Source organism: Streptomyces sp. 17_S59 (assembly GCF_056930295.1).
In genome coordinates this window covers 1-114,330 of the sequence record NZ_JBXOWD010000001.1, presented here as the reverse complement: position 1 = coordinate 114,330, position 114,330 = coordinate 1, and the positions used below count along the sequence as shown (strand labels likewise).

Genomic DNA, 114,330 nt, shown 5'->3' with positions numbered 1-114,330 from the left:
CCACGCAGGAGCGTCCGAGCGCCCGGAACTCCTCGGCGGAGACGGCACGCCGTTCGGTCAGTGCCCGGTACAGGGCGTCGACCTCGGCCTGCACTTGGTCTGCGTCGGCGGGCAGATCAGCGACCATGAGCTCGGCCAGACGAATCATCTGCGCGGTCCGCCGGCGGTGCGCCGCCTCGATCTCGGCCTCGCTCATCGCCGAGATGCGCCGCCGGTTGTCCTCGGCCAGCTCGGGGAAATCGCGCATACTCTCCTCGTATACGGCGGGCCGGACGCCCTCGAACAGGTTCTCCGGTCGGTTGATGCTGGTCATGGGGATGCCGTCCTTCCTGGACTGCGCCAGTTCGGCGATCGTGCGGGAGACGGTCGTGGCCAGGGCGTCGAGCCGGTCCCGCTCGGCCAGCAGCCGGTCGCGGTGCCCGCGCAGGGCTTCCAGCTCGTCGACCTGCTCGGCCAGGATCCGGCCGATCTCGGGCAGGCCCACACCGAGTTCCCGCAGCACGAGAATCTGCTGCAGCCGCAGCAGCTGCTGCTCCTCGTAATAGCGGTACCCGTTGGTGCCGATCCACGCCGGCGGCAGCAGTCCGATCTCGTCGTAATGCCGCAACGTCCGGGCCGTTACGCCCGACATCCGCGCGACTTCCGCAGTCGGCCACGCCATTGCCGCCTCCCTCACGAACATTTCCGCCGGGCCGGCCTCTCCGGCCCTGCTCAGAACGGTAGAGACTGCCGCAGCGGCAGCTTCAACCCCGGAATTCAGGTTCCCTCGACCCGCCCCCCTGCGAGCACACCGACGACGGCTACGGCCGGACCGCGCGGCGCATGGTTCTCGTCACATTCCGGGCACTGACCCCACTTGCGTGATGGAACATGATGTCTTGATCAACTTTGACCTGACTGGGGGAAAGATGCGCACGTTGAGAGCCTTGATAACGGCTGTTCTCGCATGGGCGAGCCTGTCCTTGCCCGCCTCCGCGGCGGCGGCCACGGAGAGCACGACCACCTACACCATCTGGCAGTGGAACGTGGCCGGCGATGCGATGAACCACAACTCGACCACGAACGGCATGGTCGGCGCGGCCGCCAAGTCCATCCGCAACCGCAACGCCGACTTCGTCGCCCTCAATGAACTGTGCGCGAGCCAGTACCGGGCGCTGGAGAAAACCCTCCGCGACTCCGGCTGGCCGGCGGACGGCACGAATTTCGCGCGCTTCGAGGGCGCCTATCCCGCCGGGCACTCGGTATGCGGAGGCGAGGAGGAGGGCATCGCAATCTTCAGCAAGCGGCCCCTGGGCCCCGCGGACCGGTTCACGCTTCCCGACGACGGCAAGCAGGAGAAGCGCAAGCTTCTGTGCGCGGCTTTGAAGGACAGTCCGCACATGAGGTTCTGCGCCACGCATCTGACCTATGTGGACGACTTCCGGAAGCCCCAGGCCGACTATGTACGCGAACGGCTGGAGGACTACCACGGCAAGGGTGACACGGTCATCGTCGCCGGTGACTTCAACATGCAGCCGAACTGGGGCCGGATGGACGACTTCTACTCGGCGGGCGTGAACACACCCAACAACGACCGCAACACCGGGCACTACCACGAACTCGACGACAACGACCCGGCGAACTGCGTCGGCTATGGGGAGACGACCGTCAGTAAAACCGATCCCAACAACCTCGGCCCGTGCGGCACCGGAGAGAAGATCGACTTCATCTTCGCCCGCGAGGACAAGATCGCAGGCCCGTACTCGGCCGACTCCCTCGCCCCGGACAAGTGCGGTGGCGCGCTCTGCTCCGATCACCGGGTTCTGGTCGGTTCCGTCAAGGTCTCCGTCAACGACGGGGCGTGAGCCTGAACACCCTTCCCCGTCGCTCCTCTTCGTTTCAGCTCGACGAGGACTCGTCTCGCACTTCCTGCCCGGCGTGCTTCGAGACCTCATCCGGCCGTAGCAACAGGTGGCATCCGGCGGGGCGGGGGCGTTCGGCGCGTGGGGGTGCGCGTCCGGGCAGGTGCGCGCGGAAGGCGCGCTTCGAGGCGCCGGGTGGCGGCCCCGCGGCCGGGGGTAGTCAAGGGCGGTAGCGGTGCAGGCGTACGGTCCGTGCCGCGGGCGTCCTGTTCGCCCTGCAATCAGGCCGGGTCACCGAAGGACGCGGCGCAGGGCACCAGGTACGGCGGACCGTGGCCGCCCCGCCCCGGCAACTGCCGACGGACTGCCTCACCTCCGGCCTCCGAGGCAGCACGAGCGCCGTTCAGCTTGAGGCATCCGCTCGAGGCATCCGGTGACGCCCGAACCACGGACCCCCGTACCGTGGCCGTACTGCGCGCACACGGGCCGGTGCGGACGGAGAGCGGTGATGTCCCCCCGGACGCCACCGCTCAGGACGACATCGCCGTTCCGGCGCTGCCCGGTCGTCTCTACCCGGGCGACGTCGTCCGGTCGGGAGCCTGCAGCCGCTCCTCGAGATGGGTGCCTCGCGCCACGCCGACGGCCATGATGTCGCTGGGGGCGTCCAACTCCATGCGGTGCCATCGTCCGCGCGGCACGATAGCCGCGGCCCCGGCTCCCAGCTTGATCTCCTCTTCCTTCTCTCCCGGCTGCTCCGGACGGAAGTAGAGGCGTATCCCGCCGGTGAGGCAGGCCACGACTTCCTCCGCTTCGGGGTGGACTTCCCAGTGATCGGCGTGGCAGTCGGCGTCGGTCTCCGCACGGAAGCCCATCAACTGCCAGTCGTCCTGCTCGGTGTCGAACTTTCGCGGCTCGGCGTGTGCCTGGCCGCCTTGGCGAAGGTGGATTGAGGAGGTGAAGAGATCGATCGGGGTGGCAGTCATGCCGAGACGTCCTTTCTGCGGTGGGTTTTCATTCGGGTTCGGAAGGGGCGTGGTACGGCGGGCCGGAACGGTCGGCCGTACCACGCCCCCCGTCACCTGGCCAGGGCGCGGCGCAGCGCCGCGGAGAGTTCGGCGATCTGTCGCTGGGACACCTCGGCGGACAGGATCGCCTGCGACCCGTGGAACGTGCCGGGCCACTGGTGCAGCTCGACCGACACGCCCGCCTGCAGCAGGCGCGCCGCGTAGTCGATGTCTTCGTCGCGGTTCGGACAGAACTCCGCGGTGGCGATGTAGGCGGGCGGCAGGCCGGACAGATCGGTTGCCCGCGCCGGTGCGGCGTACAGCGAGGCGGGCGCGGAGCCCAGGTAGTGCCGCCACATTGCGGAGACCTTGTCGCGATTCACCCAGGGCGTGTCGGTGAAGTGCCGCGCCGACCACGTCTCCTGCCGGTCGTCGAGCCCGGGCTGGTTGAGCAGCTGGAAGCAGATCGGCGGCCCCTGCTGGTCACGCGCCCGCAACGCCACCGCGGCCGCGAGCCCGCCGCCGGCGCTGTGACCGCCGACCGCGATCCGCCCCGGGTCGATGCCGAGCTCGGCCGCGTGCTCGGCCGTCCAGGCCAGCACGGCGTAGGCGTCGTCCAGGGCGGCCGGGAACCGGTGCTCGGGGGCCAGGCGGTAGCCCACCGAGATCACCACCGCGCCGGAGTCGGTGGCGATCCGGGCGGCCCACGGGTGTTCGGTGTCGAGGTCACCCATGACGAATCCGCCGCCGTGCAGCCAGATGACGGCGCCCTGCGCCCGGTGCGGGCGATAGATCCGCACCGCGACATCCGGATCGGCGGCTATCGTGCGGTCCTCGATCTCCAGACCCGTGGTGTCGGGTGCCGGCACCGCGGCGGCCAAGGCGGCAAGGTTCTTGCGGTCGGTGACCGGGTCGCTCAGCTCGGCCGGGGGGAACAACGGGATGAATGCTTCGAGTTCGGGATCCATATCCATGCCGACCATCCTCGCGACGGCCACTCCCGAGTTCATCCGCCATCTGTCGGGCATCGCGACCGGATCACGCACCGATCGGCGCTTATCCTCCTGCCATGGAGGTTCTGGCCGTACGGCTGTCACAACTGGATCCGCAGGTCGGAGGCGCGATCCGCGTCGTCATGTTCTACGACACGCTGATGCGCCGAAGGGTGGATCTCCCGGCGCTCGCCCGGGCCTCGGCCGGCCTGGCCGAGTGCGTGGCCGGGATCCGGCTCCACGGCACGGGGCGGGCGATCCGTATGGCGCCCGACGGCAAGGAAGCGCCCGCCCCGCCGTCACCAGCGTCCATCACGGTGCCGGTCACCTTCGACGACGAGGAGATCGGCGCGGTGTGGCTCGAGCACCCTGGTCCGCCCGGCCTTCTCGACGAACTGCTGCTGGACCGGCTCGCGATCGCCGTCGCGGCGGTCGTTGAGAAGTACGGCCCGGCGCGCACCACCATGGCCGACCCAGCCCTCGTCGAATTGGTGATCAGCGCCGACAGCGACGAGGCGGCCAGAGCCCGCGCGCTACGGCTCCTGGGCTTTGCCGCCGGCCTACCGGTCCGCGCCGTCGCCGTACGGTCACGGCTTCCGCTCGACCAGGTAGGCGGCCTGATCTGCCCGTCCCGCCCGGTGAAGGCGGCACCCCTCGCCGACGTGGGTGTCATCCTGGCCACCACCGTGGACCCGGCCCGGTTCCCGGCAGGCGTACGCGCAGGCATCGGTGCCGCCGAAAGCCCCGAGCAATCCTGGCGGGAAGCCCGCACCGCCCTGCGCTTCACCACCTCACGCCAGCCGGTCGTCCACTACGAGCACCTGGGGGCGTTGGCGCTGCTCGCACAGATACCCCAGGACGCCGCGCGAGCCAATGCCGACGTATCCGCGATCGCCCGGATGGCCGACACCCCGGAAGACCTGGAAACTCTGGACGCCTACTGCGCCACCGGCTCCCTGCGCCGGGCCGCTGACTCCCTCCACCTGCACCACAGCAGCGTCGCCCGCCGACTCGAACAGATCGGAAAGACGCTGGGCATCGAACTCACCGAGCCCACCGGACTGATACGGGCCAGACTCGCCCTCACCGCATGGCGGCTGCTCGACGACTGAGCACGCTGCACCCCCGGCGTGGGGGCAGGAGGACGAGCCGCGCTTCTCGCCGTTGCTGAAAAGGAGCCCGAGGCCGCGGCCGACATGAGATTTGCCCGAAGCCGTGTTCTGCTGAGGCGAGGTACATCACTCGGAGGACGGACGATGTTCTCAGCGCCTGCCAGGCTCGACGGCATCCATGTGCGCCTTGAACCACTGGCTCGCGAACATGCGCCTCAGCTGTTCCGCGTAGGCAAGGACGAGCAGGTGTGGCAGTGGCTCCTCCACCCCACGCCTCGCACCGAGAGGGACATGCAGCACTGGATCGAGACCGCACTCGCCGAGCAAGCGGCGGGGCAACGCCTCGCCTTCGCCGTGACATCCGTGCGGGACCGGAGAATCGTCGGCACCACCAGCTTCATCGACATGAGCCCCCAGGACGAACGCCTGGAGATCGCCTGGACCTGGTACGGCCGCACTTACTGGGGCACTGTGGTGAACGTCGAAACCCGCCTGCTGCAGCTGACCTACGCCTTCGAGCGCCTGCACGTCGGGCGCGTCTGCTGGACCACCGACGCAGAGAACCACCGGGCACGAGCGGCCCTGGAACACATCAGAGCCACCCAGGAAGGACTGCTGCGGCGCCACCACCGACGCCGAGACGGCTCATGGCGGGACACCGCCTGTTACTCCCTCCTGGCCCACGAATGGCCTATCGCAAAAGAACTGCTCACCATGCGCTTGGCCACGCGAAAAGGCCCCAGGTTCTCACGATGGGATGGCTTGCCCTCCGTGCCCTGATCGGCTGCAACCCGTTCGGTGGACCCGACGTCGACCCCGCTCCGCCCGCAAGGTGCCCGCCCTAGCGTCGTCCCCGACCACAGCGGCCACAGGGGTGGAGGGGACATGGCCGAGACAGAGAAGTGGGTGGGAGTTCCCCGGCGCCGGTGCTGGTCGGCGGGGCGGTGGCCGGCGCAGCCGGTCTGGGCCTCGCAGGCAGTCGGCGCGCGGCGGCCGAGGGGCGCGGCGGGCGGCGGGTGGCCGTGCTCGGCGCCGGGGTCACCGGGCTGACGGCGGCGCACGAACTCGCCGAGCGGGGCTTCGAAGTGACGGTCTACGAGTGCCGCTCCGTCCCCGGCGGCAAGGCACGCTCGCTGTACGTTCCGCACAGCGGCACCGGCGGCCGCCGCGACCTGCCCGGCGAGCACGGTCACCGCGGCGTCTTCGGCTTCTACCACAACCTCCCGGACACGCTCCGGCGCATTCCGCTCGCCGGCGGCAGGACCGTGCAGGACAACCTCACCGCCGTGACCCGGGTCGAGTACGCCCGCGCTGGATCGACCCCTGGGTCGCCCACCTGCGTTCGCTCGGCGTGCGCTTCGCCTACGGCCGTTCCGTGAAGCGGCTGGAAACGACGGCGGGCCGCATCGCGTGGGCGGTCGCGCGTACCGCACGGGGCGGGACCGAACGCATCGACGCGGACTGGTTCGTGGTGGCCGTGCCCTCCGACCGCGCCACCCGTCTGTGGAACGGCGCGCTGCGCGCGGCCGATCAGCGGCTGGCGGCGATGGACGGGCTCCAGCAGACCTGGTGCAACGGCATCCAGTTCTTCCTGCGCCGCCCCGCGCGGGTCATCGCGGGCCACGTCGCCCACGTCGACTCGCCCTGGAAACTGGTTTCGATCAGCCAGTCCAAGCTCTGGCGCGCCCCCTTCGCCCGCACCTGGGGCGACGGACAGGCCCAGGAGTCGCTGTCCGTGGACATCTCCGACTGGGACACCCCGGGCATCCTCTACGGCAAGCCGGCCCGGCAGTGCACCCGCGCGGAGGTCGCCCGCGAGGTGTGGGCCCAGATGCGGGCCCACCTCGGGGCCTCCGTCCTCGGCGACTCCCTGCTGCACTCCTGGTACCTGGACGAGGCGATCACCCGGGACGGCAACGGGCTGCGCAACGACGACCTGTTCCTGCTGAACACCGCCGGTTCCTGGGACCTGCGCCCGGAGGCCGTGACGGGCATCGGCAACCTCTTCCTGGCCGGGGACTGGGTCCGCACGTACAGCAACATCGACTTCGCGTCGATGGAGACCGCGAACGAGGCGGGCCGCCGGGCGGCCGCCGGAGTGCTGGCGGCCGCGGGCGGCCCGCCCCGCGCCGAGGTGCGCACGTTCAAGGGGTACGAAGCACCGGAGTTCGCCCTGGCCAGGGAAGTGGACAAGGCGCGGTGGCGGCTGGGCCTGCCGCACCTGCTGGACATCGGCCGGTAGCGTCAGGTCACAGTTCCCCGGCCCAGGCCTGCAATTCGGGTTCGGCCAGGCTGGTACCCAGCCAGTCGTGGTCGAGGCCGGTCCCTGAAAGGGACGGTACGACCGCGACGTAGAGTCCGGCGGCACGCGCCGAGGCGATGCCCGTGGCCGAGTCCTCGAAGGCGACGGAACGTCTCGGGGCCACACCGAGTGCTTTGCATGCCGTGAGGTACAGCTCCGGTGCGGGCTTGGGGGAGCGCACTTCGTCGGCGGCGAACGAGTGGGTGAAGCAGTCGGCGAGGCCGGCCGACCACAGTGCCGCGTCCAGTAGTTCCCGGGGGCTGTTGCTGGCTACGGCGACGGGGACGGCTGCCCGGCAGGCACGCACCAGCTCTGCCGCCCCGGGGAGGGCTGCGGCGCCTCGGGACAGCTCCTTGCGGACCCTTTCGAGGAGTTCGGCGGCGAGTTCGGCACCGGCGCCGGGGCGACCGAGGTACTGGGCCATGGCCTCTCCGGCGGCCTCCACAGTGCGGCCGATGACCAGGGCCTTCTGCTCGGGACCGAAGGGATGGCCGTGCGCCGCGAAGATGGCCGTTTCCGCCACGGTCCAGCAGGCTTCGGTGTCGACCAGCAGGCCGTCGCAGTCGAAGACCACGGCCTCGGCACTGGCGGGGAGCGAGTGCATGCAGATGTCCTCTCACTTCGGGTGATGCGCGGGGTGGTGGCCCGTTGTGTCGCCCGGTGTCTCACTGACCGAGCGCGAGCCGGATGCCGAAGGCGGCGATGACCGTGCCGGTGATGCGGTCGAGGAAGCGGCGGGCCGAGGGCCGTTGCAGACGGTCTCGGAGCACGTACGCAAAGGCGATCAGCACGCAGGCCCAGACGACGCCCAGGAGGATGTGCACACCTGCCAGGAGCACGCCTGCTACGAGGTGCGAGGCGCCGGCGGGGATGAACTGCGGGAGCACCGCGACGTAGAAGGCGCCCATCTTCGGGTTGAGGAGATTGGTCACGATCCCTTGGCGCCAGCCGTCGAGCAGGGTGTCGCCTGTGCCTGCCCTGGCTTTGGTCTCGGCCTTGGCCTCCGCTGTCTGCGGGCTCCCGCTCGAGGAGCGGCGGCCCCAGGTGGCCCACAGCAGCCTGCCGCCCATCCACACCAAGTAGGCGGCTCCGACCCAACGGAGAGTCTCGTATGCGAGGTGAGACGCGGTCAGCAGCGCGGTCACACCCAGCGAGGTGAGCACACCCCAGACCAGAGTGCCGCTCTGTATGCCGAGGACCACGCCCCAGGCGCGACGGCGGTGCCCGAGCGCAGCGGTACGCAGGATGAGTGCGGTATCCAGTCCGGGGGTGAGCGTGAGCAGCCCCACTATCAGGGCGAAAGTCCCTATTGCGTCCAGGGTGATCATGAGCGATCACCCTAGGTCGGGAACCATGGAACGTCCATATTCCTGCCCGAAATCGGGCAGGAATGGCGGCGTTCGGGAGGATGGTGGCGAAGGCGGTGACTGCCGCCAGGGCCAGGGCGCGCTTGCGTGATCTGGCGACGGTCATGCCGGGGCTCCTTCGGCGAGGTTCGTGGTGCGGCGCGAGGTGTGCGATGCCCCGGTGGCCCGTCGCCCGCACAGGCTTGTGGTTCTGCAGGCCACCGGGCATGGAGCGGCGTCGTGCGCCTCGTGCTGGGCGCCCACGCTGGCTACCCTGCTCCGGTGGAAGATCGCGAAGTGATGGTCGGCGGAGTCAACCAGGTCGTCCGGGAAGGAGGCCTGGTCCGCCGTCCTGCGGGACCCTGGAGCGCTACCGTGCAGCGCCTGCTCACGTACCTGGCCGACTCGGGATTCTCCGGAGCGCCGCAGCCCTACGGGTTGAGCCAGGACGGCACCGAGGAGCTTGTCGAGTTCGTGCCGGGGGACGTCGGGCACGACTTCACCGCGCCTCAGGTACGCAGCGACGCTTCACTGATCGCTGCGGCACGTCTGCTCCGTGGCCTGCACGATGCCTCGGCCGGCTTCCTGCACAGGCCGGGGGACGTCTGGCAGCTGCCGGCGCGCGAGCCGGCGGAAGTGATCTGCCATGGCGATGCGGCCACCTACAACACGGTCTTCCGCAACCAACTCCCCGTGGCCTTCATCGACTTCGACACCGCCCACCCCGGCCCCCGCCTGTGGGATGCGGCCTACACGGCATACCGGTTCGTCCCCCTCTACGCGCCTGACGAAGCCGATCTCACGCTGGCGGTGCCGGAGGCCCGGCGCCGACTGAACCTGTTCGCCGATGCGTACGGCTTGTCCGATGAGGAGCGGTCCGCCCTTCCAGCAGCCGCAGCGGCACGGCTGCGGGCGCTGGTCGAATGGATGCAGTCCCAGGCGGCAGCAGGTCACCCGGCCTTCACCCGGCACATCGCCGAAGGGCACGATCGCCGCTATCTCACCGATGCCCGATGGATCGAAAACGCCTATCCTTAACCGGCCCGTACCGATGCGAGGAAGCGGAAAGACCCCAGCTCGGCTGGGGTCTTTCATCGGTGACCGAGGGAGCTTTTTCCGGGGCGTTCCCGCAGCCGGCCTACGCCTGACCGGTTTCGAACCGACGCACCTTGTCGCCAACGACGGTGAACCGCCCAGCCACTTGCGATGCCGGGCACGGGCCCGTGTCCAGCGGTGCGCTTCGGGCGGGACGAAATACCCGGTCAGCCCTGAGTGCCGTTCTGGTCGACGGGGTACAGGCCGAGCTTGCCTTGGGGGTCGGCCGGGTTCGCGCCCTTGACGTCACCGACGTAGAGGTTGATGCGCGCCTTGAAGCGGTCGAGCGCCGCGCGGTCGCTCATGAACTTGCCGAGGCCGAGCGGGTTCATGTTGTCGTAGTCGAAGATGTTCTTGCGCCCGGCCGGGGTGGGGACGTCCGTACGGGCACTCCAGCGGCCCTCCTGCCCCTGCTTCGACAGGAGCCAGCTCATGTACAGCCTGGCCGCGGCCTTGTGCGGGGCGTCCTTGAGGATCGCGCCGGTCTGCGGCCACGCGACCCACGGCGACTTCTCCGGGGTGCTCGTCTTCGACAGGCCGCTGGAGCTGCCCGAGCTGCCGAAGTTCGCCACGTAACCGTCGGTGCCGACCGTGGCGGAGGCGTCCGCGGTGCCGCGCACGAACTTCGGGTTCTGGGCGAGCAGCTTCTTCAGGTAGTCGAAGCCGTACTTGTCGGTGAGCTGCTTGAAGTAGTACAGGACGGCGTCGTCGTCGTTCGGGTAGGTGAAGACGAGCTTGTTCTTGAATTCGGGCTTGAGGAAGTCCTTGGCCTCGACGGGCGCGTTGTCGCCGAGCGTGGTGGCGGTGACGTTCGCGAAGGCGATGAAGAACAGGCCGGTGTAGTAGCCCTCCTTGTCCTTGATCTGGTCGTAGACCTCGTTCCAGCCGACCGGCTTGTACTTCTCCAGTGCTCCTTCCTTCTTCCAACGGGGGAAGTCGTCCAGCGTCTGGAGGTGGACGACGTCGGCCACGACTTTGTGCTCGGCTATCTGGTTGTCGAGGCGCGCGTCGTGGTTCTTGCTGAAGTCGACGACGGTGTCGACCTTCATCTTGGGGAACTGCTTCAAGAATGCGTTCTTGAGGTAGTCGGCCTGGCCCGGCTTGTCACCACCGGCATAGACGACGAGCCGGCCTCCTTCGGCAAGGGCGTCCTTGTACAGCGCCTGCAACTGCTCGTCCTCACTCGCGGCCGCCTTCGACGCGCGGGGAGCGGAGGGGCCGGCGGCGGCGACGGTGGCTCCGCTCGCGGCGAGCACGCCGAGGGCGACAGCGGTGGCCCATGCCTTGCGGGGGGACTTCACAACGACTCCTTCGTGGGGTGGGCACGTGTGTGGGTGCGACCTCTTGAAAATTCAAGAACAGGTCGTGCCACACACCCTAGACCTCCACTACTTAAACTTTCAATAAAACAGTTTGTGCAGGTCACAGGGCCGCACGGCGCAGGGGGGAGGCTGGGCCAGACGCGGCTGGACCAGGCGCGCGGTGTCGGCCGGTGGCCGCGGGTACGCAGTGGGGCTCAGGAACAGCTGCGTGAGCGGGTGATGGCGGTGAGGGCGTGGTGGAGAGCGGAGTCGCTCGGTGGGCGGTCGCGCCAGCGGGCGCCGATGTGGCCGTCGGGTCGGATGAGCAGTGCTCCGCGCGGGCGGATGCCGCAGAGGTCGGTGTGCTCGTCGGGAAGGGGCTCGATGTGCAGCGGCCATGGCGCCGTGGCTTGTTGCTTCCAGCGGGTGGGGTCCGGAGTGAGGACGGTGAACCATTCGCCGAAGGCGTCGAGCGTCGAGCGGTCCTGCGCGAGCCAGAGGTGCGGCATGCGATGGCCTGGTGCTGTGGAAGGAACGTAATGCGTGCCTGTGTCCGACGCCGCGTGTGGAGCGCTGCTGTCGGTGAGGACGGCATCGGAGCGGTAGGTGACGCCGAGCACGAGACCGAGCTGGGCGAAGAACCGGTCAGACCAGGGCAGTTCGATCCGGGTCGACGCTGTTTCGCCGCTCTGGAGCTGATCGCGGCGCCGGTTCTGTACTTGGAGCATGAGTTTCGCGTTGCCCACCGCCTGATGGAGAGTCTGGTGGGCGACGGGTTGTCGTTCCGTCTCGTAGGTCTCCAACAGGCTTGGTTCGGCCCACCCGTGGAGAACGCCCGCGAGTTTCCAGCACAGGTTGTGCACATCGGCGATGCCGGCGTTCATGCCGAGGCCGCCGGTGATGGGAATCGCGTGCGCGGCGTCGCCGGCCAGCAGGATCCGGCCGTGGCGGAAGCGTTCGGTGACGAACGCGTTCATCACCCAGTGCTGAACCCGCAGCACGTCGGCCCGTACGTCGGCGCCGGGGCCGAGGGCGCGCGAGAGGAGGCCGGACCAGTCGGCGCGCGCGGCGTCCTCGGGTGTGGGAACGAACCAGGCCCAGCCTCCTTCGGGGTAGAGCGGGGCGAACAGTCCGTGCGCGGTGAAATAGAGCCCGGCGGGCTGGCGGGCGCACCAGTGATTGAGGTCGGCGTCGAATACGACGGTGGTGAAGCTCCCCATCGCTCCGGGGCCGGTGGTGCCGATTCCCAGCTTTTGCCGGACGGTGGAGTTCGCGCCGTCGGCAGCGAGTACGTAGCGGGCGCGAACGCGAGTCTCTTCACCGCGTTGATGGTCGACGAGGAGGGCCACGACGCTTTCGGCTTCTTCGGCCAAGTCGATGAGTTCGACACCGAACCGCATGGGGGCGTCTGCTGCGGCGAGCAGGGTGGGTTCCAAACGGTCCTGCGAGGTGACCACGCCGATCACGGGGCTCTCGGGAACCGGCGCGTTGGCCCCGATCATTGCCGCTGTGGCGAAGTCACGGTCGAGCAGCGTGTCGCGGAAACGGATACGGCCGTACTCCGGTGCGAACGCGTTGGCCGTGATCTCGGCGGCAAGCCCGAGCCGGCGGAAGATCTCCATCGAGCGCACGTTGACCAGCCGGGACCGGGGAAAGGGAGACAGCTCACGGCGCTTCTCGACCAGTAATGCCCGCACGCCCCAGCGTTCCAGCAGCGCTCGGGCGGTGAGCCCGACCGGCCCACCACCGACGATCAATACCGTCACCTCGGCGTCTGCTACGGGCACCCGAGCCTCTCCTGCTCGCCTTGTGCCTGCCGGAGCGCTCGGCGTCCACCGAACCGTCATGAGATCAATCTGGCGCCCCTGGCAGTCGGCCGCAAAGCGGCGCAGTGGGGTGCCGGTGAGCCCTGCCGACGGCCCTGAAGCGGCCGTCGGCAGGGCTCACCGAGTCCCGAGAAATGATTCACACCAGTTCGGGTTGCCGTTCCGGTTGCCGCACTGCTGGTGCGGCCTTCGGCTCCCACATTTTGGTGGTCCGTATATAGCCGTAGATCACCGAGACCATCGCCAGAATGACAATCGGTCCGAACACCCACGGATATTCGGCCATCTCCATCGGCAGACAGCGAAATGCCACCAAGAGCGCAGTGAAGACCGTTGCGCCGTAGGCGACCATCTGGATTCCCGACCGATCCCAGCCACGTGCGAGCGAGCGCAGACCTGCCTCAATCGTGAGCGTGAACACCACGCCGGTAACGATGTCCGTGCCGTAGTGGTAGCCGAAGCCCAGCGTTGCGCCGAGTGTGGAAATCAGCCAGAACGCGCCGAAAAAGCGCAGAATCCGCGGGCCCTTACGGGAGTGAATGAAGATCGCGGTGGCCCACGCCGTGTGCAGGCTGGGCATGCAGTTGCGTGGGGTGATCTCGTTGAAGGGCATGTGGTGCGGCGCAGTGATCGGCGTCGCCGTGTCCGGCCACAGGTTGGCCACCGCCCAGTGCCCGCCGTCGGTGCCGTAGGCGAAGATCGGTCCGACCACCGGGTAGATCATGTAGATGCCCGGCCCGAGGAGGCCGATCACCAGAAAGGTGCGCACCAGGTGATGGCTCGGGAAGCGACGCTCGGCCGCCACGTTGCGCAGTTGGTACAGCGAGACGAGTACCGCGGCCACCGCAAGCTGAATGTAGACGTAGTTGAGAATGTGGTCGCCGATCGGGCCGGTGGCCTTGACGATCCGGCCTACCACCCACGACGGGTTGCCCAATGCGTGATCGGCGGTTGCCACGTACTGGTCGAGCACCATCGGGCGCGTCTTCGACGTGATGAGCAGCCAGGTATCGCCGGTCTTGCGGCCGGCCACCAGCAGCAGGCCGAGCCCGACGCCCTTCAGGAGCAGGATGCGTTCCTTGCCGGTGCGGCGCGTGAGAGCGATGACTCCGTAGCCCAGAACGACCCACAGCGCGCCATTGCCGAACATCATCTTGGCGTCGACTGCCCACCGCACCAGAAAGAAGACGACGTCGATGCCGACTGCGACAGAAGCCGCGATGAGTCGCTCCCGCCAGGTGAGAACCACCATCATCAACGCCATACTGGCGTACAACAGCGGCCCCGATTTGGGGGCGAATATCACCTCCCGTACCTGGTTGCTAATCGGTCCCCGTACGCCGTAGTGACGCGCGACGATCTCCAGCGCGATGAGGAATCCGAGACCCACCACGCCAACCGCGGCCCAGAGTATCGCCCGTGGTTGACGCCATTCGGCGGACGTAATTCTGTATTTTATTCGCGATATCAATTGTTGGCCGATTTGCTAGATATTGGTCAATTAGTTGCTCATCGTGCTGGACAGCACATTTTCCGGTGAAGGGCTTGCGATGGGGTGATCATCGCAAGTCCGAACATGCTATCGGAGTGCTCGGAGGGTGGGTTTCGCTGGTCACGGGCGGCGCGAGCGGCAGTCGATCCTGCGCTCGGCGGTCCAGCGTCGAGCTGCACACGCAGCAGTTGCCCGCAGCGTCGTGCGGGCCCTCGGGAGCGGCGGCTCACCGGTGATTCATTGCCTGCAAGGGCGTCGAGACCTCGCGGCGACGGGGCCGCCACCGCCGGAACGTCGAACGCACCATGTCTTAAGCAGGGATCGGGACCAGTGTGTGCAGCGGCAGCGGCAGCGGCGGCTGCGCCTGGGTCACGGCCGTCACGCGCTGTTCGAGCCGGGTGCGGATCTCGGGCCATTCCTCGTCGAGGATCGAGTAGAAGGCCGTGCCGCGCACCGCGCCGTCCAGGCCGCGGGTGTGGGCGCGACGGGTGCCCTCGTAGGTCGCGCCAAGGCGTTCGATCGCCGTACGGGAGCGGGCATTGCGGGCGTCGGCGCGGAGGGAGACGCGGCGGACGCCCCAGGTCTCGAAGGCGTGGCGCAGCATCAGCAGCTTGGTCTCGGTGTTGGCGCCCGTGCCCTGGGCGTGGGCGGAGAGCCAGGTGCCGCCGATCTCGAGGGCATCGGGGATCGCGGTGAGCGGGTCGCCCTCCGGGCCGCGCGGCGCGGGCGGCCACGGCACCGGGCCCTGCCAGTAGTCCAGCTCGCAGAACCGCGTGGATCCGAGGATCAGGCCGTCGGTGTTCCGCACGGTGGCGAAGGCCAGCGTCCTGCCGGCCGACTGTGCCGCGAGGGCCTCGGCGACGTAGTGGCGCATCGCCTCCACGCCGCTGGGCACGGGCGTGAAGCCGTAGCTGCTGCGATCCTCGGCCGCGGCGGCGGCCAGGCCCTCGATGTGCTGTTCACCGAGCGGCTCCAGCCGCACGGCGCGACCGTGGAGGAAGACAGGGATGGGCATGGCGCCGTGGGTCCTTCGGCAGCAGGGGAGGGGGGTGCCCGGCGGGGGCCGCGTCAGTATGGGGCCGGGAAGGCGCCGATCGGGCGATGGCAGTGTGAACGGCCGTGGACATCCAGGTCAAGAGTGGATGCCGAACCCGCCCGGTCTGCGAGTGTTGTGCCTGGTCGCGACGCCTGGCGGCACGTGCCGACGCCTGGCCGGGGGTGCATATATTTAGGTTAGCCTTACCTTCATGAGTTCGATGCACTTCGCTGCGGCCGCGGCCTACACAACTCCGCCTCTCTGGCGGATTTTGACCAAATCCGGATACTTCGTAGGTCTGAGCGGGGCCATCGGCTTCACCGCGACATACGCAGCAGCCATACGCCCGGCGCTGCGCGCGCCCGAGAACGGGCGCGGCGACGTGGCAGCCCTGCGGCGGCGGGCCGCGGTGGCCCTGGCCTGGGCCGGAGTGGTGCTCCTGGTCGCGGGCTACTTCCAGCTCGCGGCCCGGCTGGCCCGGGCCGGCAAGGGCATGCCCTTCGCAGACGCCCTCGCGCCGGACCGGATCTGGGACTTCCTGCGCGCACCCGCAGCACCGGGCGCGTGGGTGGCCCAGGGCACGATCTACCTCGCCCAGAACATCGTGCTCGTACTCGCCTCCGCCGCGCTGATCGCGCTGTTCGCCCCGAGCGCGCGCCGCCACCTGAACACCCTCGCGCTGACCGCCCTGCCGCTGTCGCTCGCGGTATCGCTGATCGCGGCCATACCGGCCACCGCCCCCAAGGACGCGGACCGCGTGCTCGACCTCGCCTTCGATCAGATCCACATCATCAGCGGCACCGTGTGGGTCGGGGGCCTGGCCCTGCTCGTCGCCCTCGCCGGAGCCCGCCGCCACCTGAGCGAGAACGCCGGCCTGCTGTGGGCGGACATCTGGAGACGATTCAGCCTCGTCGCCCTGATCTGCGTCGGCGCCGTGCTGACGTCCGGCCTGTGGATCTCCTGGAAGCACGTGGGCGGCATCGGCCAGCTGTGGACGACGACCTACGGCCTCTTCCTGCTCGTCAAGACCCTGTTGGTGCTCGGCATGGTCGCGGCCGGCGGCGTCAACCAGTTCTGGCTGATGCCCCGCATCGCCCAGGCCCGCCGCGCCGACGCGACGGCCTCCCTCCTGCACCTGACGCTGCGACACTTCCCGAAGGTCGTCTGGGCCGAGGTCGTGCTCGGGGTCGGCGTCCTGGCCGTCGTCCCCTTCCTCACCGGCTCCGCCCGCCGGCCGGGCAGCCCGGCGCCCGTCGCGACCGGCAGCATCTTCGCCGTCGGCGCCGCGCTCGTCCTCACCCTCGCCGCATCGCTCTGCATCACGGCCAAGACCTCCGACGCCCTCTCCCGCCGCCAGACGGCAACCACGCCCTGACCCGCCGACCGCCAGGACAGCCGCAAAAACCTGTCTGCGGACCCGGCGACCCGATGGGATGATCCAGACATGGGGCGCACATTCGAAGACCTGGTGACGGAGGTCGACGAGGCCTTCGACCTGGTGGTCAGCCGGCACCCGGTCACCGTGTGGTGGGAGGAGATCGCCCGGGTGCTCCAGCCGGGAGGCGCCTACCTGTCCCAGCAGGTCGGCCCCGCCAGCGTCTTCGAGCTGGTCGAGTACTTCCTCGGCCCCCAGCCCGAGGAAGTGCGCAACAAACGGCACCCCGACCACGCCCGCCGCGCCGCCGAAGCGGCCGGACTGGGGATTGTCGACCTGCGCGCGGAGTCCCTGCGCACCGAGTTCTTCGACATCGGCGCGGTGATCTACTTCCTGCGCAAGGTCGTCTGGATGGTGCCGGGCTTCGCCGTCGACCAGTACCGCGACCGGCTGCGTCAGCTCCACGACCGGATCCAGAGCGAAGGGCCGTTCGCGGCCCACACGGCACGGTTCCTCATCGAGGCCCGCAAGCCCGCCTGACCTGCAGCAGCTGGTCAAGGACGTCCGCCCCTCATCCGCCGGACACCCCCTATGTAGGGTGGGCGCGACAGCACATCGCGAAGCGCAGAAGCACAACAGTGGATCAAGGAGCAGACGTGAGCGAGCCGGCGTCCATAGCCCTGCAGCAGGAGATCGCCCGGGAACTCCAGGTCGCCGAGGTCTTCGAGGCCGAGCAGGAGATCGAGCGCCGGGTGGCCTTCCTCACCGAGCGGCTGACCTCCACCGGTCTGTCCTCCCTCGTGCTCGGCATCAGCGGCGGCGTCGACTCCACCACCACCGGCCGGCTGTGCCAGCTCGCCGTCGAGCGGGCCCGGGCCGCCGGACACGAGGCGCGGTTCTACGCGATGCGGCTGCCCTACGGCGTCCAGGCCGACGAGCACGACGCCCAGCTCGCCCTCTCCTTCATCCGGGCCGACCATGTGCTGACCGTGGACGTCAAGCCCGCGAGCGACGCCGCACTCGAGGCCGCGCTGGCCGCCGACGTGAGCTTCCGCGACGCCCGTCACCAGGACTTCGTGCACGGCAACATCAAGGCCCGGCAGCGCATGATCGCCCAGTACGCGGTGGCCGGCGCGCACAACGGCCTGGTCGTCGGCACCGACCACGCCGCCGAGGCGGTCTCCGGCTTCTTCACCAAGTTCGGCGACGGAGCCGCCGACCTCGTCCCGCTGACCGGCCTGACCAAGCGCCGGGTGCGCGCCGTGGCCGACGCGCTGGGCGCGCCCGCCGAGCTGGTGTGGAAGACCCCGACGGCCGACCTGGAGACCCTCGACCCGGGCAAGGCCGACGAGGACGCGCTCGGGGTCACCTACGACGACATCGACGACTTCCTGGAGGGCAAGCCGGTGGACGAGCGGGCCTTCGAGACGATCGTCAACCGATACCGCCTCACCGACCACAAGCGCCAGCTGCCGATCGCTCCTTGAGCTTGTGATCCAAGGTCCGGCTCCGAAAACCGCCTCGTAGGCGCCTTGTGGAATTCTGCTGGTGGCCGACCGGGCCGACCGGCTGCCGGTTCAGGTGGTGCGGATGTACTGGATGCCTTCGCCGAGGTCGGGGTTGTCGGACAGCGGGGAGAGGCGGAGCGGGGTGTGGGAGGAGATGAGGCTGCTGGGGATGAGGCAGAGCGGGTCGTTGTAGCCGATGACGATGGTGCGGTCGGTGCGGTTCTTCACCGAGCGAGCGGTCATCAGCCGTTCGGGGGCGTCCGCGGAGGGCTTGACGATGCGGGTGCACTCCACGAGCGCCGACTTGTAGACGGTCTTCTCGCCATGGAAGTTGGGTTCGGACCAGAAGCAGATGTTGCCTGCGGTGCATTCGTCGTGTCCGACCGCGCGGCCGATCCCGTGTCCCGGGGTGCGGTGGTCGCCGTCGTGGGCGTCGGCCGGGGCAGCCAGGCCCAGGAATCCTGCGGTCGCGAGGACGAGGCCGAGTGTGGGTGCGGCGATGCGCTGAAGCACGTGTCTCCCTAGGAGTCGGGCCGGGGCGAGGCCGGCCGTAGCGATGCGTAGGGTTAACTGCTGAGATGGATTTCGGGTGTGCCGGTCAGGGCGGTCCAGTCGCCGGGAGTACGGGAGAGCCGGAGGGTTGACGGCGGGTGCCATGCGCCACCGGAAGCCCTACGACAGCCCGAACACGGGCTGTTCGAGTCGCCCGCCGACTCGACGTCCGGCATCCGAAACTGCCTGCCGCTGGCGTCGTTCCTGGTAGACAGGCTCGATGAGCAAGATCAAGATACGTACCGCGAGCATTGACGAGGTCCCTGCCCTGCTCGCCTTCTGGGCCCGGTCGGCCGGAGGGCAGCAGCATCACCGACGACGAGGACGGCGTCTCCCGCCTGTTCGTCCGTGACCCGGAGGCCGTACTGGTGGCCGAACGGGACGGAGCAGTCGTCGGCACGGTCATCGCCGGCTACGACGGCTGGCGCTGCCACCTGTACCGGCTGGCCGTCGACCCGGATCAGCGCCGCCAGGGCATCGCCGCCGCCCTGCTCGACGCCGCCCAATGATCACATCGGCCGGAAGGCCATACAACGCATCACAGGGCTGAACGCCCAGTCAGACAAGGCGGTGGCCGCCGTCGACATGCAGGACCGTTCCCGTGATGAACTCGTTGCGCATCACTGACACGAACGCCTGGGCGATGTCGTCGGGACTGCCCACGCGCCGGGCGGGGAGTCGCTCGGCCAGCTCGGCGAAGGCCGCCTCCTTGTCCATGCCGAGCTGGCCCCAGATGGGGGTGTCCACCCAGCCGGGGGAGACCACGTTCACCCGCACCGGCGCCAGCTCGATCGCCAGCCCGTACGCCAGCGACGCGAGCGCGCCGTTCGCCGCGGCCATGATCGTGTTCGAGCCGTTCGGCCGGTACGCGTTGATGCCCGAGGTGTACGTGATGGATCCGGTCACGCGCCCGGCTGCGTACTTGCCGACCAGCCAGGCGCCGAGCAGCTTCGTGTCCACGACGGCCCGGGCGGTTGCGGTGGCGACGTCGGCCGTCCGGCCGTACACCCCGGTCGCGTCGGCCGCGGTGACCGCCACATGCTCCACTCGCCCCACCCGGGCGAACAGTCCGGCCACCTCTTCCTCCCGGCCGATGTCCGCACGCACCGTGCCGACCCTTCCCCGCGCGGCCTGCTCGAGTTCCGTCCGGGCCGCTGCGAGCCGGTCCGCGGACCGGCCGACGATCGTCACATCCATGCCGTCGGCGAGCATCGTCCGGGCCAGGGCCAGGCCCATCCCGGAAGTGCCGCCGATAATCATTGCGTCGGTAGTCATTGCGTTGGTCATGAGCCGAGCTTCGGACACTCCTCGGGCACCAGGAAGGCCGCACCGCTCCTGGTAGTCATACGGCCACCCGGAAGTGGATCATCCGGTGGCACACTCGACGGCATGAACGCGATGGCGGAGTTCCTTCGGATCCGGCGCGGGCGGATCGGCCCGGCCGACGTCGGCCTGCCCAGCGGGCCGGGCATCAGGCGTACCCCCGGATTGCGCCGTGAAGAACTGGCCGCGCTGGCCGGGGTGAGCGTGGACTACTACATCCGGATCGAGCAGGGCCGGGAGACCGCGCCCAGCGACGCGGTACTGGAGGCGCTGGCCCGAGCGCTGCGGCTCACCGACGACGAGCACGCCCACCTGCTCGGCCTCGCCGACCGCACCGCCGGTCGCACACCGCGCCGCCGGCCTTCCAACGCGCAGTCGCCCCGCCCCGGTCTGCGGCTGCTGCTGGAGTCGGTCCGGCCCAGCCCGGCGTACGTACTCAACGAGATCAGCGACGTGCTGGCTGCCAACCCGGAGGGCCTGGCGCTGATGTCCGGCCTCGGCGACTGGCCGCCCGGACAGCGCAACACGATCCGGTACACGTTTCTGCACCCGGCCGCGCGGACGGTCTTCGCCGACTGGGACCGGGTGGCCCGCAACTGCGTTGCGCACCTGCACACCGCCGAGCTGACCGCTCCCGAGCAGACCGCCGCCATGGTCGCCGAACTGTCCGAAGCCAGCGGGGAGTTCGCTGCGCTGTGGCGCCGTCACGAGGTGTGGGTCAAACGCGGTGGCGAAACCGCCTTCCGGCATCCCGCGGTCGGCCCCGTCACCCTCGCCAACGAGGTGCTCAGCACGGCCGGCAGCGGTCAGCGCCTGCTGATCTACCAGGCCGCGCCCGGCACGCCCGAACACGACGCCCTGGTACTCCTGGCCATGGCCACCGAGGCTGCGGGCTAGGGTGCGTCCCGCCGGACCGCTCAGGACACCGCACCGAGCCGAGCCCGTAGCCCCTCGGCAAACGTGCGCGCCGCCTCCAGATCGGTGGCGTTGGGCCGTCCCTTGCAGATGCCGCCGACGAGCTTGAACGGGAGCCAGGTGTCGAACCCGCGGCACGAGAAGGTGTCGCCCACCTCGAAGCCCTTCTGCTCGAGATGCCGCACAAGGGGGCGGGCGAAGGGCCGGAGCCGCGGTTCGGGCAGTCCGCTGGTGGCGAATACGAACGCCCGGCGTCGTTCCCCCTTCGGGAGCGACTGGACGAACCGGCGCAGCTGCGGATGGAAGTTCTGCAGGAAGATTCCCGAGCCGAATCCCACCAGATCGCAGGCGGAAAGCTCTGCCATATCGACCTGTTCAGGGGTGACAACACGGGCCTCCAGGACCTGGCCCATGACTTCGGCGATCCGCTTCGTGTTGCCGTGGGACACGGAGGTGCACACGATGACGGCCTTCATGATGATGCCCCTTTGGCTTCTGTGATTTCAGCGCGGTGCTGGTCGGATCGACCTCACGCCGTGAGGACACCGCCCGGGCGGCGGCTGTGACACGAGGGGAATGTGATGGCGATCACAAGGTGGCGGTGGGGGGGGCGGGGCGGCCCCGGAGCGCGATCGTCCGAGCGGAGCAAGCCCGACAGGTCGTCGGAATGCTTCCCGCCCGATCCCTACGCATGCGCAAAGGACCGGCGCGAGCGCCCACGGCACTCCCGAGGTCACGGGCGTCAGGGCCCCGACCTGGCCGTTCCACCCCTCCTGTGCGCCCGCGGGGGAGCGGGGTGACATGATCTGTCGCATGAGCAACGTTTACTTCGACATCAGCATCAACGGCGAGGCCGCCGGCCGGATCGTCTTCAACCTCTTCGACGACGTCGTCCCGAAGACCGCCCAGAACTTCCGCGAGCTTGCCACCGGCCAGCACGGCTTCGGCTACGCGGGCTCCCCCTTCCACCGCGTCATCCCCGAGTTCATGCTGCAGGGCGGTGACTTCACGCGGGGCAACGGCACCGGCGGCAAGAGCATCTGGGGTGGCGAGTTCGCGGACGAGAACTTCCAGCTCAAGCACGACCGCCCGTTCCTGCTGTCGATGGCGAACGCCGGCCGCAACACCAACGGCTCGCAGTTCTTCATCACCACCGTCAAGACCCCGTGGCTGGACGGCAAGCACGTCGTCTTCGGCGAGGTCGTCGAGGGCGCCGACCTCGTCAAGAAGATCGAATCCCTCGGCTCCCAGTCCGGTGCCACTCGCGCCAAGATCGAGGTCGCGGCCTCGGGCGTCGTCGAGAAGTAGTCATCTGCCCGGGTGGGACCGCCGGCGGTCCCACCCGGCACCGCCGTCACACCCCGTCGATCCGCGGGAAGACGGAGTCGTCGAGCACGATGCCGATGCCGACCGCGACCGGGATGGCGATGAGCGCGCCGACCACCCCCAGCAGCGCACCGCCGATCACCACCGCGACGACGGTGACCAGCGGGTGCACGTTGACGGCGTAGCTCATCGCCTTCGGCATGATCAGGTAGTCCTCGGCCAGCCGGAAGCCGATGTAGAAGACCGCCGTGGCGAGGGCCACCGGGAAGGACACCGACAGGGCCACCAGGCTGACCACGATGCCGCCGATCGTGGAGCCGACGACGGGCACCATGTCCATCAGGCCCACGAAGACGCCGAGCGCGGCCGCGTACGGCACGTCCAGCGCCACGCACCACAGGAACGTCGCCAGGCCCGCCAGTGCCGACGTGGCGAGGTTGCCCAGCATGTAGCGCCCGACCCGCAGCAGGATCGTCTCGGACATCTCGATCACACCCGCCCGCCGGCTGAGCGGCACGAACCGGTAGGCGAAGGTCTTCAGCTCCTCCATCCCCACCATGAAGTAGACGGTCACGACCACCACCAGGGCCGTGCCGGTCACGGCGCTGAAGACGACGTGGCCGGCGCTCAGCAGCCCGCCCAGCACTGCCGTGCCGGCCCCTGCGCCCAGCTGGGCCCGGACCTTGGAGATCAGGTGGTAGCGGTCCTCCAGCCGGCCCAGGGTGGAGTGGTGGTCGTGGAGCTGCTGCAACCACTTCGGCACGGCGGCGGCGAGGGCCGAGATCTCGGCGGAGACCGGGGGGATGACCAGGACGAGGAAGCCCGCCAGCACCGCCAGAAAGCCGACGACCACGACGGCCACCGCCCGGCCCCGGCCGAGCCGCCGGTCCGCCAGCCACGCCACCACCGGCTCCAGACTGATCGCCACGAACAGCGCCAGCAGCAGGAGCGTGAGGAGACCGCTGATCCGCAGCACCGTCTCCAGCACCGTATAGGCCAGCGTCAGCCCCAGACCGACGGCGAAGGCGGCGGTGAACCACGACGACGTCGGCCGGACCCGCAGACCGCGCTCGGCACGCTCCGCCCACGAGCCGTCCCGGCCGCCGCCTGACGCCTCGCCACCGCCTCGGGAAACGTTCCCGGCCAGCACTCCCACCTTTCCGCCACCCGCGGACGGCCGCACACCGGTCCGCGAGCCTCGTCGGTGGATACCCCCGCAGGCATGCCGCCGTACCGCGCAGGGCCGCAAGACCACCTGCTGGGACGAGCGGAACGTCGACCCCGAGTACTACGCCCAGTGGTCGTGGCCGCGCTCTGCCGAGTCGGGGGCTGTCGGTCCGATGGCGGCGGCTTGTCGGCGGGGTCCGGAACCTTGCCAGAGATCCTGCCGGGTGCCCATCCGGCAGGCGTGCGACAGGCAAGGAACAACCATGACCATTGACGTCACGATCACCGGAGCCGGACTCGGAGGCCTCACGCTTGCCCGCGTCCTGCACGTCCACGGCATCCCGGCCACGGTCTACGAGGCGGAGGCCTCACCAACGGCTCGTACACAGGGCGGAATGCTCGACATCCACGACCACAACGGCCAACTGGCCCTGCAGGCGGCGGGCCTGATCGACGAGTTCCGCGGCCTCGTCCTGGAGGGCCGCCAGGCGATGCGGGTCCTCGACCGGGACGGGACCGTCCTGTTCGACCAACCCGACGACGGCACGGGGGGACGCCCCGAGGTGCAGCGCGGCGAGCTGCGACAGATCCTGCTCGACTCGCTCCCGGCCGGCACCGTCCGGTGGGGCCACACGGTCAGCAGTACCCGTGCCCTCGGCGGGGGCCGTCACGAGGTGACGTTCGCCGAGGGCAGCACCGTCGTCACGAGCCTGCTGGTCGGCGCGGACGGCGCGTGGTCACGGGTCCGGCCGCTGCTCTCCACCGCCACCCCCGAGTACACCGGCCGGTCGTTCGTCGAGACCTGCCTGTTCAACGGCGACACCCGCCACCCCGCCGCCGCGAAAGCGGTCGGCGGCGGGTCGATGCTCGCGCTCGCGCCGGGCAAGGGGATTCCACGAACCCGCGCAGCGGCAGGAAGGCCCGGGGCGACAGGATGTGGGCCGATCTCGCCGCATACCGGCGCCTTGTTCGCCCCCTGTATCGGACGCCTTCACTCCGGCGATACCTGGCCCTTCCCCGGTGCTGATTCCTCTTGGAACACTCCACTGACCCCCCAATCCTCACACCCAAGAGGTCCCCACACCCATGGCTGAACTCAATCGGCGGCGCTTCCTCCAGATCGCCGGCGCGACCGCGGCCTTCTCAGCCTTGTCCAGCAGCATCGACCGGGCCGCCGCCATCCCCGCGCGGCGCCGCACCGGCACGATCGAGGACATCGAGCACATCGTCGTGCTCATGCAGGAGAACCGATCCTTCGATCACTACTTCGGCTCGCTCAAGGGCGTCCGCGGGTTCGGCGACCCGCGCCCGGTGACGCTGCCCAGCGGCAAGCCGGTCTGGTACCAGCGGGACGGTGCCAAGGAGGTGCTGCCCTACCGTCCGGACGCCGAGGACCTCGGCCTGCAGTTCATCGCCGGGCTCAACCACGACTGGTCCGGCGGGCACAAGGCGTGGAACAACGGCCGGTACGACAACTGGATCCCGGCCAAGTCCGTCGGCACGATGGCGTACCTGACGCGCGAGGACATCCCGTTCCACTACGCGCTCGCCGACGCGTTCACCGTGTGCGACGCCTACCACTGCTCGTTCATCGGGGCCACCGACCCCAACCGCTACTACCTGTGGACCGGCCACACCGGCAACGACGGCAAGGGCGGCGGCCCCGTCCTCGGCAACGAGGAGGCCGGGTACGACTGGACGACGTACCCGGAGCGGCTGGAGAAGGCCGGGATCTCGTGGAAGATCTACCAGGACCGGGGCGACGGCCTGGACAAGGCCGGCTCCTGGGGCTGGATCAACGACGCCTACCGCGGCAACTACGGCGACAACTCCCTGCTCTACTTCAACAACTACCGCAACGCCAAGCCCGGCGAGCCGCTCTACGAGAAGGCGCGCACCGGCACGGACGTCAAGAACGGCGACGGCTACTTCGACATCCTCAAGGCGGACGTCCAGGCGGGCAGGCTTCCGCAGATCTCCTGGATCGCGGCCCCCGAGGCGTTCTCGGAGCACCCCAACTGGCCCGTCAACTACGGCGCCTGGTACATAGCCGGGGTGCTCGACGCCCTCACCTCCAACCCCGAGGTGTGGAGCAGGACGGCGCTCTTCATCACCTACGACGAGAACGACGGCTACTTCGACCACGTCCTGCCGCCCTTCCCCCCGGCCTCCGCCGACCGGGGCCTGTCCACCGTGGACACCAGGCTCGACCACTTCGGCGGCAACATCCACTACGCCGCCGGTCCCTACGGCCTCGGCCAGCGCGTCCCCATGATCGTCGTGTCCCCGTGGAGCACGGGCGGCTTCGTCTGCTCCGAGACCCTCGACCACACCTCCGTCATCCGGTTCATGGAGCACCGCTTCGGGGTCGCCGAGCCCAACATCTCGCCCTGGCGGCGGGCCATCTGCGGCGACCTCACCTCGGCGTTCGACTTCGACCAGCGGCAGAACCGGCCCGCCCGCCTCCCGGACACCGACGACTACGAGCCCAAGGACCGCGAGCGGCACCCCGACTACGTGCCCAAGCCGCCCGCCACCCCCTCCCTGCCCAAGCAGGAGAAGGGCTCCAGGCCCACCCGCCCGCTGCGCTACGAGCCGCTGACGGACGCCGCGGTGACGCCCTCGACCGGGCGCATCACGCTGACCTTCAGCGGCGGCGAGAAGGCCGGTGCCTGCTTCACCGTCACCTCCGCCAACCGCACCGACGGACCGTGGACGTACACCGCCGAGGCCGGGAAGAAGATCTCCGACACCTGGAACACGGCCTATTCGAAGGGCACGTACGACCTGTCCGTGTTCGGCCCGAACGGCTTCCTGCGCACCTTCCAGGGCTCCGGCCGCACCGCGGGCCCCGAGGTCGTCGCCCGGCACCTGGCCCACGGCGGCCGCGTCGAGCTGACCATGACCAACAACGGCGGCAAGGACTGCCACCTGACGGTCACCGACGCCTACAGCGGGAAGCGCGAGACGTTCACGGTGCACCCGGGGCGGCCCGTGGTGCACACGGTGGATCTGCGCCACAGCAAGCGCTGGTACGACCTGTCCGTGGTGTCCGATTCGGACGGTTCCTTCCTGCGCCGGTTCGCCGGTCACGTCGAGACCGGTGAGCCCGGAGTGAGCGATCCGGCCATTCTCACCGGCTGAGCCGACGGCCTCCGGAATCCGGCCTCCGGGCCATCGGGCCGCCCCGCCGAACCGGCGGGGCGGCCTTTTCCGTACGCTGTGAAGCAATCGTTTTCAGCCAGGCCCGAAAGAGCCGCCAATTCCCCGCTCAATCACGGGAATTGGCGGCGTCGGGCAGGTAAATGGTGACAGCACCCATTGGTGCGGGGTGCCCAATTTGCCGTTGTTCAAAGGGGTTTGGATTTACGCAGGGGCGTTGCGTATGTCACACCTGCGCCCGGGAGTTGAACCGGGCGCGTCAAACCTGACAGGGTTTTGGACCACCCGGAGTGGATCTTCCGCTTCGGGTGTGCCGACGTCGGCTGTGCCGGCGGCGACATGCATTCCCCCCCCCCACAACCTCACGAGGAGGAACCCTCGTTATGGCAACTCACAAGCGCGCCGGCAAGCGGCGGCTCGTACTGGCGATATCCGCCGCGACGGCCGTCACCGCCGGAGCCACCCTGCTGGCTCTGCCCGCCGGCGCCGCGGGCCCCGCGGAGGGCACCGTCTACGGCATGGACGCCAAGGGCGCCGTGGACGGCAGCTACATCGTCCTGCTGAAGGACGGCAAGAACGGCTCCGGCGTCCACTCCGCGGCCGCCACGGGCAAGAACCTGGCCGAGCGGTACGGCGGCAAGGTCAACCGCACGTACGACTCCGCCGTGCACGGCTTCTCCGCCAGCGGGCTCGACCGCACCGGGGCGAAGCGCCTCGCCGCGGACCCGTCCGTCGCCATGGTCGTGCAGAACCACCGCTTCACCGTCAACGCCACCCAGGAGGCCCCACCCTCCTGGGGGCTGGACCGGATCGACCAGACCGAGACCAAGGGCGACGGCAAGTACACCTACCCGGACGGCGCGGGTGAGGGTGTGACCGCGTACGTCATCGACACCGGCGTACGCATCAGCCACAAGGACTTCGGCGGCCGCGCCGCCTACGGCTTCAACGCCGTCGACAACAACGACAACGCCGACGACGGCAACGGCCACGGCACGCACGTGGCGGGCACCATCGCCGGCACGGCGCACGGCGTGGCCAAGAAGGCCAAGATCGTGGCTGTCCGGGTGCTGGACGCCCAGGGCTCGGGCTCCACCGAGCAGGTCGTGGCGGGCATCGACTGGGTCACCAAGAACCACAAGGGCCCCTCCGTCGCCAATATGAGCCTCGGCGGCGGCGTGGACGAGGCGCTGGACGCCGCGGTGCGCAAGGCCATCGCCTCGGGCGTCACCTTCGCCGTTGCCGCGGGCAACGAGTCCACGGACGCCGGGAACGGCTCCCCGGCCCGGGTGAAGGAAGCGATCACCGTCGCCTCCAGCACCAAGGACGACAAGCAGTCCGACTTCTCGAACTTCGGCAGCGTCGTCGACCTCTACGCCCCCGGCTCGGACATCACGTCCGACTGGAACGACAGCGACTCGGGCACCAAGACCATCTCGGGTACGTCCATGGCCACCCCGCACGTCACGGGTGCCGCCGCGCTCTACCTCGGCGGTCACAAGGACGCCACGCCGGATCAGGTCGCGAACGCCCTGACCCAGGGCGCCACCGCGGACAAGATCGCCAACCCCGGTGCGGGGACGCCCAACAAGCTGCTGAAGGTCGTCCAGTAGCCGTCCGCACTCCGGGTTCCTGACTCGGATTCCAAGGTCCACCGGTTCGGCCGGTCGTCGTTCCCCACCCCCACGGGGCGCGACGGCCGGCCGTTCTGTATTTCGCTCCCTGTTTCACCCCGATTGGCCTGTCCGGCGGCCCGGGATGTGACGCCCGGCACAATTTCCGGAAATGTGACGCGGGTCATCCAATCAATCCCCCGGGGGTGTCACGGTGCAATGGAAAGACCTGGTGCAAATCGTTCCGATTGCGCCCGTGAGCTGGGAAGCTTGCGAATTCCGCAAAGGAGTGTTCAGGTTTATTGGGCATTGCGCCGGCTTGCGTACCGCATTGTCGGAGGCTGAAGTGCCGGCTGAAAGAGAAAAGAGTGCGGACTGATCAGTGCCATGGAAATGGCCGGTTTCGCCCCGGCAACGGGCCGGTCACGTTTCGGGTTGCAGAGTTGCGCCCGGTGACCCTGTCCGCTGATCATGACCGCCTCGTTAGGTAAGCCTTGCCTTCGTAAGGGTTGCGTTTGGAGAATCCCGTGTCTGCTGTGTCGTCGGAGTCGTCGTTGACCGTCGTGCCCCCAATGTCCTCATCCCGTCCGTCCCTGGCCATGGTGGGCACCGGCGCCCGCCACGCCCGCCGCCCGATGGGTCTCTTCGACTCCTGGGGGACGGTGTCCGCTGGCGCCCTGGCGCTGATCGCCGCCTGGGCCGGTACCGTGTGGATCTCCCTGCACGTCGTGGCGGACCCGACCCTGCACACGGCCGCCCTCTTCGTGCACCTCGCCAGCCTGGTGCTCGGCTTCGGAGGGGTGCTCGTGGCCGACTACTACGGCCTGCTGTGGATGACGGGCCGCTGCACCCTCCGCGAGGCGCTCGGCGCCGCGGGCCGCCTGCACCTGCCCATCTGGGCCGGTCTCGCAGGTCTGGTCGCCAGCGGCATCTTCCTCCACCCGAACCCGTCCTCGCCCATCACCCAGACCAAGCTGGTGCTGGTGCTCCTCCTCAGCCTCAACGGCCTCCAGGCGGGCATGCTGAACAAGCGCATGGCCCAGCAGGGCTCGACCGAGCCGGCGCGGCGCTTCCTGGTCTGGGGCGGAGCGACGGCCGCCGTCTCGCAGATCTGCTGGTGGGGCGCCGTCATCATCGGGTTTGTCAATACTCAGTCGCACTGACGGCTCCGCTTCCCGGAACCTCCCCCGAGCGCCGGGCGGAATGGATCTTCCAGTCCGCCCGGCGCTCGTTGTTTCCCTGCGGAGATGAATTCCGGTCCGGCCGCCCCTCGCGCTTTCCGGGAAAGAGAGATGCGCCTCACTTCTCGCGGTGCATTCTTTGCGAAAAGAATGCAAAATCCTGGTGGGTCCTGCGTTGCCCATGGCGCACGAGCGGCTCGGTCCAGCGCGCGGCGAGCGGGCCGACGACGACCAGAATGAGCACATAGGCCGTGGCCAGCGGGCCGATGTCCGGCTGAACCCCCACGACCAGGCTCGCGATGACCACGGAGAACTCGCCGCGGGCGACCAGCGCGCCGCCCGCACGCCAGCGCCCGGCCGCGCCGGCCCCGGCGCGCCGCGCGGCGTACCAGCCCGTGGCGATCTTCGTCAGTGTGGTGACGGCGGCGAGCAGCAGGGCCGGAGCCAGGACCGGAGGGATGTCCGCGGGATCGGTGCTCAGCCCGAAGAAGAGGAAGAAGACGGCGGCGAAGAGGTCCCGCAGCGGCGACAGCAGCCTGCGGGCGCCGTCGGCCACCTCGTCCGACAGGGCGATGCCGATGAGGAAGGCACCCACCGCCGCCGAGACGTGCAGTTCCTGGGTGATCCCCGCGACCGAGAGGGTCAGCCCGAGGACGACGAGCAGCAGCATCTCGGGGTTGTCGGACGAGACGGCACGGCTGATGACGTGGCCGTGGCGCACGGCGACGTACAGGGCGCAGCCGACGGTGGCGACGGCCACCAGCAGGGTGAGACCGCTCCCGACCAGGCCGGGGCCGGTCAGCAGGCCGGTGAGCACGGGCAGGTAGACGGCCATGGCCAGGTCCTCGATGACCAGCACGCCGAGGACGGCGGGGGTCTCCTCGTGGCCGAGACGGCCGAAGTCGGCCAGCAGCTTGGCGATGACACCCGACGACGACACCCAGGTGACGCCGGCCAGGGCTACCGCGGCCAGGACTCCCCACCCGAGGAGCCAGGCCGCGACGGCGCCCGGCACGGCGTTGAGTATGAAGTCCACGGCCCCGGAGGGATATTGCGTCCTCAGATTGGAGAGCAGCTCCGAGGCGCTGTACTCCAGGCCCAGGAGCAGCAGCAGGAGGACGACGCCGATGTCGGCTCCGGTGGAGACGAACCCCGCGCTGGCGCTGAGGGGACGTATGCCGCCATTGCCGAAGGCGAGCCCGGCGAGGAGGTAGAGGGGGATGGGGGAGAAGCCGATCCACCCGGCGAGGCGGCTGAGGAGCCCCAGGGCGAGGATGATGGCACCGAGTTCGATGAGCAGCGTCGTGGTGTCGTGCATGGCGGCTGTCCTCCGGCGGTCAAGTCGGCCGATCAGGTGACGTCGGGTGGTGACGACGGCATGCGGAAAGCGCGTTCGGCGGCCGGGGCTCGTTCACCCGGTGGCCGCGGGGACCAGTGGTGCATTGACGGTGGTGCATTGACGTGGCGGAGGAGGGGCCGGAGTGCTCGCTTCGCCCGGTGGGGCGGGGGCCGAGCCCTTGCCGGAGGTCAGCCGGGAACGCTCGGATCGGGAACGCTGTTGCGTGCGCGAGCGTGAATGCGCGGCGACCGGGGGAGGTATGGGGACCGGGATGCGTGCGGGGTGGTGGTGATGGACGGCCTCATGGCACGCCGGCCCGGCTCCATCACACGCTCCCCCCATCGCTGCGGCGTCCGGGGACGCCGTCGGGTTCTTCGTGAGAGACGCTGACACATCATCAATTCATGCAGGCTTCGGCTGCTCGGCGGCTGCCGCTCATTGGATAGAGGTCAGCGCTCGTTGGAGCATCTTACTGGAGCAGACAATAGGGTTATCGCGTTTCTCGGCACCGGGTCGGCTCAATCGGGCACGGCCGGCCCTTCAGCCGGCGCAGCTCAGCGCATCAGGGCACCGCCGTTGACGTCGTAAGTGGCGCCGGTGACGAACGAGTCCGCCGAGGCCAGGAAGACGGCCACCCCGGCGACCTCCTCCTTGGCCGCGAGCGCTACATCTCGCTGCGCCGGGCCGACGTCGACAAGCGCTTCCCGGAACTGCTCGACGCGCTCCTGGAGGCGGCGCGGGCCGAGAGCAGGTGAGCATCGGAGTCCCGGCGGGGTGCAAGAATTCGCGGTTTGCGCAACCGGTAAAGTGTGGATGCTTGTTGATGCGGTCTGGTCTGGTTACGCCTAGTCTGTGACGGTATTGCCGGGTGTTGTGGCAACCGCAGGACGATGTGGTCGAGGGGTGAGTGCCAAGGTGTTGACGCGTCGTCATGGACGTGCGAGTGCCGGTGTGGCCGTGCTCTGCGCGCTGGGAGTCGCGCTGTCCGGCTGCGGCGGAGGGAAGTCGGACGGCGCCAAGCCGTCGGCCTCCGCGCAGGCAGAAGGCAAGGGGCAAGGGCAGAGCCAGAGCCCGGGCAAGAACCAGGGCCAGGGGCAGGGCAAGGGCCGGGATCCGCTGCCCGGACTGCCGACCGCGGCCGATGCCCGCAAGCAGCTGGCCGCCCTGAAGGTGGACAAGCCGCACTCCATGAGCGGCTACAGCCGCGCCAAGTTCCCCCACTGGGCCCAGCAGGGAAACAAGTGCGACACCCGCGAAGTCGTCCTCGAGCGCGACGGACAGGGAGTGAAGCGGGACGCGGAGTGCCGGGCCGTCTCCGGGACCTGGCGCAGTCCGTACGACAACAAGGCCCTCGACGCCGCCTCCCAGGCGGACATCGACCACGTCGTGCCGCTGGCCAACGCCTGGCGCTCCGGCGCCGACACGTGGGACAACGAGCGCCGCAAGGCGTTCGCCAACGACCTGACGCACCCGCAGCTGCTCACGGTCTCCGCGGCCTCGAACCGGGCCAAGGGCGATCAGTCCCCCGACCAGTGGCAGCCGCCGGAGCACGCCTTTTGGTGCACCTACGGCCGGGCGTGGACCTCGGTGAAGTCCACCTACGGCCTCACCGTCACCAGTGAGGAACAGGGCATGCTCGGCAAGATGCTGGATACGTGCACCTCATGAACAGAGAAACCGCGGAACACTGCCAGGACGACGTGACCGCCGGCCCCGGCGGGGCGATGACCGACGACGTCGGGGTCATCACCGGTGACCTGACCGTCCTCACCGCCCGCCGCCCCGACGGCCTGGCCGAAGTACGCGTCCAGTACACGGGCGCCGAGGAGTGGTACATCCTCACCGGCAGCCCCCGCACGATCCCGCCCGGGGGCATCCAGGCCCTCCACGCGGCGGTCGTGGCCGCCGTCCGGCTCGGCGGCGGGGCGGAAGTGCCGCGCTAGGTCAGGGGTGGACGTAGGGCCGGGTCATGATCTCCATGTTGTGGCCGTCCGGGTCCTCGAAGTACGCGCCGCGACCGCCGAACAGACGGTTGATCCGACCGGGTTCGCTGTGGTGGGGGTCGGCGTAGTAAGTGACCCCCACCGCTTCCAGGCGGGCAACTCCGGTTCGGCCATACCGTTACGAGACGGCTGTCGGCGCGGCATCACCAATGACGGCCCTCGGGGAGCGCGGACAGCTCCGGTGCGGACAGGTGCAGCACCTCGTACCGCTCGGTGGCGTCCTCCTCCTCGGGCACCGTCCGCTCCCACAGCACGAAGCGCATCAGCTGCCAGCCGCGCGGATCGACGGCGAGCGCGGCGGTGTGCACACCCTCGCGCCCGGCCAGTGCGCGCAGTTCGTCGATCTCCCGCTGTACGAGAGCGGTGACGTCCATGCCGTTGGGGTCGGAGTCGACCGGGATATGGGTCAGGCGGCGGGAGGCAGCCTTTGGGGTCGTGCTCCGGGACGGGCCCCGCTCGCTCGCCACGCCGGTCCAGTGGTGGACGGCCGGGCGCCCGAAGTTGGCGATGATCCGCTGGAAACCCCCGCCGCCGACCAGGAACTGAGCCATCTCGGCAACGTCGTTCCAGAGGTAGAAGGGCGCGTACTGGTTGACCGGCGAGCCGTTCACGCCGTACTCGCGGACGAGGTAGGCCTTCAGGCCCAGTCCGGCGCGGTCGTCGAGGATGTGCGCGGCATTGGCCACCCGCTGGCGGATGACCCGCATGTCGTAGTCGGCGGGCAAGGTGATTTCGTACTGCTTGGCATACATAACGATGCGGTGCCTCTCTGTGGGAACGCGTGTACATACTAGTAGGTACAGAAATGAATCGGGAAGTGGCGAGCCGTGCGGGGTGGGCGGGGGTCACGTTTGGTGTGGTGACTGCGGGGCTGATGGTGGAGGTGGTCTTCGCCTGGGCATGTCTGTGGCTCTGGGGGATGGCATTCCTCGAGCCCGACGACATCGGGGTCGACAGTCCTGCCCTCGCCGTCTTCGCGCTGCCGGTGCTGCTGCCCGCGCTGGCATTCGTGTGTCTGGTCCTCACCGCCGTCTTCGTTCTGCCGACGTCCCTGCTGGCGCGGTGGGCCGGTGCCAAGTGGGGCGGCGAGGGCGCGTGGTGGTGGGTGCCGCCCGCGGCCGTGCTGGTGACCGGGGCCGTGGTGGCCGGGACGGGGCTGGGCGCCGGGCTGGTGCGCGGCGGCGGGGGAGTGGCGGCGCCGGCGGTCTGCCTGTGGTGGTGGCTTGCGCTGGCCCTGCTGGCCGTCCCGGGCGGGCTGCTGGCCCGGCTGTCGAATCACCGCGCCGCGGAAGGCCGTCGGTTGCATGTGCGCAAGGTGCTGTTCGGCGGCTGCGGCGGCGTGATCGTCTTCTTCGTGGCGGCGGCGGTGGTGCTGGCCGCCGTGAAGTGGGCCGTTCATTGACGTGGGCGTCATGCCCACCCTGTCCCGATGCGAGCACGGGCCCGGTTTCCGGCGCAAGCGGTCCGGGCTCGTGCGACCATACGTCAAATAGCTCAGCCGAGTGAACTTTCAGTTCGTAGCCTTTTCTCTTCGTCGCGATGCGCGCATTCTTCGGCCAGAGACGGGGGTCGTCGTTCCGGCGACTGCCCAAACTTCTCCGGAAGGGTTGGGTCGGTTATGTCGACACTTAATGCAGCAATGGAAATCGCGCAGGATGATGTCTTTGACCTGGACGTCCGCGAGATCGGCGAAGTCGGGGCGGACAGCTCCGACTTCACTGCCTTCACCCTGTGTTGCACCGGTACCGGAACCGTTACCGTTCTCAGCATCGGCGGCATCTGCTGAAGGTTTCTCGAGCGGAATCCCGGGCGCCTCCCCACTGCGGGGAGGCGCCCTTCTTGCATGCCCGCCGCAGGGTCGCCTGCCTGTGCGACCATAGCGCAAATAGGTCAGGCGAGTGAACTTCCCGGTTGACGTCTTTCCTCTCCCGAAGGGCACGCGCATTCTGCGGACAAGGACGGGGCCGCCGAATCGGAGACCGTCAGAGCTTCCCCGAGAAGAGGAAGAATCCGCTATGTCAACTATCAATTCAGTTATCGAGCCGGTATGTGATGACGTCTTCGACCTGGATGTCCGCGAGATCGGTATGACCGCCTCGTCGGATGATCCGGCACAAACCGTCCTCGCCACCCTGTGCGAGCAGACGTGTATCACGTGCCCCGTCATCACCTGCCTCGTTTGCGGCGCGCGCGGCTAGTTCCGGTCCCGGACAGTGACGGGCGCCTTTCCTGCACAGGAAAGGCGCCTTTCCCGGGTCGACGGACGGCAGCGGAGGGGGGATGGGGCCATGGATGACAAGTGGAGCTTTACCTGCGCGGACTTCGCCCTGCTGCGGGCACCCGTCCGGCCGGTGGGGTGGGCCGACGGCCGCGGGGCCCCCGACGGCGCGTCGGCCGCCGACACCGAATCCCGGCCCGAGGACGAGGCCTGGCAGCTGACGAGACGCCTGCGGCGCCTGGCCGGCGATCCGCTGCTGTGCGAGGCGGTGGCGGTCTCCAGCGCCTCCCTGGCGCACAGCCTCGACCGGATCCAGGCCCCGGCCCACGGCGCCCCACCGCCCCTCGCGGACCTCGCACGGGTGGCCCGGGCCCTGGCCAAGTACCGGATGAGAATGTCCACCCGCTGCACCCCCTTCGGCCTCATGGCCGGAGTCTCCGCAGCGGAGTTCGCCGCCGATCCGGCCGAGGTGAAGGTGCGCTTGGGCACCGGGCACCGCCGGTTCGTACGCCCCGACCGCGAGTGGCTGACCGCGCTGGTGGCCGACTGGGAGCAGCACCCCGAAGTGCTGCCGCATCTGCGGGTGACCGTCAACAACCTCTGCTTCGTCCGCGGGGAGCGCCTGGTCGTGCCGTACGTCCCGGAGACCCGGGCGACGGACGCGAAGGACGGCCGCGCCCCTCGCGAGGTGACGGTCCGCCACACCGCTGCGGTCCGCGCCGCGCTGGAGCGGGCGCACACCCCGGTGCTCGCAGCCGAGCTGCAACAGAGCCTGTGCGCGGACTTCCCCGAGGCATCCCCGGCCACGGTCACGAAGCTACTGGTCCAGCTGGTGGCCAAGGACATCCTCCTCACCGATCTGCGCCCGCCGCTGGAAGAGACCGATCCGCTCGCCCACGTCCTGAGCAGGCTCGCCGACGTGCCCGAACAGGACGTTCCGGACCTGGGCCGGCTGCGGGCCGTCGGCCAGGACCTGTCCCGCTACGCGGCCACACCGCTGGGCCACGGGCGGGAAGCGTGGCGAACACTCACCGACCGGATGCGGCGGTTGAAGCCCGGCGACCAACTGGTGCAGGTGGACCTCGCACTCGACGCCGACGTACGGCTGCCGCGAGCCGTGGCCGAGGAAGCGGAGCGAGCGGCGCTGCTGCTGTGGCGGCTGGGGCCCCGGACACGGGTGCTGGGCAGCTATCACGGCGAGTTCCTGGAGCGTTATGGAGCGGGCCGGCTCGTTCCGGTGAAGGAACTGCTCGACCCCGACATCGGGCTGGGTGCACCCGCCGGATACCACCGGCCCCCCAGCCACCGCGGCCACCCCGCGGCGGAGCACCAGGACACGGAGCGCGACGCCGTACTGGCGACCCTCGCCCAGCACGCCGCCTTCTCCGGCGAACCCGAAGCGGTGCTGACCGACGACGCCGACGATCCGCTCGTGTCCCGGCTTGCGGCGGACGAGGGCACTCCGCCGGGCTCGGTGGACGTGTTCGGGCATCTGGTGGCCCCGTCCCTCCCCGCCCTCCAGGAAGGACGGTTCCGGTTCGTCGTGGTGGGTGGCCTGGGGCAGGCGGGAGCCGGCTTCGGACGGTTCGCCCATCTGCTGCCGGAGCCCGTCCCCGCCGCGCTGGCCGGCCTGGCACGCTCCACCGGCCCGCTCCGCCGACACGCGCTGCCCGCCCAGCTCACCTTTCAGGTGCCGCGCTCGCGCACCGCGAACGTGGCACAGGTGCCCCGGCTGCTCGACCACCTGCTGCCGGTCGCCGTTTTCGCCGACCGTGCGGCGGCGCACGTCCTCGACATCGACGACCTCGCCGTCGGTGCCGACACCCATCGGCTCTTCGTCGTGGACCGTGCCACCGGCCGGGAGGTCGTGCCGAGCGTCTTCCACGCCGTCGCCGCCCAGTGGAACATGCCCAACGCCGCCCGGCTCCTGCGCGAGATCCCCGACACGGGCACCCGCGGCTGGAGCCCGTGGACCTGGGGCGCCGCCGAGGCGATGCCCTTCCTGCCCCGGGTGCGGTACGGGCGCACCGTGCTGGCCCTGGCACGCTGGCGGCCCCCGGCCGCTCTGCGGGAGCGGCAGCTGCCGCACGCCGAGTGGACGGCCCGGTTCCGGGAGTGGCGCGATCGCTGGCGGGTGCCCGGACGGGCCTGGGTGAGCTACGCCGACAACCGCCTCGAACTGGACCTCGACGCACCGGAACACCTGTCCCTGCTGCGCCACGAGCTGGAGCGACGGCCGGGCACCGTACTGCACGAGCTGCCGGCGGACGTCCTTCCCGGCGAGGACGGCCGGACCGCACCCGACGGCCGCGAGGCAGGCTGGCTCACGGGACCCGAGGGCGTCCACCGCAGCGAACTGATCGTCTCCTTGACGGCCCGAAGGCCGGACGCCCCGACCACGCGAAACCGGGACGCACACACCGGCACGCCCGCCGCCGCGGCCCCCGCACCCGCGCGCCCTGCGCCCAGCGAGCACTTTCCGGGTGGCACCTGGCTCTACGCGGCCGTGTACTGCTCGGCCGAGCGCCAGGACGAGCTGCTGACCGACGAACTCCCGCGGCTGCTGGAAGCATCACCCACGAGCACGGACCGCTGGTTCTTCCTCCGCTACCGCGAGCACGACGAGCCGCACCTGCGCCTGCGCTGGCACGGACCGCCACACGCCCTCCGCGCCGAGTTCCTGCCGCTGCTGCACGACTGGGTCGCCGACCTGCGCGGCCGCGGCCTCGCCCGGCGGCTCGTCCTCGACACCTACGACCCCGAACTGGAACGCTACGGCGGCCCCGAGGCCATCGAAGCCGCCGAGCGGGCCTTCCACGCCGACAGTGTCGCTGTCGTGGAACAGCTGAGGCTGCTGCGTGCCGGTGTGCCGGACATCGACCGGGTCCTGCTGGCAGCTGCCAACTACGTGGACATCGCCCGCGCGTTCTGGCCGTACTCCGGATCTCCTGGCCCTGCTGCGGACGCGGAGCCGCTGTGGGCGGACTGGTTCCTGGAGGCATACCCCAAGGGCCCCGAGCACCCCGAGTTCCAGCGCAGGCGCCGCGAGGCCGTTGCACTCATCGCCCCCTGCGGCGACTGGCCGGGGCTGCGCACCCTACCGGGCGGCGAGCCCCTGCGGCAGACCTGGGCGCGACGCGCAGAGGCGCTGGCCGCCTACGGCAACACCCTGCGCACCCTGGGCGACCAGGCATGGGCGGCGCCGCCGACCGTCCTGGCCTCCCTCCTGCACATGCACCACAACCGCCTGGCCGGAGCCGACCCGGAGGCGGAACGGGCCTCGTACGCCGTCGCCCGAGGCGCCGTCCAGGCACACCGGGACCGCCGGAGGTGGCAGCGATGACGGCCGCACGAGAGACGGTCACGGGGGAGGCCCAAGTATCCCGCGAGCGGGCGGCGTGGATCGTGGACCGCGTCGCCGAGCGGCTCGCCGACCCCCAGGCCGTCGCGGCCACCGCCACCGCCCCGGCCAACGTGGACGAGATCCCCGGACGCGGACTCCGGACCCCCTGGGCCCCGCTCTCCCTCGGCGAGGGCCACCCGGGCGTCAGCCTGCTCTTCGCCGAGCTGTCACGCCACGACGCCCGGCACCGGACCACCGCGCACCGGCACCTGTCCGCCGCCGTCCGGGACCCGGCGGCGGGGGCCGGAACCGGCTTGTTCGGTGGCGCGCCCGGGCTCGCCTTCGCCGCGGCGGCCGCGCGGCACGGCCCGTCCGACTACGCCACCCTGCTCGACCGCGCCGACGAGGCAGTGCGGTCGCAGCTGCGGGCCGTCCTCTCCCTGGAGGACGAGCGCCTGCGCGAGGGACGTCCGGGCGTGGCCATGCGGCACTACGACCTCATCAGCGGAGCCGCCGGACTGGGCCGATATTTGTTGTTGTGCGCCTCCCGGCACCGGCAGGAGCTGGCCGACGCGCTCGGCTACCTGGTCCGGCTGACGGAACCGTTGCGCGTACACGGCCACGTCGTCCCCGGCTGGTGGGCGGAAGGGGCGCTGCCCGCCGGGAGCCCGGACACCGGCCGCCCTTCACGGGGCCACTTCAACCTGGGTCTGGCACACGGCATTCCGGGCGTCCTGGCACTGCTCTCGCTCGCCTGGGAGGCACAGGTGCGGGTGCCGGGACAGGGCGCGGCAATCGCCCGGATCGCCGAGTGGATCCTCAACTGCAGGGGGGAGGACGGGCAGTGGCCGGGCTCGGTCACCTTCGAGGAACACGTAACGGGGGAGGAGTGCCCAATGGCCGGCAGGCGTATCGCCTGGTGCTATGGAACGCCCGGGGTGGCGCGGGCGCTGTACCTGGCCGGGCGCGCCCTGTTCCGCACCGACTGGCGGCGGACCGCCGTGGACGCCCTGGCCGCGGCTCTGGCCGGCGTCCGCGGCAGCCAGGACTTCGCCGTCTGCCACGGCTGGGCCGGACTGCTGCACACCACCTGGCGGATGGCGTACGACAGCGGTGACGAACGGCTCGGCGCACTCCTGCCGAGGCTCGCCGCCCCCGTCCTCGCCGCCTACGACCCCGGCCTCCCCTTCGGATTCGCCTACGGCGCCCCGCACGTGCGCGTGGCCCCCGACCGGGCCGGATTCCTGGAGGGCGCCGCCGGGATCGCGCTCGCCCTGCACACCTACGCAACGGACGCGGCCCCGGCCACCGGCTGGGACGCGGCGCTCCTGCTGTCCTGAGTCCACTGGTCGGCCGGTCGGCCGGTCGGTCGGCCGTGAGAGGGGAACGGCAATATGAGGCTTGCTCCGCGGACGTTCGGCCGCGGGCCGGGACGGCACCGGGGCGGAGGACAGGGGCGAGGCCGCGCCACCCCGGAGAGCGCTTTCACCAGTGAGGAACTGCTGTTCGGCGGCCCGTTGCGCTACGACCTCGGGTTCAGCCGCCACGAACAGGACCTCTCGGCACTGTCGTTCCGGGCGATGGGACGGCGGCTGCCACGGCTCGTCGGCCGGAGCGTGCAGCTGGCCTGGACGGCGGACCGGACGGCGACCTTGGTCGTGGCCCTGGCCACGCTGGGGCAGGCGGTCAGCCGGGCGCTGGGGCTGTTCGCCACCAACCAGGTGCTGGTCTCCCTGTTCGCGGGCGGCCCGACGCCCGGCCGGGTCATGGCCGCACTGCCCTCCCTGCTGACCGTCGCCGCGACCACCGCCCTGGCCTCGTTCCTCACCTCGGTGTCCACTGCGGCGACCGGCTGTCTGGAACCCCAGGTGGAGCGGCTGGCAACGCTCGGATTCCTGCGCCACGCGGTGCGGGTCGAGCTGGCGGCGATCGAGGACGCCCGGTTCCACCGGCTGCTCGACTCCGCCCAGTACGCGACGACTTCGGCCCGCAGCATGATCGGCTACAGCGCTGCCGTGGTCACCGCCCTCGCCACCATGGCAGGGGCCACGGCGGTGCTCGCCTCCCTCCACCCGGCGCTGCTCCCGCTGCTCGTACTGATCACCGTGCCGAAGGCGTGGGGTGCGATCCGCACCGCGCGCCGCCGCTACCTGTCCGTACAGAGCTGGCTCGAGCACACGCGCGCCGGCCGCCTGGTCTCGGGCCTGCTCACCGAGCAGTCCGCGGCGCAGGAGGTACGGGTGCACGGAGCGGGCGGTTTCCTGCTGGAGCACTACGGACAGATGGCCACCGCCGCGGAGGCCGAGCAGACCCGCCTGGCCCGCCGGCAGGCCGTCACCGAACTCGCCTCCAACGCCCTGTCCGGGCTCGCCGTCGGCTGCACTTACCTCGCACTGGGCCTGCTGCTGACCGGCGGACACCTGCCGCTGGCCGTCGCCGGCACGGCCGTCCTGACCCTGCGGACCACCACCGGCAACCTCTCCACCCTCGTGCTCCAGGTCAACAACCTGTACAAGGAGGCCCTGTACCTCAAGGACCTGGACGCCCTGGGCACCGAGGCCGAGCGCCGCGCCATCCCCACGGGCGGCGCCGCTCCGGCCGACCGGCCCGAGCGGCTGCGGCTGGAGAAGGTGCGCTTCACCTACCCCGGGCAGCCGGTCCCGGCTCTGGACGGCGTGAGCCTGACCCTCCGCCGCGGGCAGGTCGTGGCCCTGGTCGGCGAGAACGGCTCGGGCAAGACGACCCTGGCCAAGCTGATCGCCGGGCTCTACACGCCCGACTCCGGATGCATCACCTGGGACGGCGTGGACGTCACCGAACTCGACCGCGAGCGGCTCTTCGAGCGTGTCGCCCTGGTCACCCAGGACTTCCAGCGCTGGCCGTTCACGGCCCGGGCCAACGTCGTCATCGGCCGTCCCGCGAGGACACCGGACGAGGAGGCCCTGCGCCGGGCCGCCGCGTACGCCGAGGTCGACACGATCGTCGAGGCATTGCCCCGAGGCTGGAGCACCCTGGTCCACCGCGCCTTCACCGGAGGTGTCGAACTCTCCGGTGGCCAGTGGCAGCGCCTTGGCCTGGCCCGCGCCCACTACCGCTCGGCCGCCCTCCTCATCTGCGACGAGCCGACATCCGCACTGGACCCCAAGGCCGAGATCGAGGCCTTCGACAGGATCCGGGGCCTGGCCGACGAGGGCCGCACGGTCGTCCTCATCACCCACCGCCTGGCCTCCGTCCGCCGGGCCGACCACATCTACGTGCTGAACGGCGGCCGTCTGATCGAGGACGGCACGCACGGCGAACTCCTCGGACGCGAGGGGCATTTCGCCCGGCTGTACCGGATGCAGGCGGAGCAGTACGCCACGGATGGGGCGGCTCGTCCGCAGTAGAGCGCGTGGTGGGGGAGGCCGGCTGACCACATGTTGCAAAGATCCCTTGCAAAGACACTTTGCAACTCCTAGAGTGGGTGCCATGGCACCCACTCCCCAGGAGATCACCGACGTCGAGGCCCTCAGGGTGCTCGCCCACCCCATGCGGCAGAAGATCGAGCAGTGCCTGCGCAAGGGCCCGGCCAACTCCGCGACGCTCGCGCGGGAACTCGGCGAGAGCACCGGACTGACCAGCTATCACCTGCGCCGGATGGCCGAGCACGGGTTCGTCGAGGAGGTGCCCGAGCTGGCCAAGGGCCGGGAGCGGTGGTGGCGGGCCGTGCCCGGCGACCGCAGGTATCCGCCGTACAGCCGGCAGACCCCCGAGATGCGGGAGGCGCTGACGGAGATGCACCGCCTGAACCTGGCCGAACTCGTCGAAGAAGCCAGGAGATTCGAGGATGCCCGCGACACCCTCGGCCCCTGGGCGGACGCCGCGATCTTCTCCCGCGCCACCCTGCGCCTGGACCCCGCCCGGCTCGCCGAGTTCTTCGAGGAGTACATCGCGCTGCTGCAGCGCTTCTCCGCACCGCAGCAGGACCCGGCGCCCGGTGCGCGCGCCGTCCTCGTCCGCCTGCTCGGCCTGCCCGAGACCGACTGAACCCGGGCCCGGGCCCGGGCCTCCCGGCACCGTCCTCCGGACGGACCCACAGACCTGTTGGGCACACGTGCAGAAGGGAGAGCGCTGCGTGCTGCTCTCGGCCAGACCTCTCATACGCCTGCTGATCCTCGCCCTGACGTGGGCCGCGGGCATCCTCTTCCTGCCGGCGACCGCCGCCCATGCCGACGGCGACGGCCTGGCCCGCGAAGAGGTCTCCTTCACCGGCGGCGGTGGCCTCACCCTGCACGGAACCGTCCTCGCCTCCGCAACGGCCCGGGGAGCACGGCCGGGCATCGTCCTCGTCGGCGGCTCGGGCCCCGGTCCCCGCAAGGAGTACCAGCAGGAGGCCGAAGCCTTCGCCCGCGCAGGTATCACGACGCTCGTCTACGACAAGCGCACGGTCGGATACTCCACGATGCACCGGGATTTCGGGCTGCTGGCCGACGACGCCCTGGCCGGGGCGCGGCTGCTGCGCGGCCGGACGGGCGTGGATGCGCGGCACGTCGGCCTGTGGGGATTCAGCGAAGGCGGCTGGGTGGCGCCGCTGGCCGCAGCCCGCTCCTCCGACGTCGCCTTCGTCATCACCATCGGGGGATCCGGACACTCTTCGCTGCGCACCCAGGCATGGAACCTCGCCACCCACTTGCGGCACCGCGGCATCACCGGATCCTTCCCGGCCACCGTCGCCGGACCGGCAGCCCAACTCACCGCCTCAATGGGCGCATTCCCCGCGGCGGACTACGACCCACTGCCCGTCCTGGAACGCCTGCGGCACACACCGGTGCTGGCCTTGTGGGGTCAGTACGACATGCAGGTGCCGCCGCAGGAAAGCGCACAGATCTTTCAGCACGCCCTCGCCGAGGCCGGCAACGAGCACGCCGTCATCGGCTTTGTCGTCGGCGCCGCACACAACGGTCACCGCACGTCCGACGGATTCGACCGGAGAGGAGGCCCCCTCTACCACGGCAAGCCCCTGGGCGCTCTTGCCCCCGGCTATGCCGGCACCATGACCTCGTGGGTGAGCGAGGTCGCCACCGATCACCCGCCCGCCTCCCACGCGGCCCCGGCACCGCCCCAAGCGGTCACGAGCACACCCGTCTCCGGCGGGCGGTACACATGGCTCGCCCCCGCGCTGCTTCTCCTGGGCTTCGCCGCGCATCCGGCGATCGGGGCAGTACGACGGATCGGCGGGCGCCCGCGGACCCGTACGACACGCACCGCGATCCTGTTGCGCTGGCTGACCGGACTGGGCATCGCCGCAGTGGCCGGTGCACTGCTCTGCCCGCTCGCGGTCTTCGTCGCGGGCGACGCAACGGCCGCACCTGTGGTGGCAGGACGCCCGGCAGCCTGGCTGCTGTTGCAGGGACTCGCCGTCGGGGTGCTCGTGCTGGCGGTCATCACGGCGGCGACGTCCTGGCGCGAGCGACACGCACTGGGCCGGACCCTGCGCTTCCGGACGCTGCCGGCCATGACGACGACGGCGGGCTTTGTGCTCTGGGCGGTGTGGTGGGGGCTGCTGCGCGCCTGACCAAGCACGCTACTCGCCCGGATGGGCGAAGTTCGCCTGTTCGGGTGAAGGGGAAACGATTCCCGTCTTCCTCCGCGCGTGGTGTCGGCGAGGCCCGAGCATGCTCCTGTTCAGGTGGACGCCCACGGGAAGAAGGAAACCCCATGCCTCTGACGACCCAGAACGTGGAGCAGGAACTCGAGCTCGCCAACCAGGCCGGTGATCCGCCGGCCGACCAGCTGGTGTCCGACCTGATCGACAACAAGGAGGTGGACGGGGTCAACGCCCTCTTCCGGACCATCGGCACCCTCAAGCCCGGCCAGGACCACTCGAACCTGCCGCCGCGGCTGGCGGACTTCCTGAAGGAGGCCGAGGCGCCGCCGCCGGGCTGGACGGACGCGGACTCCACGGCCGTGGAGGGCTTCTTCCGCCACCACCACGGCGAGGCGTCCATGCTGCAGGGCACCGTCGGCCTGATCGGCACCTATCTGTCCCCGACCGGGGCGTTCACCCTGCGCTCGACCGGCCGCCTCGGCGGGGTCGAGGGCCCCGGTCGGCGCTTGTCGCAGTCCTCGCGGCTGTTCCTCGACATGGGAAACGACAACGCCACGCGGGACGGGACCCTCGCGGCGAACGTCACCAAGGTCCGCCTGGTCCACGCCTCGGTACGCCAGCTCCACAAGAAGAGCGGCGTGTGGGATTACGCCAAGTGGGGCGAGCCGGTCCCGCAGAAGTACACCACCGGCGCCATCTGTGTGTTCAGCGTGCAGATCCTCGAGGCCATGAAGAACCTCGGCATCGACGTCTCGAAGGAAGACGCCAACGGCTTCATGCGCGCCTGGTACTATGTCAACCACTACCTCGGCACCCCGGAGAGGTGGATGGTCTCCAAGGACGCCGACGAGACCACGCGCCTGTGGAAGCAGGTGCGCGACAACGAGTGGAAGAAGACCGACGACGGCGTCTTCATGACCAAGCAGGCCCTCGACTTCTACAAGAAGTTCTACCCCGGGCCGGTCCATGACGCGTTCGTCGCGATGGTCCGCCACGCGCTCACCGACAAGTACGCCGACATGGCCGGACTGCCCAAGAGCGTCCTCGACCTCGCCGCCCAGCCGCTCGCCACCGGCCACGGCCTGGTCAGCGGCATCGGCGGCGGACTCCTGGGCGGCAGTGCCGAGAAGGTCACCGGCGTCAACCCCTACAAGGAGATCATCGGCATCGCCTCCAAGGCGTACAACGAGATCGAGCGCTACGCACTCACCCACGACCAGGACGACCAGCCCCAGATGCACCAGGAACTGGGCGACAACCGCTGAATTCCTGGCCTCTTGCCGCGCGCCGCGCGCCGCGCGCCGACCCGACGTACCCGGCGGCCCGGCCGGCTTCTCTCACGGTCCTCCGATCGGGGGCCAAGGCCACCCACGAAGAGTCAGACGTGGGGGAGGGGAGTGGTGATGCTCCCTGCGCCCCCGTGCGCCGGGTGCGGGCCCTGGACCCGCCGACCCGTTCCCGGCACGGTGGACCGTGAGAGCACCACTCAATCCGATCGATTCGCACCCTCAGTCCGTTCGATCCCGTTCAATCCCGCTCAATTCCATCGGTCATGGAGGCGGCGTGATCCACATCAGTGAAACCCTGGTGCTGCAGACCATCGAGGACTTCCTCACCGCCGATGAGCTGTCCCAGCTCCGCAAAGTGATGGCGGAGGAACGACACGTCGGCGGCTGGACGCCGCGCTACCAGGCCGAAGTCATCCCGGCCCCGGCCACGGCGCAGGACATCCTGCGGCAGGCCACCGAGCGGGTCTTGCCTGCCATCCGCCGGGCCATGCCCTCCGTCAGGAGCGCCGCGCCCTGGGGGTACACCGAACTCGCGACCGGCCAGCAGGTGCCCACCCACCTGGACGGCATCCCGGAGCCCTCGGTGACACCGCGCCGCATCGGTCGCATCCGTGTGGTACTTGAAGAGGCGGACGAGGGAGGCGAGTTCTACGTCGAGACGACATCCGGGGATTCGGTGTGGACGGGCGAACTCGTAGGTGAAGCGGAGGGCTTTGTGCCGGGCACGGCCTTGACCCAGCGGCTTCCGCACGCCCCCGGCCCCGACACCCACCGGCACGACTCCGAGCCCGCCTGGCTGCGGGAGACACGCCGCACCCGGTGGACCACCTCGGCCGGAGCGGGAGTGGCCGTCGCCTACGGCGCCCAGGCCATCCACGGAGTGCTGCCGGTGCGCGCCGGGTGTGTCCGGAAGTTCGTCACCGACCTGCTGGACACCGAAGGAGACTGAAACCAGGAGCCGAGCGGTGGCCGGTGGCACGCGGTCGGCCGACGACGGCGTGCGAGCACAGTGAGGCCCGGTGCAGTACCGCGTCATCAGCGCTGCGGGCGCCATTCGAAGAGCAGGATGGTCAGGTCGTCCCGCAGCTGGTTGCGCTGATAGTCGAGGATGGCGTGGATGAGCAGCCGCAGAACTTCGGCCGGGCGCTGCCCGGCAGCGGAGGAGCGGATGATGAAGTCGGTGAACCGCTCGAGGCCGAACTCCGCACCGTCCGTGTCGCGGGCTTCCACGACACCGTCGGTGTAGAGCAGGACGGAGTCGCCCGGTTCCAGTGTCGTCTCGTGGACCTGCCGGACTGCCGGGGCGAGTTGGTCGGCCAGGCCGATCGGCGGCTGCGGTGGGCTGTCCAGCGCTCCGTCGAGCACCCGCTCGCCACGGATCAGCAGCGGCGGCGGGTGACCGCAGTTCACCCAGCGCAGCACCCCGGTGAGCGCGTCGAGCCGGCACAGCACACCGGTGCAGAAATGGTCGGGCAGCCACTCGGCGAGCGCCTGGTCGACGGAGCCGACGACGTCGGCCAGGTCGCCACCGCCGCGGCGGGCGTTCCGCGCCGCCGCCATGGCGACCGACGTGGTCAGGCCGGAGGCCAGATCGTGGCCCATGGAGTCGAGGATCATGGTGTTCAGCACGTCCTTGATCACCGAGTGGTCGAAGGCGTCGCCGGCGACGTCGTACGCCGGTTCCAGGACCGCAGTCGAGACGCACCTGCTGCTGCCGATGGTGTGGGACGGCAGGAAGGCCCGCAGCATCTCGGTGGGCAGCCGCATGGTCGAGGTACGGGTGCGGGCGGCGAGCCAGTCGCTGTAAGCGCGCTTGGACGTGATCAGCATGGCGAACAGATAGGCCAGCATCCGGCTGCGCCGCATCCGCACCCCGTCGAGCGAAGCGGTCCGCACCGCCAGCACGCCCAGCCGCTCCGCACCGTCGACCAGAGGCATCCAGACGATCACGTCGTCGGCGGCGTCGTCCACCCGCGGGGTGACCGTGCGGTACGCCCAGCCGGCCGACGAGCGGTCCACCGGCAGTGGCTCCAAGGCCTCGTCGAGTGGGATGAGCAGCTGTTGCTGCAGGTCGACGAGGTAGATCAGCGCGGCGCCCAGACCGAGGGCCGAGGCGCACCGGTTAGCCAGGTCGGGCAGTTCGACCGGCAGGGCCGTCTGCGCCTCGATGATCAGCTCTTCCAGCCGATTCTCGTCGACGTCGGTATCGGGACCGGTGGGTGCGCGCGGTGGGTCCGGCACGGGCATCACCCCTTCCGTCCCAGTCTCACACCGATCCCGACCTCTCTCTCGCCGGGCACGGTCGCAGGTACCGCGGTCATGCCGCGGAGGTGACGGCGGTCTTCCTGCGGGCGCGGTACGCGGCGGCCTTGATCTTGTTGCCGCAGGACTCCATGCCGCACCACTGGCGCCGCCTGCCGCGCGAGCGGTCGATGCAGACGCGGGTGCACTCGGGGTTGCCGCACTCCTTGAGCAGGGGTACGTCCGGGCCGCTCAGCAGTTCCACCGCGTGCCGGATCGAGGGCTTCCGCTTCACTGATCGGGAACTCCCACTCGTTAGGAGAACGGATGTGCCTGCCCCATTCCCGGAGCGGGCGTCAGTTCTGGGTGAGGAGCGAGTGTGGGGGATGTCGTGGTCGGCGATCGATCAGGGCAGGACGGGCCCGAGGGGGAGCCCGGGGCGGGCGGTGCGCCGGAGAGCGGACGCAGGGGCCGGGCCGGGAAGGCGGGGAAGCCGCGCTCCCTGTGGAAGGAGCTGCCGGTCCTCATCGGTGCCGCGCTGGTGCTCTCCCTGCTGATCAAGACCTTCCTGCTGCAGCCGTTCTCGATTCCCTCGGACTCCATGCAGAACACGCTGCAGCAGGGGGACAGGGTGCTGGTCGACAAGCTGACGCCCTGGTTCGGCTCGAAGCCGGAGCGCGGCGAGGTCGTGGTCTTCCACGATCCGGGCGAGTGGCTGAAGAACGAGCCGACCCCCAGGCCCAACCCGGTCCAGAAGGCGCTGGGCTTCCTCGGGCTGATCCCGCCCGCCGACGAGAAGAACCTGATCAAGCGGGTCATCGGGGTCGGCGGCGACACCGTGGAGTGCAGCGGGACGGGCCCGCTGAAGGTCAACGGCAAGGCTCTTGACGAGCCGTACGTCTACCCCGGCAACACTCCGTGCAGCATGGGCGACCTGTGGCAGTTCAAGGTCACCGTGCCCAAGGACCGCATCTGGGTCATGGGCGACCACCGGCAGGACTCCGCGGACTCCCGCTACCACCGGCTCGAGCCCGGCGAGGGCATGGTGCCGGTGGACAAGGTGGTGGGGCGCGCCGTGGTGATCGCCTGGCCGCTGGACCGGTGGGCCACGCTGCCCGTGCCCGGCACCTTCGGCCAGTCGGGCATCGACAGGGCCGCGGCCGTCGCGGCCCCGGACGCCCTGGCCCTGGTGGGGGCGGTACCGGTGGTGCTTCTGCGCCGGCGGAGGGCTCGTCGTTCAGCGGAGCAGTGAGGCGGCGCACTCCTCGGCCAGGTCCTCGGCGTGGGCGGGGAGGGGTGAACCCGCCCGCAGGTGACGCCTGACCACGGACAGCGGCAGGTCGATCAGGGCGAGCATGACGCGCTCGACGGCCTGCGGGTCCTCGGTGCCCAGGGCCGTGGCCAGGGCCGCGACGGCGGTGCGCAGGCGTTCGCTGCCGCGCCGGGCGCGCCGGGTGTGTTCCTCGGACCACTCCGCGCGCCCGAACTCCTCGGCCCCGTGGAGGAGCAGGGCGGCCTCCTCGGGGTGCGCCCGGCTCCAGGCGACGACGTGGCGGGCGGCCGCGCACCCGGCCCGCCGCGCATCCGTGTCCGATTCGAGCGCGTGGAAGTAGCCCTCGTGGAAGCGCTCGACGGTGCGCAGCCACACCTCGGCGAGCAGGTCGGTCCGGCCCGCGAAGCGGTGGTACACCGATCCGCTCGGGGCGCCGACCTCCTTGGCGACCGCGGACATGGTCACCCCGGCCGGGCCCGCGGCCGCGGCCCGCCGCACGGCGGCGTCGAGGAGCTGGTCCGTATCGAAACGAGCTGGTCTGGCCATGAGTTGGAGACTACCCTTCACAATATTAGAGATCTCTCTCTAATATTGGTGCGTGAACTCAGGGAGGATCCATGGGCGTTTACAACGTGCACGAGCGTGTGCTGCCCGCGCCGAAGGGCGAGGTCGGAGCGCTGATCGACACCTTGGCGAGTGACGGCGACGCACTGTGGCCCGGCCGGGCGTGGCCGCCCATGCGCTTCGACCGCCCTCTGGGGGTCGGCGCGGTGGGCGGCCACGGCCCGGTGCGCTACACCGTCGCCGCGTACGTGCCCTCGCAGTGGGTGCGCTTCACCTTCACCGGGCCGCGCGGCTTCCACGGCTTCCACGAGTTCGCCGCCCTGGCCGTCGGCGACGACCGTACGCTGCTGCGCCACACCCTCGCCATGAACACCCGCGGCCCGGCCCGGCTCACCTGGCCGCTGCTGTGGCGCCCGCTCCACGACGCCTGCCTGGAGGAGGGCCTGGACCGGGCCGAGTTGGCCTGTACGGGCACGGTGGCGCGCCCGGCGCGCCGGGCCCCGTACATCCGCTTGCTGCGCGCCCTCGCGCACTGACCCCCGGAAAGCGCGAGCGCCCGCCCCCGGAAGGGGCGGGCGCATCCGCTCGGTCCGCGTGAGTCCGCCTCAGTTCGCGGCCACCAGGGGCCGCAGCCTGCCGCGGCGGGCCTGTTCGACCCAGGGGGCCGCCCGGCTCGCGAGCCGGGCCAGGGGTACGGCGACGACGATGCCGACCAGCGCGCCGGCCGCCACGTCGTGCGGGTAGTGGGCGCCGACCCACACCCGCGAGGCGCCCATGGCGATCGCGGCGACGAACGCGAGCGTCCCCAGCCGCCGGTCCAGCAGCCACAGGGCCGTGGCCGCGGAGAAGGCGATGACGGTGTGGTTGCTGGGGAAGGACCAGTCCGTCGGTACCGGGCAGGACTCCAGGGTGAAGCTGTGCGGGATCGACCGGCAGGGCCGCACCTCGCGCACCACCGACTTCAGCAGCATGTCCACGGCGTAGACCGCCACGACCACGACCGGCACGGCCAGGGCGCGCGCCATCGTCGCGGCGTCGGCTTGCCGTGCCCGCCACCAGACCACCAGCATCAGCAGCGCGAAGAGCCCGAGGCCGAAGGTGGACCAGGCGGCCACGGTGTCGTCGAGGAACGGCGAGGAGTGCCGCGCCAGCTCGGTGACGGAGGTGTACCAGCTGCCGTCGATCTGCGAGCCGTCGAAGGCCAGGGTGACGTCCGTCATCGCACGCCCCCTTCCGCGCCCGCGGCGGCAGAACGGCGGCTGCGCCGCCACTCCAGCGCGAGCGGCAGCAGGGACACCGCCACGATCGCGGCGACGAGCGGCAGCAGGTAGCGGTCGACGTTCGGGACCGAGGCCCCCAGGCCGTAGCCCGCCAGCACCAGGCCGACCGTCCACACCAGGCCGCCCGCCACCTGCCAGACGGTGAAAGTGCGGGCGGGGACGCCCAGGGCCCCGGCGAGCGGGTTGAGGACCGTGCGCACCACGGGCACGAACCGGGCCAGGACCACGGCCCGCCCGTGCCCGTACTTGGCCAGCAGCTCCTCCGCCCGGGCGGCGCCCTCGTGCAGGCGCCGGGCGCGCGAGCGGGCCAGCAGCGCCCGGCCGCCGCGGCGCCCGAGCACATAGCCGCACTGGGCACCGAGCAGGGCCCCGGCCACGGCGGCCGGCAGCACCTGGGCGAGGGTCAGACGAGGTCCGTCGTGCACACCGGGGGCGCACAGCAGCCCGGCGGTGAACAGCAGCGAGTCCCCGGGCAGGAAGAACCCGATCAGCAGGCCGGTCTCCGCGAAGAGCACCACGGCGACGCCGAGCGCTCCGAACGCGCCGAGCAATGACGATGCGTCCAGGACATTGACCGCCAGCGGGGCGGAGGGGGGTGCGAGCATGGGGCGCGGGGCCTCCCATAATCGGGGGGACGGATCGGGGGACGGACAGGTGACGGGCGTGCCGGGGCACACCATCGTCTACCTTCCGATAGACGGTCTACCCGACGATAGACGATCGTAGCGAGAGGACGGTTCCGGTGACCGAGGAGATACGCCGCCAGGCGGGCGAGCTGGAAGCAGCGGTCCTGACCGTCCTCTGGGCCGCGGACCGCGCCCTGACCCCGCCGGAGGTCCAGGACGCCCTCACCGTCCCCCTCGCCCGCACCACCGTCGCCACCACTCTCGCCCGGCTCCACGCCAAGGGCACCCTCAGCCGGGTCCGCGCCGGGCGCGCCTACGTCTACAGCCCCGCCGTCGAGGACAACGCCGCCCTCGCCGCCCAGCGCATGCACTCCGAACTGGACAAGGAGCACGACCGGCCGGGCGTCCTCGCCCGCTTCGTCTCCCGGCTCTCCTCCGCCGACGAGGTCCTGCTGCGGGAGCTGCTGGAACAGGCCGCCGAGCCCGGGGAGCCCCGGTGACCTGGGCCGTCTGGGCGCCGCTGCTGGTGCCCTTCGCGGCCGTTCCCGCAGCGCGCCGCCTCGCGGCCGCCCTGCCGCCCCGCCTCGCGGCCCTGCTCCTGACCGCCACGGCCGTCGTCCTCGCCGCCTTCGCCGCCGGGTCCCTGGCCCTGCTGGCGGGCGCCGCGGCACTGCACCTGCCCGCCGTCGCCGCCCTGGGACACCTGTCCCCGCCGCTGCTGCCGCAGGACACCCCCGGCGCCGTCCCGCTCGGCGCCGCGGCCGCCCTCGCCGGAACGGTGGCCGCCGCCGCGGGCCTGCGCGTCCTGTACCGCCACCGCAGCGCCCACGCCCGTACGGTCGCGGGCCTCGCCGGGCACACCCGGGCCGGGGACCTGATCGTCGTGGCCGACCCCGGCGTCGACGCCTACGCACTGCCCGGCCGCTCCGGCGGCGTCGTGGTCACCTCGGGCATGCTGCGCGGCCTGGACGCCGACGAGCGCGCGGTGCTCCTCGCCCACGAGCGCGCCCACCTGGCCGGCCGCCACCACCTGCTGATGCTCGCCACCGAGGTTGCCGCCCGCCTGCACCCGGCGCTGCGCCCGCTGCGCGAGCCGCTGGCCTTCCAGGCCGAGCGCTGGGCCGACGAGGCCGCCGCCACCGCGGTCGGCGACCGCCGCCTGGCCGCCCGGGCGGTCGCCCGCGCGGCGCTCGCCGCGTCCGCGGGCCGCCCGGCGACCGGACCCCGCCCGGCCGGCGGCCTCTCCATGACCGCCGGCCCGGTCCCGCGCCGGGTGGCGGCCCTGCTGAGCGCCCCCGCCGCCCCGCGCGACTCCTTCGGCCGGACCGCCCGCACCGTGGCCGCCCTGCTCGCCGCCTGCCTGCTCGCCTCCGGGGCGGCTGCCGCGGAGGCGAGCAGTGACCTGCATCAGAACATCGAGATCGCCCAGGGCGAGGCCACGCCGCGCTGAGCCGCGGGCACCGCCCGCGCGCCGGAAGCGGCCGAAAGACGGACCGCTTCCGGCGCGAACGGGTGGTGATGCGCCACCGGAGCCCGCTCACCGGGCAGGCGGCTCAGGGAAGGAAAGCCCCCGCCCAGGATTGGTGTGGCATGAGCGAATACGAGCGTTCCCGGACGATGCCCGCTTTGCCCGAGCACGTCTTCGACCACGTGAACGACGTGGGCAGGCTCAGCAGCTGGCTGCCGGAGGACCTGCACGTACGGGCGGAGGAACTCCCGGCCGTGACCGTCCACGAGGACCGCACCGGCCAGGACGAGCACGCGCTCTTCCGCTCCCGGCCGGAACTCATGCGCGTCGAGTGGGGGACGCGCGACACCGCCAGCTACGCGGGCTGGTTCCAGGTGAACGACACCCGCACCGGCGCAAGCGTGGCCACGATCCACCTGTCGTTCTTCGACGAGCGGGACGACCCCGGAGAAGACGTCGTGCTCGCCGCACTCGACCACAGCCTGGAACGGCTGGAGGAACAAGTGCGGCTCCGCACGCAGGGCTCCGGCTGAGCCGGCCCGGGTCAGCCGACCGCCCGCGCGAAGGACACCCCCTCGACCGAGCGCACCCGCTCCGGATCGGACCCCAGCGCATGCTCGGCCACCCGGGACACGACGGAGGCCGGAAGGTCGTCCAGACCGTACGTCGCGTGCGCGTCGTGCGGGAGGACGACCTCCAGCCCGGCGGCCAGCGCACCGCACACCGTGGCGCTCACGCACATCTCCGAGAGCACCCCGGCGACCACCACGCGCCGCACGCCGCGCCCCTCCAGCAGCGGCCCGAGCCCCGTCCCGTCGAAGCCGTCGTCGTCGGCCTTGCGGACGACGTGCTCGTCGGGGGAGTCCGCCACCGGGAAGTGCAGCTGCCAGCCGGGCGTGCCTGGCTCGTCCACGGCCCCCGGCTCGCCGTCGTTGCGCAGGTGCACCACGACCGCACCGGCTTCACGCGCCCGCTCCAGCAGCGTCGCGAGCCGCCCCACCAGGCCCTCGGCATCCGGCACGGCAGCGTCCCCGGACAGGAACGCGGCCTGCGCATCGACCAGCACGAGCGCCTGCGCCGGGGCGGTCGCGGCCTCCAGCCGCGGGACGGAGAACCAGACACCGTCCCGTACGAACCCGCCCGCCGCGCCCTCTTCGGCACCCTGCTGCACGCCCACCACCCCCGGAAGATCGGTCCCGCCCACCGTAACCCGGTGCCGGCAACGGGACTTCACGGGGCCGGGAGCGGGCCGCCGTCAGGCAACGACGCGCAGCCCCAGAGCCGCACAGACGGCCGCGGCCTGCGCCGGGGAGATCACCGCGCCCCGCAGGCGGGCGACGGTGTGCTCGGTGATCTCGCCGAGGTCGGCGCCCCGGAGGTCGGCCCCGGCCAGCAGGGTGTCCCGCAGGTCGGCCTCGCGCAGGCGGCAGTCCTCGAAGACCGCATCCCGCAGATCGGCGCGGTACAGGTTCGCCTCGGTCAGGTCGCAGCCGGTGAGGTGGATGCCGCGCAGGGCCGTGCCGTGCAGGTCGGCGAGCTGCATCGCACAGCGGGTCAGGGTCAGGGTGACCGCCAGGCCGCGCAGCTCGGACAGGTCGGCGCCGGTCATCCGGCAGCCCGTGAAGGCGGCGTCGTCGAGCATGGCGCGGGTGAAGCGGGCGTTGGCCAGATCGGCGTCGGTGAAGACGGCGTCGGCCAGGTCGGCCTCGCCGAAGTCGGCGGAGGCGAACGAGCCGCCCTTCACGTGCACTTGGGCGAGCACGGCCTCCGAGAAGTCCGCCCCGGCGGCCGTGCAGTCCTCGAAGACGGCTCCGGTCAGATCGGCGCCGCGCAGATCCGCCCGCCCGAGCACACAGCGCCGCAGGACCAGGGGCTCGGCGCGGCGGGCCACGGCCGCCCGCAGGTCGGCTCCGGTGAAGTCCAGGCCGGTGAGTTCGTCGTGGGTGGCCAGCGCGTCGAGTGCGTCCTGGGGTGCGGGGGCATTCATGGCGGGCCGTCCTCGGTGGGGCGTCGGGCACGCCGGGTGGCGGGCCTCGTCGGGCGGCAGCGAGGATACCGCCGCCCTCCGGCGCGGCCGGGACCGGCCGGGGCGCGGCGGGCCTGTGCTCTCCCACAAGGCGCGAGCAAGGGCCATACCATCGCGTTCAGTTGCATGTCGTCTAAAAGGACTGTTTCCCCCAGAACAAGGGAAGACGGCTGCTAAGTGGGTGGGTTGAAGGGCAGTGTCCCAAAGGGGGGAATTCATGCCGGACGATCAGGCGAACGACGGGGTCCGCGGCGGGAGCCCGGACTCCGCAGTCGACCGGGTGGCCGACTTCTACGGCGCCTACATCGACGCTGTCGACGACGGAACCGACGACTTGGGCGCGGAGCTTCGCGCCCACTACCTCACAGAGGACCTCCGCCAACGTCTGGCCGCCTGGGAGGAGGTGAACCACGCCGACGGCGTCCTCCGCGCGCAGGACGTGCCCACCCGCTGGGAAGTCCGCTACCACGATTCCGGTGCCGGGCACCTGTTCACCACGGTCACGCTCACCTGGGGCACCGGCCCGGACGCCGGGCACACCCGGCTGGCGGTGCAGAGCGACCTGAGCACCAAGCTCATCTCGGACATCGAGGACGGCTGACGCGGGTCCTGGGCCGCGGCCGGGGACCGGCCGTTCACGCCCCGGCCAGCTCCTCCTCCAGGACCGCCGCCGCACTGATGCCGGAGTCCTTGGTCGCGGTGAGCAGGGTGAGCGTGCCGTGGCCCGCCACGTCCCGAAGGTGCAGCAGCGCGTCCTCGTGCGTCGCGTCGCCGTGCAGCTCGGCGCGGTAACGGCGCTTGAACTCCGGGAACTTCGCTGGATCGTGCCCGTACCACTTGCGCAGTTCGGTCGAGGGCGCCACGTCCTTGCACCACTCGTCGAGCGCGGCCGAGTCCTTGCTCAGCCCGCGCGGCCAGATCCGGTCGACCAGGACGCGGCAGCCGTCCGCCTTCGTGGCCGGTTCGTACACCCTGCGCACGCGCACATGCCCGTCTCGCACCTGCTTCACCCCACCATCGTCAGCCCCGCCGGGCCGGTGCGCACACCGGCGCCGCGGCGTCGTAGCGGCGCAGGACCAGCCGGGCCACCGCCTCGTGCGCCCCCAGCGGTGCCGCGACGACGTCGGCGCCGCGTACCGTCCCGGCGCGGCGGGTGAAGTCGCCCGGCGCCAGCAGATAAGGGGCCACCGCGACCGGCCCGCGGCCCCGGCGCCGCAGCTCCCCGATGGCCTCGCCCGGCGTGGGCCCGGACCCGCCCAGATACGCCGGGACGACCGCGGTGCCCAGGCGCGCGCCCAGCAGCCGGGCCATCCGGGACGTGGCCGCATGCGCCGCGGGGTCGCGTGAGCCCGCGGCCGTGAGCACCACCGCACCGGCCCGCCACCCCGCCTCGCGCAGCCGGTCCTCCAGGGCGCAGGCCAGCAGCGGATCCGGGCCCAGCGGACGGGCCGTACGGGCGCACGGGAGCCCGGCCGCTGCGAGCACGGCGGGGATGTCCACGCGGACGTGATACCCGGGACCGAGCAGCACCGGAACCAGCACCGCCGCCCCGCTCACGCGGGCGAGGACGTCCGGCAGGGGCGGGTCCGCCAGGCCGAGGAAGCCGCACTCCACACGCAGCTGCGGCCGCCGGGCCCGGACCCCGTCCAGCAGGCGGTGCAGGGTCGCGACGCCCGCCGGGTCCCTGGTGCCGTGGGCGACGGCCACCAGCACGGGCGCCTCCACCGGGGCCGTACCGCACCGCGGCTCGTGCATCGCCGTGGTCATCGGGCGTCGGCCAGGCAGTAGCCGCGCTTGGGCACGGTGCGGATGATCCCGGCGTGCGGGCCCAGCGCCCTGCGCAGCCGGGCGACGGACATCTCCACGGCGTGCGCCTCCACCGCCTGCCGCTCGCCGCGGCCCTCCGGCCAGGCCCGGCGCAGCAGTTCACCGCGGCTGAGCACCCGCCCGGGCCGTTCGGCGAGCGCGCGCAGGACCGCGGCCTGCTGGGGCGGCAGCCACACCGGATCCCCGTCGCCCAGCAGCGCGTTGCCCTGCAGCACCAGCCGCCCCGGAGCGGCCCGCAGCTCCCGCCGGCCGTGCCGGGGCAGGACGTCCTCCAGCGCCCGGACGAGCGAACCGAGCCGGCCGCGCTCCGGGCAGTGCGCCGCAACTCCCGCCTCCCGCAAGGGCTCCGCGCACAGCGGGCCCACGCAGAACGCCGGTACGTCCTCGCGCAGCGCCCCCAGGAACCTCTCCCGCAGAGCCACCCCGGCCGCCGTCTCCAGCAGCGCCACCGCAGCCGGCGCACTGGTGAAGGTCAGGGCCTGCACCTCCCGCCGCACGGTCGCCTCCACCAGCCGCCGCACCGCCTCCGGGTCCTCCGGCGGCGCCCACCGGTACACCGGCACCTCGATGACGTCCGCGCCCCGCTCGCGCAGCGCGGCCGTGAAGTGCTCCAGCGGCGCCCCGTGCTCCTGCACGGCCACGCGGCGGCCGCGCAGGTCACGGGCCAGCAGCCAGGCCAGCAGCTCCCGGCTGGCCTCGGTGGGCGGCGAGAACGTCTCCTCGAGGCCGCTCGCCCGCACCGCCCCGGTGGCCTTCGGGCCGCGGCTGACGACGGTGGCTCCTCGGCACGCCCGTATGAGCGCATCGGCCGTGCCCCACCCCTCTGCGGCGCTCATCCAGCCGCGCCACCCCACGCCCGTGGTGGCGACGACGAAGTCCGGCGGCGCGGCCAGGCACCGCTCGGTGGCCCCCCGCAGCGCGGCGTCGTCGCCCAGCGGCACTATCCGCAGGGCAGGCGCCTCGACGATCCGGGCGCCCCGGCGCAACAACAGTGCCACCAGCTCCTCGCGGCGGCGGGCAGCCGTCACCCCGATCGTGAAGCCCGTCAGCGGCCTCACCGGTGCGGCCCCCGGCCCGGTGTCCCTCGCAGCAGTGCCCGTACTCATGCACGCAGGCTCTCGCGGTCCTGTTACCGGCGAGTTGCATCCCTGTCATGCCGGGATCAGTTCCGCCCCCCTTCTGTTACAGACAGATGTGTTACGAGCGAATGCCCTCGACATCACCACGTCACGGGCACGGCGTGAAATGTTCGTGCCGCGGCCGCAACATCCCGGATCCGGCTGCGTAACGGGCGGGGCCGACGCTCGTGGCCATGACGACGACCGACACCCACTGCCCTTACTGCGCACTGCAGTGCGGCATGCGGCTGCGGCGCCCGGCCCCGGGCGGCCCCGCCGGCGCCCCGCCGGTGGAGGTCGAGGAACGGACCCGCTTCCCCGTCAACAAGGGAGCGCTGTGCGGCAAGGGCCGCACCGCCCCCGCCGTCCTGACGCACGCCGCCCGCCTGACCGCCCCACTGGTCCGCGACCCGCACACCGGAGCACTGCACGAGGCGTCCTGGGACCGGGCCCTGGACCGGGTGGCGGCCGGACTCCGCGAGACCGCCCACCGATACGGGCCGCAGGCCGTGGGCGTCTTCGGCGGCGGCGGGCTGACCAACGAGAAGGCCTACCTGCTCGGCAAGTTCGCCCGCGTGGTGCTGCGCACCCCGAACATCGACTACAACGGGCGCTTCTGCATGTCCTCGGCCGCCGCCGCGCACCGCGCGGCCTTCGGCGTCGACCGCGGCCTGCCCTTCCCCCTGGAGGACGTCGCCACCACCGGCTGCGTCATCCTGGCCGGAGCCAACCCCGCCGAGACCATGCCGCCCGCGCTGCGCTACTTCACCCGGATGCGCGAGAACGGCGGCCGCCTGATCGTCGTCGACCCCCGCCGCACCCGCACCGCCGACCACGCCGACCTGCACCTGCGCCCGGCCCCCGGCACCGATCTGGCGCTCGCCCTGGGCCTGCTGCACCTGGCGATCGCCGACGGACACCTGGACCACGAGTTCATCGCCGCCCGCACCACCGGCTTCGCAGCGGCCCGGGCCGCCGCCATGGCCCACTGGCCCGAGCGGGTCGAGCAGATCACCGGGGTGCCGGTGCCGCTCCTGCGCGAGGCGGTCCGCCTGTTCGCCGGAGCCCCCACGGGCATGGTCCTCACGGCCCGCGGCACCGAGCAGCACAGCAAGGGCACCGACACGGTACGCGCCTGGATCAACGTGTGCCTGGCCACCGGCAAGGCAGGCCGCCCCGGCAGCGGCTACGGCTGCCTGACCGGCCAGGGCAACGGCCAGGGCGGGCGCGAGCACGGCCAGAAAGCCGACCAGCTGCCCGGCTACCGCTCCCTGACCGACCCCGCCGACCGCGCCCACGTCGCCGCCGTCTGGGGCATCGCCCCCGACGCCCTGCCCGGCCCGGGCACCTCCGCCTACGAACTGCTCGACCGCGCCGGCACCCCCGACGGCGTCCGGGCCCTGCTCGTCATGGGTTCCAACCCCGTCGTCTCGGCACCGCACGCCGCCCACGTCACCGAGCGGCTGCAGGCACTGGACTTCCTCGCCGTCAGCGACGTCGTGCTCTCCGAGACCGCCGAACTCGCCGACGTCGTCCTGCCCGCCGCCCAATGGGCCGAGGAGACCGGCACCACCACCAACCTCGAAGGCCGCGTCATCCTGCGCCAGGCCGCAGTCCCGCCGCCCGCCGGGGTCCGCACCGACCTCGCGGTCATCAAGGACCTGGCCGAACGCCTGGGAACCACGCGCGGCTTCCCCGACGACCCCGAGGAGGTCTTCGAGGAGCTGCGGCGCGCCTCCGCGGGCGGCGCCGCCGACTACGCGGGCATCACCTACGCACGCATCCGCGCCCAGGACGGCGTCTTCTGGCCCTGCCCCGACACCGCCCACCCCGGCACGCCACGGCTGTTCCTCGACCGCTTCGCCACCCCGGACGGCCGGGCCCGCTTCGGCGAGGTGAGCCACCGCCCCCAGGCCGAGGAGACCGACCCCGCCTACCCGCTCCACCTGACCACCGGCCGCGTCGGCTCCCAGTACCAGAGCGGCGCCCAGACCCGGCGCGTCGCTGAACTGAATGCTGCCGCCCCCGGCCCCTTCGTCCAGCTCCACCCCTGCCTCGCCGAACGTCTGGGCATCGCGGAAGGCGACGAGCTGGCCGTCGTCAGCCGCCGTGGGCGGGCCCTCGCCCCCGCCCGGATCACCGACACCATCCGCCCCGACACCGTCTTCATGCCCTTCCACTGGAACGGCCCCGGCCGGGCCAACACCCTGACCAACCCCGCCCTCGACCCGCAGTCGCGGATGCCGGAGTTCAAGGTGTGCGCGGTGCGCGTGGAGAGGGCCGGGGACGGCGCAACAGACGACACCGGGGAGAACGCCCGAGAGGACGTACGCGCATGACCGGTACCCGGCGGATCGCGGTGGCCGGCGCCGGAATGGCCGCCGCCCGCCTCGCCCAGCAGCTCTCGGCCCGCGCGCACACAGGGGCCGTCGAAGTGACGCTGTACGGGGCCGAGCCGCACACCCCCTACAACCGCACACTCCTCACCGACGTCCTCACCGGCCGCTACGACCCCGCCGCCATCGGCCTGCCCTGCGGCGACGCCACCGTCGTCCGCACCGGCACCGAGGTCACGGCCCTCGACCCGGCCGCGCACACCCTCACCCTGGCCGACGGCACGACCGACCGCTACGACGACCTCGTCCTCGCCACCGGCGCCGCCCCCGTGCTGCCGCCCCTGCGGGGCCTGCACCGCCCCGGCGGCCGACTCCTCGACGGCGTCCACGTCCTGCGCACCCTCGACGACTGCCGGGCCCTCGCCCGGGCCGCCCGCCGGGCCGGGCGCGCCGTGGTGATCGGCGGGGGAGTGCTGGGCGTCGGCGCCGCCCGGGCCCTGGCCGGCCCGGGCCTGCCCACCGAGATCGTCCACCGCGCACCCTGGCTGATGGAGCGTCACCTCGACGCCGCGTCCGCCCGCCTGCTGCACCACCACCTCACCGCCCTCGGCGTCACCACCCACCTGGGTGCCCGCCCCGTCGCCCTGCACGGCACGGGTCGCGTCACCGCCGTGGAACTCGCCGACGGCCACCGCCTGGAGACCGACCTCGTGGTCCTCACCTGTGGCGTACGCCCCCGCACCGAACTCGCCGAGGCGGCCGGACTGCGCGTGCAGCGCGGCATCGTCACCGACGACCGCCTGGTCACCTCCGCCCCCCGCATCCACGCCATCGGCGACTGCACCGAGCACCGCGGCACCGTCCACGGCACCGCCGCACCCGCCTGGGAACAGGCCGACGCGCTCGCCGCCCGGCTCTCCGGCGCCGACCCCGGCGCCCGCTGCACCGGAACCCGCCCCGTGATCCGCCTCACCGCAGGCAGCCTCCAGCTCGCCGCCTTCGGCGACCCCACCGCCGAACACGCCGGAGCCCACGACGTCCTGCGCTACGCCGACGCCACCCGCGGCACCTCCACCACCCTCGTCCTGCGCGGCGACCGGCTCGTGGGCGCCGTCCTCCTGGGCGACCTCACCGCCGTCGGCGACCTCGGCCGCGCCTGGCAGCGGGACGAGCCGCTGCCCGCAGACCCCTCACACCTGATCGTCCCCGAAGGAGCCCGCCCGTGACACCCACCGCCCCCACCACCGAGCGGGCCCGGCTGGTCCTCGTCGGCCACGGCATGGTCGGCCAGCGCTTCCTCGAAGCCCTCCACGAACAGGACGCACCCGGGTCCCGGCAGGTGACCGTCCTCGCGGCCGAACCCCGCCCCGCCTACGACCGCGTCCGCCTCACCTCGGCCTTCACCGGCACCACCGCCGACGAACTGGCGATGTGCCCGCCGGACTTCCTGACCGCACACGGCATAGACCTGCGCCTGGGCGACCCGGCCGTCGCCGTCGACCGCCACACCCGCACCGTCACCACCGCCTCCGGCAGCCAAGTTCCCTACGACACCCTGATCCTGGCCACCGGCTCCTACCCCTTCGTCCCGCCCGTCCCCGGCCACGACGCCGACGGCTGCCACGTCTACCGCACCCTCGAGGACGTCGACGCCATCCGCACCGGCGCGGCCGAGGCCAAGACCGGTGCCGTCATCGGCGGCGGACTCCTCGGCCTGGAAGCCGCCGGGGCCCTCCAGGCCATGGGCCTGGACACCCACGTCATCGAATTCGCCCCCCGCCTGATGGCCCTCCAGATCGACGACGCCGGCGGCGCACTGCTGCGCCGCAAGATCGAGGAACTGGGCGTCACCGTGCACACGGGCGTCGGCGCCGAGTCGATCGAGACCGACCCCGACGGCCGGGTACGCGCCCTGAAGCTCTCGGACGGCACCGCCCTCGACGCCGACCTCGTCGTCTTCGCCGCAGGCGTACGCCCCGAGGACCGGCTGGCCCGGGACTGCGGCCTGCCCGTCGGCGACCGCGGCGGCATCGTCGTCGACGCCCACTGCCGCACCGCCGACCCCCGCATCATGGCCATCGGCGAATGCGCCCGCTCAGCCGACGGCCGCGTCTACGGGCTAGTCGCCCCCGGCTACGCCATGGCCGAGACCGCCGCCAGCGAACTGTCCGGCGCACACGGCGAGTTCACCGGAGGTGACACCTCCACCAAACTCAAGCTCCTGGGTGTCGACGTGGCCAGCTTCGGCGACGCACACGGCACCACCGAAGGCGCACTGGACATCACCTACACCGACAGCCGCGCAGGCGTCTACAAGAAACTGGTCGTCGGCCCCGACGGTGTGCTCCTCGGCGGCGTCCTCGTCGGCGACACCGACTCCTACGCCACCCTGCGCCCACTCGCCGGCAGCGGCAAACCACTGCCCGCCCCGGCGGAACAACTGCTCCTGCCCGGCGGGGGCGGCACAGCGGCAGGCGGAGCGGCCGGTGCGGCAGCACTGCCCGACGACGCCGTCGTCTGCTCCTGCCACAACGTCAGCAAGGGCACCATCCGCGCCGCGGTCGGCGAGCACAACTGCACCTCCGTGCCCGCCGTCAAGAAGTGCACCAAGGCCGGCACCGGCTGCGGAAGCTGCGAAAAGCTCCTGACCACGATCGTCAACGACGAACTGGCCGCAACCGGCGTCGCCACCGCCCGCGGCATGTGCGAGCACTTCGCCCACACCCGCTCCGAACTCTACGAAATCATCCGGGTCAAGGGCATCACCACCTTCACCCGACTCCTCGCCGAGCACGGCAGCGGCCAGGGCTGCGCGGTTTGCAAACCGGCCGTCGCCTCCATCCTGGCCGGCCTCGGCGACACCCCCTACATCCTCGACGGCGAACAGGCCGCCCTCCAGGACACCAACGACCACTTCCTCGCCAACCTCCAGCGCAACGGCTCCTACTCCGTCGTGCCCCGCATCCCCGGCGGCGAGATCACCCCCGAGGGCCTGATCACCATCGGCGCCATCGCCCGCGACTACGGGCTCTACACCAAGATCACCGGCGGGCAGCGCATCGACATGTTCGGCGCCTCCGTCGACCAGCTGCCCGCCATCTGGCGCCGCCTCGTCGACGCCGGCTTCGAATCCGGACACGCCTACGGCAAGGCCCTGCGCACCGTGAAGTCCTGCGTCGGACAGACCTGGTGCCGCTACGGCGTCCAGGACTCCGTCGCCCTGGCCGTCGAACTCGAACTGCGCTACCGCGGCCTGCGCGCCCCCCACAAGATCAAGGCAGCCGTCTCCGGCTGCGCCCGCGAATGCGCCGAGGCCCGCGGCAAGGACTTCGGCGTCATCGCCACCGCCGCGGGATGGAACCTCTACGTCGGCGGCAACGGCGGCGCCTCCCCGCGCCACGCCGACCTGCTCATCGAGGACGTCGACCGCACCACCCTCATCCGGACCGTCGACCGCTTCCTGATGTTCTACATCCGCACCGCCGACCGCCTGGAACGCACCGCGCCCTGGCTCGAACGCCTCGAAGGCGGCCTCGACCACCTGCGCGCCGTCATCGTCGACGACTCCCTCGGCATCGGCGCCGACCTGGACGACCGGATGGCCCGGCACATCGCGGGCTACCAGGACGAATGGGCGGCCACCCTCGCCGACCCCGACCGCCTCCGCCGCTTCGTCTCCTTCGTCAACGCCCCCGGCACCCCCGACCCCACCGTGCGCTTCGTCCCCGAACGCCGGCAGATCCGCCCCGCCCGGCTCGACGAGGCCGGACACCCGCTCCCGACCCCGAAGGTTCCGGCCTGATGAACAACAACACCCCCAGCGCACTGGTCCCGATGGGCGGCGTGCAGCCGCACCCGGACGCCCTCGTCGAGATCGGCGACGGCAGCACCTGGACCACCGTCTGCCGCTACAGCGACCTCATCCCCGGCCGCGGCGTCACCGCCCTCGTCGCCGGAGAACAGGTCGCTCTCTTCCGCGACACCGACGGCGCCCTCTACGCCCTGGCCAACGAGGACCCCTTCAGCGGCGCACACGTCATCTCCCGCGGCATCACCGGCAGCCGCGCAGGCACCCCCGTGGTGACCTCCCCCATGTACAAGCAGACCTACGACCTGCGCACCGGCATCTGCCTCGACGAGGACACCACCCCCGACGGCCACCCCGCCGCCCTCCGCACCTGGACGGTCCGCACCATCGGACCCGCCCCGGAGCCGCCCCCACCGCGCGGCCGGGCCCGGACCCTGCCCGAATGGCGGCCGGAGGACCCCGACTTCTGGGAGCACACCGGCGCCCGCACCGCCCGCCGCAACCTCGTGCTGTCCGTGCTCACCGAGCACATCGGCTTCTCCATCTGGAGCATGTGGTCGGTGCTCGTCCTCTTCCTCGGCCCCGAGTACGGCATCGACCCCGCAGGGAAATTCACCCTCACCGCCGTACCCACCGCCCTCGGCGCCGCCCTGCGCCTGCCCTACACCTACGCGGTCGCCCGCTTCGGCGGCCGGAACTGGACCGTCTTCAGCGGACTCCTGCTCCTCCTGCCCACTCTGCTCATGGCCGTCGTCCTGCGGCCCGGGGTCTCCTACACCACGCTGCTGGCCACCGCCGCCGTGGCGGGCGTCGGGGGCGGTAACTTCGCCTCTTCCATGGCCAACATCAACGCCTTCTACCCCCAGCGCCTCAAGGGCAAGGCCCTGGGCATCAATGCCGGAGCCGGAAACCTGGGCGTACCGGCCGTGCAGCTCGTCGGCCTGCTCGTCCTGGCCACCGCGGGCGCGAGCCACCCCCGCCTGCTCCCGCTGCTGTACGCCCCCCTGATCGTGCTCACGGCCCTTGCAGCGGCCGCACGCATGGACAACCTGCCCAAGACGGCCGAACAACCGAGCGTGCGCGAGATCGCCGCCGACGGCCACACCTGGACGATTTCCCTGCTGTACATCGGCACGTTCGGCTCGTTCATCGGCTTCGGCTTCGCCTTCGGGCAGGTGCTCCAGGTGCAGTTCCACGACCAGTTCGACACCCCGGTCAAGGCCGCGGGCCTGACCTTCCTCGGTCCGCTGCTGGGCTCGCTGTCCCGGCCCCTCGGCGGAGTGTGGGCCGACCGCCACGGCGGCGCCCGCGTGACCTTCGCCGTCTTCGCGGCCATGGCCGCGTGCGCGGCACTCATCCTCGTCGCGGCCCGGCAGGACCTCGTCGCCGGCTTCTTCGCCGGGTTCGTCGCCCTGTTCGTGCTCAGCGGCATCGGCAACGGCTCGACCTACCGCATGATCCCGGCCGTCCACGGCCGCCAGGCCCGCGCCGCCGTCCTCAACGGCACCGACCCGGCGGAGGCCGAAGCCACCGCGCAGCGCCGCAGCAACATCCTCATCGGCCTCGCCGGCGCGATCGGCGCCTTGGGCGGCCTCCTGGTCAACATCGCCTTCCGCCAGTCCTTCCTCGCGACCGGCAACGGTGACTGGGCGTACGTGGCCTTCCTGGTCTTCTATATGGTCTGCGCTGTCCTTACTTGGGCTGTGTACGGTCGCGGTGGCCGTACGGCTGGGGACGTGTAGGGCTAGCTCACAAGGGCGGCGGTGCGGGAGCAAGACGGAGGCAGAAAATGCCGCGCTCGGTCACCAGTCCGACAGTCTCCTCATCGATGATGGTGAGAGACCTGACAGTCGCACCGATATGGGCTTGGGACAGCAGCCGGCCGGATCCGGCCTCCACGAGGAGAAGACTCCCGGCACTCGTGCACACGAGCGCGGCACCGCGCCCTGAGACCGTGGTGAGCGCGAGGTGCGTGATGTGCTGAGGCTGCGATGGCTGCCAATGCCACTTGACCGAAGCGTCCAGCACGGAATGGACATTGACTCGGCCCATCCGGTCCGCGTAACCCACGACGGGTGTCCCGTTCCACGCTGCCAAGTCGTGTGCATAGGAGATGAAGGGGACCCCGCCGACATTGAGGGACGCGTCCATGCCGGCACCGACATGGATGCTCCCGAGCGGATCGAAGTCCGGCAGCTCGAACACCTTGATGGCCTGCTCTCGGTGGTCCACCGCGGAGAGCAGTGCCCGCTGTCCCATGGCCAGCGTTCGGGGGCCCGAGTAGAAGACGTCGCGCAGACGTCCTTCAAGGATGCCGTCGAGATTCCAAGCCGAGAGGTCCCGGGCCGAGCCGCCGATGACCAGCGGTCGTCCGTCCACCGAGGTCACTTGCATGGTGAGAACGGGTCTGAGAAGTCCGCCTCTCAGACGGACGCGGCGAGGCATAGGGCCGTCGTACACCCACACCCAGTGCAGATTGCGCCGTCGCCGTAGACAGCGATACGCGACGATCGGCACTCCCGGAGCCCCGCAGTACTGCTTGTCCCCCAGCGGGTCTCTGCGACCGACGACGGACTCCACGTGTCCCGAGGCCGGGTCGAGCAGCCGGATCGGATCGAGGTAGTCGCACAGCGCCAAGACGGATCTACCGGCAACACTTCCGACGACCAGGTCGGCCGTTGCATTGTCGGCGCTGTCGGACCTTTCCTCTCCGGCGTCATTCTCCCCCTCCAAGGGAAGGTCCCGTACTTGGACGGACCGCCCATTCGCCTGCCAGCTCAGGAGGGCGTGCTGGGCTGTATCGGTGGAGACCACAGTGAGGGCCGACGCCCGCACACCGGCCCCGACCACATTGGTCGTACGGCCTGCGGCGTCCACCACTTCCACTCGCGAGCCCAAAGAACGCACACAATAGGCTCCGCGATCCGTCATCGTCAGTGTGGTGGCCCCGAGGCCCCGGCGATGGCACCACTCCGTCACCTCTCCCCGCCGGACGACCACTCGCCCCCGGCCGGTGACCCGGGGGAGGGTCGCCGAGGACACGAGGATCCGGCCTCGGCGTACGGCCAGCGCCGTTACCTTATTGCCCGTCAGCCGGTACTGCGTCTCACGACAGACCTGCCAGCCTTGCCCCGGGTCCACGCACCATGTTGCGAGTTCGGCGACATCCGAGAACCTGTGACTCTGGTGCACCCCCACGGCCGCGGCCACAATCAGACGGCCTTTGTCCACCCCCATGGCCAGCTGTTGCGGATGCCGCAGGCCACGCCACAGAACTTCATCAGAACCCCTGCCCCACTGTTCCGTCTCGGAGGTACGCACCCGGGATGTCAACAGGGACAGGACGGAACCGGTGCGTGCGTCGACCAATTGGACTGCCCCGTCGGTTCCCAGGAGCCCGATCACACAGGTGTCGTCGATCTCGGCGAGCGCGCAGTGTGCTGCTCTTGTCGCCACAGGCATTCCCAGCCGACGCTGCGTCCGGGCGTCGATGACCTCGATGGTGCTGTCCCAGCCGTCAGCGTGACCGGAGTGGACGAGTAGCCAGGGGGCGGGCGTCTCGTCGCAGGAGGCGAGCGCAAGGACATGGGCCGAGGCCGGGGCGGACAGTTGCCCACGATGACTTCCCGTGTCGAAGTCCCACAGCTCGAGCCGACCGGTGAATTCGGCGGTGGCCACTACGCTCGCGCCGGCAACGTCCAGAAGTTCGGCCCCTCTCAGCGAAGCCGAGAAGGCGCCAATGGCCCGAAACGGATAGGGCTTCTTGGGCACATCGGCCCACAGCGTGTCCCACGGAAGCTCGGAGAACTGCCGCCTTACTGCTTCGGCGAGCACATGTGCACCGGACTGCATAGCAGAGAGCCGCAGTTGAGCCGCCCGTGCCGCGGGATCGTGTTCTTCCTGTAGCACGGGTGCACACTGCTCGTACGCCGCACGGGCCGCTTCCGCATCAGAGGTCCGGACACGCGCCAATGCCCGATGGAGCGCCGAAGGCTCGGCCGCCAGTAGGTAGGACGGATCAAGGGCAAGCTCGTCGAAGAGCGCGGTGCCCGCGGCGTGGCTGGCGAGATGTGCCCGGATGTACGGGTCCGCGTCCTGCCACGCATAGGTGCCGCTCACGGGACCGACCGGCACCACCGCCAGCAGCGCCGCAGCAATGCGACCGGCCGTGTCCGGCCCTGCGGTGGACCGCAGTTCGTCTGCGTACGACTCGTGGTAAAGGCGATAGACGGAGCGGGGCTCGCCGTCAGGGCCCGTGTCCCGGTCCTCGATGATGTGCGCACCCGCCGATTCGAGAATCCAGCGGATGTCCTCGTTGGTCACTTCGTCGCCGGTGAACGCAGTGGCGATCGCGCGCCACACCCTGCCGGTCGGGAGACCGGTTCCTTCGGCGTGGGCCAGTGCCGTGAGCAGAGCCCGGCCACGGGACTCGCGGTCACTCAACTGCTCGTTCAGGGCCCAGCGGAAGGCTGGGCCAGCCGATCGCCTGGAGATCGTACTCAGCTCGGGGAGATCCTTCTCCCAGCCCGGCACGGTCGTATCGATCGGCAGTCGTCGGTGCGCGAGCGACCGCGAGACAAGGCGGGCGACGAGGTAGTTGCCGTCGGCGCGTGCCGAGATGGCCCGGGCAACCGGCTCCGCCCCGGCTTCGGTATAGACACCGGCACTGCCCGGTCCGTCGGGGACCACCAGCAGCCGACCCGCGTAATCGGCGATGTCCCGCTCACCGGTCCAGCGCGGCTCGTCGAGGTCGAGGCAGGCGAACCGCCCACCCAGCGAATCGCGTACGTGCGGGCGGGTTCCGACCAGCAGCCGCACACAGGGAAGCTGCGCGAGGGGAGCGAGCAGATCTGCGGCAATGCGATCAGGCTCACTGTCGCCGCCCGCAGTACCCGCTTCGTCGAGGGCGTCGATGACCAGGATCAGGGGTTCGGCACGGTCCGCGAGGGCGGCCACGAGCCGCGCGGGGTCGGTCTCGGTCAGGCCCACCGCGTCGGCGATGCCTGCGGTCACCTCGTCCAGCAGCTTGTGCCGCGCGTGCACGGCGGCGTGTACGCGCTGCCGAGGCAGGCGCGCGTCCGGGGCGACGTCCGGCAGCGTCGCTCGCAGCGCCGGGTCGGCGAGCAGCACGAGCCTGCCGAGGAGCGAGGACTTGCCGACTCCGCCGTGCCCCGTCACGATCGCGCAGCGCCCGAGCAGCTGCGACCGGCCGTCCAGCCAGTCGGTCAGCTCGGCCAGGGCTGCCGTGCGTCCGGTGAAGTAGGAGTCCGTGGCTCCCGTGTGGGCGTCGGTGCCGCGGCCGCGCGGCCCGAAGTGGGTGAGCAGCTCCTCACGGCGCCGACGCCCCTCCGCGCTGACCCAGGTCCGCCGCTCGTCGAGATCCATGACCTCGTCGGGCATGTCCGGGGTGTAGCGGGGGTTGGGAATGAACGAGAAGCCCTCGCCGCTCGGCAGCTGGCCCCAGGTGACGTGCTGGTACGGGCTGTGCACGGCGAGGACGTCGTTGACCCGCTCCACGACCTGCTCCAAGTAGAACTTGGGCTGGTTGTGCCCGCCCAGCGACAGGTCGTCGAGCACCGTGCGGAGGGCGTGGGTGAAGGCCCCGTCCTCCGCCAGTTCATGCGATCTGGCAGCTGCGATCACCGAGAAAGCAATGAGTTGGTGTTCGTCGGCACCGCGGGTGGTGCTGAGCCGGGTGCCGAGGTCCCTGGCCAGAGTGCGTGCGGCGTCGACTCCTCCCTGCCCTGCATAACAGGTGTCGACGATCAGCAGGAGTCGCTGGATGCCGCTCTCGGTGACGATCCGGACGATGTCCTCGGTGGCCAGGGCGGTACCGGCGAGCCGGTCACTGCGGCTGTCCCGGCACATGAGGTAGTGGCGTTCGTGATCACGGTCTCCGTGCCCGCTGTAGTAAAGGACAAGAGCGTCGTCCGCGCGGTCCTCGGCAGCGGTCCAGTCGGACAGCCCGGAACGGAAGTTCGCACATGTCTCGTCCAGGAGCCGACGCCCGGTCGTATAGCCGAGTCTTCCGAAGACGTCGCTGATGATGTCGATGTCCGCGCGCACCCCTGGCAGCTGCGCGTGGTGGTCGTAACGCGCCGTGCCACTCACCACGAGCGTGCGGCGTACCGGATCCGGTGCCGTCCGGGTCATGAGGATGCTGCCTGCAGGCCCTGGGCGATCGCTGCTCCGGTTTCCACGGCGGTGAGGTGGGGCTCGATGGCGTGCGTCTGCCGGCCGTTGTCGACGAGCAGGTCTGTCACCGCATGCTCCTCGTCCCCGAAGAGCGGAGCCAAGCGCTTGGCGAGGGCGACGACGTCGTGCCGATCGCAGAGGTTGGTCCAGGCCCGTACACCGCCCGGCCAGCTTCCCCTGCCCGAGCGCGGTACGGGCAGCAGGCGATCGAAGACCAGATTCGGTATCCCCAGCGGTGAGCCGAGGGTGACCAAGGCACGGACCGGCCACTCGGGGTGAGCGCACAACGCCTCATAGGCGACGACCGATCCAAGGGAGTGGCCGACGACGACGCGCGTGTCCGCAGTGACCGCGGCGGCGATCTCCGCCTGGACGCGTTCACGGACCCCGGACGAGGTCAGGTAGGCGCGGACCTGCTTCAGCACTCCGATGAGGAGCCGGTCGGCCGTGCGCGCGAAGCAGCGGGAGCGGCTGAGGGCGTGCAGAGCCCGCTGCACACTCTGCGGCGTGGCCGCCTTGCTGCTCCCGCTCGCCGTGGGCGGCGGCACCCGATCCGGCTCGATGCGATGGGCCTCCGCCCACCAGGCGAGGAGCAGTTCGACCTCGAACGGGTCCGTCACATCCCGGTGGGTGTACGCGGGCTCGCCCTTGGCGGGACCCGTACCCGGCGGACGGAACAGGTGCCCGTAGAAGGCGACACGGATGCTGTCGGCCTTCACGTCGGGCACACCGGCGAGGCTCAGCCCGTCCAGGAGCGCGGCGGATACCGAGGTATGCAGCGAGTTCGCCCCCGAGTACTGCTTTCCAATGCCGTGCACGACAACGATCTCGGCCATCGTCCCCTCCCCGTCCGGTGGCTGTGATCGTACTCGTCGGCACTGCGCCCGGAACGGTGTCGCTGAGCACAATGGATCAAGGTGCCGCTCGCGGCAGCCCCGCCTCCCCGGGAATGCACCGCGGGCCTCCTACCGTGACTGCGACGGACCGAGCCGCTCGGACGGGACTACGCGGAGGTGCCCGCTGCCATGGGAGAAGTGACGTCGTACGCGCAGGGAACGCCCTGCTGGGTGGAGCTGTCGACGAGGGACATGGCCACCGCGCGGGCGTTCTACGGCCCGCTCCTGGGATGGGACTTCATCGAGGGCCCGCCCGAGACCCACGGCTACACCATGGCGATCGTCGACGGCAAGAAGGTCGCCGGCCTGTTCCGGCCGGGCGCCGAACACGGCGACGTCCCGGTCGCCTGGACCCCCTACCTGGCCGTCGACGACGCGGACGCCACCGCCGACGCCGTCCTCGCCAACGGCGGTCGGCTGCTGCTGGGAGTCATGGACGTGCTGGGCGAGGGCCGCATGTGGGTCGCGTCCGACCCTGCGGGCGCGGTCTTCGGCGCCTGGGAAGCGGGCCGCCACCACGGCGCGGAACTCGTCGATGCGCCCGGCGCCATGGTGTGGCACGAACTGGCGAGCCGCGATGTGGCCGCCGCCCGGCCGTTCTACTCGGCGGTGTTCGGCGTGGAGTTCGGCGAGCCGATGTCCCCCGACTTCGACTACCGCGTCTTCCGCTCCGGCGACACGGACGCAGGCGGCTCCCTGCCCCTGAGCCCCGGCGTGCCCGCCGAGGTGCCCTCGCACTGGAACGTGTACTTCGCGGTCCGCGACACCGACGCCGCAGTGGAGACGCTGAAGGAGCACGGCGGCATGGTCCTGCACGGCCCGGACGACACGCCCTACGGGAGGGTGACGTCGTGCCGGGACCCGGAGGGCGCGAAGTTCGTGTTGCTGAGCCGGCCCGGGGAGGCGGAGTAGCGGCTATGCGGCTGCCGACGCGCCTCAGGCTCCGGCAGCCTGCGCGATGAGCAGGTGACGGGGGCCGCGCAGGACGGGGCTGCTCCGGTACTCGGGCGGATCCTCGACCAGGCACAGGCTGTCGAGGCGGTCGATGAGCGCGGCGAGAGCGATCTGAGTTTCCAGACGGGCCAGGGGCGCACCGAAGCAGCTGTGGACGCCGCTGCCGAAGCCGAAGTGCTGGTTGTCCTGCCGCGTGAGGTCGAAGCGGTCGGGGCCGGGGAAGCGCAGGGGGTCGCGATTGCCGGAGGCGAGGACGAGGATCAGGGGCATGCCCTTGGGAATGGTGACTCCGGCGACCTCGATGTCAGCCAGCGGGGTGCGCTGGGGCAGGAACTGAACGGGCGGTTCGAAACGGAGCAGTTCCTCCACGGCGCGGGGCATCAACTCGGGCTCGGCGCGGAGCCGTTTGAGAGCTTCGGGGTTGCGGAGCAGGGTGAGCATGCCGTTGGTGATGAGGTTGACGGTGGTCTCGTGCCCGGCGATCAGCAGCAGGACGGTGGTGACCATCAGTTCCTGCTGTGTGAGCCTGCCCTCCGGGCTGTCCTCGTTGGCGAGGGCGGAGAGCATGTCGTCGGTGGGACGACTGCGCCGCTTCTCGGCGAGTTCGCCGAGGTACAGGCCCATTGTCATCCGGGCCTCCTGGGCGGCGCGCCGACGCGGTCCCGGGTCCTCTCCGGGAGTGAAGTCGAGTCCGGTGACGACCGTGTCGGCCCAGGCGTGGACCTGGGGGATGTCCTCGGACGGCACGCCGAGCAGGTCGCAGATGACGGTGACGGGCAGCGGGAAGGCGAAGTCCTCGACGAGGTCGAAGCGTTCCTTGTCCCGGAGCCCGTCCGCCAGCTCTCCGGCGATGCGGGTGATGTCGCCGCGCAGCGCATCGACGCGACCGGGGGAGTGGGGCGGTCCGAAGGGCCGCATGGCCAGGCGCCGGAGCCGGTCGTGCTCGGGGTCGTCGCGCCCGATGAAGGCGGGCGGCAGCCCCTCCGCGGGCTGGAGGTCGGGGTCGGGCTCGGCCCGGTTGCGCACGTCGGAGCTGACGCGCGGGTCGTGGAGCAGTGCGGCGATCTCGTGGTACGTCCCCACCAGGAATTTTCCGTCCTCCTGCCGGGCGACGCCGTGCTCGCGGAGTTCGGCGTAGAGGGGGTACGGGTCGGCGCGGTTGGCGTAGTCGGTGATGCGGCGGAAGAGGGTCTCGGAGGACATGCGGGGTTCCTTCGGGGAGCGGGGCCGGCGACGACCGGCCGGAGCAGGGTCGGACGGCGGACCGCGACCTGCATCCGCGGGCCCGTCCGTTCTTCTCCCAGGGCCACCGGCATTTCAGTCGTACCACTCGCCGAGGATCAGCGCCGCTGATGTTGCTCCGACCGGGCAGGACGCGGAGCCACCGCACGGCACGACCTGTACGGCATCGGCGTCGGGCGCCGGGGCGTGCGCGCCGGGGCAGGGATCGGTGCACGTGCCTCGGCCCGTCCGGCCGGACCTTTGCAGCGAGCGGCCGCATCATCGCCACGGCCGAGCTGAGCTGTCTGGCCTTGGGCAGGTTTCACGGCAAGGAAGTGCTGCACTATGCGGACGGCGGCTCCACGGTCATCGTCTACGAGCGTGAGCTGTCGGTCAGAGCGGGGTCCGCGGTGGTCGACGTCCTCACCGGCAAGGTCGTCGAGGGAAGAGGCAAGGGCGGCACCGTGGTCAAGACCATCCCGCTCCTGGCGGACAGGCTGCCCACGGAGTGCCTGACACCGGGAGGGCTGCCCCACACCTCGGGGGCGGGCGAGATGCTGTTCAGACCATGACGGGAACCGCACTGGTCTCCCGCCGGCCTTTCATCGCGGCGCCAGGCCCGTCCGGCCGCCGTGCAGGTCGTACAGGACGTCGACCTTGGTGAAGGCGGGAAGACCGGCGAGGATCACGGGCTGCGGCTGCCTGCCGTAGCTGAGCAACGGGGTGCTCAGTGCGTTCATCGGCTGTTTCGCGAGGGCGTCCTGGGCAGGCATCTGGTACGTCCAGGTCCAGTCGGCCGACGTGACGGTGAGGGTGACCAGCTGGCCGAAGGTGTTCACGACGCCGCCCGGCAGCAGCGCGTCAGGAGCCGGGCCGGCCGGTCGGGGTGCCTCCAGGTCGAGAGTGGGGGTGCCGGTGTCGAAGACCACGGGGGCGCACTCGTTCCTCAGGACGCCGGTCACCGCCAGGCATGCCTGCATGGGGGCGGGGTCCCAGAAGGTGAGCGTGGTCGGAGCGGCGCCGGGCCGGGGCACGACGGTGGCGGACTGCTTCAGGCTGACGGTCTTGAACCGGTCCAGGGTCCTCCGGTTCGCGTTGAGGATCAGCTCGGGGCGGCGTTCGTCGAAGTGGACGATGAACGTGCCGTTGCGGGTGAGCCCGGCCATGGGGTTGGCGCAGCAGCCGCGGACGCCCTGATCGCGTTCGGCCATGCCGATGCCGAGGATGCCGTCGAAGACCCCGCCGAACTCCTCGGGCTGCCCGCCGTGGCCGGCCTCGCAGTCGGGGACCTGGTCGATGCAGCCGAGGGAGTCGACGAGCAGGATGGTCTGGTTGTCGGCGGTGACGTCGCCGAGGCGGACGGTGGCCCGGGCCTCCCGTCCACTGATCTTCAGGCCGCTGAGGTAACTGCTGCTGCCGGTGATGCCGGTGGGAGTGGCGTTGGCGTCTCCGACCGCCGAGGCGAGCACCTTCAACCCGGTGGAACCGGTGTCCACCAGGACGTTCAGATCCCGGGCCCCCACGCGGACGGTGGCCTGCAGACGGGGTTCGGCGAGCTTTCCGTTGGCGCTGCCTGCCGGAAGATAGTGCAGCGGCACCTTCGTCCCGCCCGCATCGGACGTCTCCGGCCCGCTGCAGCCCGCTGACGCCAATAGGCCGAGGAGAGCCGCTCCGATGGCGAGGCCCACCCGCCGTGGTCGACGGCGAGGTGAAACCAGGGACATGGGGGCTCCAGAATCCGGCGGTGAAGAGGGCACTGTCGCCGACAGGATCGCCGGGGCACGAAGGGCGTGTCTTCCGGAGGCGTCCATATGGGGTGGCCTCCAAGCTGGTTCCCCTCGTGATCTCCGGCCCGTTTCCCCCTTCCGTGGGACAATGCCTGAAGTCAAGAATCACGGCATGTCCTTGACATCCTTCGACAAAACCCCGGTCACGCCTGTACGCCGGCTCGGCGCCCTGGTGCTGGCCGGGGTGCTCGCCTGCGCGATGCTTCTGGTCGGCGGCGGGCCCGCGGCCGCCGCCGACCCCGACACCCACCGCCTGGCCACCTGGAACATGCAGGTCGGTTCCACCCGTTGGGCGGGCGTGCGGACACTGTCGCGCACCTTCGACGTCGTGGCCCTCCAGGAGGTGCCCGGAGCCGCGCCCGGCGGCTCGCATCTGCTCGGCCAGAACGGCAACATCCGCTCGTACCTGTGGGACATCGGCAGCGGACAGTTCCGCTACCTGCACATCCTCAACCAGCGCTCCCGCAACCTCGGCATCGTCACGTCGTTCTTCCCGGACTCCGTCCACGAGCTGACCGGCGGCTACCGCTCGGCACTCGCGGCGGTGCGCCGCGAGGACCGGACCGTCTACGCCTCCGTACACGCGGCGTCCAACGGCGGGCGGCGCAACGACGCGGCCGCCCTCATCCGCCGGGTCGCCGGGTACGCGACCAACAACGCCCTCGCGAACTGGGTCGTGCTCGGCGACTTCAACCGTTCCCCGCAGGACGTCGCCAACGACGGCGTGCCGCAGAACACCCGGATCTACAACAGCGGGCAGGCCACCCAGCAGAGCGGCAACGAGCTGGACTACGCGGCCTCCAACATCAACACGCAGAACTGGCACGCAGCCGTGAACCCCAACTACGGCAGCGACCACTGGCCCGTCGGCTTCTCCACCCTGCGCGCCTCCGGGAGCCCCCGGGACCTGACCATCCACGCGGACAACAGTGACCGGCTCCTGGACGTCTACAACGGCCGGACCGGCAACGGCAGCCATGTGATCATCTACCACGCCAACGGCGCCGGCAACCAGCGCTGGCGCCTGCTGCCCGTGGGTCGCCCCGGCGAATCCGGGCAGCCGCTGTACCGCATCCAGAGCGTCAGCAGCGGCAAGTGCCTGGACGTCGACCGGGGTCAGAAGAGCAACAACGGCGACTACATGAACATCTGGGACTGCCACGGCCCCAACGGCGAGCCCGACCCGGGCGGCTACCAGCGCGACACCCAGGACTTCACCCTGGAGCACCCCGACTGGCGCTTCCCCAACCTCACCGTGCTGCGCGACAACGGCACCGGCCGGGTCGTCAACGTCGACCACAACCGCACGGGTGACGGGACCTGGCTGATCCAGTGGCCGTACCAGCGGAACTCCGACGGCACCCCGGCCATCAACGAGAGCTTCTACCTCCACCCCCGTTTCTGACCCCGCCCCGTACGCCCCCGGCGCCGACCGCTTCCCCGGGGCCGGCGCCGGGGCCCGGAGGGCCGGGCAGGTTCGTCCAGCGCCCCGGAACGGACATCGTCAGGCCGCCGCGTCAGCGGGATGGGCCGGCCGTATCTGAGGTCGGCGGGGGAGCCGGGCGGCGGCACCGATCCGGCAGGGCGGCGGCACGAGCGATCTCAGCGACGGCACGACGGCGGCCCTGGACCAGCGGCAGCAGGTCCACCGGCCAGCCGAGCGACTCCGACAACGGGCTGACCCGAGGGAACAGGGCAGCACGCCCGTAGGGACGGGGACTGGATTGCGGGTGGGTGCTCACGTCCTCTTCCGTGTGATCAACCGACTCGAACGGCATCGGATCCGGCCGACTGCCTCCAGACGGGGAGGTGGCTCCGTCCCCACCAACCGGAGGGGGCTACGGGGACGCACTCGACCGCTCCTCACCGCTACCACGATCTTCTGCCTGTGCGGCGGCGACCCGCTCCAGGCTCTGCCAGTGACCGCGCAGCTCCCCGACGACCTCGGCCAGACTCCGGCAGTACCGGTACGCGCTTTCCAGCCCGTCACCCGGGCACCCGTATTGCGCCCGGTATGTGGCCTCATCAGCGCTGTCCTCAGCGGCGACGCGATCCCGGTGGTCTTTCGGCAGCAGCTCCTGGGCGGTGCCCTTGACCTTCCCGGCCCAGTTGTCGATGTACCGGCGGAGCTTCAGCGTCGCCGACTCCACGACGCTGGCCGGCGGCGACATGGGGGCGTCAAGAATCAGGTCGATGACAGCCTCGAGACCCTCCTCCGACCGGCGACGAGAGTTCGGCAGAGGGGCGCGGTGTCCTCCATTGGTCATAGCTGTACCAGGCCAGACAGGCATGACGAAGTGGTCTCCTTAGGGGCCGCGCGGCGCGCAGCGTGGGGGGCGGGGCTCAATGCGGCAGCACCGGGCGGTAGCGACGTGCCGGCCAGAACCACCAAGCGCCCGAGATGGCCTGAACCCTCCTGCTGCCCGACGTGTGGAGCGCCATACGGCGGGCATCACGACAGCAGGAATCGAACACAGCGTCAGGCATCCGGAGCTGGGCGTCCGGTTCCGATGACCAGTATCTGGGCAGGCCCCTATGCTCAACCACGTCCAGGACTTGACGATGTGAACCGTCACATGGGGGATACAACCATGCCTGCCCCGAAGCCACTTGATCCGCATCAAACGCGTGTGGCCGAGCTCGGGGCTGTCGTCCGTGAGTACCGAGAGCGCAAAGGCTGGACTCAGCCGGAACTCGCCAAGGCCATCGCGATGACCTACTCGACCGTCTCCAAGTACGAGCACGGTGCCAACGTCCCCGACCGTGACACCGCCCGTCGCATTGACGACGCCCTCGGGGCCCGCGGGGTCATCTTCAGGCTGCGGGATGACCTCGATGATGCCCCTGAGGCGAAACTGATTCAGCGGGCCTTCAGATGCGAGTCGCAGGCGATCAAGATCCGCCAGGCGGACGGCGTGATCCCTGCTTTGCTCCAGACTCCGGAGTACGAACGAGCGATCATTGAGCAGAACGTCCCCTTCTACGGGGGCAGCGTGGAAGACAAGCTCAAGCACCGTGCGCTTCGGCATAACATCATGAAGCGCCCCAGCCCGCCTGTGTTCTCCGCCGTTCTCACCGAGGCTGCCCTGTACTCGGTCGTCGGCAGCCACTCGATCATGAGGCACCAGCTGCTGACCTTGATCGACATGTCGCAGCAGACGGGAGTCGACGTCAGGATTGCGCCGTTCTCCGGCGACGCCGGCTTCGTTCAGATGATGGGCGAATTCTCGATCATGGACCGTCCTGCGGGCGGTTCGGTCGTGTATGTGTCGTCAGGGATTCGCGGTGTTCTCGTCACCAGGCCTTCGACCGTGGACGGGTACATCGCCATCTATGATCAACTACACGCCAGGGCGCTCGACGCCGAGGCATCAAGGACGCTGATTCGTAAGGTAGTTAGGGAGATGTATCCGTGCGCACCGCTAAGTTCGACTTGTCCATAGCTACCTGGCGAAAGAGCAGCCACAGCCAGAGCAGTGGTGGATGCATCGAGATCGCCGAGCAGTATCCCGCCGTGATGCCGGTGCGGGACTCCAAGGACCCCGGCCGTGCGCCGATCGTCGTTTCGCGCGCGGCCTGGTCCTCGTTCGTGACCGCGGTAGCCGAGACGGACGGCAAGCTGTCGGTCTGAACCTGTTCCCCCGGCCATCCGAACGGCCCAAAAAGTCGCAGCGGAGACCGGGAACGCCGAGTGATCATGGGTACGTGTCCTTCACCGTGATCGCCGGTGGCGATGTCCTGATCCATCCTCCGCTGATCGAGCAGGCCGCCCGGGATGCCAGGGCGGCCGGTGGCCAGGGGCTCGACTTCGGGCCGATGCTGGCCGGGCTGAGGCCGGCCGTGTCCCGGGCCGATCTGGCGATCTGCCATCTCGAGACACCTCTCGCGCCGGCCGGGGGACCGTTCACGGGTTTCCCGAGCTTCGCCGCCCCGCCGCAGATCGCCACGGCCTTGGCGGACGTGGGGTTCCACAGCTGCTCGACAGCGTCCAACCACACGCTCGACCAGGGCGAAGTCGGTGTGCGGCGGACCCTGGACGCCCTGGACGCGGCCGGCCTGCGGCACACCGGCTCGGCACGGAGCCGGGCGGAGGCGGACCGGCCGAACATCATCGAGGTCAGAGGCGTCCCGGTCGCACACCTGTCCTATAGCTACGGCTTCGGCGTCCGACTCCGGCCGGCGGACAGGCCATGGCTGGCCAACCTGGTCGGTGAACGCGTCTTCGACGAGGCCCGCCGGGCTCGCCGCGCGGGCGCCGAGGTGGTGATCCTCAGCATGCACTGGGGACGGGAGCACCGGCACGAACCCAGCCCGCGCCAGCTTGCCCGGGCTGTGGAACTGACGGCCGGTTCGTCGGTCGACGTGATCCTCGGCCACCACGCCCACGCGGTCCAGCCGTTCGAACGGATCAACGGCACCTGGGTGGTCTACGGCCACGGCAATCTCCTTGCCCGGCACCGTGTTCCACGAGGCACCAGCGAGGAGGGTCTGCTGTCCTGGTTCCGGTTCGTCCGGGCCGACGGCTCCTGGCGGGTCCGGCGCCTGGGTTTCATTCCCACGCTCATCGACCTGACCGGGCCCGTCCGCGCCGTCGTCCTGCCCGCCCCACTGGCCGACCCCGGTCACCCGCCCGATCACCGGAGCCGCTACGAGCGGGCGTACCACCGGACACGGACCGTCGCCCTGTGCCGCGGCGCGGGCCCGATCGATCTGACGGCCGCTGTCCAGCAGCGCGTTCGCCGAACTGCAAACTCCCGCTGATCTGCAGTTGTTTCGCATCTCATGTGTTGCGGCGTGTTTCCGATGACCCAACAGGTCAGGACGGCAGCCGTCCCAGTCCCCTGCCCGGCAGCCCACCGAAAGGCGGCCCGTCCTTGGTGACCGCCTTCGCGGTCTCGCCGACGGCCTCGCCCGCCGAGCCCGCCGCACGGCCGCTGAGCTGCTGGGCCGCGGACGTCGACGCCTTCACCGCCGTGCCTCCCGTCCGTCCGGCCGCCGGTACCGCCTTCCCGAGCACCCTGCTGCCGGTGCCGCCGACCACCTTCGTCGTCTTCTGGGCGGCCTCGTCCACCGCCGTGCCCAGGCTGCCGGGATCGAGCGCGGTCACTCCTTTCAGATCGAGCCCTCTCGGCAGTTCGGCCGCATGGGCGGCCGACCCCGGGCCGGCAGCGCCCACGCCCATGGCCGCCATGGCCATGGCGGCTGTCGCAAGGACTCGTCGCATCAGGACTCCTTCAATCGTCGGCCGACCGTCGGCCCGTCGTCGGCGGGAAGATCCGGCATCTCCACGACAGAGAACGAGCCGACGGCACCTCCGGATACGTCCGGACAAGTCGCCGCATCGCGCGCCGCCGCATCACCCGGTCATTCGCCCGATCGGACCCTCCGCAGGGCGCGTGGCACACGCCCCCGGCGGTGCCAGCGCCGAGTGCCGGTAGTCCTTCGGGGCGATGCGGTACGCGGTGCGGAAGGCGCGGCTGAAGTCCGCCGGGTGCGTGAAGCCCCAGCGCGTGGCGATCGCGTGGATGGGGGTGTTGTGCTGGAGGGGGTCGGCCAGGTCGCGGCGGCAGCGTTCGAGGCGCTGGGCGCGGGTCCAGGCGGCGACCGTGCTGTCCTGCTGCTGGAAGAGGCGGTGGAGGTAGCGGACGGAGATGTGGTGGGCGGCCGCGATCTTCTCCGGGGTCAGCAGGGGGTCGCGCAGGTGCAGCTGGATGTACGCCTGGATGCGCAGGAGCAGGGCCCGCCGGCCGGTGGCGGGGCGTACGGCCGGGTCGGTACCGGCGGTCTCGGCGGTCTCGGCGGCCCCCGCCTCCAGTTCGTACGTGAGCAGAGCCGTGAGCAGGTCGAGCAGGACGGCCCCCAGGCGGGCCGCGTCGGACGGCCGCAGCTCGCCGGTGTCCGCGACGAGCCCGGTGAGGAATCCCGCGAGCAGGGAGCCGATCCCCGCCCGGGCCGACAGGGGCCTGGCCACCAGCCCGTCCACCTCGGTCGGCCGCAGCGGCAGCAGCGTCCGCGGGACGCGGACCTCCAGGCCGCCGGTCCCGCCGCGCGCGGTGACCGCCCACGCGCGAAAGGGGCGCGAGGCCGTGCACAGGGCGAACTCGGCACGGCCGATGACGACCTCGCGGCCGTCCTGGAGCACTCCCCACTCGCCGCGCAGGGGCAGCAGAAGGTGGTACAGCCCGGCGGCCGGGGGCCGCACCGCGCCCGGTGTCTCCGCCTGCCGGGACGACGGGACACGGGTCGCGGTCATCGACAGCGCCCCCAGGAACACCCTGGCCCCGGGAGCCCGGACGTCTGCCTCGATCATCGATCCCCCATGACGATCCCCCGTGAGCTGACGGCGTCTTCGGCCGGCCGTGGACCGGGCACGCTCCCGCCGCGGCACGCGTCCGGGCAGTGCCCGCAGGGCACTTCGGGCGTTGCCGTCGGTGTTTGTCGGTGCCTGTCAGCCTATCGCCCGGCCGCTTCCGATTCGTCACCCCTTCGTTCAGGATCGAAGGCCCGCTCCTGCTGCGGCCGGTAGTGGACGAACGCGGGCAGGGCGAGCCAGATCAGCGCGGCCCCCGCGACGGCCGTCAGGCCGCCGCTGACGGCGCCGAACGACGGCGAGACGAGCGAACCCGCCGCACCGGCCCGGAAGTTGCCCAGCTGCGGCCCGCCCACCCCGGCCACGTACTCCGCGGCGCTGACCCGGCCGCGGTACCGATCGGGGGTGGCGCCCTGGAGGATGCTGGTGCCGAAGACGACGCTGATCGCATCGGCCGCACCCGCCACCGTGAGCAGGACGAGGGCGGGCCACAGGCTGCGCATCAGGCCGAAGCCGGCGACGCTCGCCCCCCACGCCGCGCCCGTGATCAGCATGGCCCGGCCCTGGCGGGCCACTCGGCCGACGGGGCCGGACAGCAGCGCCCCGGCGAGCCCCCCGGCCCCGGTCGCCGTCGTCAGCAGCCCGAGGGTCTGGGCGCCCCCGCCGAAGTACTGGGCGTTCATGGCCGGGAAGAGCGCGATCGGCATGCCCAGGACCGTGGCGCTGAGGTCCGCGAGGAGCGCTCCGCGCAGCACCGGGGAGCCGTTGACGTAGCGGAGCCCCTCGGCGATGGAGCGCAGCCCCGGCCGGGTGGCCCCGCCCTCCGGCGCCATCGCCGGCAGCCGGGCGACCCCGTACAGGGCGAGGACGAACGTGACCGCGTCGATGAGGTAGAGCACGTCCAGGCCCGAGGCGGCCGCGAGCGCACCGGCGATCGCGGGCCCGGCCGTGTTCCCGGCGTGGAAGCTGAACATGGTCAGTGCCGCTCCGGCGGGCAGCTGGTCGGTGCGCAGTACCCGGGGCACGAGGCTGCGGCGGGCCGGGCCGTTGACGGAGCCGAGCACGGACTGGACGGCGACGAGCACGTACAGCAGCCACAGCTGACGCAGGTTCGCGAACGCCTGGGCCGTGAACGCGCCCGAGACGACGGCCAGCGCGGAGGTGGTCGTCAATACCAGCCTGCGCCGGTCGACGGCGTCGGCGACCGCCCCGCCCACGAGCCCGAACGCGATCGAGGGAACGGCCGCGGCCAGGCCCACCCCGCCCACGGCGACGGAGGAGTGGGTGAGGGTGTAGACCTGCAGGGCGACCGCGAAGCGGGTCATCTGGGTGCCGAGCGAGGACAGGCTCGTGCCCGCCCACAGCCGCCGGAAGTGCGCAGACTCCCGCAGGGGCCGGGTGTCCATTACCAGTCCTGTGATGGCCATGCCGTCCTCTGCCCGCCCTCCGGCGCATCGATCACCCTGACCACACTGTCCCCGAACTCCGGCCGGTCGCACGGCCACGGCACGGCGAGAGTGCACCCACAGTTAAGAGGTGTGCACTCTCTGCCAACGACGCCGGAGGGCAACTGTGCCAGTCTCGGCATGTCGTCGCACGTCGGGCCGGAGGCAACTGTGAGCCGGGAGACAGGAATGGCCAACACCGTCACAACGACCGCGACCCGCGCCGACCTGACCGGGCGCGCCCGGGCCGCCCGCCGGGAGGCCTTCGGCAGCGCCCTGCGCCTGCACTCGGTCATCTACCCGATCGACTTCTGCTCCTCCGGCTGCACCTACTGCGGCCTGAGCACCCTCCTCGCGGGCGAGGGCGCGCACGGCATCCGCGGCGCCATGCCGACCGCCACCTTCGACTGGCTCATCAGGAAGCTCGGGGACGTCGGCTACGGCATCCACGAACTCGTCTTCGGCACCGTCTCCGAGGACCAGGGCCGCCTGGCCAACCGCGTCGCCCGCTGGGTGGAACGCGCCCGCGCCCTCGACCCCGCGGCCTACCTGATCGTCAACTGCGACACCCTCAAGCCCGAGGGCTACCGGCGGCTGAAGGACGCGGGCGCCGACGCGGTCTGGACGTTCATGGAGGTCATGACCCCGCACCTGTACCGCCGCAAGCACCGCTCCGGCCTCAAGGCCGACCAGGCCGAGCGCAAGGAGGCACCGGCCCGCATCCGCGCCGCCGGCCTGGAGGTGGGCAACGCCCTGCTGTGGGGCCTGGTGCCCGACTGGCAGGCGGAACTCGAGCAGTTCGTGCACTGGGCCGACGAGGTCGGCGGCTTCGACTTCGTCGCCACGCCCGTACAGCAGGCGCTGACCCTGCCCGAGGGCGCGGCCGCCCCCGCGGACTTCGACGTCGAGCCGCCGCTGAAGGTGAGCGAGGAGCTGTACCTGGAGATCTGCAGCAGGCTGCGCCTCGCCTTCCCGCACGCGCACCTGGTGGCCAACACCCGCCTCGACCCCGCCTTCGTCTACGGGCACATCTCCACCATCACGGACATGTGCAACGGCTACGTCTGGACCGGTGCCCGCTCGCACCCCGGCACGGAACTCGCCTCGGTGGGCCATGTGCGCTCCGACGCCACACAGATGGACTTCTTCAACCCCGGCGCGAGCCCGCAGGAGATCCAGCACCTGTGCCCCGGCGACATCGAGGTGCGCCTGGACCGTGCGCCGAGGGAACACGCGGCCCGCTTCGACCGGCTGGGGAGGTGAATCATGGAGAACCAGGACTTCTGGACGGACCTGCTCGACGGCGAACTCCCGGAGAGCGACACCGGCTGCACCAACGTCAAGGACGCCACCTGCGTCAACGTCAAGGACTGACGACCGGCAAGGACTGACGACGGCGGCCGAGGAGGCCGGCCGTGCCCGCCGCCCCGGCGGCGGGCACGGTCCGCACCGGCCGCGGCGCGGACGACAGCGACGGCCACGGGGGATCGGGTACCACGCATGACACGGAAGGCCACGGCGGACGCCACCGTCACCGACTGCACTCCGCAGCGCCCACTGCACATCGCGCTCGTCAACATGCCCTGGGCCCGCACGGACGCCCCCTCGATCCAGTGCGGACTGCTCCAGGCCGTCCTCACCGACCACACCCACCACGTGCGCAGCCTCTACCTGAACGTCGCCCTCTCCCGCGCCCTGGGCCCCCGCTTCTACGACGCCGTGACCAACGCCCCCTCGGAGCGCCTGCACCTCCTGGGCGAATGGCTCTTCACCCCCGCCGCGTTCGGCGACGGCGGCGACGACGCAGACGCCTACCTGGCGGAGTTCCCCGAAGTGGCCGGGATCTGCGCGGACGTCGGACTCGACCGGCAAGAGGTCCTCGAACTGCGCCGCACCCGGCTCCCCGAGTGGCTCGACGACGTGGCGGCGCGCGCCGACTGGGCCGGATACGGCCTCATCGGATTCACCTCCACCTTCGTCCAGAACGTCGCCTCGATCGCGCTCGCCCGCCGCCTCAAGCACCACCACCCCGGCACCGCCATCGTCTTCGGCGGCGCCAACTTCGACGGCGAGATGGGCCCCGAGTACATGCGGCACCTGCCGTGGATCGACCACGCCGTCGTCGGCGAAGCCGACCGCGCCCTGCCACGGCTGGCCGCCGCACTCTCGCGCGGCGAGCCGCCGCACGGCATCCCCGGCGTCTGCACCCGCGCCACCGACGGACAGCCCCGCCTCACCCCACCGGCCCCGCCCGTCCAGGACATGGACGCCCTGCCGGTCCCCGACTACCGCGACTACTTCACGGCACTCGACGAGCACGGCCGGCGCGAGGCACTCGGCACCAAGTCCCCTCGCCTGCTGGTGGAGTTCTCCCGCGGCTGCTGGTGGGGCGAGAAACACCACTGCACGTTCTGCGGCCTCAACGCCCTGGGCATGGGATTCCGCGCCAAGTCACCGGCCAGCGCCGTCGGTCAGCTGGAGGAACTCCTGCACCGCCACCGCGTGCTCACCGTCGACGCCGTCGACAACATCATGGACATGTCCTACCTCGGCGGCCTGTGCGAGCGCCTCGCGGAAACCTCCTGGGACGTCGACATGTTCTACGAGGTCAAAGCCAACCTCACCCGCCGCCAGGTGCAGACCCTGGCCGCCGCCGGAGTGCGCAAGCTGCAACCCGGCCTGGAAAGCCTGAGCACCCACGTCCTGCGCCTCATGCGCAAGGGCTCCTCCCTGCTGCTCAACGTCCGCCTGCTGAAATGGGCCCGCCACTACGGCATCGACGTCGCCTGGAACATCCTCACCGGATTCCCCGGCGAGACGGACGAGGACTACCGCGCCCAGGCCGTACTGATCCCGCTCCTGACCCACCTCCAGCCCCCGCAGGGCTGCGGACGCATCTGGCTGGAGCGCTTCAGCCCGTACTACACCGACCCGGCCCTGGGCCTCGGGCGGCGCCGCCCCCGCTCCGCGTACCGCTTCGCCTACCCGCTCCCCGGCATCGACCACGGCGCCATCGCCTACTTCTTCGACTACGAGCCCCGCGACGTCGCCTCACCCGAGGCCGTACGCGCCGTGGCCGACGGCGTCGACGCCTGGACGCGCGCCTGGGCACAGGACGACGGCCCGCCCCGGCTCACCTACGCGCGCGGCCCCGGCTGGATCACCCTCTACGACACCAGGGCGGGCCGGCGGCGCAGGGCCACGCTGCACGGATGGCGGGCCCGCGCCTACGAAATCTGCGGCGACACCGCACGCAACACCACGCGGGTGTGCAAGGAACTGGCCGACGAGGGACTGGCCGCCGACGAGCCGGACGTCGACGCATTCCTGCGCTTCACCCGCGACCAGGGCATCGCCATCGAAGAGGACGGGAAGTACCTCGCCCTCGCCCTGCCCCTCCGGCGGGCGGGCACACAACCACGATGACTTACGGGGGAATTCGAATGAGCAGGGGGAAAGAGAGCACATGCGCGTCCTGATCGGCAACGGAGTGCCCGAGGACCTGGTCGGGCAGTACGGCCGCAACCTCGCGGGCTTCCGCGGGCAACGCGTGGCCTGGTTCGCCGAGGACGGCGACATCCTGATCCTGCCCGGCGAGCCGGACGCGGAGTTCATCCGCTACGTCGCGGACGTCAAGAGCCTCGACGCCGCATCCCTGCGCGTCCTCGTCCCCGCGGCACCCGACGGCGACATCAGGCTCACCCACGGCAGGCTCACCGACCCCGCCCTGCACGCCGAGCTGCGGGCGGCCATCGGCTCACGGCGCGTGGACGGCTTCGTCCCCCTGTGGCCCGCACCCTCGGTGGCGGCCCTCGCCTCGGCCGCCGGCGCCGAGGACGCCCTGGACGGCCATGCGTTCCTCGCCCAGAGCGGCGGGGTGCTGGCCAACAGCAAGGCGGCCTTCCGCGCCATGGCCGCCGGGGCCGAGGTGCCCATCACCCCCGGCGCGGTGTGCGTGGAGCCCGCGGCCGCCGAGGACACGGCGGAAGCCCTCCTGGAGGCGGGCCACCCCGTCATCCTCAAGGGCGAGTTCTTCACCTCCGGCGACGGCAACGACGTACTCACCCGGACCACGGACGTCCGCCCGCTCGGCGCGAAATGGCTGACGCCCGTGGCCGACCGCACCGCGCTGCACCGGCACCTGGCAGAGCAGTGGGACATCCTGACCGCGGGCGGCCGCCACCGGCTGATCGTCGAGCAGTACCTGCCCGGCTGCACCTCCTGGTTCGCCGAGTTCCTGCTGACCGCCGACGGCAGCGAACTCGTGGGAGAGGGCGAGCTGCTGAAGAACCCGCAGGGCGTCGCCCAGGTCGTCCCCATCACGGGCCGGCCGGCCGGCGTGCGGGCCACGCTCGTCGAGCAGGGACGGCGGCTGTGCGAACCCCTGCGCGCCGCGGGCTACCGGGGCATCGTCAGCGCCGACGCCGTGGTGACCCCCGCCGGCGAGGTCGTCTTCACCGAGTTCAACGGCCGCGTCACCGGCTCCACCCACGTCCATGAAGTCCTCGGCAGGCGCATCGTGGGCGACCGGTTCCCGGCCGAACGCACACTGATGGAACGCGTCGAGCTGAAGGTGCCCTCCTTCGCCGCCGCGCTCGAGGGCCTCCACGCGGCGGGCCTGGCCTACAGCCCGGAAACCGCCACCGGAGCCCTGCTCACCAGCCCGTACGAGCCCCGCTCGGGCACCGTCATGTACTGCGCCGTCGCCGAGAGCGCGGAGGCGGCAACCGCCCTGTGCCACAAGGTCGAACAGGACGTGGGCACCGCCCCCGGCGAGGCGCCGTGACCGCACCCCGGCACCGCCTCCGGCGCTTCGAGGACCACATCGCCCTGGTCGTCGGCGCCTGCACGGGCATCGGACGGGCCGTCAGCCGACGGCTGACGGCCGAGGGCGCACGGGTCCGCGCCGCCGACGCGGAGGAACGGGCCGCGCAGCGCCTGGCCCGCGGCCTGCCCGGGGCGGCCGGGCTCGGCGTCGACACCGCGGACGCGGCGGACACCGAACGGGCCGTCGCACAGGTGCTCGCGGCGGACGGCAGGATCGACATCCTGGTCACCTGCGCCACCATCACCCTGGGCGGGCGGCTGTGGGACCTCGCGCCCGGGGAATGGTCGCGCGCCCTGACGGCCGGCCCGACCGGAGTGTTCCACGCCTGCCGCGCCGTGCTGCCGCACATGACGGCCCGCCGCCGCGGAGCCATCGTCAACGTGGCCTCCGAGACGGGCCTCACCGGCCGGCCGGGAGGCGCGGCCGGCTGCGCGGCGGGCGCCGGGATCATCGGCCTGACCCGGGCCGTGGCCCTGGACGCCGCCGCTTCCGACGTCCGTGTCAACTGCGTGTGCCCGGCCATTGCGCACCCACGGCCGGACGCGGTCGCATCCGCCGTGGCCTTCCTGGCAGGCGGCGAGTCGCAGTTCATCACGGGCGTTGCGCTGCCCGTGGGGACGGCCGCCGGACCACAGCGGGAGAGCGGGCGAGCACCGGCCGCGCAGCGGATGCGAGGCCGTCACGCGCTCGTCACCGGAGCCGCCGGAGGCATCGGCAGCGCCGTCTGCCGGCGAATCGCCGAGGAGGGCGGCACGGTCGCATGCCTGGACGCCGACCTGGACGGGGCCCGGGCGACGGCCCGCGACCTGGGCAGCGCCGCGTACGCCGTACGGGCCGACGTGACGGACGAGGACGAGGTGGCCCGAGCCGTACACCGCGTCACCGACCGGCACCCGGTCGACGTCCTCGTCAACGTCGCCGGGATCAACGGCCCGCAGGAGGGCGCGGCGACGACACCCACGGACGGCTGGGACCGCACCCACGCCGTCAACCTGCGCGGCCCCTTCCTCGTCGCCAAGCACACCCTGCCCCAGCTGGTCGAGCGCCGCGGAGCCGTCGTGAACATCAGCTCCGCCCTGGCATTCGTCGGCTACCCCAAGGACTGCGCCTACGGGCCCACGAAGGCCGGAATCGTCCAGCTCACCCAGGGAATGGCCCTCGACTACGCCCCCGACGTCCGGGTCAACTGCGTCTGCCCGGGCGTCGTCCGCACACCCATGACCGCCGACTTCCTGCGCGGCGCCCCCGACATGGACGCGGCCGTCGCCGAGTACGGACGCATCCATCCACTGCACCGGCGCCCCGCATGGCCCTGGGAGGTCGCCGACGCCGTGCTGTTCCTGGCCTCCGACGACGCCGCGTGCATCACCGGAGCCGCGCTCCCGGTCGACGCAGGCTTCCTGGTCGGCCCCCAAGACCACGCCGTGGCCACCCGCCCGACGCCGGGACGCACCCCGTGACGGACCTGCGTATACCAGCAGCCCAACAGGGCCGCGGCACGACTCGACACCAGGGAGGGAACCGCACATGCGCCTGAACAGCCATGACGAATGGTCACCGCTGAAGGAAGTCGTGCTCGGCTCTGCGGCGGGCTACCGCGAGCACGCCCCGGACCTGTCCTTCGAGCTGTTCTTCTACGACAACCTCACCCAGGACAACCGCACCCGCGCCAACGGCTACTACCCCCGCATCACCGCAGGCTCCGACAGCGACGCGCAAACCTCCCGGCCGTCCGGCCCCACGCCCCGCCTGGCCATCAAACAGCGCTACGTCGACGAACTCCACGAGGACGTCGAGGGCATGGCCGAGGCCCTGCGCTCCCTGGGCGTGACGGTCCTGCGTCCCATGCCCGCGGCGGCCACGGCCGCCGAGGTCACCACCCCGGCCTGGTCGGCCCCGGTGCTCCCGCCGCTGAACCTGCGGGACAACACGCTCGTCCTCGGCGACGAGGTGATCGAGACGCCGCCGATGCTGCGCGCCCGCTACTTCGAGACCCAGTTCCTCAAGCCGGTCTTCATGCGGTACTTCCGCGAAGGAGCCCGCTGGACGACCATGCCCCGGCCGTGGATGACCGACAACTCCTTCGACCTGGAGCCCTATGCGAGCCGGGGCATCGGCAGCACCGAGACCGTGCCCTCCCCACAGCCGTCCCCCTACGACGTGGGCCTGGAGATGATGATCGACGCCGCCCAGTGCCTGCGCCTGGGCCGGGACCTCGTCGTCAACATCGCCACCGCCAACCACGCCCTGGCCTGCGACTGGCTCGAACGCCACCTGACCGGCCGCATCCGCGTCCACCGGATGCACCACCTGACCGACGGCCACATCGACAGCGCCGTCCTGGCCCTGCGCCCCGGGGTGCTCCTGCTGCGCTTCCCGGACATGGTGGACGTGCTGCCGCCGGAGCTACGGAAATGGAAGGTGATCGTCGCGCCGGACCCCAAGGAGTCGAACTTCCCGGCCTATGACGACACCGACCTCATCCTCACCAGCCAGTACATCGACCTCAACGTGCTGTCCGTCGACCCGGACACCGTCCTGGTCAACGAGGGCTGCCCGGACCTCATGCGGACGCTGGAACAGCACGGCTTCACGGTGGTCCCCGTACGCCACCGCCACCGCCGCCTCTTCGGCGGCGGACTGCACTGCTTCACGCTCGACACGGTGCGGGAGGGGGAGTGCGGCGACTACCTGTGACGCGGGCCGGGGGAGGGGGTGCCCCTTCGGCGATCCGTGGATGCTGCTGACGGCGGCCGCACTGGCCACCACACGCATCAAGCTGGGCACGCTGGTCACGCCCGTACCCCGGCGGCGGCCGCACCAACTGGCGCGCCAGGTGGCCACCCTGGACCGGATCAGCAACGGCCGCGTGGTCTTCGGAACGGGCCTGGGCGGACCGGTCGAGGACGAGTACGGCAGCTTCGGCGAACCCACCGACCAGGCCGTGCTCGCCGAGCGTCTGGACGAGGGCCTGGCCCTGCTCGAGCAGTACTGGACCGGGGAGCGCGTCACGCACCACGGCAAGCACTTCCACGCCCAGGACGTCGCTCTGCTGCCCCCACCCGTGCAGCGTCCGCGCCCGCCGGTATGGGTCGCCGGCCGCTGGCCGAACCGCAGACCGATGCGGCGCGCGGCCCGCTGGGACGGAGCGGTGCCCCTGTTCCACTCCGCGGGCCACGGCCACACCCCGCCGGTGGAAGAGGTGCGCGACCTGGTGGTCTACGTCCATCGCCACCGCCCCGAAGAGCGCCGTGACACGCCCTTCGAGGTGGTCGTGGGAGGCGTCAGCCCCGCGAACGACACGGCTGCCGCCCACGACCTGATCGGCCCCCTCCGCGATGCGGGCGCCACATGGTGGGACGAACGGCTGCCCATGGACCACCCCGGCCTTTCCCGTGTCGACACGGTCCTCGGGCGCGCCGAATCGGGGCCGCCCCGGCTGTGAGGCGAGCGTGCTTTGCTACCGGGGACCGCGGGGCACGAGCCGGAATTCCTGCTGGGCGGCCGTGTGCAGTTCGGTTTGCGTCCTGTCCAGGCCGCGCACGACGAATGCCTCGATGGCATCAGCGCAGCGGTCCAGAAGCGCCGGCAGTCCCGCTTGCTCGGTCTTTGAGAAGTTCTGCATGACGAACTGGCCCGTCGGCTGTCTACCCGGCGGGCGGCCAATACCGAAACGAAGCCGAGCGTAGTGATGAGTCCCCAGGGCCTCGGTCACCGAACGCACCCCGTTGTGCCCACCCGCGCCACCTGCATGCTTCATCCGGACGGCGCCGAACCGAAATGCCATGTCGTCGTACACCAGGAGAAGCCGCTCCGCCGGAACCCCATAGTCCCGCATGACCGTGGCAACAGGATTGCCCGACAGATTCATCGACCACTGCGGTTTGGCAAGGACCACATTCCTGCCGTCGACACCGACCTCAGCGAGACGGGACCGGGCTTTGTGCCACTTGAACTTCACTCCATGACGCTGGGCAAGACGGTCGACGACCAGGAATCCGGCGTTGTGCCGGGTCTTGCCGAACCACGGCCCGGGATTTCCGAGACCGGCTATCACCCAGCGTTCATCGGACGCCATGGCGTCAAACCTCCCCTTCGGCGACATCGCCCGCAGACATCAACCGGCCTGTCGACCTGCATGTATGCCGCATGCTAACGGGTTAACGCTGCCCGTCAGCTGCCTGGTAGGCGGCGGCCTGCAGAGTGAACATCTGCCGGTACTCGCCCATCTGACCGTCGGCGGTGGTGTGCGTCATCAGGTCCCGGTGGGTGCCGGATTCGATGATGCGGCCGTCGCGGAAGACGTAGATGGTGTCGCAGCCGGTGACGCTGCTGAGACGGTGGGAGATCAGGATGGTGATGCGGTCCGGGCGCCGCGGGCCGTGCAGGACGGCCTCGTAGACGGCGTGTTCGGCGCGGGCGTCCATGCTGGCCGTCGGCTCGTCCAGCACCAGGACGGCGGCGTCCTTGTACAGGCCGCGGGCGACGGCGACTTTGGCCCAGTTCCCACCGGAGAGTTCCTGGCCGCCCTTGAAGCGCTTGGACAGCGGGGTGGCCCACTGCCGGGGCAGGCCGGCGATGATGCGGTCGGCCCCGGATGCGGTGACGGCCTGCCGGGCCCGCTCGGGGTCGGCCGTGGTGATCGTGCCGGCGCCGATCGTGGTGTTGGCCAGCGCGGTCAGCGGCCACTCGACGGGGTCCTGCAGCACCATGGCGACCTGGCCCTGGATGCTCTCGGCATCCACCTCCCGGACCTCCACGTCGTCCCAGTGGATCGTCCCGTCCGTCGGCGCGTACAGACCGGCCAGCAGCTTGGCCATCGTGGACTTGCCCGAGCCGTTGGCACCCACGAACGCGATCGTGGAGCCCGCCTCCAGCGTCATCGACACCCCGCACAGCGCCGGGCCGTTGGCCTCGGGGTAGCTGTACTGGACGTCGGTGACGGTGATGGTCTTCACCGTGTCGGGCAGATGCCGGCCGGTGCGGTGGGGCTGCAGGCCCCTGCACCTCTCCAGGAACTCCTGGAGGTCCTCGATCCACAGGGCGTGCTCATAGATCATGTGCATGGCGGTGACGAGCGAGACGAGGGTGCCACGGCTGGAGCGGATGGCCAGGAACGCGCCGCCGCCGGCCGCCATCGGCAGCCACCCGGTCGCCGTCATCCACCCGAGCACCGCGTACGTCGCACCGACCGCCGCGCCCCCGACCGTCCTGCCCAGCAGGGAGACGCCGGCTTCCTCGCGCCCGAGGCGGCTGTCCTCCTCCTCGATGCGGCGGGTGAACCGCTCGTGCTCCTCCAGCAGCGCCTGCTGCGCGGTGGAGGAACGGACCTCCGGCGCGGAATCGCGGTCCAGCAGCAGCCAGGTGAACAGCCGGATACGGCGCTGGAGGTTGCTGTAGCGGCTGTGGGAGAGGAACCGCTGCCGTGCCGAGCGCACCGCCGCGTACCCCTGAGGGATGACGGAGATCACCAACAGCGGGAGCAGCAACGGGTGCAGGACGGCCAGGACACCCGCAGAGCCGATGAGGGCAAGGACGGCATGAGCCAGGGCGATCAGCTGGGGGATGGCCTGGCGCATGTAGTACAGACCGCGGTCGTTGGCCTTGTTCGCATCGTCGGACCAGGCGGCGTCGTCGACCGCTTCGAGACGCACATGCGCACACAGGCGCAGGAACTCCATCTCCACCGCGCGGCGCACCTTCGGGGTGAGCGCGGCCTGGCCGCGCGCGACTCCGAAGTCGAGCAGCCCTTGCAGGGCCATCAGCACCGCCACCACGGCCAGAGCCGGGAGGGCCTGGCGGATGCGGTCGCCGGTGGCGCCCTGGGCGAACAGCGCGGACAGCACCCGCACCGAGGCCAGCAGCCCGAACGCGCTCATCAGCGCCGAGCCGAGCTGGAAGGTGATCACCACCATGGTGGCCCGCGCATCGGCCTGCCACGCCATGCCCAGCACCCGCCCGGTGATCGACGGCAGCCGGCCGATGATCCGCCATACGCTCGTCCGCGCCGCCTCGCCGTCCCACTGCATCCAGTAGGCGCTCTTCAGCTCCTCGCCCACGTCCTCGCCTTCAGGGGCCGCGGCGGCCTGAGCCGGAGGAAGTGGCAGAGGCTGTAGGCGAGGCCCGGGAACCGCCTCGCGACTGTCCGGACCGTTCGTTGTCGTGTCGCTCATACGAGCCGCTCCTCCTGGTCAAGTACCGTTCAACGCCGGGGCATTGCCCTCGCAGAAGCGGTTGGGGATCACCCGGGCCACCCCACGTCCGTGTACGGCCAGCCGTTCGCCATACCCTCCAGCGCCGCGACCGTGTAATCCACCGTCGGATCGGGAAGCGCGCGCAACGGCCACCACCGCCACTCCACGCACCGGCCCGGCTCCATCAGCTGCGGCTCGCCATCCCACCGGTGAACGCGGAAGAACAGCTGCAGCCGCGGCACGGAGTCACCGGCGCCACCGGCGTCCAGCAGGTGCACGGTGTGCACAAGCTCGAGGTCGGGCTCGGCAACGGTGACGCCGAGTTCCTCGTCGGCTTCCCGCACAGCGCAGGCCCGCGCGCTTTCCCGCTCCACATGCCCCGCCGGAACATGCCAGACATTCGCTGCGAACAACGCGTCCGGCGGACGTAGCCCCAACAGGACGTGGCCCCTCCGCTCGAACAACAGGTGCGCGCCAACAACGTTCGGCAGGTACGACACGATCTCCCTCTCCCCGGCATGGTTGCGGCCCGGCGGCACGCGCCTGCTCCGACCTGACGTGGGCCCGTTCAGGGGCCGTTCTCGACGGCGCGGCCTCGGGCGGCGCGGCTTTCCGGGGGCCGTGCCCGTCGTCCTGATGTCCGCCACGACGTGTCGAATGAGCGGGCGAAGAAACCGTCAACCGCGCCCGTATCAACCGGCTGGCCGCCGAAGGGAAGCAGTTCGAACGCGGCACGCGAGGCGGCGACGTCGAGCAGGGGAGTCACGATGCCTCCGTGGGCGAGTAGTCGAGACGGACGTCCGGAACAACGCTGCTGATCAGAGGTCCGTCACGGACGCGACCGAGCGAAGTGTGGAACGAAAGTTCGACGATTTCCCGCACTCCAAGGTGCGCTTGGGCTCCGGTGGCGTGGCCGCATTTTCGAATCACCCGCGCGGGGCGGCTCATCCTTGCGGGGTATTGCGCGGTTCGCGCACACGATCGCATCCCGCCCCCCGCCGGGCCGGGCTCCTCGCCGTCGACGTCCGCCGCTACAGGGAACAGCCGCAGGTCGGAATTTCCAGATCGGGTTCCGTATTGGGGGAGTTGGAAGGTCCGAGCCCAGGGGTCGGTAAGCGTGGCTCAAAGTCCCCCCGCGATATTTCCGGCCTTCCATGCTCGGTTCGCGGCCCGGCCCGTCGGTCACAGTCCGTGAGGGGGGTGAGGCAGGCCCTCAGTCCGTCACCGGCAGGACGCGTCGCCCGAGAACGCCCCCGAGGTCCTCTCGCGCAGCCGTTGCGCCTCTTGGAAGAGGCGGTCCGTGCAGCCTGCCAGGACGCCGCCCAGGAGCAGGTCCGGGGTGTAGAAGGACCGTGCCGAGGCAGCCACTTCCCGTGCGGACAGGGAGATTTGGCCGATCCCGGTGCAGCGGATCTCGTCGATCGAGCTTCCCCAGACGACGCGCCGCAGATTCGCCCAGGCCATCGCGCTCATGCACATCGAGCAGGGCTCGCCCGTGGTGTAGAGGGTGGTATCGGCCCAGCCCTGGTTGCCGTGCCGACGCACGTAGTCGTTCATGGCAGCCATCTCGCCGTGCAGTATCGGGCTGTCCTTCGTGGCGTTGACCCCGCTCGCCAGGATCTCGCCGGTACGGGTGCCGACGATCACCGCGCCGAACGGGTAGGCGGGATTGCCCCGGGCCTGCTCAATGGCCAGCTGCATGAACCGCTCGTGGCCGGTGCCGATGTCCCGGTTCGCCGTAACGCTCGTACCGTCACCCGTATCCGGGCGGGCTGCAGGGTTCGCCGGGAGCATGCGCCGAGGGCCGGTGCACGGCGTCGCGGCCCCCGTCACCGCTGCTCCGGCCAACCCCCCGAGAAACTGGCGTCTGTCGAAGTCCATATGCTTCTCCTCGTCTTCGGAACCGCCGCAGGATAGCCGAGCCTTCCCACAACGATTCAGAAGGCAAACGCCCTTTGACGGGGTGCCACCTGTGCCAACTAACTCTGGCAAGCCTCGATCAATGCGCGCAGACCGGCCCGAGGCGGATCCGGCCGCACCGCGAGATAGGTGCGCATCACAGGAGCAGGATTACGCAGCGGACGGAAGACCACACCAGGAACGGGCAGTTGCTCGGCGTGCGGCGCGTAGAAGACCGTCCAGGACGGCTTGCCGTAGCCGATGGTCGCCAGGGTGTCCTGTGCCGTGGTGAACTCCGGCCCGAGCACGGGCTCGAAGCCCGCTTCCCGGCAGCAGCCCGTCACCAGGTCGTACAGGGCGGGGTTGCGGGAGCGCGGCGACAGCCGCAGCGGCAGGCCGGCCAGGTCCGCCATGTCGATCTCGGCGCGTACCGCGAGGTCGTGCCGGGCGGGCAGAGCGACCATGAGCGGGTCCTGCCACAGCGGCAGGAACTCCAGGTCCGGCTCCTCGCCCGCCGCGTGCTCACCCCGCAGCAACGTCGCGTCCAGCTCCCCGGACCGCACCTCCTTGAGCCTGGCGACGGTGGGCGCGGTCACCAGCTCCAGCTGCGCGTTCGGAGCGAGCCGGGCGAACTCCGCAAGGATGACGTCCAGCCGTGCGCCCAGTCCCGCACTGGTGCCGAGCCGCACGGTGGCCGCCTGCTCGGTGCGCAGTTCGTCGATCGCGGCCCGCGCCCGCTCCTCGGTGGACAGCACCTCCCTGGCGTGCGGCAGCAGCCGCCGGCCGGCCTCCGTCAGGCCGACGGTTCGCGTCGTGCGGTCGAACAGCTCGACGTCCAGCTCGCGTTCCAGGCGCCGCACCTGCTGGCTGACCGCCGACTGCACGATGTGCAGCCGCTCGGCGGCCCTGCCGAAGTGCAGCTCCTCCGCCACCGTCAGGAAGTAACGCAGCTGCCGGATCTCCATGCCCACCCCATTGATCAGTTTCGGCGATGAGTGTAAGCGCAGTTCGCCTGTTGGGCGCAGGCCGGGTCGGTGCTGTGATGGAGGCACACCAACCGCTGGGAAGAACCCGAAGGAGAACACCATGCCCAGGACGACCGTGCAGATCACCGGTGGCGAGGCGTCCGTCGAGTACGACGTGACGGGTACGGGCCCGGGCTTGGTGCTCGTGCACGGCACCGCGATCACCCGTCAGCAGTGGCTGCCCCTGACCGAGGCGACCGCCGACCGGTTCACCGTGGTCGCTCCCGACCTGTCCGGATCGGGCGGCACGACCGACCACGGCGGCCCGCTGAGCGTGGCCGACCTCGCCGCCGAAGTCCTCGCGGCCGCCGACGCCGCCGGGCTGGACCGCTTCCACCTGGCCGGCCACTCCCTCGGCGCGGTCGTCGCCGCCCACCTCGCGGCGAGCCGGCCCGAACGCGTCCGCTCGCTCGCCCTGCACGCGGCATGGGCCCACACCGACGTACGCATGGACGCGGAGTTCCAGTACTGGATCGAACTGCTGCGGACGGACGCCGAGCACGGGACGGCACTGTTCGCCAGGATGCTGCCGCTGATGGCCTTCGGGCCGGGGTACTGGGAGCGCACGGACGCCGCGGCCAACGAGGAACTGGTCCAGGCGCTGCCGCAGATGATCGAGCCGGGGGCGCTGCGCCAGACCGAGACGGACCGGCACGTCGACCTGCGTCCGCTCCTCGGCCGCATCACCGCACCGACACTGGTACTGGCCAGCGCGCACGACCGGCTCATCGACGAGGAACAGCAGAAGGCGCTGCTCGCCGGCATCGCGGACGCCCGCTACGCCGAGATCGACGCGGGGCACGGGGCGCCCGTGGAGGACCCGGCCGGGTTCGTCGCCAAGCTGGTCGGCTTCCTGGACGAGCGCCTGGAGGCGGACCGCGCGGCCGGCTAGCGAAGGCGGGCAATTTACCCGCCCCCTCGTCAAAGCATTGCGACACAAGGGTGATTAACCCGTTTTGTATTTGATTGGCCGTCTGTATACCTGCACAGTTCGCTTAGGCGGATCATTTCTCCGCCGGTATCCCACTCACGACAGTCAGGGGAGTGATCGTGAAGGGCGGACAGAGAAAGCACGCGGAAAGGCGGCGGGGCAACGCTCCCCGTCGGCACCCACTCGCCGATCAGGTATACGACGCGCTGACGATTGTCATCGTGGTCATTGTCGTCGCCGTTTGCTCGCCGAGCCTGAGCCCGGAAACGCTGGGGTTGATCGGCCTGGTGGTGACGATGGTCAAGGCACGAGCGGAAGCCCGGGCCGAGGGACACGCGAGATACGGGAGATAGGGAAACAGGGAAAGGCGATCCCGCCGCCGCGACCGCGGCGGCGGGCCCGGGCGGTCAATCGGGCGGACACCCTTCCTGGAGGCCGTGTTCGTCCCGTCGCACAGCGTTGATGCGAAGACGGCCGAGGAGGGCGGCGAAGGGTGTGCGGAGCGTAGGGGTGTGCTTGCGAAGGGTGGGGTAAATGGGGGCCGGGTGTGAGCCCGCCCATGAGAGCCAGGTCACCTACGAGGGCGGGTCGTGGGTGCAGGATCGGCTCAATTCGGACATTTGGGCTGGGTTTCGTGGGTTCCCGATACGACGTCGGGTCGTAGGTCACGCCTTTGCCAGGGGATTCTGCCGCCGCTAACAATTGCGGAGTCGCATGGCGCCGTGGACCGAGAAACGGCGCTCTCTTTGCGCCAATGACGGCCTCTGCGACGTAAGCGATGGGAAGGTTCCTGCTCCGTTATGCGCTCTGCTTATACCGCTCTGCCCAAGACCCACAAGCTGTCCGCTGCCGGCATTGTTGCTGCTGGTGCTGCCGCTGTCGCGTTTGCGGTGGTGCCGCAGGCGTCGGCCGCCGACCACAGCACCGCGGTGAAGACGGTCGCGTGGAACGCGGAGGCTTTCGGTGAGACGCAGCAGGCCGAGCTGGCCAAGGCCACCGACGCCGCCGCCACCCAGGCCAAGGCCGATGCCGCCGCGAAGGCGAAGGCGAAGACGGATGCCGGGCGCGCCAGCCGCTCCACGGAGCGCAAGGCCTTCAAGCCCGCCGCTCCGGCTGCCCCGGCTCCCAAGCAGTACGCGGACAACCTGGACGGCTGGATCCAGCAGTCGCTGGACATTCTGAAGGCCAAGGGCATCCCGGCCTCCTACGAGGGCATCAAGCGCAACGTGATGCGCGAGTCCACGGGCAACCCCAACGCGATCAACAACTGGGACGTCAACGCTGCCGCCGGCATCCCCTCCAAGGGTCTGCTGCAGATCATCGACCCGACGTTCAAGGCGTATCACGTCGAGGGCACGTCCTGGAACATCTACGACCCGGTCGCCAACATCACCGCGTCCTGCGCGTACGCGGCCGACAAGTACGGCTCCATGGACAACGTCAACTCCGCGTACTGACAGACGCCGGAACAGACGCAATCGCACCGCCGGAGGGCGGCGGCACCCAGCACCGGGGCGCCGCCGCCCTCCGGCGTTCCCTTACCTCGCCGATCCGGGCCGATCAGGGCGCCGGTTCAAGGCCCCAGGCGACGGCTCGTCCCGCGGCGGCCACGCGGTTGGGGACGCCGAGTTTGGCGAGGGTGTGCTCGATGTGGGTGGCGACGGTGCGCGGGCTGACGTACAGGCGATCGGCGATCTCCCGGTTGGTCCGCCCCAGGGTGAGTTCTGCCAGCACTTCCAGCTCGCGCGGTGATAGCGCGGCGGGCCGGTCGACCGTACGGCACACGACGACCGTGCGGTCTCCTCGACGGGTCAGGTGCAGTTCGAGCATCCGCTGCTGGTAGGGCACCAGCACCGTGGCCGGCAGCGCCCGCCGTGCGGCCGTCCGCCGCAGCAGGGCCACGAGCGGGGAGCCGGCCTCCGTGAGGCCGGGCAGCGGCTCCCCGCTCACTGTCACCGGAGCTGCTCCTTCGCCGTCCTCGGCGTCCGGCAGGAGCACGGCACAGGCGTGGCCGGAGCCGCCGGGCCCGGGGGAGCGGTGCCCGGCGAGCGGATCGGCGACGGCCGCGAGGCACTCGCCCAGCAAGGTCATCACGGCCCGGACGGCGGGCTGGTCGCACCGTGCCCGCGTCGTGCTGACGTTGAGGATCCCCACGTACCGGCCGTCCGCGGAGAACAGGCACTGGGCCACGCCGTCCTGGACGCCCAGGGGTTCGAGGACATCCTGGAACCCGGTGGAGGCCCGCCGCACCGGGGCGGGCACGTCGTGCCACCAGTTCGTGCTGCCCGGCGCGTGCCGCATGAGCGCGAACGCCGGATCGTCGTGCAGGCGGGTCTCGATATAGCGGTTGGCGCCCGCCGGGTAGCTGCCGGCCAGCGTCACATGGCGGCGGAGCAACGGGTCCCAGCGGGACAGCGATGCGTGGTCGTGGTCGATCACCGCGGACAGCGCCGTCAGGACGGCCTCCGCACCGCCCTTCCCCCGCACGGCGTGGCGCGCCGCCTCACGCACGTCCAGGGCCGCGCTCAGAACGTCCGTCGTGCTGGACCGAGTGGTCATGGGTGTCGCCTCGCCTGTCATCCGCTCAGAATGATCACCGGGTGCCGGGGCGTCAAACGGTGAGTTCGTCGTGTACGACGTCGCCGCCGACCGCGGTGAACACCACGGGCATGGCGGAGATGTCGTGCGGGTCGGCCGTCAGCAGATCGCCCGCGAGCACACACAAATCGGCAACCTTGCCCACCTCCAGGGTGCCCTTCCAGTCCTCGGCGAAGTCCTGCCAGGCCGCGTCGGAGGTGTAGGTGCGCAGGGCCTCGGCGAGCCGGATGCGCTGGCCGGGTCCGCTGACGCGGCTGCTGGCCCTGGACTCGCGCAGCATCATCGTGGAGACGCCCTGCCGCCAGTCGGGGAGGGTGACGGGGGCGTCGGATCCGCTGGTGACGGTCACGCCGGCGTCGATCGCGTCCCGGTACGGCCACTCGTACGCCGCCCGCTGCGGGCCGACGAACTCCTCCTCGAGGTCGGCGACGGTCCATTTGATGGTGGGGTTCATGTTGACGCCGAAGCCGTGCCGCGCCAGCGTCCGCATGCTGCGGGCGGTGAGGAAGTCGCCGTGGATGACGTAGTGCCGGGCGTCGGTCCGGGGCTGCGCGGCGGCGGCCGCGGCGAAGGCGTCGACGACGGTGTCGATGGCCCGGTCGCCGGTGACGTGGACACCGGCCTGGTACCCCGCGGCGTGGGTGTACCGGATCATCTCCGTGATCTGGGCGACGCGCTCGTCGTCGGTGTCCCCGCCGACGCACAGCGACCCGCAGCCGCCGCCGACGTACGGCTCGTGCATCCAGGACGTCTTGTTGACCGGGATGCCGTCGGCGAACAGCTTGACGCCGAGGACGGCGAGGCGCCGGGGGTCGGTGGACGGCGGCTCGTCCATGGCTGCCAGCGTCTTCACGAACTCCTCGGCCGTGCCGGTCATCCCTGTCGGCAGCAGCAACACGCCGACCCGCGCGGTCAGTTCACCATCGGCGAGCAGGCGCCGGTAGACGCCGAGGGTGCTGTGGGCGAGGGCGCCGCGCATCAGGGCGTCGCCGCCCGGGCCGAGGCCGGGCTCGGTGTAGCTGGTGATGCCGAGCCGGGCGAGGGTGCGCAGGGTGGCCCGGATCGCGTCGGCGCGCACCTCCGGGGAGAGGGCGGGCAACGCACCATGGACGAGGTCCTGGGCGCCCTCCTGAAGGAGGCCGGCGGGCTCGCCGTCCGCGTCGGTGACGATGACCCCTCCGGGCGGGACGGGGGTGTTCCGGTCCACGCCGGCCCGCGCGAGCGCCGCGGAGTTGACCCAGGTGGCGTGGCCGGTGGCGGAGTACAGCAGGACGGGGTGGTGCGGGCTGACGGCGTCCAGGTCGTGCCGGGAGGGCAACCGGGAAGGCTCGGCGACGCACTCGGCGAGGTAGCCGGCGTCCCACCCGTGGCCGGTGATCCACTCCCCGGCGGGGCTCGTCGCGGCGGCTTTCCGCACGGCCTCGGCCACGTCGGCCAGCGACCGTACGGCGGGGTGCGAGACGTCGACGGACAGCGGGGGCATGGTCAGCCCGAGGGCGCAGCCGTGCAGGTGCGAGTCGTTGATGCCGGGCAGGAGGGTCCCGCCGCCGAGGTCGACGATCCGGGTGGCGGGACCGGCGTGCGCCATGACCTCGGCCCGGCCGCCGACCGCGCTGACGAGACCGTCGGTGACCGCCAGGGCGGAGGCGACGGCGAAGCGGGAGTCCACGGTGAGGACCGAACCGTTGACGAAGGCGAGATCTGCCGGAGTGCCGGGCACAGTGATGTCCAATCTGCCAGGGGCTGCTGACGGAGGCTCCGGCGGAATGAGCCGGGAAGCCGACAGCACTGTGCACCCGGGCTGCGTCCGCGCACATCGGTCATCCAACCGATGCCGGGCCGGTCCGGACTGAGCCTTCGTCCGTCGGGAGCCGGTTGTCAGTGGTGGCCCTTAGCGTGGGGACCACTAAGGATCTTCAGCGGTGCTGCTCGAGGGCGAGGACGGCCTGGACCATTGACGTGAGCCGGTTCGGGCTGCATCGGGCTTTCCGGAAGAGGCGCCAGCACTTGAGGCGGGCAAAGGCTCTCTCGACCGGCATTCGCAGCCGGGCATGTGCCCGGTTGACGGCCTCCTGTTTGACGGTGAGGTCGCGTCCGCAGTGCCGTTTGAACGGTGTGCAGAAGGTCCCGCCGGCCCCTTCGTAGGCTTTGTCCGCCAGGACCGGGACCTTCAAGCGTTCACAGATGGTGACGATCTGGTGGGTGCGGGCCGCGGTGATGTCGACGGTCCGGCCCGGCAAGGCCGGCGAGTACCAGAGGAGTTCACCGGCAGGTCCGGTGACGGCCTGGATGTTCACGCCGTGCCGTCTGGCCTTGCCGGAATAGTGGTTCTCCCGGTCGCCGACGCGGTCGCACCCGGCGATCGTACCGTCCACCAGCACGTACTCGGGACGTGCCTTCCGCGGGGCTCTGGCAAGCGACGGGGCCCGTTCGGCGAGGAGAGTGGTCACGCTGCGTACGTAGGTGTGGGCGATGCTCTCGCTGATCCGGAAGCCTGCGGCGGGCTTGGCCAGGGTGATGTGCTCGCGCAAGTACACCAGCGCTACCAGAGCTCGCTGGGAGGGCCGCAGTTTGCAGCGTCGGTCACCCTCGCGGGTGACGATCAGCATCGTGACCCACTCCACGAGCGCATGCGGCAGGTCCAGTGCGCAAGGATAGATGACCAACGAGGCCCCCAGGCTGCAGTGTTGAGACGTCAGACATCTCGGCCAACAGCCCAGGGGCCTCGCCTGTTACGGCCCTGCCGCCGTCACCTGATCAGGGGCCACCCTGAAGATCCTTACTGAGACCGAGCAACTCCAGCTCAAGGCTGTCCGGACGCACTGCCCCGAATCCGACGCCCTCACCGGGCACGTCCGCTCCTTCGCGACCATGCTCACCGAGCGCCAAGGCGAGCGCCTGCCCGACTGGCTCGACGCCGTCCGGCAGGACGACCTGCCCAGTCTCCACACCCTCGCCGCGGGCATCCGGCCGGGCCGCTACCGGCTGTGGGGCAGGACCTACCTCCGGCTGTGGTCGCTGGGCCTGCTGCTGAGCCTCAGTCCGTTGCCGGTGCTGAGCGGTTCGCCCATGATGGCCGCGTACCTGCGCCTGCTCGGCGCGCGCGTCGGACCCCGCACCACGATCGCGACGAACGCCCTGTCGCTGCCCACGCTGCTGCGGGTCGGCGGTGATTCCGCGATCGGCTACGGCGCCACCCTGCACCCGTGGCGCGTGGCGGACGGCTGGGTGACGGTCGCCCCGATCGAGATCGGCCCGCGGTGCTACGTGGGCGCCAACGCGGTCCTCGAACCCGGCGCCCGCATGGGGGCCGGGTCGGGGCTCGGCGAGCAGTCGGTGATCGGCCAGGGAGAGGCGATTCCCCCCGGGGCCCGCTGGGCCGGGTCGCCGCCGGGCCCGACGGACGCGCTCTCCCCCGACGTGGAGGCCATGCTGCGCGCCGACGGCGACGCCGGCCGGTGGCGGCCGCGGCACCTCGCCGCCGCGCTGCTCGGCCTCGCGGCCCTGGAGGCCGGCGTGCTCGCCATGATCGTGCCGAGCTTGGTGCTGGTGTGGTGGTCCCTGCTCGTCCGGGGCTCCTGGGCGGCACTCCTCGTCTCGCTGCTGTCCGGCCCGGTGTACGTGCTGACCGTGTGCTGCGCGGTCGCCGTCGGCAAACGCCTGGTCCTGCCCACCCCGCCGGCCGGTGTCCGGCCGCTGCGGTCCTCGCTGGGCGTGCGCAAGTGGCTGGCGGACAAGCTCCTGGAGTTCAGCCTGGCGTTCACCAATTCCCTCTACGCCACGCTCTACACCGTGCCGTGGCTGCGGGTCCTCGGCGCGCGGATCGGGCGGGGCGCGGAGGTCTCCACCGCCGCGCACCTCGACCCGGGCCTGCTCACCCTCGGCGACGGCAGCTTCGTCGCGGACATGGCCAGCATCGGTGCCGCTTCCTTCGCGGCCGGACGCGTCTCGTTCGGGCCCACCGAGGTGGGCCGGCGGGCGTTCGTCGGCAACGCCGCGTGCGTACCGGCCGGCACCCGGACGGGGCCGGGCTCCCTCGTCGGCGTGGGCACGGTGCCGCCGCGGGAGGAGGTGCCGGCGGGCACCTCGTGGCTGGGGTCGCCCGCGATCCACCTGCCGGTGCGCCAGAGCAGCGGCGCCTTCCCCGAAGAGCTGACGTTCACGCCGACCCGCAAGGCGGTCCTCCAGCGGCTGGGCATCGAGTTCTTCCGCGCCACCATGCCCGCGTCGGTGCTGGGCACGAGCCTGTTCCTGTACGTGCTGGCGCTCGCCGGCCTGGTCCGTCTGCCGGGCCTCCTGCTCCCCGTACTCGTGGCGCCGGTCCTGCTGATGAGCGTGGGCCTCGGTGTGATCGCCTACTGCGCGGTGGTCAAGCGCCTGGTCGCCGGGGTCTACCGGCCGCGGGTCGAGCCGCTGTGGAGCCTCTTCGTGCGGCGTACGGAGTTCGTCACCGGCCTCTTCGAGGCGGCCGCCGTACCGGCCGGGGTGGCCGCCCTGACCGGGACCCCGTTCCTGCCGCCGGTGCTGCGCTGGTTCGGCGCCCGTATCGGCAGACGCACCTGGATCAGCACCACCTACCTCACCGAGTTCGACCTGGTGGACATCGGCGATGACGCCGCGGTGGGCACGGGCGTATCGTTGCAGACACACCTGTTCGAAGACCGTGTCATGAAGATGTCGACGGTCACCCTCCAGGCGGGCACCAGCATCGGCACCCGGGCGATCGTGCTCTACGACGGCGTGGTCGGCGAGGGCGTCTGGCTCGACGCGCTGTCGCTGCTCATGAAGGGCGAGCACCTCACGCCGGGCACGAGCTGGCGCGGCATCCCGGCCCAGGGCGTGGCCCACCGGGACGTCGGCCGCGAGCACGCGCCCGGACCCCGCCACCGGTGAACGCCGACCGGACACGGGCGGTGAGGCAGCACTCATGGCACTCAACGGCATCCTCGATTCCCTCCGCCGGGCGTTCGGCAGCAGGAGCGCCCCCGTCGACGTCCCCGTCCGGGCCGCCGGCGAGCGCCCGCTGGCGCTCGTCTACCGCGGACCGGCCACCCTGCCCGGCTGCCCGGAAGCGGTGGCCCGGCTGCTGGCCGCCGGGCCGTGGGACCTGGACATCCGCTACACCGGCCCGCACGAGGCCGTACCGCTGTCGGCCGAATCGCTGGCCCAGGCGTGGGTGTACGCCCAGCCGGGCGGCGGCACGCTGTCCCACGCGTACCGGCACCTCAGACGGCAGCGCGAGGCCATCCGCGGCTACGTCCACGGCGGCGGCCGCTATCTGGGCTTCTGCCTCGGCGGCTATCTGGCCGGGGCCACCCCGGGGTTCGGCCTGCTGCCCGGCGACACCGACCAGTACATCGGCTCACCGGGCGCCACCGTCCAGGACGAGAGCAACACACTGGTCGACGTGGACTGGCGCGGCCTGCGCCGCACCCTGTTCTTCCAGGACGGTCCGCAGTTCCTCCTCGACCCGGGCGCGCACTCGACGGTCCTGGCCACCTATACGAACGGCACGGTCGCCGCACTCGTCGCCCCCTTCGGCGCGGGCCGCGTCGGGGTCGTGGGGCCGCACCCGGAGGCCACCGACGACTGGTTCACCGACGTCGGCCTCCCCGTCCACCACGGCCACGACCTGGGCCTCGACCTCGCGGGCGCGGTGCTGGAGTGAGCGTGCCGGAGTGACCCATACAGGTGCCGGGCGCGCGGGCTCCGGGACCGTGTGGCAGTCTGCGCGCAGAGCCCGGCCCGTCGAACCGCATGAGGGTCTTCTCGCGGCGGACGGTTTTGCCGACGTCGTAGCGGGGTGCCTGAGGCGGGGGCGGCTGGGCAGCCTGGGTCTGGGGCGACTGGCACGCCGCCGCCCAGCGCAACCTCTTCAACCGCATGATCGGACAGCTCTACCACTGCCTCCGGACGGGCCGTCGCTACGAGGAGGCGCTGGCCTTCCCTGCACCACGGGACGAGTTGAACTCCGTGGCCGCCTGACCCGTCACTGGCCTGGAGGGCGAACCCACGAAGCGAACCGCTGGCCAGGAGTCGCATCCTCACGCCAGTGTGAGTGGGTGGTGGGGTGGCAGTGGGTGGGTGTCACCGGAATCGCAGGGTAGCTGTCCTGGTAGTGGGTGCAGGACGGGGCTGTGGTTGCTGTCATGGGGTGACCAAGCGGCTGTTGTGGGGTGGCTGGCAGGTTGGTTGCTGGCTGTCATGGCTTTCGCTGTTCCTGTGTGAGGGGCTGGCCGGTTCGGGTGGGCTGGGCTCTATGACGGTTCACGGGACGGCGGGTGGGGCCGAGGGCGGGGCGGGGTCGGCTGTTGTTGTGCCGGCGGGTGGTGTGTCGTTGGCGCGGGGCGTGGTGGTGCGGCGGCTTCTCGCGGTGGACGGGGAGGGGACGCTGACTGCGCTGCATGTGCGGATCGCGGCGGAGCTGGCGGGGGTGTCGGAGCGGACGGTGTGGCGGTGGCTGGCCGATGGACGCCGTGGTCTTGTCGAGGCGCGGCCGCGGCAGGACGGGTTTTCGCTGAGTGACGCGTTGTGGGAGGTCCTGGCTCAGGCGGGCGGGAACGTCGCGGAGTTGCGGCGCAGGATGCTCCGGGCCCAGGAAGAGGGGGCGGTGGAAGGGTGGGGTGCGGAGTGTGTGCCTTCGCTGCCGACACTGCACCGCGTGATCAAGCGGGATCTGGGGGCGGGCCGGGTTCTTGAGGTGGCGCGCCCGGCAGGTGCCCGGGTGGGGCTGGAGCCGAGCCGGTATGACCGGGCACTGGCGGATTTGGGGCTCATGGACGGGGCGGGTGGTCCGCTGGTTGCCGACGGGCCGCCCGCTGACGCGCCTGTCCCAGAGGGTGGTGCCGTGGATGCGGGCGCGCGGGGCGGCGGTGTGCGGTTGTACGTGCCAGAGGCCCGCCTGGTGTCCACACGGCAGGTGGCCGCTGTCGTGGGGGCGGTGGGTCATACGGTCGCGGCCCGCGGGATGTGCTGTGTGTACGGGGACACGGGCCTGGGGAAGACGGTCGCGGTCGAGCAGGCGTTGCATCTCCTTCCTGTCCGGGTGCCGGCGTGGCGGGCGGTGGCCGGCGTGGCGCCCGGTCTGCCACAGCTGCGGGCCTCGCTGTGCGAGGGCGCTGGGGCTGCCGTCGGGTGCTCTGCCGCACCGGGCTGTGCCGGCCAGCCAGGCTCTGATGCGGGCATTGGCTGAGCCGGGTGTGCTGTTTGTCGATGACGCCCAGCGGCTGACGCCGCCGCTGTTGGATTACCTGCGGCAGTTGTGGGACGCGCCGGGCTGTGCGGCGGCGCTGGTGCTGTGCGGCGCGGGAAGCGAACGGGCCCTGGCCCGCGCTTCGGCGCTGCGCTCGCGCGTGCTGACCTGGCACCAGGTCGGCCGGCTCGAGCCGTCTCAGGTGCCGCAGACACTGAGCCTGTTGCATCCCGTGTGGGCGCAGGCGGAACCCGACGACCTGGCGCGGGTGGACGAGCGGATAGCGCGCGGCAATTTCCGCACGTGGGCGAAGATCACGTCGCATGTCTACGCCGCGCGCGAGCGCGACCCCGCAAGGCGTGTGGACCGGGAGCTGATCGAGCAGGCATGTGCGCGTCTTGGCCCCTATCCGTGACGGTCCGGCTGCTCGAAAGGCTCGTGTACAGGGCCTTCACCTGGTTCCAGGCCAAGTGAACGAAGGCGTGCTCATGGAAGCGGACGAGAACGAAGGGGCATGGCGTGGACGGGCAGCCGATGGAGCCGCCGGAGGATCCGGCCGGTGTTCTGGGGGAGGAGTCGTTGACGGCGTTGCGGGCGCCGGCGGTGCGTCGTCTGCTGGCGCTGCGCGCCGAGCGGCGGCTGTCGCGGGAGCATGTGCGCCTGGCCGGGGAGTGCCTGGGCGTGTCGGAGCGGACGGTGTGGCGGTGGCTGGCTGAGGCCTCCCGGTCGCCTCAGGCCGCGCTGCGCCCCGGGGAACGCAGCGGTGACCGGTTCGAGATCACCAGGGAGATCCGGGTGCTGCTGGCGTACTGGCACGGCAACGCTTCCGCGGTCCACCGCCGGTTGGTGGCCCGGGCCGAGACCGGCCCACACGGCAGTGACGGTCAGCCGACGACCACGGCCGAATCCGCGGCTTCTCCCGCGGGCGCCCTGCCGGCCGCGGTGCCGTTGCTGGACCCGCCTCCGTCGCTGTCGACGTTCCTGCGTGCGGTGCGTCGTGATCTCACCGCGGCGGAGCGGGCCGGTCTCGCCGCGGGACCGGACGCGGCACGCGCGCACGACGTCTTCGGTAAGCGGGCGGCCTCCTGGCGCAATCACGTCTGGCAGGCCGATCACGTCCAGGCACCGCTGCTGGTCGATGCCGACGGCGACCTGGTGCGCCCGTGGGTGACCTGGTTCATCGACACCGCCACCAAAGTCATCACCGGCACCGCGGTCACTCCTGGCGTCCCTTCCCGCGCCTCCGTGCTGGCCGCGCTGCGTGCCGCTGTTCTGCGTGAGGAGCCCTACGGCCCCGCGGGAGGGACACCGGAGCAGGTGCGGGTGGACCGGGGCAAGGACTTCCTGTCCACCGCCGTCACTACGGCGTTCGGAACGATGGGCGTGACGGTGAAGGACCTGCCCGCCTACAGCCCCCATCCCAAAGGAACGGTGGAAAACCTCAACCGAGCCGTCGACCGGATGCTGTTCGCGGCCCTGCCCGGCTACACCCTCACGCCCACGAAGCTCCGCTCCGGCCGGCGAAGCAAGGGCGCGGGCCGCAGGCCGGACACGTCCGGTGCCATGTCGTTTCAGGACTTCACAGCGGAGGTGCTGGCCTGGACACACTGGTGGAACACCGAGCACCGTCCCAAGGCGCTGTCCGGCCGTACGCCGCTTGAGGCATGGCAGGCCGACCCGACCCCTGTCACCGACATCCCCGCCGCCGACCTGTGGACCTTCACCCTCGAGGACGACGGCCGCCCGCGGAAGCTGACCAGCCACGGCGTGCGGTGGCGCGGGCGCACCTACATCGCCCCGTGGATGACCGGCCAGGCTGGCCGTACCGTCACCGTGCGCTACATGCCGCACCACGATCACGAGATCGATGTCTGTGACGCAAGCGGCAGGTATCTCGGGCCCGCGCACCTCGCGGACGAAGCCACCCCCGAACAACTCGGGGCCCTGCGCACAGCCCGGGCGGAGCGTGCCCGACGTCTGCGAGCGGAGGTGAAAGCCGCCGAGACGCTGCGCCGACAGCGCTTCGCCCCGGCCACCACGGCCGGGCCGGCCCAGCGGCTGGGAGCCCTCACCGCCGCGCAGGCCGGGGACGAACTCGCCCGGAGTGCCGGCACCAGCCTGTCGCAGCTCGCGCTGCCGGACGTCATCCCGCACGCTGCGCCACCAGCCGACTGGCGCACCCCGCCCTCTCTGGCCGCGCTGACCACGCCGGCCCGCCCCGCCCCGCTCCCGCCAGGCCGTGACTCCGCCCCTGCAGTCCCCGACGGCCCGGCCGGACGGGCCATACCCTCCACCACCGACGAAGACGGAGACGCCTCGTGACTGCGGCCACCTACCAGTACGTCGACCTGCCCGACGCCTCCGTGGTCACCACCCGCGCCCTGCTCACCGCCCGCGAGAACATCGCCGACACCGTCGCTGCCCGCGCGATGATGTGCATCCACGGCGGTGCCGGCTTCGAGGCAGCCCGCCGCCACTACTACGGCACGCCTGTCGCCGAACCCCCGCCTGCAGACGAGCCCGCCGGGTCGGCTGACCGGTGGCTCACCCTGCCCGCACTGGACCGCCTCGTCTCCTACGACAGCCCCCGCCCCTGCTCCGCCCCGTGCACGCCGCCCCCGATCATCTGGCGGCACCGCCCACCACCCGGTCCTCTCGCCGCGCACACCGCCCAGAAGGTCGCCCACCGGCTGCACGCGGCGACCGCACATCCCCGCCTGGCCGCAGCCGTCGCCGCCGCGCTGCTCACTGGCGCCTCCCTCCAGCAACTCGCCACCGCCCGCCCCCACGACTACGACGCTGCCGCGGCCACGCTCGCCCTGCACGACCGTGCCCGCTACACCGACGGCTGCGCCGCCTACCCCGTACCGCCCTGGGCGGGCGTCTTCCTGCGGGCCGCGGCCTGCTTCACCCGGCTCGTATCCGGCGAGGACCAGGAGCTGCTCGCCGCGCCAGGTGACCGTGGGCACCTGCTGCGCGTGGCGGAGACGGCCAGGCTGCGCCCGCCTCAGCCGCCCGCGACCCGCCGCCAAGGCCCGGTTGGCCGTGTGGAGTGGGACTGGCGCGAGCGGCAGGAAGCTGAGAGGCACGAAGCGATGCCGGCCAGGCGTGCCAGGCCCTCGCGACGCTGAACACCCTGACGCGTTCGCTCGAAGGGGCAGGCTCATCCGATCGAGAAGTCGGCGAACTCGACGTTGCTGAAGGCGATGTGCAGACCGTGGGCGCGGCGGCCCCATGCGCGAAAGTAGACGTGTCCCAGCGCGCGGGCCAGGATCACCGTTTGCTGCTGCTCGCCCGCGGCGGCATCCCGGGCGGCGAACAGCTCCCGGGCTACCTCTCCCGGCAGGTACTGGGTGATCCGCCGCACTCGCGGATCGTCCGAGGACCCTGCTGGCGCGGCGAACCCGAATCGCGCCCGGGTATGGAAGACGAAGCCTTCCGCCTCGGCCTGAGCACGCCGACGGGCCCGTATCCGGGGCTGCCACCGAGCCAGGACCTCTTCCTCGATCGTCCGGGCCTGCATCGGACCCGGCGGACGACGTGCTCCGGGCTTCTTCGTCACCCACCGCTGCACAGTGCGCTGCGACACCCCCAGCACGGCGGCTACCCTCCGGGGGGGGGGCCTTGGTGCGCCGCCAGCAAAAAACGCAGGCGGGCCCTGGTGCTTGAGGGAACGGGCCGCGTGCGCAACGCACGCTCCAGTCCCTCTTCGATCTGTCCCACGTCCGCCTCTCCAAGCGGCCAGCCGGCAGGGCCAGCACCCCGCAGCCCGTAGTGTCAGTTCTCCCACACCGCCCGCCCCTGCCTGCCAGTTCCTGCATTCTCGAGACAGCGCCGGTTGACGCAGGCTAGAGCCCCTGGGGGAGCACCGGCGACAGGCTGACGGCGCGGGTCAGGAAGGACGCCGCCGACCGTGAGCTGGAGACCACCCCGGGCAGAGCTCCCGCCTGAGCCTCCTCGTACGTAGAGATAGAAACTGCTGCATGACCGCCTAGGACGTCTCGAAATCCGGTTCCCAGTCAGGGTCGAGCTCGTCGGATTCCTCGGAGTCGTTGAGCACCCGACCCCTGATGTCGGCGAGCTCCAGTTCTCCCAGCGTGAGGGTGAGACCACACAACCGGCAGCCGAAGTGCCGGGGAAGGAACCAGACCTCAAGTAGTCCCCGAGTTTGTCCCTGCCGCTTGCGAACCCTGTGTGTCTGCAAGCGGGGCATTCTGTGGGTACGGCCAGCGGCCATGGAGCAGCCGTCGGCAGTGTGGTCTGCACGTATAGCGGGTGCTGCGCGTGGCCCGCCCCCCGCGCACGGTGATCATTTTCCGCAGGAGGGAGTCGGTTCAGCTGCTGGCGGCCGGCCGTGCCCGGTGTCACCCCGCGTGGCCGTGCCCGACTTCGGCCTGGAGCAGGCGCGCAGAGACTTCGAAGCCATGCCGGGAGTACACCGGGACCGCCCGGTCGCTGGAGTAAACGGTCACCCGCTCAAGGCCGAGATCACTCGCCAGTGCCAGGACCGCTTCGATCAGCTCGCCGCCCAGGCCTCGGCCTCGTTCATCCGGCACGATGTACATGCACTGCACGTCGCCGGACGTCCGCTCGGTTGCGCGCGGATGCGGCACGCGCTGCGTGATGGCCAGCCAGGCCATGCCGATGACAGCATCGTCGCGGACCATCACCATGCACCGGTGCGAGGACTCGGCCTTCCGGGCCCATGCCACGAATCGGGGCGTGAACTCGTCCAGTGTGGTACCGGGCGTTCCGTAGAGCTCTTGCACCCACCGCCATCGAAGCTCGGCGACAGCGGCTAACTCATGGGGCTGGGCAGGGCGGCAAGCGATGTCATCCACGGCTTCATCGTGGCGCAGATCCGTCGGCCCGGTGGCCGCTTCAGCCGCTCCGCGCCTGAGTTCTTCAAAGGCCGCTGGCTGGTACGGCCCTGCGTTGTGTCCCACCGATCGCCCGGCTCTGTTTCGGCGGCTCCGTCCTTCATGCCCATTCGATGCCCAGCTCCGTCAGCGCGGTCCGCTGCTCCTGGGTGAGCTTGTCGCGCCTCGATTTGGTGTTGCTCATAAACACCCCCAGTCGCACGGAGACGGGTTCGTCCTCGACCGCGATCTGCTCTGTGTGGTTTCTGGGGATGCGGTGGTGGCCTTCGCGGGTGATGTACTGCGCGAGGGCTGCCATGCCCCGCTGGAAGGCTGCGGACGCTTTCCCCCTACTGCTTCCCTTGTCCGTTAGGGCCGCAGCGGGCCGCTCGGCGGGTTTCACTCCCAGCGCTGACAGTCGCTGCTGCTGCTCTTCCAGCAGCTGCGCCCATGAGTTCGCCTGCCGTTCGAGCCATCGTCCGAGATCGTCGCCCTCGAACAGGACGCCCGGCTGGATCTCGGGCAGGGTGCCGCCGGGTTCGTCTTCGGCGAGGTTGGCGAGGACGCGGTAGTGGCGTTGCCAGTCCAGCGGCCACGGGCACGCCCAGTCGGGGTCGATGGCCGCCAGTTGCTGCGCGCGGACGGCGGCGCGCTCCGGGTCTTTGCCCAGGCCGCCCTTCCTGCGCAGGTTGGCCATGTGCTGCCCGATGGGCACGAGTTCGCCCTCCGCGCCGCCCCAGACCGCGTCCTGCCGCGGGGCGAGGTGCCCGTGGACGCGTTGGTACGATCGCAGCACGGCGAGTTTCTTCTCCCATGCTTCTTCGCCCGGCTCCCATACCATCCCCTCGGCGTCGAGCTGCTCCTTGCGGTGCTCTTCCAGTTCTCCCGCCCGCAGTGCCTTGCGCTGTTCGTGGACCCAGTGTCCCAGCGGGAACGCTGTGGTGACGCCGAGTTCGACCTCGGTGTCGTAGGGGACAGCGTGCAGGCCGGTGATGCCGTTCTCCTGGCGCCAGCGGCGCAGGGCCTGGTAGCCCTCCAGCCACACCAGGCTTTCCGGCCGGTAGACCCGCGTGCGCAGGAAGGCAGCGATCGTGGCCGCGTCGCGTGGGCTGGAGAAGTGCAGCAGTGCCGACTCCACCGCGGCCTCGGTGCCGTCCTCGTGCTCCTGGTCCTCGCCTTCGCCGCCGGCCCCGACGATCCGGCCTTCCTCGTCGCGCTTCACATGCACCCGCCGTTCCTGCTTGCTGCGGGACAGCGCCCGGGAGGCGAGCTGCTCGACCAGGCGCTCGTCGTGTGAGCGCAAGCCCTGGAGCACCGCGACAAGGGGGGCGAACGAAGCCGACGCGACCATGTCGTTGGGGCTCTCGTCGGAGTGGAGGAAGACCGGCACGATGATCCTGGCCGTCTTGGCGGTGCCGTCCGGGTTCGGCCTCAGCGCCCGGCCGATGTTCTGCACGATCTCCACCTGGGAGCCGCGGGTGTCGGCAAAGCAGATCGCCTCCACGCCCCGTGTCCCGACGATGTCCACGCCCTCGCCCAGGACCCTCACCGAGGCGAGGAAGGCGCGGTGCACGCCGCGGCCGCCGGCGTCGACGCCGTTGGCGAACTGCCGGATGGTCTCGCGGCGCTCGGCGACGAGGTGGTCGCCGCACAGCCATGCCGCCCAGATGCGGTCCGGCCGCACGTGACGGCCGCTGCCCAGCTCGTAGAACCCGGCGTCGATGGACGATGCGGGCAGCTTCTCGGCGGCCGCCAGGTCCTCGTCGGACGTTTCCGTGGCGTACAGCTCGGCGGCGGTGACGGGCAGCTTCTCCGCGAACGCGGCCGCCTCCTCGACCCGCTGGTGGAACGTCATCACCGTCTTCAGGTTGTGCCGGGCTGCGTGCTCCAGGAGCGCGGTCTGCAGCAGGGCCAGGCGCCGGCCCCGCAGCGCCCCCTCGGACAGCCCGAGGACGGGTGAGGGATCGCGGATCTCCAGCACATCGATCTCGAATCCGGCGAGGATCTCGCGCGTGATCGCCTCCGACAGCCCCAGCTCGTAGATCCACTCGCCGTACGGGCCAGCCGGGTCGGAGGCCATGGAGGCGATCTCCAGCTCGCGCCCGTCCTTGCCCTTCTGCGGCCGCGGCGAGGCCAGGATGCGGGGCGTGGCGGTGAGGTAGAGCCGGAAGCCGATCGGGA

At 71.0% G+C, this 114,330-nt stretch carries 98 protein-coding genes and 6 pseudogenes (1 of these 104 only partly in view); 58 read left to right on the top strand and 46 right to left on the bottom strand.

Going from position 1 to position 114,330, the window contains the following annotated elements:
* Positions 1-661, bottom strand: partial view of a MerR family transcriptional regulator gene (locus AC1Z4A_RS00520; RefSeq protein WP_483675806.1) — the 5' portion only. It extends 101 nt beyond the left edge of the window; 661 of the gene's 762 nt are visible here — the first part of the coding sequence; its start codon is at positions 659-661; its stop codon lies off the left edge, out of view.
* 265 nt (positions 662-926) lie between these two features.
* Between AC1Z4A_RS00520 and AC1Z4A_RS00515 the strand changes: the two genes are divergently transcribed.
* A complete protein-coding gene (locus AC1Z4A_RS00515) occupies positions 927-1,844 on the top strand; it encodes an endonuclease/exonuclease/phosphatase family protein (protein ID WP_483675805.1) in 918 nt (305 codons plus the stop codon).
* A gap of 566 nt (positions 1,845-2,410) precedes the next feature.
* Here AC1Z4A_RS00515 and AC1Z4A_RS00510 read toward each other — a convergent pair.
* Complete coding sequence (locus AC1Z4A_RS00510; protein ID WP_483675804.1) at positions 2,411-2,824, bottom strand: cupin; 414 nt, start codon at positions 2,822-2,824, stop codon at positions 2,411-2,413.
* Positions 2,825-2,916: 92 nt separating this feature from the next.
* Positions 2,917-3,813, bottom strand: coding sequence for an alpha/beta hydrolase (locus AC1Z4A_RS00505; protein ID WP_483683461.1), 897 nt, complete (start codon positions 3,811-3,813; stop codon positions 2,917-2,919).
* A gap of 101 nt (positions 3,814-3,914) precedes the next feature.
* On the opposite strand from AC1Z4A_RS00505, the gene AC1Z4A_RS00500 reads away from it, so the two are divergent.
* The 4 genes from AC1Z4A_RS00500 (at position 3,915) to AC1Z4A_RS00485 (ending at position 7,191) form a co-directional block, all read left to right on the top strand.
* On the top strand, positions 3,915-4,949 hold the full coding sequence (locus AC1Z4A_RS00500) for a PucR family transcriptional regulator (protein WP_483675803.1): 1,035 nt from the start codon (positions 3,915-3,917) through the stop codon (positions 4,947-4,949).
* A gap of 144 nt (positions 4,950-5,093) precedes the next feature.
* The gene (locus AC1Z4A_RS00495; protein ID WP_483675802.1) at positions 5,094-5,729 is read left to right on the top strand and encodes a GNAT family N-acetyltransferase; all 636 of its coding nucleotides are present in this window, start codon (positions 5,094-5,096) and stop codon (positions 5,727-5,729) included.
* Between the two features lie 122 nt (positions 5,730-5,851).
* The gene (locus tag AC1Z4A_RS00490; RefSeq protein WP_483675801.1) at positions 5,852-6,328 is read left to right on the top strand and encodes an FAD-dependent oxidoreductase; all 477 of its coding nucleotides are present in this window, start codon (positions 5,852-5,854) and stop codon (positions 6,326-6,328) included.
* Complete coding sequence (locus tag AC1Z4A_RS00485; RefSeq protein ID WP_483675800.1) at positions 6,325-7,191, top strand: FAD-dependent oxidoreductase; 867 nt, start codon at positions 6,325-6,327, stop codon at positions 7,189-7,191. Before AC1Z4A_RS00490 ends, AC1Z4A_RS00485 begins: the two co-directional genes overlap by 4 nt.
* 7 nt (positions 7,192-7,198) lie before the next feature.
* Here AC1Z4A_RS00485 and AC1Z4A_RS00480 read toward each other — a convergent pair whose 3' ends face one another.
* Together AC1Z4A_RS00480 and AC1Z4A_RS00475 are read right to left on the bottom strand one after the other, a co-directional pair.
* Positions 7,199-7,855, bottom strand: coding sequence for an HAD family hydrolase (locus AC1Z4A_RS00480; protein WP_483675799.1), 657 nt, complete (start codon positions 7,853-7,855; stop codon positions 7,199-7,201).
* 61 nt (positions 7,856-7,916) lie between these two features.
* Positions 7,917-8,579: a LysE family translocator gene (locus AC1Z4A_RS00475; RefSeq protein WP_483675798.1), complete on the bottom strand. Its 663-nt coding sequence runs from the start codon at positions 8,577-8,579 to the stop codon at positions 7,917-7,919.
* A gap of 258 nt (positions 8,580-8,837) precedes the next feature.
* On the opposite strand from AC1Z4A_RS00475, the gene AC1Z4A_RS00470 reads away from it, so the two are divergent.
* Positions 8,838-9,635, top strand: a complete 798-nt coding sequence (locus tag AC1Z4A_RS00470; RefSeq protein WP_483675797.1) for an aminoglycoside phosphotransferase family protein — start codon at positions 8,838-8,840, stop codon at positions 9,633-9,635.
* Positions 9,636-9,859: 224 nt separating this feature from the next.
* Here AC1Z4A_RS00470 and AC1Z4A_RS00465 read toward each other — a convergent pair whose 3' ends face one another.
* From AC1Z4A_RS00465 to AC1Z4A_RS00450, 4 genes are all read right to left on the bottom strand, one after another.
* Entirely contained in the window at positions 9,860-10,993 is a 1,134-nt protein-coding gene (locus AC1Z4A_RS00465; protein WP_483675796.1) for an ABC transporter substrate-binding protein, read from the bottom strand.
* A gap of 215 nt (positions 10,994-11,208) precedes the next feature.
* Entirely contained in the window at positions 11,209-12,780 is a 1,572-nt protein-coding gene (locus AC1Z4A_RS00460) for an FAD-dependent monooxygenase (protein WP_483675795.1), read from the bottom strand.
* 178 nt (positions 12,781-12,958) lie between these two features.
* Entirely contained in the window at positions 12,959-14,233 is a 1,275-nt protein-coding gene (locus tag AC1Z4A_RS00455; RefSeq protein ID WP_483683460.1) for a phosphatase PAP2 family protein, read from the bottom strand.
* A 388-nt stretch (positions 14,234-14,621) separates the two neighbouring features.
* Positions 14,622-15,326 (bottom strand): GNAT family N-acetyltransferase, encoded by a 705-nt coding sequence (locus tag AC1Z4A_RS00450; protein WP_483675794.1) that lies wholly within the window; start codon positions 15,324-15,326, stop codon positions 14,622-14,624.
* A 232-nt stretch (positions 15,327-15,558) separates the two neighbouring features.
* Here AC1Z4A_RS00450 and AC1Z4A_RS00445 point away from each other — a divergent pair, with 232 nt between their 5' ends.
* From AC1Z4A_RS00445 to nadE, 3 genes and pseudogenes are all read left to right on the top strand, one after another.
* Positions 15,559-16,722 carry a copper resistance D family protein gene (locus AC1Z4A_RS00445; RefSeq protein ID WP_483675793.1) on the top strand — a complete coding sequence of 388 codons (1,164 nt, stop codon included), beginning with the start codon at positions 15,559-15,561 and terminating at the stop codon, positions 16,720-16,722.
* Between the two features lie 105 nt (positions 16,723-16,827).
* Positions 16,828-17,262, top strand: a pseudogene (locus tag AC1Z4A_RS00440) (SAM-dependent methyltransferase); the annotation flags it as partial.
* 116 nt (positions 17,263-17,378) lie between these two features.
* Positions 17,379-18,209, top strand: a complete 831-nt coding sequence (nadE, locus tag AC1Z4A_RS00435; RefSeq protein ID WP_483675792.1) for an ammonia-dependent NAD(+) synthetase — start codon at positions 17,379-17,381, stop codon at positions 18,207-18,209.
* Positions 18,210-18,299: 90 nt separating this feature from the next.
* On the opposite strand, the gene AC1Z4A_RS00430 is transcribed toward nadE, so the two are convergent.
* Positions 18,300-18,743: a peptidase inhibitor family I36 protein gene (locus AC1Z4A_RS00430; RefSeq protein ID WP_483675791.1), complete on the bottom strand. Its 444-nt coding sequence runs from the start codon at positions 18,741-18,743 to the stop codon at positions 18,300-18,302.
* Positions 18,744-19,002: 259 nt separating this feature from the next.
* On the opposite strand from AC1Z4A_RS00430, the pseudogene AC1Z4A_RS00425 reads away from it, so the two are divergent.
* Positions 19,003-19,288, top strand: a pseudogene (locus AC1Z4A_RS00425) (GNAT family N-acetyltransferase); the annotation flags it as partial.
* Between the two features lie 52 nt (positions 19,289-19,340).
* Here AC1Z4A_RS00425 and AC1Z4A_RS00420 read toward each other — a convergent pair.
* The gene (locus AC1Z4A_RS00420) at positions 19,341-20,069 is read right to left on the bottom strand and encodes an SDR family oxidoreductase (protein WP_483675790.1); all 729 of its coding nucleotides are present in this window, start codon (positions 20,067-20,069) and stop codon (positions 19,341-19,343) included.
* A 102-nt stretch (positions 20,070-20,171) separates the two neighbouring features.
* On the opposite strand from AC1Z4A_RS00420, the gene AC1Z4A_RS00415 reads away from it, so the two are divergent.
* Complete coding sequence (locus tag AC1Z4A_RS00415; RefSeq protein ID WP_483675789.1) at positions 20,172-21,002, top strand: helix-turn-helix domain-containing protein; 831 nt, start codon at positions 20,172-20,174, stop codon at positions 21,000-21,002.
* Between the two features lie 20 nt (positions 21,003-21,022).
* On the opposite strand, the gene AC1Z4A_RS00410 is transcribed toward AC1Z4A_RS00415, so the two are convergent.
* Entirely contained in the window at positions 21,023-21,496 is a 474-nt protein-coding gene (locus tag AC1Z4A_RS00410) for a flavodoxin family protein (RefSeq protein WP_483675788.1), read from the bottom strand.
* Positions 21,497-21,833: 337 nt separating this feature from the next.
* Here AC1Z4A_RS00410 and AC1Z4A_RS00405 point away from each other — a divergent pair, with 337 nt between their 5' ends.
* On the top strand, positions 21,834-22,328 hold the full coding sequence (locus AC1Z4A_RS00405) for a peptidylprolyl isomerase (protein ID WP_483675787.1): 495 nt from the start codon (positions 21,834-21,836) through the stop codon (positions 22,326-22,328).
* Between the two features lie 46 nt (positions 22,329-22,374).
* Here AC1Z4A_RS00405 and AC1Z4A_RS00400 read toward each other — a convergent pair whose 3' ends face one another.
* Positions 22,375-23,496 (bottom strand): AI-2E family transporter, encoded by a 1,122-nt coding sequence (locus AC1Z4A_RS00400; protein WP_483675786.1) that lies wholly within the window; start codon positions 23,494-23,496, stop codon positions 22,375-22,377.
* Between the two features lie 280 nt (positions 23,497-23,776).
* Between AC1Z4A_RS00400 and AC1Z4A_RS00395 the strand changes: the two are divergent.
* The 4 genes and pseudogenes from AC1Z4A_RS00395 to AC1Z4A_RS00380 all read left to right on the top strand — a co-directional run.
* Positions 23,777-24,418: pseudogene (locus tag AC1Z4A_RS00395) on the top strand (FAD-dependent oxidoreductase); the annotation flags it as partial.
* A 181-nt stretch (positions 24,419-24,599) separates the two neighbouring features.
* Positions 24,600-26,657, top strand: a complete 2,058-nt coding sequence (locus AC1Z4A_RS00390; RefSeq protein ID WP_483675785.1) for a phosphocholine-specific phospholipase C — start codon at positions 24,600-24,602, stop codon at positions 26,655-26,657.
* A gap of 401 nt (positions 26,658-27,058) precedes the next feature.
* Positions 27,059-28,288 (top strand): S8 family peptidase, encoded by a 1,230-nt coding sequence (locus tag AC1Z4A_RS00385; RefSeq protein ID WP_483675784.1) that lies wholly within the window; start codon positions 27,059-27,061, stop codon positions 28,286-28,288.
* A gap of 572 nt (positions 28,289-28,860) precedes the next feature.
* The gene (locus tag AC1Z4A_RS00380) at positions 28,861-29,451 is read left to right on the top strand and encodes a hypothetical protein (RefSeq protein WP_483675783.1); all 591 of its coding nucleotides are present in this window, start codon (positions 28,861-28,863) and stop codon (positions 29,449-29,451) included.
* A 136-nt stretch (positions 29,452-29,587) separates the two neighbouring features.
* On the opposite strand, the gene AC1Z4A_RS00375 is transcribed toward AC1Z4A_RS00380, so the two are convergent.
* A complete protein-coding gene (locus AC1Z4A_RS00375; RefSeq protein WP_483675782.1) occupies positions 29,588-30,787 on the bottom strand; it encodes a cation:proton antiporter in 1,200 nt (399 codons plus the stop codon).
* Positions 30,788-31,765: 978 nt separating this feature from the next.
* Between AC1Z4A_RS00375 and AC1Z4A_RS00370 the strand changes: the two genes are divergently transcribed.
* Positions 31,766-32,476, top strand: coding sequence for an HNH endonuclease family protein (locus AC1Z4A_RS00370; protein ID WP_483683459.1), 711 nt, complete (start codon positions 31,766-31,768; stop codon positions 32,474-32,476).
* Positions 32,473-32,751, top strand: coding sequence for a hypothetical protein (locus tag AC1Z4A_RS00365; RefSeq protein ID WP_483675781.1), 279 nt, complete (start codon positions 32,473-32,475; stop codon positions 32,749-32,751). The genes AC1Z4A_RS00370 and AC1Z4A_RS00365 overlap by 4 nt, the downstream gene beginning before the upstream one ends.
* Position 32,752: 1 nt before the next feature.
* Here AC1Z4A_RS00365 and AC1Z4A_RS00360 read toward each other — a convergent pair.
* Positions 32,753-32,911: pseudogene (locus AC1Z4A_RS00360) on the bottom strand (VOC family protein); the annotation flags it as partial.
* 43 nt (positions 32,912-32,954) lie between these two features.
* On the bottom strand, positions 32,955-33,563 hold the full coding sequence (locus tag AC1Z4A_RS00355; protein WP_483675780.1) for a DUF4865 family protein: 609 nt from the start codon (positions 33,561-33,563) through the stop codon (positions 32,955-32,957).
* A 107-nt stretch (positions 33,564-33,670) separates the two neighbouring features.
* On the opposite strand from AC1Z4A_RS00355, the gene AC1Z4A_RS00350 reads away from it, so the two are divergent.
* From AC1Z4A_RS00350 to AC1Z4A_RS00310, 9 genes are all read left to right on the top strand, one after another.
* Positions 33,671-34,213 carry a hypothetical protein gene (locus AC1Z4A_RS00350; RefSeq protein WP_483675779.1) on the top strand — a complete coding sequence of 181 codons (543 nt, stop codon included), beginning with the start codon at positions 33,671-33,673 and terminating at the stop codon, positions 34,211-34,213.
* Between the two features lie 237 nt (positions 34,214-34,450).
* Positions 34,451-34,597, top strand: coding sequence for a hypothetical protein (locus tag AC1Z4A_RS00345; RefSeq protein WP_483675778.1), 147 nt, complete (start codon positions 34,451-34,453; stop codon positions 34,595-34,597).
* Between the two features lie 502 nt (positions 34,598-35,099).
* The gene (locus AC1Z4A_RS00340; RefSeq protein WP_483675777.1) at positions 35,100-38,372 is read left to right on the top strand and encodes a lantibiotic dehydratase; all 3,273 of its coding nucleotides are present in this window, start codon (positions 35,100-35,102) and stop codon (positions 38,370-38,372) included.
* A complete protein-coding gene (locus AC1Z4A_RS00335; RefSeq protein ID WP_483675776.1) occupies positions 38,369-39,712 on the top strand; it encodes a lanthionine synthetase C family protein in 1,344 nt (447 codons plus the stop codon). Before AC1Z4A_RS00340 ends, AC1Z4A_RS00335 begins: the two co-directional genes overlap by 4 nt.
* Positions 39,713-39,766: 54 nt before the next feature.
* On the top strand, positions 39,767-41,758 hold the full coding sequence (locus AC1Z4A_RS00330) for an ABC transporter ATP-binding protein (RefSeq protein WP_483675775.1): 1,992 nt from the start codon (positions 39,767-39,769) through the stop codon (positions 41,756-41,758).
* 82 nt (positions 41,759-41,840) lie between these two features.
* The gene (locus AC1Z4A_RS00325) at positions 41,841-42,398 is read left to right on the top strand and encodes an ArsR/SmtB family transcription factor (RefSeq protein ID WP_483675774.1); all 558 of its coding nucleotides are present in this window, start codon (positions 41,841-41,843) and stop codon (positions 42,396-42,398) included.
* An 88-nt stretch (positions 42,399-42,486) separates the two neighbouring features.
* Entirely contained in the window at positions 42,487-43,926 is a 1,440-nt protein-coding gene (locus tag AC1Z4A_RS00320; RefSeq protein WP_483675773.1) for an alpha/beta hydrolase family protein, read from the top strand.
* Between the two features lie 143 nt (positions 43,927-44,069).
* On the top strand, positions 44,070-45,224 hold the full coding sequence (locus AC1Z4A_RS00315; protein WP_483675772.1) for an oxygenase MpaB family protein: 1,155 nt from the start codon (positions 44,070-44,072) through the stop codon (positions 45,222-45,224).
* A 298-nt stretch (positions 45,225-45,522) separates the two neighbouring features.
* A complete protein-coding gene (locus AC1Z4A_RS00310) occupies positions 45,523-46,197 on the top strand; it encodes a hypothetical protein (protein ID WP_483675771.1) in 675 nt (224 codons plus the stop codon).
* Between the two features lie 86 nt (positions 46,198-46,283).
* On the opposite strand, the gene AC1Z4A_RS00305 is transcribed toward AC1Z4A_RS00310, so the two are convergent.
* Positions 46,284-47,495 (bottom strand): PP2C family protein-serine/threonine phosphatase, encoded by a 1,212-nt coding sequence (locus AC1Z4A_RS00305; protein WP_483675770.1) that lies wholly within the window; start codon positions 47,493-47,495, stop codon positions 46,284-46,286.
* Between the two features lie 70 nt (positions 47,496-47,565).
* Positions 47,566-47,763, bottom strand: a pseudogene (locus AC1Z4A_RS00300) (CGNR zinc finger domain-containing protein); the annotation flags it as partial.
* A 105-nt stretch (positions 47,764-47,868) separates the two neighbouring features.
* Here AC1Z4A_RS00300 and lepB point away from each other — a divergent pair.
* The gene (lepB, locus tag AC1Z4A_RS00295; protein WP_483675769.1) at positions 47,869-48,741 is read left to right on the top strand and encodes a signal peptidase I; all 873 of its coding nucleotides are present in this window, start codon (positions 47,869-47,871) and stop codon (positions 48,739-48,741) included.
* Here the strand turns inward: lepB and AC1Z4A_RS00290 are convergent.
* Complete coding sequence (locus AC1Z4A_RS00290) at positions 48,727-49,308, bottom strand: TetR family transcriptional regulator (protein ID WP_483675768.1); 582 nt, start codon at positions 49,306-49,308, stop codon at positions 48,727-48,729. The two genes, lepB and AC1Z4A_RS00290, sit on opposite strands and share 15 nt — an antisense overlap.
* 71 nt (positions 49,309-49,379) lie before the next feature.
* Here AC1Z4A_RS00290 and AC1Z4A_RS00285 point away from each other — a divergent pair, with 71 nt between their 5' ends.
* Entirely contained in the window at positions 49,380-49,862 is a 483-nt protein-coding gene (locus AC1Z4A_RS00285; protein ID WP_483675767.1) for an SRPBCC family protein, read from the top strand.
* A gap of 69 nt (positions 49,863-49,931) precedes the next feature.
* Here AC1Z4A_RS00285 and AC1Z4A_RS00280 read toward each other — a convergent pair whose 3' ends face one another.
* Both AC1Z4A_RS00280 and AC1Z4A_RS00275 read right to left on the bottom strand, forming a co-directional pair.
* Positions 49,932-50,546 (bottom strand): phosphatase PAP2 family protein, encoded by a 615-nt coding sequence (locus tag AC1Z4A_RS00280; RefSeq protein ID WP_483675766.1) that lies wholly within the window; start codon positions 50,544-50,546, stop codon positions 49,932-49,934.
* Positions 50,543-51,211 carry a DedA family protein gene (locus tag AC1Z4A_RS00275; protein WP_483675765.1) on the bottom strand — a complete coding sequence of 223 codons (669 nt, stop codon included), beginning with the start codon at positions 51,209-51,211 and terminating at the stop codon, positions 50,543-50,545. The genes AC1Z4A_RS00280 and AC1Z4A_RS00275 overlap by 4 nt, the downstream gene beginning before the upstream one ends.
* A gap of 137 nt (positions 51,212-51,348) precedes the next feature.
* On the opposite strand from AC1Z4A_RS00275, the gene AC1Z4A_RS00270 reads away from it, so the two are divergent.
* The 3 genes from AC1Z4A_RS00270 to AC1Z4A_RS00260 all read left to right on the top strand — a co-directional run bounded on the left by AC1Z4A_RS00270 (position 51,349) and on the right by AC1Z4A_RS00260 (position 53,233).
* Positions 51,349-51,732, top strand: coding sequence for a BlaI/MecI/CopY family transcriptional regulator (locus AC1Z4A_RS00270; protein ID WP_483675764.1), 384 nt, complete (start codon positions 51,349-51,351; stop codon positions 51,730-51,732).
* Complete coding sequence (locus AC1Z4A_RS00265) at positions 51,729-52,682, top strand: M56 family metallopeptidase (protein ID WP_483675763.1); 954 nt, start codon at positions 51,729-51,731, stop codon at positions 52,680-52,682. The genes AC1Z4A_RS00270 and AC1Z4A_RS00265 overlap by 4 nt, the downstream gene beginning before the upstream one ends.
* Before the next feature lie 140 nt (positions 52,683-52,822).
* Positions 52,823-53,233: an SRPBCC family protein gene (locus AC1Z4A_RS00260; RefSeq protein WP_483675762.1), complete on the top strand. Its 411-nt coding sequence runs from the start codon at positions 52,823-52,825 to the stop codon at positions 53,231-53,233.
* A gap of 11 nt (positions 53,234-53,244) precedes the next feature.
* Here AC1Z4A_RS00260 and AC1Z4A_RS00255 read toward each other — a convergent pair whose 3' ends face one another.
* Positions 53,245-53,871, bottom strand: coding sequence for an isochorismatase family protein (locus AC1Z4A_RS00255; protein WP_483675761.1), 627 nt, complete (start codon positions 53,869-53,871; stop codon positions 53,245-53,247).
* Between the two features lie 84 nt (positions 53,872-53,955).
* Entirely contained in the window at positions 53,956-54,687 is a 732-nt protein-coding gene (locus tag AC1Z4A_RS00250; RefSeq protein ID WP_483675760.1) for a pentapeptide repeat-containing protein, read from the bottom strand.
* 256 nt (positions 54,688-54,943) lie between these two features.
* Here AC1Z4A_RS00250 and AC1Z4A_RS00245 point away from each other — a divergent pair, with 256 nt between their 5' ends.
* Complete coding sequence (locus AC1Z4A_RS00245; RefSeq protein ID WP_483675759.1) at positions 54,944-55,327, top strand: hypothetical protein; 384 nt, start codon at positions 54,944-54,946, stop codon at positions 55,325-55,327.
* Positions 55,328-55,361: 34 nt separating this feature from the next.
* Here AC1Z4A_RS00245 and AC1Z4A_RS00240 read toward each other — a convergent pair whose 3' ends face one another.
* The 3 genes from AC1Z4A_RS00240 to AC1Z4A_RS00230 are packed head-to-tail and all read right to left on the bottom strand — an operon-like array spanning position 55,362 to position 57,659.
* Entirely contained in the window at positions 55,362-55,736 is a 375-nt protein-coding gene (locus tag AC1Z4A_RS00240) for a DUF488 domain-containing protein (protein ID WP_483675758.1), read from the bottom strand.
* Between the two features lie 10 nt (positions 55,737-55,746).
* Positions 55,747-56,493 (bottom strand): sirohydrochlorin chelatase, encoded by a 747-nt coding sequence (locus AC1Z4A_RS00235; RefSeq protein WP_483675757.1) that lies wholly within the window; start codon positions 56,491-56,493, stop codon positions 55,747-55,749.
* Entirely contained in the window at positions 56,490-57,659 is a 1,170-nt protein-coding gene (locus AC1Z4A_RS00230; RefSeq protein ID WP_483675756.1) for a uroporphyrinogen-III synthase, read from the bottom strand. The genes AC1Z4A_RS00235 and AC1Z4A_RS00230 overlap by 4 nt, the downstream gene beginning before the upstream one ends.
* Before the next feature lie 206 nt (positions 57,660-57,865).
* Here AC1Z4A_RS00230 and AC1Z4A_RS00225 point away from each other — a divergent pair, with 206 nt between their 5' ends.
* The 4 genes from AC1Z4A_RS00225 to nirD are packed head-to-tail and all read left to right on the top strand — an operon-like array spanning position 57,866 to position 65,557.
* Entirely contained in the window at positions 57,866-60,010 is a 2,145-nt protein-coding gene (locus AC1Z4A_RS00225; RefSeq protein ID WP_483675755.1) for a molybdopterin oxidoreductase family protein, read from the top strand.
* Positions 60,007-61,233: an NAD(P)/FAD-dependent oxidoreductase gene (locus AC1Z4A_RS00220; protein WP_483675754.1), complete on the top strand. Its 1,227-nt coding sequence runs from the start codon at positions 60,007-60,009 to the stop codon at positions 61,231-61,233. The genes AC1Z4A_RS00225 and AC1Z4A_RS00220 overlap by 4 nt, the downstream gene beginning before the upstream one ends.
* Before the next feature lie 53 nt (positions 61,234-61,286).
* Entirely contained in the window at positions 61,287-63,809 is a 2,523-nt protein-coding gene (gene nirB / locus AC1Z4A_RS00215) for a nitrite reductase large subunit NirB (protein WP_483683458.1), read from the top strand.
* Positions 63,809-65,557 carry a nitrite reductase small subunit NirD gene (gene nirD, locus AC1Z4A_RS00210; RefSeq protein ID WP_483675753.1) on the top strand — a complete coding sequence of 583 codons (1,749 nt, stop codon included), beginning with the start codon at positions 63,809-63,811 and terminating at the stop codon, positions 65,555-65,557. Before nirB ends, nirD begins: the two co-directional genes overlap by 1 nt.
* 7 nt (positions 65,558-65,564) lie before the next feature.
* Here the strand turns inward: nirD and AC1Z4A_RS00205 are convergent, their stop codons facing one another.
* A complete protein-coding gene (locus tag AC1Z4A_RS00205) occupies positions 65,565-69,968 on the bottom strand; it encodes a caspase family protein (RefSeq protein ID WP_483675752.1) in 4,404 nt (1,467 codons plus the stop codon).
* Positions 69,965-70,846 carry an alpha/beta fold hydrolase gene (locus AC1Z4A_RS00200; protein WP_483675751.1) on the bottom strand — a complete coding sequence of 294 codons (882 nt, stop codon included), beginning with the start codon at positions 70,844-70,846 and terminating at the stop codon, positions 69,965-69,967. The genes AC1Z4A_RS00205 and AC1Z4A_RS00200 overlap by 4 nt, the downstream gene beginning before the upstream one ends.
* A 189-nt stretch (positions 70,847-71,035) precedes the next feature.
* Here AC1Z4A_RS00200 and AC1Z4A_RS00195 point away from each other — a divergent pair, with 189 nt between their 5' ends.
* Positions 71,036-71,818 carry a VOC family protein gene (locus AC1Z4A_RS00195; RefSeq protein WP_483675750.1) on the top strand — a complete coding sequence of 261 codons (783 nt, stop codon included), beginning with the start codon at positions 71,036-71,038 and terminating at the stop codon, positions 71,816-71,818.
* A 24-nt stretch (positions 71,819-71,842) separates the two neighbouring features.
* On the opposite strand, the gene AC1Z4A_RS00190 is transcribed toward AC1Z4A_RS00195, so the two are convergent.
* Positions 71,843-73,063, bottom strand: a complete 1,221-nt coding sequence (locus AC1Z4A_RS00190; RefSeq protein WP_483675749.1) for a cytochrome P450 — start codon at positions 73,061-73,063, stop codon at positions 71,843-71,845.
* 329 nt (positions 73,064-73,392) lie between these two features.
* Between AC1Z4A_RS00190 and AC1Z4A_RS00185 the strand changes: the two genes are divergently transcribed.
* A complete protein-coding gene (locus AC1Z4A_RS00185; protein ID WP_483675748.1) occupies positions 73,393-73,653 on the top strand; it encodes a hypothetical protein in 261 nt (86 codons plus the stop codon).
* A 30-nt stretch (positions 73,654-73,683) separates the two neighbouring features.
* Here AC1Z4A_RS00185 and AC1Z4A_RS00180 read toward each other — a convergent pair whose 3' ends face one another.
* Entirely contained in the window at positions 73,684-74,679 is a 996-nt protein-coding gene (locus AC1Z4A_RS00180) for a DUF3443 family protein (RefSeq protein WP_483675747.1), read from the bottom strand.
* 301 nt (positions 74,680-74,980) lie between these two features.
* On the opposite strand from AC1Z4A_RS00180, the gene AC1Z4A_RS00175 reads away from it, so the two are divergent.
* On the top strand, positions 74,981-76,273 hold the full coding sequence (locus tag AC1Z4A_RS00175; protein WP_483675746.1) for an RICIN domain-containing protein: 1,293 nt from the start codon (positions 74,981-74,983) through the stop codon (positions 76,271-76,273).
* 433 nt (positions 76,274-76,706) lie between these two features.
* On the opposite strand, the gene AC1Z4A_RS00170 is transcribed toward AC1Z4A_RS00175, so the two are convergent.
* Positions 76,707-77,135: a DUF6415 family natural product biosynthesis protein gene (locus AC1Z4A_RS00170; protein ID WP_483675745.1), complete on the bottom strand. Its 429-nt coding sequence runs from the start codon at positions 77,133-77,135 to the stop codon at positions 76,707-76,709.
* A 363-nt stretch (positions 77,136-77,498) separates the two neighbouring features.
* On the opposite strand from AC1Z4A_RS00170, the gene AC1Z4A_RS00165 reads away from it, so the two are divergent.
* From AC1Z4A_RS00165 to AC1Z4A_RS00155, 3 genes are all read left to right on the top strand, one after another.
* Positions 77,499-78,311: a helix-turn-helix domain-containing protein gene (locus tag AC1Z4A_RS00165; protein ID WP_483675744.1), complete on the top strand. Its 813-nt coding sequence runs from the start codon at positions 77,499-77,501 to the stop codon at positions 78,309-78,311.
* Positions 78,281-78,499 (top strand): DUF397 domain-containing protein, encoded by a 219-nt coding sequence (locus AC1Z4A_RS00160; protein ID WP_483675743.1) that lies wholly within the window; start codon positions 78,281-78,283, stop codon positions 78,497-78,499. Before AC1Z4A_RS00165 ends, AC1Z4A_RS00160 begins: the two co-directional genes overlap by 31 nt.
* Before the next feature lie 74 nt (positions 78,500-78,573).
* Positions 78,574-79,629, top strand: a complete 1,056-nt coding sequence (locus tag AC1Z4A_RS00155; RefSeq protein WP_483675742.1) for a CapA family protein — start codon at positions 78,574-78,576, stop codon at positions 79,627-79,629.
* A gap of 55 nt (positions 79,630-79,684) precedes the next feature.
* Here AC1Z4A_RS00155 and AC1Z4A_RS00150 read toward each other — a convergent pair whose 3' ends face one another.
* The 3 genes from AC1Z4A_RS00150 to AC1Z4A_RS00140 form a co-directional block, all read right to left on the bottom strand.
* Entirely contained in the window at positions 79,685-80,092 is a 408-nt protein-coding gene (locus AC1Z4A_RS00150) for an ATP-binding protein (protein ID WP_483675741.1), read from the bottom strand.
* A gap of 132 nt (positions 80,093-80,224) precedes the next feature.
* A complete protein-coding gene (locus tag AC1Z4A_RS00145) occupies positions 80,225-81,178 on the bottom strand; it encodes an AraC-like ligand-binding domain-containing protein (protein WP_483675740.1) in 954 nt (317 codons plus the stop codon).
* 143 nt (positions 81,179-81,321) lie between these two features.
* Positions 81,322-82,605, bottom strand: a complete 1,284-nt coding sequence (locus AC1Z4A_RS00140) for an MFS transporter (protein WP_483675739.1) — start codon at positions 82,603-82,605, stop codon at positions 81,322-81,324.
* 207 nt (positions 82,606-82,812) lie between these two features.
* On the opposite strand from AC1Z4A_RS00140, the gene AC1Z4A_RS00135 reads away from it, so the two are divergent.
* The 6 genes and pseudogenes from AC1Z4A_RS00135 to AC1Z4A_RS00110 form a co-directional block, all read left to right on the top strand.
* Positions 82,813-83,886, top strand: a complete 1,074-nt coding sequence (locus AC1Z4A_RS00135; RefSeq protein WP_483675738.1) for a radical SAM family protein — start codon at positions 82,813-82,815, stop codon at positions 83,884-83,886.
* A gap of 237 nt (positions 83,887-84,123) precedes the next feature.
* Positions 84,124-86,049, top strand: coding sequence for a RiPP maturation radical SAM C-methyltransferase (locus AC1Z4A_RS00130; protein WP_483675737.1), 1,926 nt, complete (start codon positions 84,124-84,126; stop codon positions 86,047-86,049).
* A 40-nt stretch (positions 86,050-86,089) separates the two neighbouring features.
* Positions 86,090-87,409 carry a preATP grasp domain-containing protein gene (locus AC1Z4A_RS00125; protein WP_483675736.1) on the top strand — a complete coding sequence of 440 codons (1,320 nt, stop codon included), beginning with the start codon at positions 86,090-86,092 and terminating at the stop codon, positions 87,407-87,409.
* Complete coding sequence (locus AC1Z4A_RS00120; RefSeq protein WP_483675735.1) at positions 87,406-88,911, top strand: SDR family NAD(P)-dependent oxidoreductase; 1,506 nt, start codon at positions 87,406-87,408, stop codon at positions 88,909-88,911. Before AC1Z4A_RS00125 ends, AC1Z4A_RS00120 begins: the two co-directional genes overlap by 4 nt.
* A gap of 67 nt (positions 88,912-88,978) precedes the next feature.
* On the top strand, positions 88,979-90,148 hold the full coding sequence (locus AC1Z4A_RS00115) for a glycine amidinotransferase (RefSeq protein ID WP_483675734.1): 1,170 nt from the start codon (positions 88,979-88,981) through the stop codon (positions 90,146-90,148).
* A gap of 13 nt (positions 90,149-90,161) precedes the next feature.
* Positions 90,162-90,896, top strand: a pseudogene (locus AC1Z4A_RS00110) (LLM class flavin-dependent oxidoreductase); the annotation flags it as partial.
* Between the two features lie 15 nt (positions 90,897-90,911).
* On the opposite strand, the gene pth reads toward AC1Z4A_RS00110, so the two are convergent.
* The 6 genes from pth to AC1Z4A_RS00080 form a co-directional block, all read right to left on the bottom strand.
* Positions 90,912-91,529: an aminoacyl-tRNA hydrolase gene (pth, locus tag AC1Z4A_RS00105; protein WP_483675733.1), complete on the bottom strand. Its 618-nt coding sequence runs from the start codon at positions 91,527-91,529 to the stop codon at positions 90,912-90,914.
* An 82-nt stretch (positions 91,530-91,611) separates the two neighbouring features.
* Entirely contained in the window at positions 91,612-93,510 is a 1,899-nt protein-coding gene (locus AC1Z4A_RS00100) for an ATP-binding cassette domain-containing protein (RefSeq protein WP_483675732.1), read from the bottom strand.
* Between the two features lie 182 nt (positions 93,511-93,692).
* Positions 93,693-94,145, bottom strand: a complete 453-nt coding sequence (locus AC1Z4A_RS00095; RefSeq protein ID WP_483675731.1) for an NUDIX hydrolase — start codon at positions 94,143-94,145, stop codon at positions 93,693-93,695.
* 68 nt (positions 94,146-94,213) lie between these two features.
* A complete protein-coding gene (locus AC1Z4A_RS00090; RefSeq protein WP_483675730.1) occupies positions 94,214-94,411 on the bottom strand; it encodes a hypothetical protein in 198 nt (65 codons plus the stop codon).
* 455 nt (positions 94,412-94,866) lie between these two features.
* Complete coding sequence (locus AC1Z4A_RS00085) at positions 94,867-95,346, bottom strand: nucleoside deaminase (protein ID WP_483675729.1); 480 nt, start codon at positions 95,344-95,346, stop codon at positions 94,867-94,869.
* Between the two features lie 278 nt (positions 95,347-95,624).
* The gene (locus AC1Z4A_RS00080) at positions 95,625-96,509 is read right to left on the bottom strand and encodes a LysR family transcriptional regulator (protein ID WP_483675728.1); all 885 of its coding nucleotides are present in this window, start codon (positions 96,507-96,509) and stop codon (positions 95,625-95,627) included.
* 121 nt (positions 96,510-96,630) lie between these two features.
* On the opposite strand from AC1Z4A_RS00080, the gene AC1Z4A_RS00075 reads away from it, so the two are divergent.
* The 3 genes from AC1Z4A_RS00075 (at position 96,631) to AC1Z4A_RS00065 (ending at position 98,957) form a co-directional block, all read left to right on the top strand.
* Positions 96,631-97,461, top strand: a complete 831-nt coding sequence (locus tag AC1Z4A_RS00075) for an alpha/beta fold hydrolase (RefSeq protein ID WP_483675727.1) — start codon at positions 96,631-96,633, stop codon at positions 97,459-97,461.
* 152 nt (positions 97,462-97,613) lie between these two features.
* Positions 97,614-97,853 (top strand): hypothetical protein, encoded by a 240-nt coding sequence (locus AC1Z4A_RS00070; protein WP_483675726.1) that lies wholly within the window; start codon positions 97,614-97,616, stop codon positions 97,851-97,853.
* Between the two features lie 447 nt (positions 97,854-98,300).
* On the top strand, positions 98,301-98,957 hold the full coding sequence (locus AC1Z4A_RS00065) for a transglycosylase SLT domain-containing protein (protein ID WP_483675725.1): 657 nt from the start codon (positions 98,301-98,303) through the stop codon (positions 98,955-98,957).
* A gap of 103 nt (positions 98,958-99,060) precedes the next feature.
* On the opposite strand, the gene AC1Z4A_RS00060 is transcribed toward AC1Z4A_RS00065, so the two are convergent.
* The 3 genes from AC1Z4A_RS00060 to AC1Z4A_RS00050 all read right to left on the bottom strand — a co-directional run bounded on the left by AC1Z4A_RS00060 (position 99,061) and on the right by AC1Z4A_RS00050 (position 102,764).
* Positions 99,061-100,059 carry a helix-turn-helix transcriptional regulator gene (locus AC1Z4A_RS00060; RefSeq protein ID WP_483675724.1) on the bottom strand — a complete coding sequence of 333 codons (999 nt, stop codon included), beginning with the start codon at positions 100,057-100,059 and terminating at the stop codon, positions 99,061-99,063.
* 52 nt (positions 100,060-100,111) lie between these two features.
* Positions 100,112-101,830 (bottom strand): amidohydrolase, encoded by a 1,719-nt coding sequence (locus tag AC1Z4A_RS00055; RefSeq protein ID WP_483675723.1) that lies wholly within the window; start codon positions 101,828-101,830, stop codon positions 100,112-100,114.
* A 184-nt stretch (positions 101,831-102,014) separates the two neighbouring features.
* Positions 102,015-102,764, bottom strand: a complete 750-nt coding sequence (locus AC1Z4A_RS00050) for a transposase (RefSeq protein WP_483675722.1) — start codon at positions 102,762-102,764, stop codon at positions 102,015-102,017.
* A 205-nt stretch (positions 102,765-102,969) separates the two neighbouring features.
* Between AC1Z4A_RS00050 and AC1Z4A_RS00045 the strand changes: the two genes are divergently transcribed.
* The 6 genes from AC1Z4A_RS00045 (at position 102,970) to AC1Z4A_RS00020 (ending at position 110,421) form a co-directional block, all read left to right on the top strand.
* On the top strand, positions 102,970-104,991 hold the full coding sequence (locus tag AC1Z4A_RS00045; protein WP_483675721.1) for a Pls/PosA family non-ribosomal peptide synthetase: 2,022 nt from the start codon (positions 102,970-102,972) through the stop codon (positions 104,989-104,991).
* A 34-nt stretch (positions 104,992-105,025) separates the two neighbouring features.
* A complete protein-coding gene (locus AC1Z4A_RS00040) occupies positions 105,026-105,766 on the top strand; it encodes a BPL-N domain-containing protein (RefSeq protein WP_483675720.1) in 741 nt (246 codons plus the stop codon).
* A 486-nt stretch (positions 105,767-106,252) separates the two neighbouring features.
* The gene (locus AC1Z4A_RS00035) at positions 106,253-107,290 is read left to right on the top strand and encodes a transposase family protein (protein WP_483675719.1); all 1,038 of its coding nucleotides are present in this window, start codon (positions 106,253-106,255) and stop codon (positions 107,288-107,290) included.
* A gap of 7 nt (positions 107,291-107,297) precedes the next feature.
* Complete coding sequence (locus tag AC1Z4A_RS00030) at positions 107,298-107,705, top strand: TniB family NTP-binding protein (protein ID WP_483675718.1); 408 nt, start codon at positions 107,298-107,300, stop codon at positions 107,703-107,705.
* 188 nt (positions 107,706-107,893) lie between these two features.
* Complete coding sequence (locus AC1Z4A_RS00025; RefSeq protein WP_483683457.1) at positions 107,894-109,612, top strand: transposase; 1,719 nt, start codon at positions 107,894-107,896, stop codon at positions 109,610-109,612.
* Positions 109,609-110,421 (top strand): hypothetical protein, encoded by an 813-nt coding sequence (locus AC1Z4A_RS00020; RefSeq protein WP_483675717.1) that lies wholly within the window; start codon positions 109,609-109,611, stop codon positions 110,419-110,421. The genes AC1Z4A_RS00025 and AC1Z4A_RS00020 overlap by 4 nt, the downstream gene beginning before the upstream one ends.
* A 32-nt stretch (positions 110,422-110,453) precedes the next feature.
* Here AC1Z4A_RS00020 and tpg read toward each other — a convergent pair whose 3' ends face one another.
* The 3 genes from tpg to AC1Z4A_RS00005 all read right to left on the bottom strand — a co-directional run.
* The gene (gene tpg, locus AC1Z4A_RS00015; protein ID WP_483675716.1) at positions 110,454-111,080 is read right to left on the bottom strand and encodes a telomere-protecting terminal protein Tpg; all 627 of its coding nucleotides are present in this window, start codon (positions 111,078-111,080) and stop codon (positions 110,454-110,456) included.
* 574 nt (positions 111,081-111,654) lie between these two features.
* The gene (locus AC1Z4A_RS00010) at positions 111,655-112,131 is read right to left on the bottom strand and encodes a GNAT family N-acetyltransferase (protein WP_483675715.1); all 477 of its coding nucleotides are present in this window, start codon (positions 112,129-112,131) and stop codon (positions 111,655-111,657) included.
* Between the two features lie 139 nt (positions 112,132-112,270).
* On the bottom strand, positions 112,271-114,330 hold a 2,060-nt coding region (locus AC1Z4A_RS00005), incomplete at its 5' end, for a helicase associated domain-containing protein (RefSeq protein ID WP_483675714.1).

What these genes read in the sequence shown, in the direction of transcription:
- AC1Z4A_RS00080 (WP_483675728.1), bottom strand. Translation starts at nt 96,509, where the DNA reads ATGGAGATCCGGCAGCTGCGTTACTTCCTGACGGTGGCGGAGGAGCTG.
- AC1Z4A_RS00150 (WP_483675741.1), bottom strand. Translation starts at nt 80,092, where the DNA reads ATGCGACGAGTCCTTGCGACAGCCGCCATGGCCATGGCGGCCATGGGC.
- AC1Z4A_RS00335 (WP_483675776.1), top strand. Translation starts at nt 38,369, where the DNA reads ATGACGGCCGCACGAGAGACGGTCACGGGGGAGGCCCAAGTATCCCGC.
- AC1Z4A_RS00225 (WP_483675755.1), top strand. Translation starts at nt 57,866, where the DNA reads ATGACGACGACCGACACCCACTGCCCTTACTGCGCACTGCAGTGCGGC.
- AC1Z4A_RS00200 (WP_483675751.1), bottom strand. Translation starts at nt 70,846, where the DNA reads ATGGCCGAGATCGTTGTCGTGCACGGCATTGGAAAGCAGTACTCGGGG.
- AC1Z4A_RS00280 (WP_483675766.1), bottom strand. Translation starts at nt 50,546, where the DNA reads ATGACGGACGTCACCCTGGCCTTCGACGGCTCGCAGATCGACGGCAGC.
- AC1Z4A_RS00235 (WP_483675757.1), bottom strand. Translation starts at nt 56,493, where the DNA reads ATGACCACGGCGATGCACGAGCCGCGGTGCGGTACGGCCCCGGTGGAG.
- AC1Z4A_RS00140 (WP_483675739.1), bottom strand. Translation starts at nt 82,605, where the DNA reads ATGGCCATCACAGGACTGGTAATGGACACCCGGCCCCTGCGGGAGTCT.
- AC1Z4A_RS00405 (WP_483675787.1), top strand. Translation starts at nt 21,834, where the DNA reads ATGAGCAACGTTTACTTCGACATCAGCATCAACGGCGAGGCCGCCGGC.
- AC1Z4A_RS00355 (WP_483675780.1), bottom strand. Translation starts at nt 33,563, where the DNA reads ATGTATGCCAAGCAGTACGAAATCACCTTGCCCGCCGACTACGACATG.
- AC1Z4A_RS00205 (WP_483675752.1), bottom strand. Translation starts at nt 69,968, where the DNA reads ATGACCCGGACGGCACCGGATCCGGTACGCCGCACGCTCGTGGTGAGT.
- AC1Z4A_RS00305 (WP_483675770.1), bottom strand. Translation starts at nt 47,495, where the DNA reads ATGCCCGTGCCGGACCCACCGCGCGCACCCACCGGTCCCGATACCGAC.
- AC1Z4A_RS00340 (WP_483675777.1), top strand. Translation starts at nt 35,100, where the DNA reads ATGGATGACAAGTGGAGCTTTACCTGCGCGGACTTCGCCCTGCTGCGG.
- AC1Z4A_RS00195 (WP_483675750.1), top strand. Translation starts at nt 71,036, where the DNA reads ATGGGAGAAGTGACGTCGTACGCGCAGGGAACGCCCTGCTGGGTGGAG.
- AC1Z4A_RS00450 (WP_483675794.1), bottom strand. Translation starts at nt 15,326, where the DNA reads ATGCCCATCCCTGTCTTCCTCCACGGTCGCGCCGTGCGGCTGGAGCCG.
- AC1Z4A_RS00285 (WP_483675767.1), top strand. Translation starts at nt 49,380, where the DNA reads ATGGGCGTTTACAACGTGCACGAGCGTGTGCTGCCCGCGCCGAAGGGC.
- AC1Z4A_RS00325 (WP_483675774.1), top strand. Translation starts at nt 41,841, where the DNA reads ATGGCACCCACTCCCCAGGAGATCACCGACGTCGAGGCCCTCAGGGTG.
- AC1Z4A_RS00135 (WP_483675738.1), top strand. Translation starts at nt 82,813, where the DNA reads ATGGCCAACACCGTCACAACGACCGCGACCCGCGCCGACCTGACCGGG.
- AC1Z4A_RS00315 (WP_483675772.1), top strand. Translation starts at nt 44,070, where the DNA reads ATGCCTCTGACGACCCAGAACGTGGAGCAGGAACTCGAGCTCGCCAAC.
- AC1Z4A_RS00385 (WP_483675784.1), top strand. Translation starts at nt 27,059, where the DNA reads ATGGCAACTCACAAGCGCGCCGGCAAGCGGCGGCTCGTACTGGCGATA.
- AC1Z4A_RS00495 (WP_483675802.1), top strand. Translation starts at nt 5,094, where the DNA reads ATGTTCTCAGCGCCTGCCAGGCTCGACGGCATCCATGTGCGCCTTGAA.
- AC1Z4A_RS00500 (WP_483675803.1), top strand. Translation starts at nt 3,915, where the DNA reads ATGGAGGTTCTGGCCGTACGGCTGTCACAACTGGATCCGCAGGTCGGA.
- AC1Z4A_RS00345 (WP_483675778.1), top strand. Translation starts at nt 34,451, where the DNA reads ATGGAAATCGCGCAGGATGATGTCTTTGACCTGGACGTCCGCGAGATC.
- AC1Z4A_RS00115 (WP_483675734.1), top strand. Translation starts at nt 88,979, where the DNA reads ATGCGCCTGAACAGCCATGACGAATGGTCACCGCTGAAGGAAGTCGTG.
- AC1Z4A_RS00045 (WP_483675721.1), top strand. Translation starts at nt 102,970, where the DNA reads ATGCTCACCGAGCGCCAAGGCGAGCGCCTGCCCGACTGGCTCGACGCC.
- AC1Z4A_RS00390 (WP_483675785.1), top strand. Translation starts at nt 24,600, where the DNA reads ATGGCTGAACTCAATCGGCGGCGCTTCCTCCAGATCGCCGGCGCGACC.
- AC1Z4A_RS00365 (WP_483675781.1), top strand. Translation starts at nt 32,473, where the DNA reads ATGAACAGAGAAACCGCGGAACACTGCCAGGACGACGTGACCGCCGGC.
- pth (WP_483675733.1), bottom strand. Translation starts at nt 91,529, where the DNA reads ATGGCGTCCGATGAACGCTGGGTGATAGCCGGTCTCGGAAATCCCGGG.
- AC1Z4A_RS00260 (WP_483675762.1), top strand. Translation starts at nt 52,823, where the DNA reads ATGAGCGAATACGAGCGTTCCCGGACGATGCCCGCTTTGCCCGAGCAC.
- AC1Z4A_RS00410 (WP_483675788.1), bottom strand. Translation starts at nt 21,496, where the DNA reads ATGAAGGCCGTCATCGTGTGCACCTCCGTGTCCCACGGCAACACGAAG.
- AC1Z4A_RS00170 (WP_483675745.1), bottom strand. Translation starts at nt 77,135, where the DNA reads ATGACCAATGGAGGACACCGCGCCCCTCTGCCGAACTCTCGTCGCCGG.
- AC1Z4A_RS00375 (WP_483675782.1), bottom strand. Translation starts at nt 30,787, where the DNA reads ATGCACGACACCACGACGCTGCTCATCGAACTCGGTGCCATCATCCTC.
- AC1Z4A_RS00415 (WP_483675789.1), top strand. Translation starts at nt 20,172, where the DNA reads ATGAACGCGATGGCGGAGTTCCTTCGGATCCGGCGCGGGCGGATCGGC.
- AC1Z4A_RS00125 (WP_483675736.1), top strand. Translation starts at nt 86,090, where the DNA reads ATGCGCGTCCTGATCGGCAACGGAGTGCCCGAGGACCTGGTCGGGCAG.
- AC1Z4A_RS00480 (WP_483675799.1), bottom strand. Translation starts at nt 7,855, where the DNA reads ATGCACTCGCTCCCCGCCAGTGCCGAGGCCGTGGTCTTCGACTGCGAC.
- AC1Z4A_RS00230 (WP_483675756.1), bottom strand. Translation starts at nt 57,659, where the DNA reads ATGAGTACGGGCACTGCTGCGAGGGACACCGGGCCGGGGGCCGCACCG.
- nirB (WP_483683458.1), top strand. Translation starts at nt 61,287, where the DNA reads ATGGTCGGCCAGCGCTTCCTCGAAGCCCTCCACGAACAGGACGCACCC.
- AC1Z4A_RS00475 (WP_483675798.1), bottom strand. Translation starts at nt 8,579, where the DNA reads ATGATCACCCTGGACGCAATAGGGACTTTCGCCCTGATAGTGGGGCTG.
- AC1Z4A_RS00190 (WP_483675749.1), bottom strand. Translation starts at nt 73,063, where the DNA reads ATGTCCTCCGAGACCCTCTTCCGCCGCATCACCGACTACGCCAACCGC.
- AC1Z4A_RS00060 (WP_483675724.1), bottom strand. Translation starts at nt 100,059, where the DNA reads ATGACCACTCGGTCCAGCACGACGGACGTTCTGAGCGCGGCCCTGGAC.
- AC1Z4A_RS00065 (WP_483675725.1), top strand. Translation starts at nt 98,301, where the DNA reads ATGCGCTCTGCTTATACCGCTCTGCCCAAGACCCACAAGCTGTCCGCT.
- AC1Z4A_RS00175 (WP_483675746.1), top strand. Translation starts at nt 74,981, where the DNA reads ATGTCCTTGACATCCTTCGACAAAACCCCGGTCACGCCTGTACGCCGG.
- AC1Z4A_RS00040 (WP_483675720.1), top strand. Translation starts at nt 105,026, where the DNA reads ATGGCACTCAACGGCATCCTCGATTCCCTCCGCCGGGCGTTCGGCAGC.
- AC1Z4A_RS00510 (WP_483675804.1), bottom strand. Translation starts at nt 2,824, where the DNA reads ATGACTGCCACCCCGATCGATCTCTTCACCTCCTCAATCCACCTTCGC.
- AC1Z4A_RS00420 (WP_483675790.1), bottom strand. Translation starts at nt 20,069, where the DNA reads ATGACCAACGCAATGACTACCGACGCAATGATTATCGGCGGCACTTCC.
- AC1Z4A_RS00445 (WP_483675793.1), top strand. Translation starts at nt 15,559, where the DNA reads ATGAGTTCGATGCACTTCGCTGCGGCCGCGGCCTACACAACTCCGCCT.
- AC1Z4A_RS00290 (WP_483675768.1), bottom strand. Translation starts at nt 49,308, where the DNA reads ATGGCCAGACCAGCTCGTTTCGATACGGACCAGCTCCTCGACGCCGCC.
- AC1Z4A_RS00380 (WP_483675783.1), top strand. Translation starts at nt 28,861, where the DNA reads ATGTCCTCATCCCGTCCGTCCCTGGCCATGGTGGGCACCGGCGCCCGC.
- AC1Z4A_RS00245 (WP_483675759.1), top strand. Translation starts at nt 54,944, where the DNA reads ATGCCGGACGATCAGGCGAACGACGGGGTCCGCGGCGGGAGCCCGGAC.
- AC1Z4A_RS00505 (WP_483683461.1), bottom strand. Translation starts at nt 3,813, where the DNA reads ATGGATCCCGAACTCGAAGCATTCATCCCGTTGTTCCCCCCGGCCGAG.
- AC1Z4A_RS00330 (WP_483675775.1), top strand. Translation starts at nt 39,767, where the DNA reads ATGAGGCTTGCTCCGCGGACGTTCGGCCGCGGGCCGGGACGGCACCGG.
- AC1Z4A_RS00085 (WP_483675729.1), bottom strand. Translation starts at nt 95,346, where the DNA reads ATGCAGCTGGCCATTGAGCAGGCCCGGGGCAATCCCGCCTACCCGTTC.
- AC1Z4A_RS00075 (WP_483675727.1), top strand. Translation starts at nt 96,631, where the DNA reads ATGCCCAGGACGACCGTGCAGATCACCGGTGGCGAGGCGTCCGTCGAG.
- AC1Z4A_RS00145 (WP_483675740.1), bottom strand. Translation starts at nt 81,178, where the DNA reads ATGATCGAGGCAGACGTCCGGGCTCCCGGGGCCAGGGTGTTCCTGGGG.
- AC1Z4A_RS00220 (WP_483675754.1), top strand. Translation starts at nt 60,007, where the DNA reads ATGACCGGTACCCGGCGGATCGCGGTGGCCGGCGCCGGAATGGCCGCC.
- AC1Z4A_RS00130 (WP_483675737.1), top strand. Translation starts at nt 84,124, where the DNA reads ATGACACGGAAGGCCACGGCGGACGCCACCGTCACCGACTGCACTCCG.
- nirD (WP_483675753.1), top strand. Translation starts at nt 63,809, where the DNA reads ATGAACAACAACACCCCCAGCGCACTGGTCCCGATGGGCGGCGTGCAG.
- AC1Z4A_RS00250 (WP_483675760.1), bottom strand. Translation starts at nt 54,687, where the DNA reads ATGAATGCCCCCGCACCCCAGGACGCACTCGACGCGCTGGCCACCCAC.
- AC1Z4A_RS00275 (WP_483675765.1), bottom strand. Translation starts at nt 51,211, where the DNA reads ATGCTCGCACCCCCCTCCGCCCCGCTGGCGGTCAATGTCCTGGACGCA.